The organism is Streptomyces spororaveus (genome assembly GCF_016755875.1).
GTDB classification, from domain to species: Bacteria; Actinomycetota; Actinomycetes; order Streptomycetales; family Streptomycetaceae; genus Streptomyces; species Streptomyces spororaveus.
Map to the genome: position 1 here is coordinate 1015425 of NZ_BNED01000005.1, position 113409 is coordinate 1128833.

Here is a 113409-nt window from a genome sequence, read left to right on the forward strand (position 1 = left end):
CCGGCGGCGCCGATGACTTCTTGTGCCACGTGCCCTTCGTAGAGCTGCCCCAGGTAGGCGACGTGTGACAGCGCGTCGAGGTGGCTGACCGCCTTGCCGTGGTAGTCGACTCCGAGGAAGTCCTTGTAGGTAGCCGGCTCCGGCGCTTCGACGTCGCCTAGGTCGGACATGTAGTGCAGGGCGGGCCTGCTGTTGTCGGGGCCGGACCGCGTGTTCCAGGGCAGCCCCAGGGGCACTGCTGTCCCGTCCCGGACCAGGGCGGCGGCCCGGCGCACGTGGTCCGGGGTGACCCGGTTCCAGGCACCCCGGTCGGCCGCCGCCCAGCGTCCCCACGTACGGACCGAGGCGAACAGGGCATCGAATTCCTGGCGGGAGACCCGGGAAACCCCGGGGTCGGTGCTCATGGGTGCGTGGCGCTCCACTCTTCCGGGGCGGCGGGTCGGGCCCACCGGGTTCCACATGCATACCCGTTCCGGCCGGCCGCAGGGCGCTTGGCGCGGGCCGACCCGCCGATGAGTGGCGGCCGTGCCCCCGGGCGAGGCAGGGCTGGACTCATGAGAGTGCTCGTGCCCGCCCCCGGGATAGGGAGCTGGCGGCCACCACTTGCCCCTTACGCCTTCGCGCAGTGCGTGCCCTTCGTGCTCGCCCGGCTGGTGCTGCTGATCGAGCTCACGCCAGCCCACTTCATCGCGCGGCCGGGGCCGCCGACCTGGTCCCGTCGTCAGTTGATCGACGGGATACGGTGGCGGACCCGGGCGGGAACGCCGTGGCGGGATGTGCCTGAGCGATATGGGCCTTGGGACCGGTCCTACGACCTGTTCCGGCGGTGGCAGCGCAACGGTCCCTGGAAGCGGATCCTGGAACAGTTGCAGGTCCAGGCTGATGGGCAGGGGCTGATCATCGGGATGTCAGCGTTGACTCGACCATTGCTCGCGCACATCAGCACGCTGCTGGCGCGCGTAAAATGGGGACCTGCAGCGTGAGCCACCCGGCGGTGTCGACACCGAGCCCGCCGACCACGGGCTCGGACGCTCCCGCGGCGGGTTGACCTCAAGTTGCATCTGGCGGTCGAGCAGGGGCAGAAGCCCTTGTCACTGATCATCACGGCCGGGCAGCAGCACGACAGCCCGTTGTTCGTACCGGTGCTGGAGCAGATTCGTGTTCCGCGAACCGGACCGGGGCGCCCCAGGACCAAGCCCGACCAGATTCGTGCCGACAAGGCCTACGGGTCACAGGCCAACCGCGCCTACCTGCGTAAACGAGGCATCCGGTGCACGATTCCGCAGAAGAGTGACCAGATCCGCAACCGGGCCAAACGAGGTTCCGACGGCGGTCGCCCGTCGGCGTTCGACGCTACGGACGACCGGGAACGCCATGCGGTGGAGTGCGGAATCAATCGCCTCAAGCGGCATCGGGCCGTGGCCACCAGATACGACAAGCTGGCGGTTCGCTACGAGGCGACAGGGCTGGTCGCAGTCATCAATGAATGGCTGTGACCAGCACTTTCGCAACAGACCCTAGCCCTGTCTGTCACGTTCCTATCCGGGCGCGCCCTGCCCCGCACTGAGGCCGTCCAGCAGGAGGTCCCCGAGTTCGGAGAAGGCGTCGCCTGCGGTCAGGCCGGTGCTCTCCAGAAGGGCCCCCGACTGGAGTGCGTCGATGGTCACTGCCACGACCTGGGCGGCGAAGTGTCCGTTGAGCGCGCGGAAGACGCCAGTTTGTACGCCTTCCTCGATCATTTGGTGGACCCGGTGCGCGGCGGCGGCGGAGTTCTTGCGGTAGATCTGTGCGGTCGGTTCGTAACCCACCATGTCGTCGTAGAAGGCGTTGGAGTGACGGCGCATGGCCGTGCCGATGCCGGCGAGGTAGACCCGGATGCGCTGCCGGGGGTCGGGCTCGGCCTGGACGGCCTGCTCGATCTCGGCCGTCACGGCCCGGAAGAAGGCGCGGGTGACCGCCAGTACCAGCTGTTCCTTCGTGGAGGCCAGGCTGTACAGCGTCGCCTTGGAGCATCCGAGCCGCTGGGTGAGCTCATCCATGGTCACCGCGGTGAAGCCTTCGGCCAGGATGATCGCCTCGGCCTGACGCAGCAGTTCGTCCCGCCGGCGAGTGTCCACGACCCGCCGGCGGGCCGTTTTGCGCGGGCGTCGGTCGCGCGAGTCAGTTGGGGCCGTCACCGCAGCAGTCTCCCATGGACGTCATCGCCGGAACCGGCGGGTGGTCGTCCGGGACGGGAGTCCGAGACTTACGAGGGGGTACCAGGGTACCGCTCGACGTACCTGGGCTGCGACGGTCCCCGCTGGCGATCCGACGGCCGCAGCGTGACCGTGGATGCGGCGCTCTACCGGATCGAGGACCCGATCGAGATGCCGCCGTCCACGTCCAGGACGATGCCGGTGATGTAGCTGGCGGCATCGCTTGCGAGGAAGGCCGCGGCTTCGGCGATGTCCTGGGGGCGGCCGGTGTGGCGCATGGGGATCTTGTTGGTGAGCTTGTCGCGTGCGGGGCCGTTCATGGAGGCGAGCATGGGTGTCTCGATGAGGCCGGGTGCGATGGCGTTGGCGGTGATGCCGTGGCGGGCGCCTTCAAGCGCGAGGGTGCGGGTCATGCCGACGATGCCGGCCTTGGCGGCCACGTAGTTGGTCTGGCCGAAGTTCCCGCGCCATGACATGGAGGAGAAGCTGACGATACGGCCGTAGCCCTGGCGTTTCATGGGGGCGAACGCGGCGCGGGCGCAGTGGAAGCCGCCGGTGAGGCTGACGTCGATGACGGCGTGCCAGTCGTCGTCGGTGATGTCCTCGACGCGGTTGTCGCGGAGGATGCCGGCGTTGTTGACCAGCACGTCGATGCGGCCGAGATCGGTGGTGACGCCGTCGATCCAGGCGTTGACCTGGGCGGAGTCGGTCACGTCCACCCTGTCGGTGCGGAGTTTGGCGTCGTGGGCGTCGGTGATGGTCCCGGCGGCGTCGGTGAGGGTTTGTTCGTTGACGTCGGCCAGTGCGAGCGTGGCGCCCTCGGCGGCGAACCGGGTCGCCATGGCGAGGCCGAGGCCCTGTGCGGCCCCGGTGATGGCGACGACGCGTCCCTGGTAGCGATTCATGTGTTGTCCGCTTTCGTGGTAGGGAGAGTGAGGAAGGCCCGCAGGGCGTCGGCCACGGAGCTCGCAGACCAGTTGTCGGCGAAGACGTCCAGTTCCTCGCGCAGGGCCTGCTCGGGGGCCATGCCGTCGATCCGGTGCAGCAGCGTCTTGAGGTGTTGCTGAGCGGGGCGGTGGCGGCCGGCCAAATGTTGGCAGATACGGGTGGCGGTGGCGATGAGTTCGGCCTCGGGCACGATCGCGTGGATCCAGCCGGTGTGTGTGAACGCGGTCGCGGGGATCAGTTCGCCGGTGAGCAGGAGCCAGCGGGACAGTCCCCGTCCGACCGCGTCGGGCAGCCGGACGCTCGAGCCGCCGGCTGGTACCAGACGCCGCTGGAGGTGGCCGTCGCCGATGAGGGTGGTGTCGGCGGCGACGACGACATCGCAGGCCAGCGCGAGTTCGAGGCCGCCGGCGACGGCGTGACCGTGTAGGACGGCGACCCAGGGTTTCGGGCTGGCCGCGATACGGCTGAAGCAGGCCGACACGTCGGTGAGGAAGTCGACCGGGTTGTCGCCCGCGTCGTGGAGTTCCAGGAATTGGTGGAAGTCACCGCCGGCGCAGAAGCTCGGCCCCTTGCCTGCCACGGCGATGACCGCTGTGCCGGGGTCGGCCTCGGCGCTGGTGATCTGCTTGTTCAGGGCTTCGATGAGGGTGACGTCGAGGGCGTTGCGCCGCTGAGGGCGGTTGAGCAGGAGCCATCGGACGGTGCCGTGTTGCTCGACGAGCAGGGGTTCCGTGCCGGTCAACGGGGCTCCGGGGTGGTGAGTTCGGTGTGTCGGCGGTTGCGCAGCAGGTAGCGCTGGGTCTTGCCGCTGGGTGTCTTGGGCAGGGCGTCGATGAAGTGGATTGTGCGCGGGTAGGCGTGGGCGGCGTAGCGGGTCTTGACCAGTTGTTGGAGTTCGGTGGCCAGGTTTGGTGAGCCGTTGTCGCCGTCGCGCAGGACGACGTACGCCTCGATGACCTCGCCGCGGACGTCGTCGGGTGCGCCGATCACGCTGCACTCGGCGACGGCGGGGTGCTGGGCGAGGACGCTCTCGATCTCGAACGGCCCGATCCGGTAGCCGGCCATGATGATGACGTCGTCGTCGCGGGAGGAGAAGAAGAAGTCTCCGTCGGCGTCGATGCGCCCGGCGTCGCCGGTGAGGTACCAGTGGCCGTCGGGGGTGAACTTGGAAGCGCTCTGTCCGGGGATCTGGTAGTCGCGGAAGGTCATCAGCGGGCTCCCGGCGACGTCGATCGCGACCCGGCCGAGTACGCCCGGTCCGGCGGGCTCGTCCTTCTCGTCGGCCAAGACGGTGAGGTTCCATCCGGGTACCGGCCGGCCCATCGATCCCGTCTTGAGGGGACGGGCGAGTTCGCTGTGGTGGTGGTTGGCCAGGGGCATGCCGACCTCGGTCTGGCCGAAGTGGTCGTGCACGGCGAGGCCGAGTGCGGCGTGTGCCCACTCGTTGACCTCGGGAGTCAGGGGCTCGCCGGCGCTGGACGCCCGCTGCAGGCGCAGGCCCTGTGGGACCGGCACCGGCGAGGAGCGCAGTCCCCGGTACACGGTGGGGGCGGCGGTGAAGTCGGTGACCTGGTGGTCGGTGAGGGTGCGCCAGGTTGTCTCGGGGGAGAAGCCGCCGGTCAGCAGCAGGCTGGGGATGCCGGCGGCCATCGGGGCGACGATGGCGGCGTACAGGCCGTAGGCCCAGCCGGGGTCGGCGGCGCACCAGTAGCTGCTGCCTTGGGTGACGTCCAGGGCGTACTCCAGGTAGATCTGCCATCCGGTGATGTAGGAGACGGGGTGGATGACGCCCTTGGGCTTGCCGGTGGTGCCGGAGGTGAACATGTGCACCAGTGGGCCGTCCCCGCTGGTGGTGACGGCGGGTACCGGTTCCGGTGACGCGGCCGCGACGAGGGCAGAGAGCACCGTGGCACCGTGCGAAGTGCTGTTTCCGGTGACGACGAGGCGGCGCTGGGGGTCGTCCGGCAGGTCGGGGCCGGGGTCGAGTTTGTGGCGCTGGTCCGGGTCGACGATCACCACGTGCGCTCCCGCGCCCTCCAGGCGCAGGGCGATGGCCTGGGGCGCGAAGGCGGTGAACAGCGGGACGTAGACCGCGCCGAGCCGCCAAATCGCCAGGATGACGGTGACCAGGTCGGTGCTCTTGCCCATCAGGGTCGCCACTCTGTCACCCGGACCGACCCCCAGCCCCTGCAGTGCCCGTGCGTACCGGTGCGAGTCCGCGGTGAGCTTGCCGAAGGTCAGCGTCGATGCCTTTCCGTCGCCGTCGACCACGGTGAAGGCGACCCGGTCGGCGGGATGCCGGTCACACAGCAGGTGGGCCACGTCGAGGGAAGGAGCCGCGAAGGTCGAGGTCAGCTCGGCGACCCGGTCGGCGGCGCTCACGGCTGGTCCTTGCGGTCGATGACCGGCAGCACCAGGCCGCTGGGGTGGTCCGGCTCGTGAGGGATGTGGTCGAGCGCGGGAACCATCTGCTCCTCGCCCTGGCGGGCGATGTTGGCGGCGAGGGTTGCGCCGTCAGGCATCGGGACCCGGACGTCTATGTCGTGTAGGTGCTGCATCGGTGCTCCTCGTCGAGCTGCGGCGGCGGTGCCTGGATGTGGGTACGTTAGGAGGTACGTTCGTACCCTGTCAATTACCCGCACGGGAGACGGACCGCCGCGACCTGCTGCGACGGGATGACTTCCGTGTCCACTTGTCGTGTTCAAACCCGTTCCTTCATCCCTGATGGTGTCGACGGGTGCTTCGTTGGCCGTGGCGCCCATGGCAAAGGGGCGCGCCGGAGACTGCTCGTCAGGGGCGGGATGGCGGGTGCGCGGAATCCGCCCGGAACGCTTTCAGGCGTCGTGTCGGCGGACGCCCGCGGCTTTGGGAGGGTCCGCGGCGGGTGCGGTTCTGCTGATGATTCTGGCGTGCGGCGTCGATGCGGCACAGACGGCCCGCCCCCGCGCAGGGCTCCTGGTTGTTCTCGTAGACGGAGCACTGCGGGGCCCGGCACTGGCAGGCCGGCGTCCGGACGGGTCGCGGCGGCCTTCGCGTGGGCGAGCGCGCGTGCAGGGGCGAACCGGCGCAGTGCCGCGATGTCCTGGGACCACCTGGCTGGCGTGGCACCGGGCGAGGAGCAGGTGACCGACGCTGTGCGATCGCTGTGGCCAGCGATGCGGATGGTCCACAGTCGGCCTAGACCCCGCCCCCTGCGCCCCCGCTCGCCACCGAACCGATCTGTAGATCGAGGTCGGCTCGGGCGGCAGAGCGAGATCAGATCAGGCGGCCACTCTTTGTGGCGCTGATCGGCGCTCCGCTCGCGTTGTCGCTGCGCAGGACCGCCTCTTCGCCGGCGAAGTCGTAACCGCGATAGCTGAGCCAGTAGCAGGTACCTCCCACCGCCAAGCCAACGAACACAGCCAGGTCGGCGCCACCGATCGCATCGGTGACTGGTCCGATGAACGCGTTGGTGTTCATGAACGGTACCTCCGCGGCGGCGCCCAGCGTGTAGGCGAGCAGGCCGCGGCCGTTGATCCGGCCGTAGATGCCGTCAGCCTTGAAGATTTGCGCGATGGAGTAGCGGCCACGGCGGACCAGGAAGTAGTCGACGAGGTTGATCGCCGTCCACGGCGCGAAGAGGTAGAGGAGGAGCGTCAGATAGGTGCCGAACGAGCTGAGGAAGTCGTCAGAGGCGAGGAACGTCAGCAGGATCACGACCGCACTGACCGCTAGGACCGCGACTGTTCGCAACCGCGCGGTGGGTCGAATGTCCCGAAACGTGTCGAGCATGCTGATGAGGGTGAGGGTCGAGCCGTAGGTGTTCATGGCCATCGTCGCGATGAGCCCGAGCAGGCCGATCAGCACGACGATGCGGCCAAACCCGGCAGTGGCCGCGTCGCCTGCTGCGACCACGCCAGCGACGGCGTCGCCGGGTACGAATCGAGCCGCCAGCAAGGCCCCGAGGGTCGCGAGCCACATCGAGCTCAGGCTCATGCCGAGGTAGGTGCACCAGAACATCGACCGTGGCGACACGGTGGGGGGCAGGTAGCGGGTGTAGTCGGAAACGTAGATCGCCCAGTTGATCTGGTAGCCGGCTGCCAGACCGAAGACGACCAGGAAGGGCGTCCATGCGAAACCATGAGCTATCGGGGCAACTGCGGCTACTGTGGCGTCGCTGCCGACGGCGACGACGGTCAGAACTGCGAAGGAGATGAGGAAGGCAGGGGTGATCCACCGGGTTGCGTGGTGGATCCAGTTGTACCCCAAGAGGGCGATGACGGCAGATATCGTCACCACGGCCAGAACCGATGCCGTCTTCCCGAGGCCGATGCCCACGGACAGGCTCTGCGCCGCGAGGATGCAGGCGAATGTGTTGAAACCGATGTAGTTCACAAGTGCCAGGACGAAGACGCCACCTGCACCCGCGTACCCGAATTGTGGACGCGACTGGATCAGTTGGGGCAATCCGAGGTGGGGTCCCTGTGTCGAGTGCAGCGCAGCGAAGATCGCGCCGAACGCGGACCCGGCACAGGCAGCGATGATGATCCAGAGCAGATCGGCGCCGAGGGCGACCCCCGCTGCCCCGACCGCGACCGTGCCGACATTGGCATTGCCGGCGATCCACACGGGTGCGACATGCCACACCTTCCCGTGTCGTTCGCCAAGCGGGATGTGATCGATCGACCGCGCCTCGATCGCAGACGCTGCGGCGGTGGAGGGGTCTTGAGCAGCTTGCATTGGGTCACCTCGACTGTGCCAGTGGCCTCCGCCACATCAATGGGGTAGCTATGTATACAAGTGAGCGTCTTGCATGTAAATACTTGACTTGCATTTGCTGGCTGTGTCGGCCACCCCGAACCTCCTGAGAGGTGACATCATGACCACCCCCTTCGCCAACGCTCCTGGCGAGCGGCGCGCTGAACGTCTCCCGCTGACCGAACCTCCGCCGCACGCCCGCCAGCACGCGGTGTCCATGCGCGACGGAATTCGGCTCGCGACCGATACGTATCTCCCGCCCGCGGGAGACGGGCCGGTCTTGCTGGCACGACTGCCGTACGACAAGACCAGCGCAGAGTGCTTCATGCCCCAGATCGCAGACTGGTTCACGGCCCACGGTTACGTCGTCGTGGTGCAAGACGTCCGCGGCAAACTTCGCTCCGACGGTGCTCTCATGCCGTTCGTCGCGGAGATCGACGACGCCTACGACACCCTGGAGTGGATCGTCGCTCAGCCATGGGCGACCGGCCCAGTGGGCATGTTCGGCGACTCCTACTACGGCTTTACTCAATGGGCCGCAGCTGCCAGTGGCCACCCGGCACTGTGTGCCATCACCCCGCGAGTGACGGCCCCAATGTTGCGGCGCGCTGTTCGCCGGCAGGACGTCTTCCCACTCGAGCTGTGCACGGTGTGGGCACTACAGACCTGGGTCGACGAGGGCCTCTACGACTACGAGGGGACCATCGATTGGCGCGTACGGCCACAGTCCGAGATCGCAGCCACCGCCTTGGGCGGGCGGCGCCCCCTCTTCCTCGACGAGTGGGCCACCGGGAAGCTGGATGTGACAACGCTGCCAGTCACCGACCGCATCCCCACCTTGCACCTGGCCGGCTTCGACGACTACTTCCTCAGCGACCAGCTAGCAGCGTGGGAACAGGCACGGACTGGACCCGCAGAGCACCTTCTTGTCGTCGACGTTCGCGACCACGGCTGGACTGTACGGCGTCCGACCGGTGAGCCGTATGCCGACCCGTTCGCCAGTCCGGGCGCCCAGAAGAAGTTTCTTGACGACTACCTCGGCCTCCTGCTGCCCTTCTTCGAGCGCCACCTCAAAGGCGCCGAGCTGCCGGTACCGGCAGCTGTGCGGTGGCGGCTGGGTTCTGAGGAGTTCCGCGAGGACGACCACTGGCCACCGCGCGGCACGACCGAGGCCTCTTTGTTCCTGACCTCCGATGGCCGCCTCTCCCCCGCGCCCAGCCCAACCAGCGAGGTGCGCTGGCACCATGATCCGACCGATCCTGTTCCCAGCCTGGCGCATCCGCACTACCCGAACATCGACCCTCCCGACGAGTCTTGCGTTCTCGGTCGCGATGACGTTGTCAGTTTCGTAGGCGAACCGGCCGAAGCGCCCATGGAGATCCTCGGCCGGGCCACCCTCGCGGGACGGTTCCGGGGCGGCTGTGGATCTGCACACGTCATGGTCCGGCTCCTCGACCTCGCACCGGATGGAACTGCGCGCCGCATCGGCGATGGTGCCGCCCTCATCCGGGCCCCCTGGCCAGCTGAGGCGACCGTCGACCTCGGCGTGATCGGTTGTCGACTTGATGTGGGCCACCGCCTTGCTGTCCTGGTCTCGGGGAGCAGCTTCCCGCAGTACGCTGTCCACCCCGGCACTGACGAAGAGCCGTGGACAGCCACTACCGTCACCACGGTTGAGCTCGCCATGGCGACCGGAGGCACTGCCGGCACCGCGCTCACGATCGGCATCCTCAACCCGGCAGGAGCGGCAACGTGAAGGGTTTCCGGCCGCATACGAAGACGCCGATCGAGCGCACCCCCGCGTCTGCCCGCGTCTACCACGAGCTTCGACGCCGGATTCTGCACGGCGAGCTTGCGGCAGGCAGCCCGCTCAGCGAGATCGAGATCGCGGGCGAGCTAGAAGTTTCGCGGACACCGGTCCGTGAGGCACTGCGAGAATTGCTCTCCGATGCTCTCGTCCTGGACGGACGTCGCCGCCAGTGCGTGGTGGCCGATACATCGCCAGAACTCGAACGTGAGGTGCTACTGATGCGCACCGCGCTTGAGAGTCTCGCCGCGAGAGAAGCGGCGACCGTCGCCGACGAATCGGGCAGCGACGTGCTGCACCTCATCATGGTCCGCACGCGACGGGCTCTCGCGGCCAAAGATGTCAACGCTGCGCTCGACTGCGACGACGAGTTCCACCAGCGTCTGGCCGCGATGTCGGGGCTGCCAATTGTCGCCGACACCGTCCGGCGACTACGCGGCTTCGCACGTCTGATCGGCCTGAAGAAGGGGTGGCATCTGGCCGACCTGCGCCGTTCCGCGGACGAGCACGAACAGATCATCGCCGCCCTCGAAAGCGGCGAACCTGATCTCGCCGAACGGCTAATGGTGGATCATCTCAAAACAGGAAGCGGCGAACACGGCCGACAGTAGTCACCCGTGGCACTGCGCGCGCTCCGATCCCTTGGCTTGTGGCATCCCACACATTCGGACCGGGCGACATTGGCTGGGCACCGAATGCGGTGACAGGCTCGACCGACGAAGGTGTGGAGGTCGGTGCCAGCTCGCGGACCCGACCAGCGACAGAACGTGGTCGCGACCGAGGCCCCTCGCTCAAGGACGGAACGAGGGGCCTCAAAGGCCACGCGGTCGCCCCACCCTGCTTGATCGAAAATGTATCCCGCCAACCGCTCGCGGGTGCAGCCGGCCCGCGGGTTCGGCGGTGGCGGACGCGGTCTGCCCGGTGACGGAGTTCGCGTTCGCCGCGAGGGCGAGGCCCGCCGGGCGAGCATCCGACACCCAGAAGCGGCTCCGCCGGCTGCTCCTGGTTCTCCCAGGTCCGTGGGCATGGCCGAGCTGGGAGAGAAGAAAGGATCGTGGAGACATACAGCACCTTCAGAGATTTATCGGAAGGTGACAACTTTCCGCGCGTCTCTCCGAAGATCGAACAATCCGGAAGATCCTCCTCCAACAGCAGTCACGATCGTCAGCCGGCCGCCAGCCACCCGCCACATCCCGACATCGGGAACGAAGTAGATCTGCGGGAAGAACCTGGAGAACTGGCCCGCAATAGGCGGGCAAGGGGCTGCGCCAACCCGGCTGCGGCTGAGGGGGATCGTAACGCGGCCTCAGTTGGCCGGCCCGTCGCCTTCCCACCCCCGGCAGGAACGAGGAAACGATGTGTGAACTCTTGAACCGCATCTTGTCCCGCCCCCCAAGCGAGTGGATCCGCGTCCTGCGCACGGAGCTCCCCGTGCTGGCCGACGAGATAGTGGAGGAGCTTCTGCGAGGGACACCAGGCTCTTCTGTGCTTGGGAACGGCAACGAGACCCACGACGAATTGCTTAGGCGCTCGCTGGAGGAAGCCTTGTTCGCCGCCCTGGGCTACCGGGAGCCGGAGAATCAGAGCATGAATGGCGGGGATCGCTGCCTCGAACACGAGAGCAACGTCCCACAGGAAGGCAGACACGAGGCAGGCCCGCCGGCCACCCAGAAACCCGCCCGCCACACCGGCGCCGGACCGGCGCACCACGATGGACACAGGGCCACAGACCGGGCCTCCGCAAGGGACTGGCACGAGCCTGGCGCACCGTCCGACCAGCCACGGCAGCATCTGTTCAAGGCGCTCACCGACGCCAGAGCCACCCCGCAGCGGTCCCTCGCTGAGCTGGCCGAGGAGGCAGCCTGGCCCCTCCCGCCCGCCGTGCGGGGCGTCATGCTGGCAACCCCCGGAGAGATGCAACAGCTTGCGGCTGTCCTGCACGACTCCCTCCCTGGCGTGTTCGCGGGCCGGCCCTGCTTGCTCGTTCCAAGCGCGGGCTCGGACACCAGGGCGTGGCTGGAGTCCCCGCTGCGCGGCCGCCTCGCAGCTGTAGGACACGAGGTTCCCCTGGCGGATACCGCGTCCTCCCTGCGCTGGGCTCTTCGCCTGCTCAGCCTCACCTGGGCCCACCAAGGTCAGGACATACGCCCCGTCTTCGTCGACGATCATCTCTCCACTCTGATGCTCCTCCAGGACGAAACACTGCCCGAGGCGTTGGCTGCCCAATGGTTGAAGCCGCTCGCGGACCTGACCCCACGCCAGAGCGAGCGGCTCGAGGTCACTCTGCTTGCCTGGCTCGAACACGGAGGCGCCCCGGAGGTCGCGAAGGCCTTGAGCGTGCATCCGCAGACCGTGCGGTACCGCATGCGCCAATTGGAGAAACTCTTCGGATCGCAGCTCCGTGATCCTCGTGCCCGGTTCGAGCTGGAGGTGACGTTGCGCAGCCGCCAGCTTTTGGCGCAGGCTCGGATTGTGGACTCGCGGCAGGTCCGTCATTCGAGCCGCTTCATGACGGCGAACTTCACACCGGTGACCGCGAGGAAGATGGCCCGTATCAACGGCCTGTGACTTCGATAATCCAGCGCGGCTCCGCCCTCTCAGCGGAGGCGCTCAGCTCGAGTAGCTCGATAGAGCGTGTGCATCCACACGGCGAAAGGGCTGGCACCCGGCACGACGCTGGAGGCGCGGGCGGGCAGTCCGAGGCGGCAGCTGACGTACTTCCGCTCGCGTCGAGGAGCCGAACTGGGCAAAGCGTGGACAGGACCGGACCAGGGACGCGAGAAACGCGCGAGTGCCGGATCGTGCGGGCAGTCCAGCTGGGCGTGTGCTTGCCTGCGGCGGTTGGCGCTCGGCGCTCCGTGACCAGCCTCACTCCGCACCGCAAGATCTGGATGAACGACCTACTCCACCGAGTGCTCCCGACGTCCCGCAGGCTCCTGCAGGAGCGGCGGCGCGTCTTGAGCGCGATTCGTTTGGCCGGCCGACTCTGGACTTTTCATCCAGATTGGACTTACAGCCCAGGCATGGGTGAAGTGGAAGACACTCAGGACCCTCGAATTCGGCTGTGGGCGCCGGTGGCCCAGGCCGTCGCGCTGCTGCTCGGCCCGTACGCGGAGGTCGTCCTGCATGATCCGGACACCGACCGGGTCCTCGGGATCTGGAATCCGATGACCTCCCGCGGCGTGGGAGACCCCTCGCTGCTGGGAGAGCTGGACGATCTCGAACCTTCGGCACAGGACGTCTTCGGGCCGTACGAGAAGCTGCTCGTCGACGGCCGCCGACTGACATCGGTCAGCGCGGTCCTTCGCGATCCGCAGGGCCGGCCCTCGGCGGTGCTGTGCATCAATCTCGACCGCACGCCGCTGGAACAGGCCGCCGCGGTCCTGTCCGCCTTCGGCGCCCCCACCGTGCAGCGCCCGGAGCCACTATTCGAGCAGGACTGGTCCGAGCGGATCCAGCACACATCGGAAGCTACGTCCGCGAGAGGGGGCGCCCCGTCGAACGCATGACCCGCCAGGACCGCCTGGCCGTTCTCGGCCGGCTGGAGGAGGCCCGGGTGTTCGCGGTCCGCCGTGCAGCTCCCGTCGTCGCCGGCGACCTGCGGGTGTCCCGTTCCACTGTCTACGGCCCGCTCGCCGAACTCAGATCACCGAACGCGAAGGACCGACCATGAACCGGCTGCGAGAACCTGCCCCTGGGTTACACCGAGACCTTCGGCGATCCGGCCCTGCGCGAGGTGATCGCCCAGACGTACGAGAACGCCGCCGCGGACGACGTGATCTGCTTCGCCGGAGCCGAGGAAGCCCTCTACCTGGCCATGAACGTCCTGCTCGACGCCGGGGACGACGCCGTGGTGGTGACCCCGAACTACCAGGCCGCCGAGACCGTGCCGATGGCCCTGCGCGAGGCCACCGGCGTGGCCCTCTGACCCGGACCGCAACTGGGCCCTGGACCTCGACGAGGTCGCAGCGGCGCTCCGGCCGAACACCCCGCGTCGTGTCGGTGAACTTCCCCAACAACCCCACCGGAGTGTTCCAGTTGCGCGTGGACCGGTTCCCGTCAGCGTGACGGCGAGAGGGATGCCGGTGGCATCGGTGATCAGGTGGTGTTTGCTGCCCGCTCTGCCCGCTCTGCCCGCTCTGCCCGCTCTGCCCGCTCTGCCCGGTCGACAAGACTTCGTTCCGTCTGGGAGCCACCTCTAACGCGCGGATGTGGGAGCCGTCAACGGCCGCCCGGGAGAAGTCCAGAGCGTCCGCACGGCGAAGCTTCGCCAGAAGAACCTCGACCTCGTGCAGGCGGGGTCACACGCCGACCTCGGTCCACTCCGCCAGACGGCGCCAGCAGGGTCGCAGCGGACGCGGCACCCGCCTGACTGGCTGCGGAGCAGCAGCCGTGGAGACACGCAGCATCTCCACAGGGTTTATCGGAACACGATAATTTCTCACAGCGCGTCTCCGGTGCGTCGAACAATCCGGAAGGTCCTCTTCCACCCGGAGTCGCGACGGGCCACCGCGCCCTGCCACTGCGCGTCGCCCGACGGCAGAAACGAGGCGAAGCCGCGGGACTGCGAGCCCTCGAGGCGGCACGAAGATTCCACTCACCCGGCAGTCACGAGGGCTGACGACTCGGCTGTCCTCGGGGCTCGTCCCTCTCCACCGAACAGCCACGCCAGCATGATCGAGGAAACGTATGCGAACTTGTGAACCGCGTCTGGTCCTGCCCCCGAGTCGAGTGGACCCGCGTACGCCGCCCGCCATGGTGGATGAGTTGGTGCCCGAAACCTCACGCTGCCACGACGCAGCCACCTCCTTCTCGTAAGCCGTCCATAACTCTGCCTGCTGTTCGCGAGATTACTGGCCGGCCCGGACCGGACCAGCCACCCCGCTGTCCGTCCCCGTGGCTGTGCGCTTCTTTGCCGGGACATCACCGACAGCGGCCGTATCCGAAGGGCACCACAAAATCTCATGAGCACACACAAAGGGCTCCAGGCGAACGTCCTGGGCACCTTCGACAGCGTTGTCATGGCGGTAGCCGGCAGTGCCCCCGCCTACTCCCTGGCGGCGACCACAGCGGTGCTCGTCGGCACTGTCGGTTTCGCCGCCCCTGCCGCGTTGCTCTACTGCGCGATACCCATGTTCGGCATCGCCTGGGCGTTCAACTACCTGGGCAAGCTCGACATCAACGCCGGCGCCAGCTACTCATGGGTGGCCCGTGCCCTCCACCCCTCCCTCGGCTTCCTCAGCGGCTGGGCACTGGTGGTCTCAGCCACGATCTTCATGGTCGCGGGCTCTCTGCCGGCCGGCAGCATGACACTGTCCCTGTTCGCCCCGGACCTGGCCGAGAACACCGCGCTGGCAACCGTGGTCGGCGCGATGTGGTTCCTGGTGATGCTCGTCGTCGTGCTCAAGGGAGCGCGACTGACGGTCCACGCCCAGCTCATCATGTCCGGAATCGAGCTGCTCATACTGCTCGCCTTCGCCGTGGCCGCTTTGTCCCATGACAATGCGGTCCAGCAGTTCTCGTGGTCCTGGCTGGGCTTCAGCCACTTCGACGGAGTGCAGGGATTCGCAGCCGGAGCGTTGATCGCGGCGTTCTACTACTGGGGCTGGGACGTCACCAGCAACCTCAGCGAGGAAACACGCAACAGCCGCAAGACCTCGGGGCTGGCCGGCTTGGTTGGCCTCGCCGTCGTCTTCGTCCTGTTCGAGGTCTTCACAATCTCCGTGAACCTGCTGCTCACTGCCGAGGAAATCGAAGCCAACAGCGCCAACGTCCTTGCCCTGCTCGGCGAGCGTCTCTGGCCCGGCTGGGGCGGCAAACTACTGATCGTCGCCGTCATGCTGTCCACCATCGCTACTCTGGAGACCACCCTCATCCAGGTGACCCGCTCCCTCTTCGCAATGGGCCGCGACCGCACCATGCCAGCTGCCCTCGGCACCTCTCACCCCCGCTACCAGACACCCTCGGTCGCACTGGTCGTTGTCGGTGCGGTCGCCCTCGGACTCTTCGTGGCGTCCAACGCACTGGGCTCGGTCGGCGACATCCTGGAGAGCGCCGTAGCCGCCATCGGACTCCAGATCGCCGTCTACTACGGGCTGGCCGGACTCGCAGTCGTCATCGCCTACCGAAAAGTACTGCTGAAGACCCCGGCGAACTTCATCTTCGGCGGGCTGTGGCCGCTGACCGGGGCGCTGTTCCTGTTCTGGGTGTTCGTCGAGTCGCTGGGCGCACTCGACGCCACCGCCATCGCGATCGGCATCGGCGGTCTCGCCGTGGGCCTGGTGCCGATGCTCGCGTACCGGAAGAGCCCCTACTACCGTCCGGATCGGCTTGACGCCGCAAAGACCGAGCAAATCAAACAAGAGTACGAAGGCGTGGAACCCGTGTCTGCCTCGTCAGCTGACGACACCATAGCCACGGACTTCTGAGGGGCGCAGCCATGACACCGGGAAGCAAGCCCTTCACTCCCGAATTCGATGCGACGCTCAGGGACCGGGATCTCGCGAAGGCGCGCCAAGACATCGCCATCGGCCGGTGGCAGGGTCTTCCCGAGCTGCTCCACTCCACCGGACACGACTGGGACCGCCGCACCCACCGGGTGCGCCTGCTCGCCCAGTCCACGGCCGGCACGACCATCGCCGAGGAGTGGTACACCGCCCGGCCGGGTGATCCGGACGCGCTGGTGCTGCGCGCGGATACAGAGGTGCTGCGCTGCTTCAACCTCGCCGTGGCCGCGGGGGACCCTGGCGCTGCCGGCCAGGACCGGCTGGACATGGCCGTACGGACCTGCCTTCGCGCGGCCGACGCACATCCTTACGACCCTGTGCCCTGGGTATCGCTCCTCACCATCGCCCGGCTTTACCCGGGTGGGCACCGCCAATTCAACCACTGGTGGAAGGAGCTGAAACTTCGGCACCAGGAAAACCGGGAAGCGCACAATCAAGCGCTGCGCCATGTGTCCGCTCGCTGGCACGGCACGCACGGGACCATGTACGACTTCGCCCGGGACGTGGTGGACAGCACTGCGCCGGGCTCGCCACTCGCCGTACTCCTGCAGGTCGCGCGGCTGGAGGAGTACCGCTACCGCCTTGAGCGTGAGGGTGACATGGCACTCTTCCTACGTCGGCATTGGAGTACCGACGTAGCACTCGCCGATACCCGTCGCACCTGGGATACATGGGTCGTCAACTGGGACGGCATCTACCGGGCGCAGGACATCGCCGACTTCAACTACTTGCTGCACGCGACGTGCGCCGGCGGGCTGTACAGCGAAGCGGCGTACCTCTTCAAGCTGCTCGCCGACCAAGCAACCGCAGTGCCCTGGTCCTATTTCGGCGACCCCGCGACCGTCATCGCAAAGTGGCACCGCACTGTCATGCGCTCAACCTGATCATTGACCCGCAACTCTGAATATTGTGTCGTGCTTAGGGCGTGCAGATCTTTAAATCGTGGCTTTCCGTTCGGTGGTTCGTTGGTCTGGCCATGAGTGGATTGGATGGGCAACGGGCTGTACTGGCGGCCAAGTTCGAGGCGATTCTGCCGCACCTCGACGAGCGGCAGCGTCGTCTGCTGATGGGGGCGGAGGCCCAGTCACTCGGTCATGGCGGGATCAGAGCAGTCGCTCGTGCCGCCGGTGTTCGAGAGGCCACTGTGTCTGTCGGAGTGCGGGAACTCGAGGCCGGAGAGGCCCCGTTGGGACGCATCCGCCGGCCCGGCGCTGGCCGCAAACGCGTCGTCGACCGGAACCCGGCCGTTCGGGAGGCACTCCTCACGCTGGTCGAGCCCGACGTCCGCGGAGATCCCATGTCGCCGCTGCGCTGGACCACCAAATCCACCCGCAAGCTCGCCGAGCAGCTGACCCGGCAGGGCCACAGGATCTCCGCGGACACGGTGGGCGACCTCCTGCGTGAGGAGGGCTTCAGCCTGCAGAGCAACGCCAAGACGCTGGAGGGCAAGCAGCACCCCGACCGGGACGCACAGTTCCACTACCTCAACGAGCAGGCCCGCGACCACCAGGACCGCGGGGCTCCGGTGATCAGTGTGGACACGAAGAAGAAGGAACTGGTCGGCCCGTTCAAGAACAACGGCCGTGAGTGGGAGCCGAGAGGCGAGCCGGTGCGGGTCGACACCCACGACTTCCCCGACCGCGAGCTGGGCAGGGCGGTGCCCTACGGCATCTACGACGTCGCCGCGAACACCGGCTGGGTCAATGTGGGCACCGACCACGACACCGCCGCGTTCGCCGTCGAGTCGATCCGCCGCTGGTGGAACGGAGCCGGGCGGGCCGCCTACCCGACGGCCGGCCGGCTGCTGATCACCGCCGATGCGGGCGGCTCCAACGGCTATCGCACCCGCACCTGGAAGACCGAACTCGCCCGGTTCGCCGCCGAGGCTTGCCTGACGGTCACTGTCTGCCACCTGCCTCCCGGCACTTCGAAGTGGAACCGGATCGAGCACCGGCTGTTCTCCCACATCACCATGAACTGGCGTGGAAGGCCCCTGACCAGCCACGAAGTCATCGTCGAGAGCATCGCGGCGACCACCACCAAAACCGGCCTGACCGTGCACGCCGAACTCGACACCAACCCATACCCCACCGGCATCCAGGTCAGCGACGACGAGATCGCCGCCCTGCCGATCACCCGGCACCGCTTCCACGGCGACTGGAACTACACCCTCCACCCCCAGCATCCGACGCATGCGGCGACGACCGACAGCACGTCAGACCAGGCCCCGGCGACCAGACCGCCCAGCCTTACGCGGCGTTCACTGCAGGACCCAGAGCTGACCGGAATGACCCGCCTACGGCTCAGCGAGCTCATCAACGCGCTGACTCCAGCGCTGGAGGTTCAACGCGAGCAAGTGCTCCGCACACGTCGTGGTCACGAGCGTCTGGTGGCCCCTGGCACAGGTGCCAAAGCCAAACTCACCCCAGCCGACCGGATCCTGGCCACCGTGCTCCACCTGCGCAAACTCGCGACCATGGATCTCCTCGGCCAACTCTTCGGCGTCACTGCCATGACCATCAGCCGCGCGAAGCAGGAGGTCCACCCACTCCTGGAAGCACACGGCCACCACATCGACACCTCTACCGCCCGCCTTCGCACACCAGCCGACGTCGCCACGTTCCTCGCGCCCGACTCCACTCAGAGCAAGGCCAAAGAGACGATTTAAAGATCTGCATGCCCTTACAACCCCTAACGAAATGATCTTTGGGCGGGTTGGATGGCTCCGCGTGCCGGTCGTCGTGCTGCCGTACCCATCCTGCGCCGCCAGCGATAACGCACGGCTCAGAATCGAAGAACGCGAGGCCCGGGACAGAAGTCGCGGGCCTCGCCCCATTTCGCCCCGACTGCCGCTTGCGAACATCTGGCGCCGGTCAGCCCGTGGCGGCCGCCCCTTGGCCGAACTCAGGAACATCGTCCACGGTCGGTCCAGGCGGAGCCGCTGGAAGCGGAGCGGGTTGCGGGTAGATGCGCCGTGGTCGATGGCACGGTCGGCGCTGACCTCGGCGGCCAGGGCGGGGTGGACGAGGGTGGCGTCGAGGATGCCGCGGCTCCCCCACGTCGGGGTCTGTCAATCGAACGGCTCTGGCCTGTAGTCGGTGGTGACGCCGAGTAGCCATCCGCGATCATGATCTTGTGATGGATGTCAACCCCCTTATCGGGACGGTGTTTTCCGGTTCGGCACTGGCCGTCGAGGACGTGACGGACGACGGTGACAAGGTGGTGGTCACGGCCCGCACCCGGGATGTGGCGGTGCCGTGTCCGGCGTGCCGAACGCCAGCGGCGAGGGTGCACGGGTACCACCGCCGGACGGTGCGGGACGTGCCGGTCGACGGCCGCCCGGTCGTCGTCCACCTGCGCGTACGAAGGCTGGTCTGTCCGGTTCTGGGCTGCTCCCGGCAGACCTTCCGTGAGCAGATTCCCGGACTGCTGAAGCGTCATCAGCGCCGCACTGTGCGTCTCGCCGGGCAGATATCGCAGGTGGCACGGGAGTTATGCGGCCGCACGCCTGGCCGGCCTGCTGGCCGTGCCCGTCTCCCGCAGCACCGCACTGCGGCATCTGCGGCGCCTGCTGCTGCCCAAGCAGGCCATCCCGCGGGTGATCGGCGTGGACGATTTCGCCCTGCGCCGCCGCCACCGCTACGCCACGATCATCACGGATGCCGAAACCGGCCGACGCATCGAGGTCCTGCCCGACCGCGAGAGGGCCACCCTGGAGTCCTGGCTGCGCGAACATCCCGGCATTGAGGTCGTGTGCCGGGACGGCTCGGCCACCTACGCCGAGGCCGTCCGCCGCGCCCTGCCCGACGCGGTGCAGGTCAGCGACAGATGGCACCTCTGGCGCAACCTCTGCGACAAAGCCCAGCTCGAGGTCCGCGCGCACACCGGCTGCTGGGCCACTATCAACCCGCCCCGCCCCGGCGGAATACGCGAGCAGACCACCCGCGAACGCTGGAACAAGATCCACGATCTCCTCGGCCAAGGTATCGGCCTCCTCGACTGCTCCCGCCGCCTGGGCCTGGCCCTGAACACCGTCAAACGCTATGCCCGCATGCCCGAAACCCAGGCCCTGCGCCTCACCCCTGCCTACCGGCCCACCCTCGTCGACCCCTACCGCGAGCACCTGCGACGGCGCCGTGCTGAGGAACCGGCCGTCCCGGTCACCCACCTCCTCGAAGAGATCCGGGAGCTGGGCTACACCGGCAGCGCAAACCTCCTGGTCCGCTACCTCAACCAGGGCCGCGCCGAAGGCGACCGCCCCGTCACCACGGTGCGTCACGCCGGCCGCCTCCTGCTCACCGACCCCGTGAATCTACGCCCGAAGGAAACGGCCCTCTTGGAGAAGATCGCCGCAGCCTGCCCGGAGATGACCGCACTCGCCGATCTCATACGCGACTTCGCCGCTCTGCTGAAACCAGCCGAGGGCAACGACACGAAGCTCACCGATTGGATCACAGCCGCCCGCACCGTCGCCGTGCCCCACCTGCGAAGTCTCACCAACGGGCTCGAAATCGACCGGCCCGCCGAGAACGCCGGCCTCACCTTGCCTTACCACAATGGCCGCACCGAAGGCGTCAACACCCGCACCAAGAGGATCATGAGACAGATGCACGGACGCGCCGGATTCGGCCTTCTCCGGCACCGCATCCTCCTGCCCTGACGGCTACTCGGCGTCACCACCGACTACGGGCCAGAGCCAATCGAACGGTGTAGCGCGGGCGGTTGGGATTACTGACGGGCTGCGGAGAGGCGGCCATCGAAGGTGATGTCGAAGGCGTTCAGGGCGGTCTTCCAGCGCATGGTCCAGCGGGCCTGACCACGGCCGATGGGGTCGAGCGACATGATGGCCATGTAGACGCACTTCAGGGCGGCGGTCTCGTTGGGGAAGTGTCCGCGGGCCTTGACCGCCCGGCGGATCCTCGCGTTCACGGACTCGAAGCTCTCTTGTCAACCGGTTGCGGGGAGAGGGCTTGGCCAGGTGCGGCGGCGAGCGTCGTCTCTCCACATGTGGCGGATGATGACGTTGGCGAGCTGACGCTTGTGGGCTCGGCGGGCTTCGCGTTTCGTCTTGTTCTCCGCGATCTTCCTCGCGACGTAGGAACGTGCCGGCTCGTGGCATCTGACCTGCGTGACGTGCACGATGTGAAGAATCGAGTTCACGTTCCGGTTGCCGCCCACGTCGAGGCGATGCCGCCGCACCGGCCCGTGGCCCTCTCCGGACGAAAGAGCGATGGGGGCCGACCCGCACCAGCGGGCGAACTGCGCCTCGGTGGTGAACCGGCCGGGATCTCCGACCTCGACCAGCAGGTCCATAGCGGTGACTGCTCCTATGCCGCAGAGCTCGGTGAGAGTACAGCCGAGCCGCTCCAGCAGGGGCGGGATCCTCTTGTCCAGGGCCTTGATCCTGCAGGTCAGCTGGCGGATGTCGTCCAGGGCCGCCTGCAGACGATCCAGCCGCACCTGGTCAACGGCGGCCAGCCCGTCCCACTGGCCGGCGGAAGTCTCGAGCATTTCGAGCTGTGGCAGAACCCGGCTGGTTGAGGGAAGCTGCGACCGCAGGCTCAGGGGGAGCGAGACCAGGACCGCTTCTGCTTCAGTAAGCTGCCGCACGCGCTGCAAGATCAGTGACTTGCGCCAGTCATGCACTGCAGTGAGCTCTTCCCAGGCCGCCTCGGGGGCCGCGTGCTTCCCGGCGGGCGGCAACTGGGGATCGGCCAGGGTCTCGCGCGCGATCGCCTCGGCGTCCTCGATGTCGGTTTTCGCGCGGCGTCGGCGCCTACGGCGTTCGGCCGTACGGTTCGGCTGCACCTCGCGCACGTCGTATCCAGCCGCGGAGAGTGCCACGGCCACTGGTTGGCCCAGCGCGGCAGATCCCTCGACACCGATGCGATCGATGACCAGCTCAGTGTCGGTAAGGAACTCCAAAAGGTCGTTGATCCCCGCCGTGGTCACCGGGACGGAGACCACATCGACCAGGTGCCCGTGGCTGTCGACGACCGCCAACGTTGCGCTGTGCTTGTGGGGGTCTATCCCGCCCACACCATGCCGTACTTCCAACTCCACTGCCCCTCCCGGGAACCGGCTACCGTGGGAACGCGGGCCTCGTGCTGCCGGCAGATCTGGGTTGAGTCGGACAGGCTCTCTTCAAGCCAGGCACTCGAGGCCCGCGCTCACGGAACCGCCCGACACTTCGAATCCAGGGCAACCCATCGGGCGCCAATCGCGTTCAGAGTCAGAGCGGACCGCTTTGAGCGCCGCCCAGGGTAGCTACTCCCTGACCGGTAGCGGCAGTACAACACCCAGATCGCGTTGGTGGTGCAGACGATGCGGCGGATCTCGGTGTCGAAGCGGAGTGTGCGGGCGATTCGTATGTTCGCGGCGGCGAGGGCACGTCGGTGGCGCGGCAGATCTCACCAGACCCGCCCTTGTGGAGCAGTTGTGGGTCACGGGAGCCGCTCAGGAGTCGAGGATCCGTCGGATGCTGGCCGCCTACGACCAGGAGGCGCACACGCTGCGTCCGGAGGTACGTGAGCTGTTGGGCGGGCGGGCGTACAACCCGAGGCACAGGCGGGACGCCAAGCCGCTGCTGCCGTACGACGAGTCGATCTGGAAAAGTCTGCACGAGGTGTGCCGGGCGGAGATCCAGGAAGCCTGGTCGCAGTTCCGTGGGGCTCGTGCCGCGGCTGAGAAGGGACGGGATCCCTATCAGCACGGCTGGTCGTACGAGACCTTGTGCTGGTGGATGGTCCGTCACGGGCCGGGCACGACTCCTCGCTACGAGGGGAAGGCAGTCGGCCGCCTCACCGAAGGCATCGCCTGCTCGGCCCAGATGATTTTTCCCGTGGCCGTGTAGCGGGTGCCCCACTGTTGGGTTATTTGCGCCACGATGAACAGGCCCCGGCCGCCCTCGTCGTCACCGGCGGCGTGCCGCATGTGCGGGGAAGTGTGGCCGCTGTCGGACACCTCGCAGATGAGTGTCTTGTCGCGGATGAGACGCAGCTGGATGGGGCCGGCCCCGGCATAGCGAATGGCGTTAGTGACCAGTTCGCTGACCACGAGTTCGGTCGTGAAGACCAGGTCGTCGAGTCCCCAGGCGCGGACCTGGTCAGATGCCCCAGCCCGGGCCCGGCCGGCGGCCTGACGGTCTGCGGTCAGCTCCCAGACGGCTACCTGTTGCTGGCCGAGGAGACGGGTGCGGACCAAGAGCAGCGCCGCGTCATCTTCTGCCGGGCCGGGCAGCAGAGTCCCGACCACCTCGTCACACAGGTCGTCCAGGGTCCCCGTCGAGTGGCTCAGGACCGCACTCAGGGCAGCAAGTTGCTCGTCGACATCGCGGTCACGACCTTGCACGAGGCCGTCGGTGAACAGGGCGAGCAGACCGCCTGGTGGAATGGCCAGTTCCGCAGACTCGAAGGGCAGGCCGCCCAGCCCCAGCGGCGGAGCCGACGGCAGCTCGGGAAAGGTCACCGTGCCATCGTCCGGGTCGACGACGGCAGGCAGCGGGTGCCCGGCCCGCGCCATCGTGCACGTTCCGGACACCGGGTCGTACACGGCGTAGAGGCAGGTGACCCCGAGGGCCTCGTCTTCCGGGAGTTCCTCGCCCTCGATGCGCACCGCGGCCCGTTCGTTGCCGCCCTGGGTGACGAGGTCGTCGAGGCGGGCGAGGAGTTCATCGGGGGCGAGGTCCATCCGGGCCAGCACTCGCACGCTGGTGCGCAGCCGGCCCATGGTGGCGGCGGCGCTCAGACCGTGCCCGACCACGTCCCCCACGACCAGTCCCACCCGGGTTCCGGACAGGGGGATCACGTCGAACCAGTCGCCGCCCACACCCGCGCGGCTGTCGGCAGGCAGATAGCGGTACGCGAGCTCCACCGCGGACAGCTGCGGAAGCAGCCTAGGCAGCAGGCTGCGCTGCAGCACGAGGGCGGCGGCGTGCTCGCGGGCATACCGGCGGGCATTGTCTATGCAGACTGACAACCGCGCGACGAGTTCGCTGGCCACGGCCAATTCCCCCTCATCGAGAGGGTCGGTGCGGTGTTCCCAGACGAAGGACACGATGCCGAGGTCGGTTCCTTCGGTGCGGAGCGGTACGGTCAGCAGGCCCGGTTCATGAACGGGCCGTACCGTGGCCGGGCAGTCATCGGCGGTGATGGTGGAGACGGCTGGGGGCTCCTCGTGGGGCCATAGCCGCACCATCCGGATTTCGGGCACGGCACCGGGGCGTGACCGGTCGCTGTGGAGGACCGTCTCCAACAGGTCTACCGTGACTGCATCGGCGAACCACGGGGTCGTCACGGCGGCGAACTCGCGGGCCGTGCGCCTCGTGTCAAGCGTCGTACCCACACTCCGGCCGGCCCGGACCAGGAGGTCTAGGCGCTGTTGGGCGAGGTAGCGCTCGGTGATGTCGACCGTCTCCTCGCATACGCCCAGCGGTGATCCTGCCGGGTCCTCCAGCCGGTAGTATGAGCATGACCAGATCCGGTCGCGGTCTGGCGTGGATGGTGGGCGGCCCCGGTAGTACAGCTCGATCACGGGCTGACCGGTCGTGAGCACCTCGCCGATGACCTCCTCCAGCGTGTCGGGCATGCCGGGGGAGACGATCACGCCGTGCGTGACCATGTCGTCCGGGCCGAAGCCGGCGTAGTCGGCGGGCCCCATCTCCTCGTAGAGAGCGGCGTTCGTCCACACCACGCGGAGCCGGGTGTCGTAGATGGCCAGGCCGATGGGCGACCGGGTGGCCAGCCCACGCAGCATCGACTGCAGGGCGTTCCACTGCTCGGTCTCGCCGGCCTCGGCCATGGCGAGCAGGCGCGCCGGTCGCGTCCCGACGACACCGCTGAGACTACTGCCGCCGTCACCGTCCGGCTTCTCGCCACCGAGCGACAGGGCGAGGACGACCACCGCCGCCCGCTCGCTGTGCCCGTCCCGGTGACGCAGCCGGATCACGTGCCGCATGCCTGGCGAGAATTCCGGCGCCGCGGCGTCGGTCACGAGGTCGGCGAACTTCCGGCCGAGAACCTCGGACGCCCCGTACCCGAGCAGCTCCGCGGCCGCCGGGCTCCAGCCGCCCACCCGGCCCGCGCCGTCGAGCACGGCCGTGGCCGCCCGGGACATATCGAGGGGGCCCTGCCGTTCACCGAAACCGGGAATCTCGCTCACGACGCCCCCTCACTGCGCTGGCCGACGGCGAGCAGTGGGGCGAGGCCATCGGGGCCCGTGACCTCACCGGCCTCGCTCGGGGCCATAGCGGGCGTGTCGCCCACGGGCTGCTCCCCGTGCGGGCGGGCGCCCGGCGACGTACCCCTGGCGCCGACTGCTACCAGCCCGTCCCCGGCTTGTCGGGCCTGGCCGGCGGTTGGAACCCGAGCGTGTGGCGGCGTCGCACGCCCACCTCTATGTGGGTACGACAGACGCCCAGTTGGAACGGAGCTTGCCCACCGTCGTCCAGATTTCCAGGTCACGCCTCTCTCCCGGTCACACAGCCATAATGCCTCTGCCCCGCAGCCGCCGCGACCGGACGGCAGTAGGTGGACTGCTCCCTGACGGCGCGCCGCAGCCCGGACGACAACTACAAGGCGACGTGGCCGGCCGGGCCGGTACCGACCGTGGAACGCAACTCGACCGCCTTATGCGGGTCGGCATCGGCGGGATATCCGCTACTCGCTGCGCGGGAATCCGCCATGCATTGTGCGCGCCGACCCGGAGCCCCACAAGACTGGGCGGCTCACCGACTCACGGATTGCTCCCTTCCTGCCTGCAATGGTTTCCGTTGACTTTCTGGCCATGTGAACTGATTTCGTTGAAATCTGGCGTCGTGACTGCGATATCGATAGCTTGAGGGGGAGTCGACTTCGAGGGCAATCGGCCTGTGCTGGCCCGCGACAGTCGACACGCCTTGGGTCTGCCAGCGCAGCTGTGTGGGCCCGCCCCGTACGCGTACCGCGCGCGGCGTCCTCGGCGGTCCCGGCTACGCGGTACCACCCCTGCATGCTGCGCGGTCGCCGGACGCGCTACGTCCCTTAGCTTACTGAGCCTGCACATGCGACCGAAGCGCCCGCCAGCCAGAGTCGCGCAGGAGGCGCAGGCCCTCGCTCAGCACGGAAGCAGCGCAGCTGAGCGGCCGAGCAGGTGGTGGTTCTTGTGCATGGCCCGAAGCACCGGGGTGGGGGCATCTGGTTCGCACGCCTGTCACGCCCCGCCCGCCCCACGCAGCTCAGAAGAGGAATACCGCGGGTTCGGAATTCTGCCTCTCCACCAGTGGATCCTCATCAGCCTCGCTGAATCGCTCAGACAACACGTCCAGAGTTGACGCAGAAGGAGCCTTCACGCGCCGCGCCGACGAGCACCTCCTCGACGGCCGCGTCACCGCCACCATCGCCTGCGCCAAGGACCTCCCCGGACCCCACGACCGTGCCCCTGGCATGATCGTCGGCGCCGTCCTCCCCCGCGAGGACGCCCGCGACGTCCTGGTCTTCCCTGTCAAGTTTGTCTGTTCAGAGGTCAGTTCCACCACCGTCTCCTGCCCTGCCTGAGCAGGGTCCTTGCCAGCTCCCAGGAGCTTCACCACGATGTCGCGGTGGTGAGCATGTCCTTGAGCCTCGTCGGTGGCCTGCGCAGATCGGCGCCCGGCTCGGCGGTGAGGCCGACAAACAGTTGCTCGCCAAGGCTCTGTGCACACCAATCGCCGCCGCCGACCTGTTCTCCCGCGCGTGAGCCACACGGCCGCCCGAGCCCTGGCCCCCCACACCCGGGACTTAGCAGGTAAGCGAGCATTTCCGGCAGATAGGTGAAAGGTCGTGGCATCTGGGTGAAACCTGCCCTGGCTCTGCACGCGACTGCGTTCACACGAGATGACACTCGCCAGCGGGGCCCGTTGATCATCACTGCACGGCGCATACGTTCGCACGGGCCCGGCCACGGGCAACTCCCGTGGCTGGTGGACAGTCCCGAGCCGGAGGTAGACCGCCCGTGGCGGCGAACGGAAACCCGACCGTACGACGACGCCGGCTGGGCGCGGAGCTGCGCCGGCTCCGCCTGGCCCGTGGCCTGACCAGTACCCAGGTGGCCGAACGCCTATTGATCTCTCAGCCCAAGATCAGCCACCTGGAGAACGGCCGCCGCGCCATCAAGCCCCGTGACGTGCGGGACCTGTGCGCCCTCTACCAAGTGACGGACCCACAGCTCATCCACTCGTTGATGCAGATGGCCGCGGAAGCGGACCGGCAGGGCTGGTGGGTCGCCTGGGCGAGGTACCGTACGCCGTCTACATCGGCTTGGAGACGGCAGCCGCTTCTGTCCGCTCATACGAGCCCCTGGTGGTCCCCGGCCTGCTGCAAACGCCCGCCTACGCGGCCGCGGTCATCGCGGAACGATCCCTCTGGCCACCCCTGAACAGATCGCCGTGCGCCGTGAGGTACGGCTGCGCCGTCAGTCCCGGGCCCACCACCCGGCCCGGTGCTTGCGCTTATGGGTGGTGCTGGATGAATCCGCACTGCGCCGCGTGGTCGGCTGCCCGCAGATCATACGCGAACAGCTGGAGTTCCTGAATCGCCTTGGCGCGCAGCCGCACGTCACCGTGCAGGTCGTCCCGCACAGCGCGGGAGCCCACCCCGGCGTCTCGGGACAGTTCTCCATCCTCGACTTCCCAGACGCTCCCGGGGCGGGGACCGTGTATCTGGAGCGGTTCAACAGCGACCTCTATCTGGAGAAACGATCCGACGTGCGGCACTTCAGCGCCATGTTCGACCATCTTCAGGCGCAGGCCCTGAACCCGGAGCGCACCCGCTGCTTCATCACCCGCGCCGCCGAGGAGCTGCCGGCCGCCGCATCGCTGCCCGGCCGGCCGTGATCGGCGCACCGGCCGCAGGTCACTGCGTCGCGTACAGCCGATCGCGCAGGTACAACAGGACGGCGGTGTCCGCGACGGCGGCCAGATCGGCCAGCAGGGTGCGGATGGCCGCGCCGTTGCCGTCACGAACCGCCCGCACGATCTGCTCGACCACCTCGCGTACGGACGGATCGATGCCTGCCGGACCGGCCGGGGCCCAACCAAGGCCGACCGGTCGGGCAGGCTCGCCGGCGCCGGCGCCCGCCGAGGTGCCTGGCACTGCCGTCATGTCATCCCCTAACGGATCGCCCCGGGCGCAGGTCACGGCCCGCGCGGCGCGGCGGGTGGCCGTCCTCCGCCCTCCTATGGAGCCCTGGGACGACCGCAACAGCGCACTTACCGACGAAGCGACCGCGCCAGACGGCAAGCGCCAAAGGAGGCCCCACGGGTGGCTTCCGGTCGCCGTGGCGTGTCACAGGACGGCGCCGAGCGCCAGTCCGATGGGCGCGCAAACCGGGATGACCAGCATGTATGCCGTGACGGCCCGCAGACAGCCGGGGTCGTGGATGGAGAGTCCGACGTGGCGGGAGGCCAGCATCGCCGTGTTCTCCTCGGGCGGGCTGTCCGTCATGGTGCGTCTTCCTTCCGTGTTCGGCTCCCGGGCGGGCGAGGGCACGGGTGGACGAGGATCTGCATGCCGAGCTCTCCGGCGTGCTCGATTACGGCCGCGACCTCTGTGGCCTCGACCGTACGAACGTCCGGCTCAGAGCCCGTGATGAGGTAGGTGATCTGGTAGAGCTGGACGGCTCCTCGGTCGCGGCTGGTCGCGGTGTGCCTCCGGGCCTTGCAGAAATTCCGAAGCGGCAGGTCAACGGCCCGGCCCAGCAAGCCCCAGGAACGCCCTTCTCTCATTTTGGGAACGCATGGGCTCCTTTGCAGGTCAGCGGGCTCGCCGCGACGGCTGGGGACAGACATGCCTCCCCAATATCGACGACTACGACGCCCACCCGACGTCGACCTCAGCGCACTCGGCAAGAACGATGTGGTGGCCGCCTGAGCGGGAAGAAGGCGCGCCGCATGTACGCCGGATCACTGGCCGAGATGTACCTCACGATTGTGGCGGGGTATGCGCCCAGGCTGGTGTTGGAGCCGGGGTTCAGCGCCAGCCGGCCCTGGGCGGCGAGCGCATCGTCACCGCAGACGATCATCGGTAGGGGGTAGCGAGTCGCTCTGCGTCACCCTGCTCGCGTGGTCCTGGTCCTGTGGCGCAGGCGCTGCCTCAACCCGTTGCCCGCTTCGCCCACCGCGATCAGGAGCACCGCGGACGCACCGCATCCCACAAGGGTCACCGGCCGGCCCAGGGCCACGGTCGACAGCACCAGTACGAGCGTGACGACCGCCCACCACCCCAGGAATGATCCCAGCGGGCGCCGCCAGTTCCGTGTCCCGCTCACGGGGCACCAACTCCCGGCGTGCCCGTCGGGGAGAGGGGCGGCCAGGAGTGCTCGTACGCCGGGGGGTTCCACGGTTTGGGGGCGGGAGGGGCTGCGAACGGCCCGGCCCGGTTGGCCATGAGGATCAACATCGTCCCGACGAAGAGCAGGGTGATGACGATGAGGGCGAGGCCGACTGGGTTTTGGGGGTTGTAGTAGTAGTGGTTGGTTCCCCACTTGCTGCGTTTGAAGACCGGCTCGTCGTCGTGATGCACAGGCTTTCCCCGGCTCGAAGGTCCTTGGCTGCCGCAGCACGCAGGCGCGAAGCGCGGGTACGGGCTGCCGGATGGCTTGCAGAGTTGGGTGTATCCCCGGTGCGCGCCGGGGCGACTGCGGCTGCGGCTAGGGCTCGATCAGGCCGGCGCGGATGGCGTAGCGGGTGAGTTCGAGGCGGTCGCGCAGGCCGAGTTTCTGGAGGAGGTTGGCGCGGTGTCGTTCGACGGTCTTGGGGCTGATGACAAGGAGGTCGCCGATCTCCTTGGAGCTGTGGCCCTCGGCGACGAGTTTGAGGATCTCCTCCTCGCGTTCGGTGATGGCCCGTTCCGGGATCGGGCCGCCGGTGCGGGCGCGGTCGAGGTAGCTGCGGATGAGGGTGGTCTCGGCGCCGGGGTAGATGAACGGCTCGTCGCGCAACGCGGCGCGGCAGGCTTCGACGAGGTCGCGGTCGGCGACGGATTTGAGGACGTAGCCGGAGGCGCCGGCGCGCAGGGCTTCGAAGAAGTACTGCTCGTTGTCGTACATGGTGAGCATCAGGATCCGCAGGCCGGGTTGGATGCGGGCGAGTTCGCGGGCGGCCTGGAGGCCGGTCTGGCGGGGCATGGCGATGTCGAGGACGGCGAGGTCGATGTCGAGGGTGCGGGCCTGGGTGACGGCTTCGGCGCCGTCGGCGGCCTCGGCGACCACGGTCAGGTCGGGTTCGGCGTCGAGGATGAGGCGTACGCCGCGGCGGACGAGGGTGTGGTCGTCGGCGAGCAGGATGCGGGCGGGCCCGCCCTCCGGCTGACTCATGCTGTCGCCCCCGTGGTGTCGTGGATTTCGAGTCGGACCTGGGTGCCGCCGTGCGGGCTGGCCCCGACGAGGAGTTCGGCACCGATCAGCAGGGCGCGTTCGCGCATCCCGCGGATGCCGGCGCCCTCGGGTGCGTCCCCGAGCCCGTGGCCGTTGTCGCGGACCAGCAGGCCGACGCCGCCGCGGGGCAGCGGGCGCAGGTGGACCTCGACGCGGGTGGCCCCTGAGTGCCGGGCGGCGTTGGTCAGGCCTTCCTGGGCCACGCGGTAGAGGACGAGCTCGGTGGCCGGGTCCAGGTGGGGCAGGCCCGGGGTGATGTAGGCGGTGACGCCCAGGCGCGGGGTGGTGAACTCGGCGGCCAGGGACCGCAGCGCGCTGTACAGGCCGAGTTCCTCCAGGACGCCGGGGCGCAGGCGTCGGGCGATGCGGCGGATCTCGTCCAGGCTGGCGCGGGTCGTCTCCTGGGCCTGGTGCAGATCGGTGCGCACGGGCTCGGGGGCGCGGTCGGCGGCGTGCTTGATCTGGAGGAGGACGGCGGTGAGGGTCTGGCCGATCTCGTCGTGGAGTTCTTGGGCGATGCGCTTGCGTTCGGCCTCCAGCGCGGTCAGCACCCGGCCGCTGCTGGTGGCGCGCTCGGCTTCGAGCCGGTCGAGCATGGCGTTGAAGGTCCGGGTGAGTGCGGCAACCTCCCCGCCGCCGGTGACCGTCGGGCGGGCGTCGGGTTTGAGGAGGTCGGCGGTGGCCATGGCCCGGTTCAGGCGGGCGAGCGGGGCCAGCCCGACCTTCAGGAGGACCGCGTTGATGACGAGCATCGCGGCCAGCCCACCGAGCAGCACGAGCGCCTCCCCGAACAGAACCGGCGTGGAAACGGTGACCGGGCCCAGCAGCAAGGCCACCGCGAGGGCCAGCACACCTGCGTTCAACAGGAAGATCCGCCAGTACAACGACACGGCCACACGCCTTTCCAGCCGGTCCCCCAGCATCCGTCACGGCCGCCCGGCCTCCCCGCATCCAGGCACTTTGACCTGCGACGGAGCCCACTTCCCCGGCCCCATCCTCACGGCGGTGGAACGCTGCTGTCTATCCGTGCCGACACCCATATTTCGGACGCGCGGAAAGTGGCACGATGGGCCCGCCGAGCGGCTTCTCCTGCCCGAGACCATTGTCCGCCGCAGCGGCGTCACGTACGAAAGTGAACATAAGGGGGGACAGCTGTGCCTGCTCCACGGATGAGCACCACACCACTGCCCGGCATCGGGGTCCAGTACGACCTCACCACCCGCGAACACCGCCACCTGTCCGTGGTTGCGCACCGCGACGGCACCCGGACGGTGAACCTCTACCGGGCGGATGACCCCGACGCCTGCGCCCAGTCCCTGCATCTGACGGGCGCGGAGACGGCCTCGCTGATCGACGCGCTGATGCCGGCGCACCACAGCCCCAACGTGCTGCACACCACCGACCTCGGCCTGGTCGCCGAGCGGATCGAGCTGTCCGCCCACTCGTACTGGAACGGCCGGGTGCTGGGCGAGACCCGGATGCGGACCGAGACCGGCGTCTCGATCGTGGCCGTGCTGCGCCGCGCGGAGGCCCGCCCCTCACCCGCGCCGGACTTCCGCCTGGCCGGCGGGGACACCCTCATCGTGATCGGCACCCGCGAGGGCGTCGACGCCGCCGCCTCCATACTCGGACGGGAGTGACGCCTGTGCACTCCGCTCTCTTCCTGATCGAGTTCGGCGCGATCATCCTCGGCCTCGGCCTGCTCGGTCGGGTCGCCGGACGCCTGAAGTTCTCCCCCATCCCCCTCTACCTCCTGGCCGGCCTCGCCTTCGGTACCGGCGGACTGCTGCCCATGGGAGCGAGCGAGGAGTTCGTCGCGATCGGCGCCGAGATCGGCGTCATCCTGCTCCTGCTGATGCTGGGCCTGGAGTACACGGCCTCGGATCTGGTCTCCAACCTCAAAACCCAGTACCCGGCCGGACTGGTCGACTTCGGCCTCAACGCCGTACCCGGCGCCGTGGCAGCACTCTTGATGGGCTGGGGCCCGGTCGCCGCCGTGGTCCTGGCCGGCGTCACCTGGATCTCCTCCTCCGGGGTGATCGCCAAGGTCATGGGAGACCTGGGCCGTGTCGGCAACCGCGAGACCCCGGTGATCCTGTCCATCCTGGTCCTCGAAGACCTCGCGATGGCGGTCTACCTGCCGATCATCACCGCCCTCCTCGCCGGCGTGAGTCTCGCCGCCGGCAGCGCGACCCTGGCCATCGCCCTCGGCGTCGCAGGAGCGGTCCTGTTCATCGCCGTGCGCTTCGGGCGCCACATCTCCCGCTTCGTCTCCAGTGACGACCCTGAGAAGCTCCTCCTCGTCGTCCTCGGCCTGACCCTGCTGGTGGCGGGCATCGCCCAGCAGCTCCAGGTCTCCGCAGCCGTCGGCGCGTTCCTCGTCGGCATCGCCCTCTCCGGCGAGGTCGCCGAAGGCACCCACACCCTGCTCAGCCCGCTGCGCGACCTGTTCGCAGCGGTGTTCTTCGTCTTCTTCGGCCTGCACACCGACCCCGCGAGCATCCCGCCCGTCCTGCTGCCCGCGCTCGCGCTCGCCGTGGTCACGGCGGGTACGAAGATCGCCACTGGGTACTGGGCCGCAAAGCGCGCCGGCGTCGGGGTCAAGGGGCGCTGGCGCGCCGGTGGCACGCTGGTGGCCCGCGGCGAGTTCTCCATCGTCATCGCCGGGTTGGCCGTCACGGCCGGCATCGAGCCCGCGATGGGACCGCTCGCGACCGCGTACGTCCTGATCCTCGTGGTGATCGGACCGCTCACCGCCCGCTACACCGAACCCGTGGCCGCATGGGTGAGCAGCCGCCGCAACCCGCCGGGAACGGTCACCCTGGCCGCTGTGCCGTCCCAGCCGGGATCCCCGGAGGACCTCAAGGACCAGGCGCAGGATCCGGCCGGCCGCGCGTGAGTGAGGACACCTGGGCGGCGATCACCAGCCGGGAGACCGTGCTGCTGCTCGCCGCCCTGGCCGTCTACCTCGGCGGCGCGGTCGGCTTCGCCCACCGCCTGCCCCGCCTCCTGGCACGTCACCCGGGCTGGCGCCGGGACACCGAACACGACCCCGTCTCCAGCGCCCTCACCCTCACCCTGCTGATCGTCCTGTGGCCGGCGACCGCCGTGTGCCTGGCCCGCAAGCTCGCCGCCGCTCGCCGCGATCGGTGACCAGGCCGTCTGCGGGACGGCCCTCACCACGAACACGCAATTCCCGCGCCCACGCTCATGCTGATGTACGGAGGTACACATGCTCACCGTTGTACAGGCGGCCACGATCGCGATGGCCCTTGGAAGTCGGGACCGCCGGCGTCTGGACGATCGTGACCGGCCGTGTCGCCTTCCCGTGGCTTCGCCGCAGCGTGCGGCGGCCGGTTGTCTGGGGCGTGGGAACGCTCGTCATGGCGGGGGCGCTCGCGGGGGCGCCCGCATTGCCCTTCACGGCCTTCGTGCCGCTTCTGATGGCCGGTGTCGCCCTGGTCGGATTCGCGCAGGTCTCCCGCCCGTCAAACGGCGCCTAGGTCACTCGGTGCCGCCACCGACCGGTTCGGACCTGCCGTGTTCGCCGAGCCAGCGGGCGAGTTTGCCCCGGCGGCCAACAGCGCGCAGCCTGCGCTCGGTCGCCTGCCGGGTCGCCGAAGTGGTGACCAGGAGCAGCTCATCGCCGGCGGCGAGGACCGTGTCAGGGCCGGGTACCTGGGTGACGCCGCCGCGGACGAGAAGGGTGATCACCGCGGGCGGTGGGAGCCGTAGTTCGAAGACGGCGACGCCGTGGAGGCGTGAGCCGGGCGGGATGGTGACGGTCAGCAGGTCGGCGTCGAGGACGTCCAGGGGCGCGCTCTCGACCTGGATCTCCCGCACGGCCCCCGGCCGGGCGATGTGCAGGAGGCGGGCGGCGGCGGGCAGGGTGGGGCCCTGGACGAGGGTGAAGACGACGACGAGGACGAAGACGATGTTGAGCAGGTGCCGGGAGCCCTCGACGGCCGCGACGATCGGGAACGTGGCCAGGACGATCGGCACGGCGCCGCGCAGGCCCGCCCAGGAGATGAAGGCCTGTTCCCGCCACGGCGTGCGGAAGGGCAGCAGGCAGGCGGCGACCGAGACGGGGCGGGCGATCAGCAGCAGAACCAGGCCGACTGCGAGGGCGGGCAGGACGGCTGAGGGAAGTTCGCTGGGGTCGACGAGCAGGCCGAGCATGACGAACAGGCCGATCTGGGCGAGCCATCCGGTGCCCTCGGCGAAGGAGCGGGTCGCCGCGCGGTGGGGCAGGTGCGAGTTGCCCAGGACCAGCCCGGCCAGGTAGGCGGCGATGATGCCGCTCGCGTTGACGAAGCCGCCGGCGGCGAAGGCGATGATGCCGAACCCGACGGTCGCCAGCGGATAGAGGCCGGTGGCCGGCAGCGCGATGTGCCGCAGTGCGGCCACCCCGATCCGGCCGACGGCCAGCCCCAGCAGACCGCCGACGACGAGCTGGTAGACGACGTTGCCGAGGATCGCGGCCGGGCCGGGGAGGTCGGCGACGGCGGTGGAGAAGACCAGGACCAGGATGATGGTCGGGGCGTCGTTGAACCCCGACTCCGCCTCCAGCAGCCCCGTGGTCTTGCGCGGCAGGGGCAGGGAGCGCAGGACGGCGAAGACCGCGGCGGCGTCGGTGGAGGAGACGATCGCGCCCAACAGCAGGGCCAGATGCCAGTCCATGCCGAGGAGGTAGTGGGCCCCGGCGCCCGTGACCGCCACGGACACGGCAACCCCGGCGGTGGCCAGCACACCGGCCGGTGCCAGCCGGCGCCTGACGTCGGGCCAGTGCGTGCTCAGGCCGCCCTCGACGAGGATGACGGCCAAGCCCGCGGTGCCCAGGGACTGGGCGAGCTGCGCGTCGTCGAACTCGATACCGATCACGTCCTCGCCCGCGATCACACCGACGGCGAGGAACAGCAGCAGGCTCGGCAAGCCGAGCCGGTGCGCGGCCCGGGCGGCGGCGATGCTGGCCATGAGGACGACACCGCCCACCAGCAGCACCAGATACAGCTGCTGCAGCGTCACGGCATACCCCTAGGACCTTGGCCGGCGCAGGCGGCGCAGGCGGTTGCTCTCGAGGAGGTTCACCGCGAGCGCGGCCATGATCAGGCCGGCCGCCAGCAGCAGCCCGTGCGGGACCAGTACCCCGGTGACCACGGCGGCCAGGGCCAGCAGCATGGCCAGCCAGGCCCGGCCGCGCCGGTACTCGCGGGGCCGTCGGGGGCGGCCCTTGCCCAGGCCGCGGGCGAAGTGGGGATCGTCGTGCCACAGCGCGGCTTCGAGGTCGGCGATCCGCTCGTCATCGTAGTCGGTCATGGCCTTGCCTCCTTTCCATCGGTCAGGCGAGTGCGAAGTAGCGCAGCCACACGTACGCCCCGGCCAGCACGGTGGTGACGGCGGTGACGACCAGGCCGTATCGGCTGAACTGCCAGAAGGAGATGTGGTGTCCGGCGCGGTCGGCGATGCCGACGGTGACGACGTTGGCGGAGGAGGCGATGATCGTGGCATTGCCCGCGAGGTCCGCACCGAGGGCGAAGGACCACCACAACACCTGCGCCTGCTCGCCTCCTCCGGAGGCGGCGACGATCTCGGAGACGACCGGGCTGGTCGAGGCGACGAAGGGGATGTTGTCGATCACCGCGGACGGCACGATCGACCCGAAGAGCAGGGCCATGCTCGCCCCGAACAGGTTGCCGTCCAGTACGCGGGCAGCGGCCTGGCCGAGGTCGGTGAGGATCCCCGTCTGGACCATGGCGCCGACCATCACGAACAGGCCCGCGAAGAACGCCAGGGTCTCCCACTCGACGTCCGCCGCGACCTTGCGCGCATCCAGCCGGGAGACGGCGAGGAGGATCAGACCACCGGAGATCGCGACGACCGACGGCTCCAGGTGGAGGGTGGTGTGCAGGACGAAGCAGGCCATCACGATGGTGACGACGATGCCGCTGACGGCCAGGAGCCGGGGGGCGGTGATGGCGTCCCGCTCGCGCATGGCCATGACGTGCGCGGCCCGCTTGGGGTCGTGGGAGAACGCGCCGCGGAACATCCAGCGGGCCATCACCGCGAACACCACGACCAGCAGCGCCGCGATGGGCGCCATGTGGAGCAGGAAGTCGTTGAAGGAGAGCCCGGCGCGGGAGCCGATCATGATGTTCGGCGGGTCGCCGATCAGGGTGGCGGCGCCGCCGATGTTGCAGGCCATCACCTCGGCGATCAAGTAGGGCACGACCGGGACGCCGAGCTTGGTGCAGACCGCGATGGTTACGGGGGCGATCAGCAGGACGGTGGTGACGTTGTCCAGCCACGCGGAGAGGAACGCGGTCGCGAGGATGAGGAGCACCATGAGCCGGTAGGGGCGGCCGTGCGACCGTTTGGCGGCCCAGATCGCGACGAACTCGAACAGGCCGGTGCGTTTGAGGACGGAGACGATCAGCATCATGCCCAGGAGCAGGAAGATGACGTTCCAGTCGATGCCGGCCACGTCGGAGAAGAAGGCGTGCTCGGGGCTGGTCGCCCCGATGAGCAGCATGACGACCGCACCGCCCAGGGCTGCGGCGACCCGGTGGACCTTCTCCGTGGCGATCAGTACGTAGACGGTCCCGAACACCGCCACGGCCAGCCACGCGGTGACACTCATGACGGGCCTGCCCAGCAGATCCGGGGGTGAGGCGGCGACGGGGGCGGGGTCGTCATCGGCGCGGCTCCGTTCACAGGTGCTGCCACGAGCACCCGCCCCGCGAGGGCCCGCCCACAGCGGGTGCTCCAGGTCCCCACCATCACCTGGCGCCCCTGCCCGGCGCATCGGGGCCAGCACCCATCTTCACGACCGACGCGGAGGGACCTCCCGTTGGCAGCCCCCGCTGTGAGCGGTCGCGGTGGCAGGCTCCGCGCCCCGAACCGGTATGGGCGACAACAGCTCCCTTGGACCGGCCAGTGCCTCGCATGCAACGCGCACACCGCCGCGGCACGCACGGCGCCGGCGATGGCCGCTCGCCGGAATGCACCGCCCGCTGCCTCGTACGGTCGACGGGCCTCCGAGTGCTCCACCCAGCACAAGGGTCAAAGAATGGCAAAGAGGGCATATCCAGGAGAGAGGATGCAGGGAGATGGTTCGCCATGGTCCAGGAGCTGCTGACCGCACTGGCCCTCACGGGCGCCGCCGGTGCGCTGTACGTGGCAGCGGCAGCCCGGGTGGTCAGGCAATATGAGAGGGGCGTTGTGCTGCGCTTCGGTCGCCTGCGCGGCCAGGTCCGGGGGCCCGGGTTTGCCATGGTCGTTCCGGGCGTGGACCGGATGCACAAGGTGAACATGCAGATCGTGACGATGCCAGTGCCCGCCCAGGACGGCATCACCCGCGACAACGTCACAGTCCGGGTGGACGCCGTCATCTACTTCAAGGTGGTCGACCCGGTCGACGCGATCATCCGCGTCGAGGACTACCGGTTCGCCGTTTCCCAGATGGCGCAGACCTCGCTCCGGTCCATCCTCGGCAAGAGCGATCTCGACGAGTTGCTCTCCAACCGGGAGAAGCTGAACCAGGGCCTGGAACTGATGATGGACAGCCCGGCTGTCGAGTGGGGTGTGAACATCGACCGGGTGGAGATCAAGGACGTTTCCCTCCCAGAGACGATGAAACGGTCGATGGCGCGGCAAGCCGAGGCCGACCGCGAACGCCGGGCAAGGATCATCAACGCCGATGCCGAGCTCCAGGCGTCCAAGAAGCTGGCGGAAGCCGCCGCCGTGATGTCCGACCAGCCCGCCGCCCTCCAGCTCAGGCTGCTGCAGACGGTGGTCGCGGTCGCCGCCGAGAAGAACTCCACCCTTGTCCTGCCTTTCCCCGTCGAGCTGCTGCGCTTCCTCGAACGGGCCACCCCGCCACAGTCCGCCGCACACAAGGCTTCGCCCGCTGTCACGCTGCCCAGGCCCCCATAGCAGGGAGACGGCCGTCCGGATCCCCAGCATCGAACGGCACCAGCCCCGCCCTGCCTGACGGAATGCCAGAATCCGCGGTGAACCGGAGGGCCGCCTGATACCGGGGAGCCTGCACGGGGGTCAGGCCACCCGCGCGTACCCCTCGGCCCCGGCGCGGCCCAGGCGAACAGAGCCCATGTCCCCTTCTGCCACCCACCGTCGGCGGGCCGGGCGTGATCTTAGCGCGGCCCGCCCGCAGCTATGCGCGGGCCAGTGACCTGCGGCAAGGGCGGCCTTTGGAGATGACATCACGGCAGCACCAGGCGCGTGTGCGGAAGTGCTGGTGCTCGACGCGTTCGCGGTGCAGGACGAGGACGGCGATGTTGACGACCGTGAAGACGCACAGGAGCAGGAAGGCGGTGGTGTCGCCGAGGCCGGCGATCTCTCCGGTGGAGACCAGGCCGATGGCGAGGAGCGAGACGAAGACGATGCCGACGACCGGGGTACGGCGCCTTGGCAGGACACGGCCCATGGCGCGGGGCAGGATGTGTTCGTTGGCCATGCCCGCCATCATGATGTTGATCAGGGTCGAGTTCGTGACGGATCTCTGCCCAGTCCTCACGAGGATCACCCTTCCCCCTGGCCTTGATCACCAAGGCCAGATTCAGACGAAGAGCACCACGTGGATCACTTTTGATACGCCGTCAGAGGGCCCGAGTGCAACCGTCGCCGAGAGATGCCGTTCCTTGGCCGGCAGGCAGTTCGCGGGGCTGGGGCGGGCTGCGCAATGCAACCGGTTCAGGAGGTGACGGCGGCATGAGCCAGGGCAGCGGTCTCCTGCGGCGTACCGTCGATCGGGATGGCCGCGCCCGTTTCGTCGTCGCCCAGCGGTTCGAGGTCGGCAAACTGCGAATCGAGCAGACCAGGCGGCATGAAGTGGCCCTTTCGCGCAGTGATCCGTGCGGCGATCAGCTCGGGCGAGCCATCGAGGTGCAGAAAGAAGACCTGCGCTGCGGCGGAGGCCAGCCGGTCACGGTAGCGCCGCTTCAATGCTGAACATGACACCACTCCACCGCCCTCCGCGTGATCGGCCAGCCACCGTGCGATCTCGTCCAGCCAGGGACGGCGGTCTTCGTCGCCGAGCGGATGGCCGGCTCGTATCTTCGCCACATTGGCTGCCGGGTGGAAGTCGTCCGCCTCGGCGTAAGGAACACCGAGGCGCTGCGCCAGCAGCTGGCCCACCGTGGTCTTTCCCGAGGCCGACACGCCCATGATCACGACCAGTGGAGCGGTGTTGTGAGACATCCGTCCAGGCTAGGGCCTGCCTTCGGGTCTTGCCCGCTACAGGTCGATGACGACCTTGACGTCGTCCGGCTGCGGCGTGAACGCTTCTGCCGCGCGCTCCAGCGGCACCCGCCGGGTGATCAGGCGCTCAAGCCATGACAGGTCGGCCGTGGCCAGCGCGTCGGCAGCCTGGCGGTAGTGGCGCAGGTTGGCGTTGACCGAGCCCACGACCGCGTCGTTCTCCAGCACGATCTCCCTGTTGATGGCGCCCGCGTCCACGCTCACCCTGCGGCCGGCGGGCGACACACCGGTCAGGCACACCACCCCGTAGGGCGCGGTGCCCGTCAATGAGGCGAAGACGAGCTCGCTCGCGCCCGTGGCTTCGATGACGACATCTGGGCACACATCGGAGATGACCTGCTCAATGCCCTCGGCGTGGAAAGCGGCACCCAAGTCCCGTACCAGAGCGGGCTTGGGCCCTTCGGTCACCCGATCGAGTACATGAACCTCCAGTCCGCGCTGTGTGCCCAGGAGGGCGGCCAGCAGGCCGATGGGCCCCGCACCGGTCACCAGGGCGCGACGCGGCTCGAACCACGAGCGGGCACCGACACGCTCGACCTGTTCCCATGCCTTTGCCACCACGGTGGTCGGTTCCATGAGGACCCCGACGCGCTGCAGATGCGGCTCCAGCTTCACCGCGTAGCCGGCTTCCACGCACCACACCTGCGCGCCATATCCGTCGATCTCCTTGATACCGCGTTCGGTGTAGCGGCCGTTGCGGCACATGTCGAACTCGCCGCGTGCGCAGGCCCCGCACGGCTCAGGGTCCGGTCGGCGCACCACTCCGGCAACAAGGTCACCGGCCGAGAAGCCGCTGCCAGGTGGCGCCTGCCGCACCCGCCCGAGTGATTCATGCCCCAGTACCAGCCGCTCACGGCCCGGAGGAGCCCAGCCGTACTCGCCTCGGGCGATCTCCCTGTCCGTACCGCACACCCCCACCACCAGGCCCTGCACCAGCAGCTCGCCGGTCGCCGGGACGGGGTCGGGCACATCCCTCACCTCTAGGGATTCCTTCTCACCGGGCCGCACGGTCAATGCACGCATCGCCAACCTCATCCCCTCTCGTCCGTCGGCGCGTGAGGTCCGTACGTGCCGCTGCTTGACGTCTGTCCCGCCGTGGTCCTCCCGCTCAGAGCTTTTCAGCACCAGCCTGCCGGGATGGAGCGACACGTCCGTGCGCCGCTGTGCTGCCACCCGGAAGGGATGAGCAGCTCACGTGCTGGTGCGTGCGACGTGGGCCCGTTCCGCTTCATGAGCTGTCCATCGCTGTAGGGGTCACACCCATACTGGGAGACAGTTACCCGCGAGGATCCGGGTGAAGTCTGGTTGTCGCCTTACCTGGAGCGGGTGCGGCGGCGGGTGTCGAGACTGAGGAGTTCAAAGCTCGGCACTCGATACTCCGCCCCCTGCTGGACTACGGCAGGGGTTCATTTGGGGAGCCGGTTCGCACTGCTGCCGGCTGGCTCAGTCCGACGCGCTGGCGGACACTGTCCTGCCCCGCGGGACGCGACCTGGCAGGCGTAGGGGTCACCTGAAGGCACTCCGTCCCGTATCACGCACCGCTGCTGGGCGAAGCACACAAGGCCTGCGGATCCTTGCAGTCGCGGGCCACAGCGCGGCAGGGTGCGCCCGGCCGGCCGCGAGCGAGGTGCGGCAGTCTCCCTATGCGCCCGTGCCGCTCAGGAAGATGCCAGGCGTTCCCGCAGTTCATTGAGGTAGCCGTCATAGGCCGCAGCGACATCCTCCAGATCGATCATCGGAGGAAGGTCCATGACTGGCTGATGCTCGAGCAGGAACGCGGCCGTCTCTCGGACGACGAATTGCTCGGCGGCGCTGTCGACGCCCAAGTCCTTCAAGACGTTGGGGCTGGCCCGGAACCGGAACTCAGCCTCCCTCGCGTCTCCTGGGACCCGGAGCAGGTATTCGTGGTCACCCAGCGGCTGGACGCCGTAATCTGCAGAGTTATCGGACATATCGGCACTCTACTCGCAGGCGTGAGACCCATGCGCGCCAGCCGGAACTCGGCTGCGCGCCTGCGGATCGCGGCTAGTACTCCAGCCGGACTTTGATGTTTTGCCTGGTCAACGGCTTGGGTGTGGCTTGGGCGCACACCGTGTTTACTTTCTGCAGGTCGTCCTGAATGCCACTTGCTGGTCGGCGATTGTGTGGGCCGAGCGTGAAAGGGGAGGGTGTAATCGCGCGCGGTCGTCATGCGGGTCGATGTTCAGATGCGCGCGGCATCTCTCCTGGTGTGGGTGGGCGCGTTTTGCCGTGCGGAGCCAGTTCTCGCCCAGTCTTGCGCAGAACGGAGCGTACGAACATGCGCCGGCGCCAGTCCGATGATGACCAAGGCGGCGTCGGACGGCCCGAACCCCAGTACGGGCCGCCCCCAGTACCCCCAGTCACCACGGGTCGAGACCGTGGCTGGAACGAGAGCTGCGCCTGCTGCAGCCCACCGCGCGTTCCATCGGCGTCCTCGGAGGCTTCGGTCGGCTCGCCGCACTGCCGGCCCTGGGGCCTCCGGTCCGTGTGGCGACGACATGGCCGGGTTGGATGCGTTGCTGGTGGGATGTCGCAGCTGCCCAAGCAGCATGATGGCCATGGTGCGCCGAGCAGTTCGGGCGCTGCGGTGCTCCGACGCTGGGTTCCTGGCCGACTTTCGTGGCCATGATGGGCCGACGGCGATGGTTGATCACGTGAGGGCCAGCGGCCGTCTCGACGACACCCGCTGATTAAGGGTGGTTCGCGGATGCCCCCGGTGTCGCGGCTGCACGGCGCGTGCGGTGTTCGGAGGTGGGAGCAGGAGGCTCCACATCGCCGGCCCGCAGTCAGGCGTTCGACGGAACAACGGCGGCCTGCGTCAATTGGCCAGTGCTGGACGGCCGCGTGGCGTCCGAAGTCGGTAGCGGAGGAACAGATGTGAGTTCCGTCGCCGGGCGCTGATCAGGTCCGTCCACACCGGCTGGTTCGGCAGCAGTTCGAGCCCGGAGACGACTCCGGGACGGGGTGTGTCAGCCCGGCCGGCCAGCACTGGGGACGCCGTGAGGAACAGCTCGTCAAGCAGGCCCTCGCCGAGCAGGTATCCGATGAGCCGCGGTCCACCCTCGGTGAGCACCAGGGTGTGTCCCTGGACGCGGAGGGCCGCGAGGACGTCGGCCATTCTGAGGGCCGATCCTTCGACCGTGGTGAGTATCGCGCATGTCGGCGGCAGCCGTCCCTCCAGTCGGCTGGCGCCGACCGGGGTAGTGGCCACGAGCGCGCCCGACTGCAGCGCTGGATGCTCAGTGGGCAGATCTCCGCTCGCTGTGACGACGACCAGTTGTGGTCGGGTGGCGCGTCCCAGGCTGCGCCTTAGCTCGGCGAAGTCGGGTGCGGCTTGAGGGCAGACATGGTCGGGCGTCCACAGGTGGCGGGGTGTGGCCCGCAACGTGCCGGCTCCGATGAGGATCGTGTCGGCGCATGCGCGCAGCAGTCCCATGACGAAGCGGTCCGCGGGTTCACGCCCGCTGATCGCCGAGCCGGAGGAAGGGTATTCGGGACCGAGGGCGACCACTCCGTCAAGGGAGGTGACGAAGTTGGCGTACACGCACGGTGGGATGAAGCCCAGATCGCCGCCGTACGCCGTGGCGAGCGCCGCAGGAAGACCGAAGCCGGGTGGCCCTGCCTCCTCGTACAGCAAGTCCAAGGGGTCCAACGAACCTGCGTGTGTTCCGTCGGCGGGGTGTGCGGTGCTGTCTTCAGCCATGTCCGGCCAGGCCGCGTTGGCCGCACAACGTGAAGAATTCGCCCCGCAGTTGCGGATCCTCGTCGTAGGTACCCCGCCAGTGGGTGGTGCGGGTGCTGGACTCGATCTCGCGTACACCGCGCATCTGCGTACACAGATGCACCGCTTCCAAATGGACTGCGACGCCGTGCGGCAGCATGATTTGCTGCAAGGATTCGGCGAGTTGGTGGCCGATGCGTTCTTGCACCGAGAAGCGGCGGGCGAACAGCCGTACCAGCCTGGTCAGTTTCGAGAGCCCGAGGATGTGCTCGTGTGCGATGTACCCGACATACGCCTTGCCGAAGAACGGCAAAGCGTGATGCTCACAGAGAGCGAAGAACGGGATCGGTCCTTCGACGATCTGGCTGATCCGGCAGTCCGACCCACCATGGCATTCGGTCTCGAAGGCGGTGACCAGCTTTTCGTCGCCTTCGTACCCGCTCGTGGCGTCGAAGAGGGCGCGCAGAAAGCGGCGGGGTGTGTCGGCCGTGGCCTCTGACCCGACGGCCAGGCCCAGCGCCTCGAAGATCTCCTTGAGGTTGCCCTCGAACCGCTGCCACTCCTCCGGGGTGATCTGTCGTGGAGACACGGCCGCCCACTCGATCTCGTCCGTGACGGGTATGAGGCTTTCCCCGACCAGCCCCGCCACGGGCGGGGGACCGTTCATCTGCGGCAGCTGATCATTCATAAGCAGCTCCAAGATGCGAGATCACCGCTGGAGTCGATCACATCCATTATCGACTGATTTCCGCATGACTGCCTGAGAACACGAAGCCACTTCTCAGCGCAGTGGCATCGGGGCGATGCGTGCACCCCGGTGCCTTCATCCCGATACTCAGCTTCGGAGCATCTCGGCAAGCACCTCGGCTTCGCTGATCTCCGGATGCTTCGTTGCGGTGAGCAGCGTCAGAGGCCGGTCTTTGGCGAGGTCGCGAAGGTGCGCCAGAGCGTCTGCGTGTTCGGGATCCTTGAGCTCGGTCCGGTAGCGCCGGCTGAATTCCGTGAATCGCTCGGGGTCGTGGCTGTACCACTTGCGCAGTTGCGTGGACGGGGCGACTTGCTTGCACCACTCGTCGAGATGAGCCTTGTCCTTGGTCATCCCCCGGGGCCAGATCCGGTCGACCAGCACTCTCACGCCGTCACTCTGCGCCGGATCCTCGTAGACGCGGCGCACGTGTACCTTCCTACTACGAGCCATTGAAGGACCTCCTCGTGAGCCGGGTACTCGGCTTCCTCCGTGTCACACGTAGTAGCGAGTGATGATCTCGAGCCGCGCTACTTCGTCGGGCCCTGGATAGGCCACCAGGACCGGCAGGCCGCTGGGATCCCGGCCTTCGATGAGGGTGAATCCCTCACTCTCCCGGGTGTAGACGTGGTCGGAGCGGGCTCTGAGTACGCGCTCGCACCGCTGGAAGTCCTCAGGGCCGTCCGCTGTCCAGATGACGTACTGCGCCCCGACGTGGCCGACCGGGTGGGCGGCGTGGGGGCCGACGGCGCGGAGGTACACCTGGAAGCCGGCTCGGCCCACGAGCAGCGCGGCGGTGGTGGTGCGTACGGTGACCTTCATATTCAGCAGCTCTTGGTAGAAGTCCGCCGATGCGTCGTGGTCGTGGACGAACACCACAACCGATGCCAGCCGTGGCCCGCGCGTGTCCGGTCCGCTATCAGTCGGCTCCGAATCCGGGTCGCCGGGTGCCGCTTCGTGGGAATGGGGCATGAGGACCTTTCCTCCGTGACCGCGATGGCAGGCTTCATTGTTGTGCGGGTTCTTGGTCCTGATTCCACGCTACCGGGCCCGCGTACGGTCCGCCGTTACACGCTGGCGGCCCCTGGGCGATACCAGCCAGGGTGGTCAGCTTGGCCAGGCGATGAACCCTCCCACGATGGTGCCGTAGGCGAGGTGCGCGGCGAGGGTGACGATGGGTGTGCCCCGTCCGTAGTTGAGCATGAGGAAGCCTGGGGGTTCGAGCAGGGCGACATCGGGCGCGCTGGTCTGGGGTGAGCCCATGCGCGGGTGGACGAGGGGCAGCAGGATGTTGACGAGCGCGGTTGCGGCGAAAAGGCCGTGGACGAGGCCGAAGGCGGTGCCCAGCCACCAGCTGCTGTAGTCGATGGCGGCGAAGACCGCGTAGTAGAGCAGGGCGAAGATCAGTCCGTTGACGAAGTGTGCTCCATAGCCGAGGGCCTTGGCGCGGGTCCGGTCGCTGGTGAAGGCGGTGCCCAGGAGGAACGGCAGATCGATGCGGGTGACGTTGAAGGTATTGGCTGCCCGCAAGCCCGTGGTGAGGACCAGGGTGCCGACGAAGCCGCCCGCCAGCGCGGCCCAGATGCTCATCGTGTGGCCTCCCCGATCGCGCAGGCGGCGCTGATCAGGGCCAGGTGGGACAGGCCCTGGGGCATGTTGCCGAGGAAGGCGCCCGTGGTGGGGTCGATCTCTTCACTGTAGAGGCCGACCCCATTGCCGAGGGCCACAAGCTGGTCCATCAGGGACACAGCCTCGTCGATGCGGCCGCATCCCGCGAGGGCTTCGGCCAGCCAGAAGGAGCACGCGAGGAAGGCACCCTCACGGCCAGGGACACCGTCGGAGCCGAGGTAGCGGCTGACGTAGGGGCCCTCGCGGAGGGTCTCCTGGACGGCGGAGACGGTGCCGCGCAGGCGTCCGTCGTCTTGCGGGCGGTAGCCGTGCAGCAGGCCGAGCAGGAGGCTTGCGTCCAGGTCGTCGCTGCCGGCGGAGCGCATGTAGCTGTTGAGCCGCTCGCTGAAGCAGCGGGTTTCGACGAATTCGGCGATGGCCTGTCGTTCGCGCTGCCATCGGGCCGAGTGCCGGTCCGGGATCAACTGCCGCCTGGCCAGGTCCACGGCCCGGTCGAGGGCGATCCAGCACATCATCTTGGACTGGGTGAAGTGTTCCGGTGAGCTGCGGACCTCCCAGATACCCGCGTCGGGCTGCTGCCAGATGGTGCAGACGAAGTCAGCGGTCTCGGCCAGCCGGCGGGCGATGTCGGCATCGAGTCGATGGCCCGCGGTGGTGTAGAGCCACGCGGTCTGCAGCAGCTCCCCGTAGGTGTCCAGCTGGACCTGGCCTGCGGCTGCGTTGCCCACACGTACAGGCGTCGAGCCTCGATAGCCCGACAGGGGCAGGGCCTGCTCGGGTGCCCGGGTGCCGCCGTTGAGGCGGTACAGGACGTTCAGGTGGGGGTGAGTGAGCTGGGAGGCGTGCATGAGCCACCACAGGTAGCTGGTCGCTTCCGGCGCGCAGCCCAGCTTGAGGAAGGCGTCCAGGGTGAAGGCGGAGTCGCGGATCCAGCTGAAGCGGTAGTCCCAGTTGCGCTCCCCGCCCAGCTCCTCGGGCAGCGAGCAGGTCGCGGCAGCGGCGACCGCGCCGGAGGGGGCGAAGACCAGGAGCTTGAGGGCGAGGGCGCTGCGCAGTACGGCGTCACGCCACGGTCCGGTGCAGGTGCGGTCGTCCGACCACTGCCGCCAGGTCGCGGTGGTGTGGTCCAGGCGGGCTTCGCATTCGGCACGGGTGGGGAGCACCAGTGGTTCTTGGTATGCGTAGGGCAACGCGATCAGAGCCCGGGTACCGGATTCGGCTCGGAACCGGGCGGTGACGGAGTCGGCCGTGCACTGCGGGTGGCCGGCGTCCCAGGCACAGACGGCGACGGCTTCGGCGCCGCAGACGGCCACCGGTACGCCCGCTCGGCGCGCCACGATTGGTATGCGGGCGCCGTAGCCGAAGCGCGGCTGAACGCTCCAGCTCATTGGGACGCTGCCCGACAGGCCCTCGATCCGGCGGACGAGCTCCCGTCCGGGAGCCAGCGAGGCGGTGTCGGGGAGCGTGAGGGCGTCGGTCACGCGGACGGTCCCGCCTGCGGTGGTGAAGGTCGTCTCCAGCACATTGGTGCCGGGAAGATAGCGGCGCGCCACGGTGTGCGGCACATCGGGCCGCAGGAGAAAGCTGCCGCCGCGGGCCTGGTCGAGGACGGCGGCGAAGAGGGTCGATGAGTCCAGGTCCGGCCAGCTCAGCCAGTCCACCGCTCCGTCGCGGGCGATGAGCGCGACACAGCGGCCGTCCCCGATCGCTGCGTAGTCCCGTAGCTCTGCGTAGCCATCCAGTCGTGTCGGCGCGGTGGCGACCGAGTCATTCACGATGTCCGGTCCGGCTGCCCGCCGGGCACGACGACGACGGGCAGATGGGCGTTGTGCACGACCTCGGTACTGGTGGAGCCCAGAGTGAGGCGCCCCCATGCGCCCGAGCCCCGGCTGCCGACCACCAGGAGGCAGGCGTCCGCGCTCGCGTCCAGCAGGACCTGCGACGGGCGGCCCGGCTCAACCCTGATGTCGACCTCCACCGGCTCGCCGCCGACCTGTCCCCGGGCCTCCTCCACCGCCTTGGTGACCGCTTCCAACGTGCTGTCGCGCAGCTGCGTATCCAGATCGTGGAAACCGGAGGCGGCAAACCACTCGAGACCGCTGTACCGAGTGGTGAAGTCGTACGCGCATACGGCGCGGAGGCCGGTCCCGCGCAACTGCGCCTCCTGAAAGGCGAAGCGCAGGGCCGGCCCGGACTCTGGAGAGCCGTCGGCGCCGACCACGATCGGTGCGGGAGGAGCGGCGTTCGTCATAGCGGGTGCCTCCAAGCCGAGTCCGGTGCTCCTGTGGAATCGCTGTCGGGTGCTGTTCTGCGGACCACGAGGGCGGTGATGTCGTCCCGCTGCTCTCCTGCGGTGTGGCGGCTGAGGTCTTCGGCCAGGTAGTCGGCGACCCGCCAGGAGGAGATGTGCTCCAACGCCTCCAGGCGCTCTGCAAGGGGATAGAAGGCTCCGGTGGCGTTGCGGGCCTCGGTGACACCGTCGCTGCAGCTGATCAGGGTGGCGCCCGTTGGGAACGGGAACCACGCGACGGTTCTGGGTTCGGAAGCGAGGTCCGCCAGACCCAGCGGTACCCCGGGGTTGCCGAGCGGCACGGGAGCGACCGGACCGGCCTTCAACAGGTGGGGTGGAGGGTGGCCGCAGTTGACGGCCTGTGTTTCGGTCGAGGAGTCGACGCTCAGGATGAGGGCGGTGACGAAGCGTTCGGGCTCGCCGGTCTGCTGGGCGAAGGCGTTGTGCCGGACCACGGCCTGTTCGAGATAGTCCACGAGCGCGGTGAGGGTCGGCTCACGCGGAGCGGCCTCACGGAAAGCGCTGAGGACGGCGAAGGCGGCTCCGATCGCGGGCAGGCCCTTGCCCTGGACATCGCCGAAGAGCAGCCGCGTGCCGTAGGGCGAGGCCACCGCCTCGTAGACATCTCCCCCGACCAGCCTGTCCGCCTCCACCGGCAGGTACAACCCGTCGACGATCACCCGGTCGGTGAGGATCGGCAGGGGCCGCAGCATCTGCCGTTGCAGAGCGACCGCCGTGGACCGGACCCGCAGCAGTTCCCGCTCCCTCCGGATCCGCCAGTGGCAGCTCACCACGCACAGCACGCCGAGCACGACTGCCAGCAGCATGACGATCCCGTAGTCGTACGACGCGGGCAGGGGCCGGTACAGCAGAACCGCGGTGATGACGATCAGCACCCAGCCCACCGCGTAGGCGGTCTGCCGCACCGTGCCGACGACCGCCGGGAACGCGGGAAGCAGGATCAGCAGGGGGATGAGCCGCACTGTGCTGTCGTCGATCGTCAGCTCCAGCAGCACGACCGGTACGGTCGCCGCGACCACATACGCCATCGGAGCTCTGACGCCACCTCCGGGAGATGACTCGGCATCGTTCCCGGAGCGCGACATCAGCGGCGCGCCGGGCGTACGGGCCGCCACACGCCGACGTATCACCCATTCAGACTCCCGTGGTCCACTCGCCGCCGCAAGGCGACGGGCTTCCTGTCGCTCCGCCACGAAGAACCGCTGCTGAACGGCACAGCACTGATGCCGAGTGTGCAGCACGCTTGGACCACGCGGTGGTCACGAATCCAGCGGCTATGGATGGACGAACGACCAGCGCATCGACGCTGCTGAGGCCGTCAGGTCAGTGAGCCTCCGCCAACTTGAAGTCGCAGGTCAAAGGGCTGGTGTGACCGACGCTCTCGATAGTCGTACTGGTCGTGGGCGGAAGTCTGCGGAGAAGATCGTCCGTCAGCAGCGTCGAGTCTGAGCCTGGCCCGTTGATTGATCAGTGAATCCTGGCGAGGCTGGCTAGTCTGCTGCGATGACAGACAGCGAGCTGATCATTGACCTGCGCGGTCGGCTGATCGAGACACTCAACGACTTCTGGGACGCGGTGAGCGAGCCGTGCGGACTGCCGGCGTGGTTCGGACGGAACCTGGACGCGTGGTCGGACACGATCGAGACCCGGGGCATCTCGGAGGTGATCGACAGCCACGACATCCTGATCGTGCATGTCGACCAGCAGGGTCTCTTCGACGGGGACCGGCAGGATGCCAACATCTTGGCCGGCACGTTTGACGGGGAGCAGAACCAGCTCGTGGTCCATAGGCTGGCCTGACGCGGGCGACAGATGAAGCAGGGAGCTGAGCTGTCCCGTTCTTGCTCGCTGCAAATCGATGGCCCTCTACGATCCGGTGCATGCTGGATCCCGAGCTGCTGGAACGGATCACCGCACGGCGTGCGGAACTGGACGAACTCGAAGAACTACTGACCAAACAGCTCGCGGAAGTGCGGGCCGAGCGGGACGAACTCGCTGTCGCTGAACGTGTCCTTGAACGGATGACCGGGCAGCTCGCCGAGGAACGTGCCTCCGCCAGGCCAATGGCCGGGCAGGTGGGCGGCCGGGCGGTGATGTTGATCCCACACCGCGAACCGGGCGTGGAGGAGGACGCGCTCCCGTGGGACTACCAGCGCATCATCGCCGCCGTGCGGCAGGCCGCCGGACCGGTCATGGCCCGCGAGGTCGGCGAAGCAGTGGGGGTGGACATCAGCGTGAAAGCCAAGCTGGAACCGCTACGCAGCAAGCTGGTCAGACTCGTCGACCGCGGTTGGCTGCGCAAACTGCCCAACGGGCGCTTCACCGCCCGCCTGTGCCGAGTAGCCGAGGGGAATCTCACCCCTCGGCTCTCACAGAACCGTGCGTAAAAGTCGCCCTTTACACGGCTCTTGTCGTCCTGGTCATCAGACCGTTACGGCACCTGCGGTCAGCCGCCAATGGGCGAACATGCGGGGGTATCGCCGGGCGATCTCCTGCATCTTCGCGATGGCCTTCCGCTTGGCCGCGAGCCGTTTGTACTTCTGGCGGATCCAGCGCACCAGGTAGGCGTTGATGCGCATCATGAGGGGCTGCAGTTCCCACGGCCTGAAGCGGCTGTAGTAGTTGAGCCAGCCCGCCACCACAGGGTTAATCCTGCGGGCGAGCTCCTGGAAGGACAGTTCCGAGCGGGTGTGCAGGTGCCAGGACCGCAGCTCCCGCCCCATCTTTTTCAGAGCGTCCTTGCTGACCGCCGGGTCGAATCCCAGGAACAGGTTCCCGTACCGACTCCGGTTCCTCCTGGCGTGGAACGTGTACCCGAGGAAGGTAAACGAGGTGTGCTCGTAAGCGCCACGTCGGTGACCGTCCTTGCAGTAGATGATCCGGGTCTTGTCCGGGTGCAGCTGCAACCCGACTTCGACCATCCTGTCCGTGAGCGCAGCCAGCACCTGGCGGGCCTGGCGCTCGGAAACACTGTCAAGCCCCGGGTTTGATGGAGACTTCGTTAGCTGGTTTTCTGGAGTGACGTAGGGGGTTCGACCACGAGGTAGTGGGCGGCCTCGTGTTCGGCGGGGGTGATGTGGCCGAGTTCGCCGTGGAGACGGCGCTGGTTGAACCAGTCGATGTACTCGGCGACCGCGATCTCGACGTCGTTGATGCCGGTCCACGGACCCTTGTTGCGGATCAGCTCGGCCTTGAACAAGCTGTTGAACGCCTCGGCCAGGGCGTTGTCGTATGAATCGCCCTTGGACCCGACCGAGGCCACTGCGGCCTCCTGCTCGAGGCGTTCGGTGTAGCGCAGAGCCCGGTATTGGACGCCTCGGTCCGAGTGGTGGGTGAGGCCGGCGAGGTCGGCGCCTGTGCGCCGGCGGCGCCAGATGGCCATCTCCAGGGCATCGAGCGCGAGGTCGGTGTAGAGGCTGGTGGCGACCTGCCAGCCGACGACCATGCGGGAGAAGACATCAATGACGAAGGCGGCATAGACCCAGCCGGAGAACGTTCTGATGTAGGTGATGTCGGCGACCCACAGCTGGTTCGGCGCATCCGCGGTGAACTGCCGCTCGACCAGGTCGGCGGGCCGGCCGGTCTCGGGTGCGGGGCGGGTGGTGCGCGGGCTCTTGGCCCGGATCACCCCGCGCAGACCGGCCGCGCGCATGAGGCGCTCGACCGTGCAGCGGGCCACCTCGAATCCCTCACGCAGGAGGGCGGCGTGGACCTTGCGGGCCCCGTAGACACCGTAGTTCTCGAGGTGGATGCGGCGTATCTCCCGGGTGAGCTCCTCGTCGCGCAGGCTGCGGGCCGAGGGCGGACGGCCCGCGGCGGCGTAGTAGGTGCTCGGCGCGATCGGCGCGTCCGTCTCGGCGAGGACGTCACAGATCGGCTGGACGCCGAACAGGTTCTTGTGCCGGTCGATATAGGCGACCTTCATCGCAGTGGACGGTCCAGCTCCGCGGCGAAGAAAGCCGACGCGGACTTGAGTATCGCGTTCGCCCGCCGCAGCTCCTTCACCTCCCGTTCCAGCTCCGCGATCCGGGCGGCCTCTGCGCTGGTGGTTCCGGGCACGAGTCCTTCGTCGGTCTCGGCGCGCTTGATCCAGCCGCGCAGGGCCTCGGGGTGCACATCGAGCTGGTCGGCGATCCGCTTGATCGTACCGGCCCTGCCGGCCGGGTCCTTACGGGCTTCGACCGCCAGACGCGTCGCACGCTCACGCAGTTCGTCGGGGTATCTACGGGGAGCAGCCATAAACGGCATCCTTCCGGGTCTTCGATGTCTCCATCAAACCCGGGGCGGTTCACTCCGCCGCTGCGAGCGGGTACTCAAAGCGTGGTCTGCCCATAGGACGACCAGGAATACTCAAGGGTTCACTCTCGTCGAAGTCCGCGATCCCAGCGGCTTGCGGGTGATGGCCTACCCTGCCCGGACGAAGTCGCACGGCTTGAAATCATCGCCCGCTACTATTTGTGATTCCCTCCTACACCCACGTTTATGGAGGCCAGCCATGGCCCGAAGGTCAGAAAGCGGTCTGCCGGATATGACCTCCGGCCGAGGGCGACGGGGCCAGAGTGCTGGTCGACCGAGCCTGGTCCCGAGGGCTGACCAAGCAGGAGCCTCACACCCCGATGAGTGGTGCAAGCGGGTCGCACCCCGGGGCCCTCACCGATGTCGTGCACGCTCCATGTCCACCCGCGTCCCCCGCATCGGGGTCCCCTCGCGGTTGAGCAGCTCTGGTGCCTGTCCGTCGTGGCAGGCGGCCGGTGTTCCGTCGGCGTGGACGACACGCCACCACGGCACGCCGTCGTCGAGCAGACTCATCGCCCGTCCTACCTGCCGTGCGGTCGTACCGATCCGCGTGGCGATGTCACCGTAGGAGGCAGCGGACCCAGCGGGGATGGTGATGACCACCTCACGGACTTCCTCGATGATGCTCATGGTGGCCTCAGGGGTGCGCCGGATAGGTCAGGTGCCCGTTGTGGACCTGCGCGTTCTTGTTCAGGACCGCTGGCTTCGTCGTCGTGGACGACATGATGTCCACGACCTCGGCTCCTTTGACGATCAGCGCATCGGTGATCAGTCGGCGGTGACAGCGCCACGGCACCGCCTCGCTACACATGATCGCCGGCCGTTCGTGGTGGGCCAGTTCGAGCAATTCGTCCAGCCCCTCATTGAAGGCATCGCCTGCCATGTAGTCGGCGTAGTCACGGAAGGCTTTGACCCGCCAGGCACCGTTCACGCTCGGAACGCCCTTGGGGGTGTGCCGCCGGCCGCCCAGCTTCGGGATCCACCGGTATCCGATATCAGGAGGGAGGGCGTCAATGACCGCGTTCTGGTCCCATTGCGGAAACTTCCTCGACGAGGGAAACGACCGCACATCGACCAGGCAGGTGATCTCATTGCTCCGCAACATCTCCAGCACTTCCTCGAAGTCGCGCGTCGAATGCCCCACCGTACAGATACGGTTCGTCATCCTGCCGCCTCACTCACGCCACTCGATTGCCCGCCCCACCGGCCGGCCGTCAGCTCGCCCGCGCTGCCGTACAGGCCCTTCGCTATTCACCGTACGAACCCGGCAGGACACTGCGCCACCTGGCTCGACGCGCCCCGTGGACCTCGGCCTCCTGCGCCGGAACGGTCGTATCTGATGTCCTGGCCCCGCTCAGGTTGCTCTCGGACAGGCCGGGGGTTGTCCAAGGCGGAGACGTTCACCCATGCGCTACCAGTCACTGTGAAAGCGGATTGATCATTGTCCACGGAATACCCGGTGCGGGCCGCAGCCAAGGCCCGCACGCTGACCGAACTGGAGACGCGGCTGGTGCGGTGCCGCGCCTGCCCACGCCTCGTGGCGTGGCGTGAGGAGACCGCCCTCGCCAAACGTCCCGCGTTCGCTGATTGGGAATACTGGGGGCGGCCGGTACCCGGGTTCGGGCCCGCGGACGCCGCCATGATGATCACAGGACTCGCGCCCGCCGCACACGGCGCGAATCGGACGGGCCGGATGTTCACCGGCGATCGGGCGGGCGACCTTCTGTACGCGACGCTGTATGACCTCGGGCTGGCCTCCCAGGCAACGGCCACGGGCCTGGATGACGGGCTGGAACTGTACGGGGTCAGGGTCACCGCACCCGTGCACTGCGCTCCGCCCGCCAATCGTCCCACGACCGGCGAGAGGGACACCTGCCGCGTGTGGCTGGTCCGGGAGGCACAGTTGATGCAACCGACCCTGCGCTCCGTCGTCGTGCTGGGCACCTTCGGCTGGCAGGCAGCCCTCTCGGCCCTGGAGGAGGCCGGCTGGAGCGTGCCCCCGCCGCGCCCGGCGTTCGGCCACGGCGTACGGACGACATTGACGCCGGCGGGCCCGACGGGCGCCGAGGTGACAGTGTTCGGCTGCTACCACGTGAGCCAGCGCAACGTGTTCACCGGCCGACTGACCCCAGCGATGCTGCGCCAGGTGCTCGCCGAGGCTGCGTACACGGCCGGCCTCCCCGTCGAACGACCGGGCCCAGGGTGACACCCTCCGGTACGACCGCCGAGACGTCCGGGAGTGGTGTGGCCATTGGACTCTCCTGCCCTGGTGGTCGGCCTCAGTCGTGCGCGACGACGGCGACCGGAGAGATGGAGTGATGCATCAACGCGTGGGCGATGGGGCCGATGTGGCCGCCGAAGTCGGACCGGCGGATGCGTCGGCCGACGACGACGAGGGCGGCGTCGGTCGCCGCGTGGAGAATCTGGGCCGCGGCCTGACCGATCGGGGCACGTGGTTCGACATGTACGTCGGTGAACCTGTCACGCCACGGGCTCAGCATCTCGTCCAGGGTGGTGGTGATGGCGTGGGCCATCTCGCTCTGGATACCCGGGTTGAGCGCTGGTGAGTAGCTGAGAATCGGCGGCGGGGTCCATCCGTGGACGACGATGAGCGTCGTGTCACGGTGGGCGGCTTCCTCGAAGGCGAAGGCGAGGAGATTGTCGCAGGGCTGACGGATGTCCAGCCCTGCCACGACGGGTCCGCTGGCGCGGCCGCCGTCGGGTGGCTTGCCCGTCCCATCGGCGGACCGCACCAGCACGACGGGGCGTTCGGTCTCGGCGATGGTCTCCGAGGCTACGGATCCGACGATGAAGCCGGCGACGACGCCGAGCCCGCGCGAGCCGATGGCCAGCAGGTCGGAGTCCTTCGCTGCGCGGGCGAGGGCCAGGGAGGGCAATCCGCCCACGCGACGTGTGGAGACCTCGAGGTCAGGGTGCTCGTGACGCAGCTCGTCGGCGGTGTCCCGCAGCAGGTTCTCCGCCCAGGCGCGCTGTGCCTCGGTGGTCGTGACGGGGAGCGGTGGATGTTCCAGCCATTCCTCGGCGTGGACCAGATCCAGGCGGGCGTGTCGGAGTTCGGCCTCGCCGGCGGCCCAGTGAGCGGCTGCCGTGCTTTCCGGTGTCCCGTCAAGACCTACAGTCACCTGGTTCTTCATGGTGTGCATCTCGTTTGGAGTGCGGGTCATGCTGACGGACTCCTCCGTGTTGCGGTGTCGGGTGTGACGAGTGGCATGTCGTCCTGCTCGTAGGTGAGCCGGTCGATGACGTCCACGACGCCGTCGACGCCGTACGACGAAGGCAGGGGCCGGTACATCGGAACTGCAGTGATGACGATCCCACCGTGTAGGCAGTCGGTCGCATGTCGCACCGTGCCGACCACCGCCGGGAACGCGGGAAGCAGGATCAGCAGGGGATCAGCCGCACCGTGCGGTCATCAATCGTCAACTCCAGCAGCACGACCGGTACGGTCGCCGCGACCACGTAGGCCATCGGGGCTTTGACGCCACCTCTAGGGATGGCTCGACCCCGCTCCCATCGCGCGACGTCACGGCGCGTCGGGCGCACGGGCCGCCACACGCCGACGAATCACCTATCCAGGCTCCTCCGCTCGAGGCAGCGCCGCAAGCGACGGGCTTCGCCCGGTGTGCGGCCACGGGCACGGTCGAGCCGGCCGGGTACGTCGCCAGGCGGTGTCCCGCTGCCCGATCGTCTTGCTGCATTGCCCGGCACGGGGGATGTGGTGCCCGCCCCGCAAGAGCGTCGGGTCGTATGCGGAGGTATCCGGGGCGACTATCGAAGGGAGAGACGTAGTTCTCGCCCAGGCTGTGACGCGGCCGGCGCGGGCCAGCACCGGCGCAGCCCTCCACGCCGGGCGAGTAGGTGCGCGGGGCCGAAGAATCCTGGGGCAGCGGCCATCGTGCCAAGACCATGGGGAGAGGCAGCGAAGATGTCAGTCACCGAGCTCTATCTCGCGAACAATCGGGCCTATGCCTCTCGGCACACCGGCCCGCTTCCGATGGAACCCTCCCAGCGTGTCGCTGTGGTTGCCTGCATGGACGCGCGGCAAGACATCTACGCGGTCCTGGGTCTGGAGGAGGGCGAAGCGAGTGTGATTCGCAACGCGGGGGGAGTGATCACTGAAGACGTCATCCGGTCGCTGGCGGTGAGCCAGCAGTTGCTGGGAACGGACGAGATCATGCTCATCCACCACACTGACTGTCGGATGCTGACGTACCCCGGCTATCGGCTCAAGGAGCCGATCCTCAGTGAGTCGGGTATGCGGCCCCTCTGGCCGGAAGATTCCTTTCACGACGTGGAGGTCGACGTACGATGGTCCATCAGCCGCGTCAAGGCGAGCCCCTACCTTCCCCACCGCGAATCCGTACGCGGTTTCGTGCTCGACATCGCCACAGGACTGCTTGAAGAAGTGACATAGCACGCCGTCGGGAAGTCGCCGGGCATTGCCTGATGTGACGATGCGGATCGGGGTTCCGAACTGATGCGGAAGGCCCCTCGCGGACCTTCAGCCTGTCGCGTCGGGGTGGTTGAGGAGTTGTGTCAGCGGAACGTCCACATCGGCGAGTTCACTTGCGTCGACTGCTTGGCCGGATGTGACGAGAGCGCGGATCGGGTCGGTGACGTCCCAGACGTTGACGTTCATGCCGGCGAGGACCCTGCCGCCGGAGAGCCAGAACGCGATGAACTCGCGGGTGTCCCTGCGGCCGCGGAAGACGACCTGGTCGTAGCCGCCTGGTTCGACGTAGCCGGTGTACTCCATGCCCAGGTCGTACTGGTCGGTGAAGAATTACGGAACGCGGTCGTAGGCCGCGTCCCGGCCGAGCATCGCCTTCGCCGCGACCTGCGGCTGGTTGACGGCGTTGGCCCAGTGCTCGACACGGATGTGCTTGCCCAGGAGCGGGTGGAAGGCGTTGGCGACGTCGCCTGCGGCGTAGATGTCCGGGTGTGAGGTGCGCAGGTGGGCGTCGACGCGGATGCCGTTGTCGACCTCCAGGCCGGCGGCGTCCGCGAGCTGGGTGTTGGGGGTGATACCGACTCCGACGATGACCGCGTCGGCAGTGATGCGGCTGCCGTCGGCCAGCAGCACGCCGGTCGCCCGGCCGTCGGCGCCGGTGATCTCGGCGACCTGGACACCGAAGCGCAGGTCCACCCCGTGATCGGTGTGCAGGTCGGCGAAGACCTGGGCCACCTCGCGGCCCAGCACGCGCAGCAGCGGCAGCTCCGCCATCTCCAGCACCGTGACCTCCACCCCGGCCGCGCGGGCGGCGGCCGCGGTCTCCAGACCGATCCAGCCGGCGCCGATCACCACGATGCGGGATGCGGACTCGAAAGCTTGCTTGAGGCGGTCGCTGTCGGCGAGCCGGCGCAGGTAGAGCACTCCGTCGAGGTCGGCTCCGGGCACCGTCAGGCGACGCGGTGAGGACCCCGTGGTCAGAAGCAACTTTCCGTAGCCGATGCGGCTGCCGTCAGCGAGCGTCACCTCGTGTCCGGCCGGGTCGACCGCGGTGACGGTGGTGCCCAGGCGTAGATCGATGTCGTGCTCGGCGTACCACTGGGGAGGGTGGACGTAGACGGTGTCACGCTCGTCCTTGCCCAGCAGATAGCCCTTCGACAGCGGCGGCCTTTCGTAGGGGCGCTCGTTTTCGTCTCCGAGCAGCACGACGGGGCCGTCGAAGCCCTCTTCGCGGAGGGTCTGTGCTGCCTTCGCACCGGCCAGGCTGGCTCCGACGATCACGAATGCGTTGTTCGCGGCCATGTTCTCTCCTCTGCTGCGTTGGCTCGGCCCGCGGGCGGGTGGTGATCCGCACCCTGCCCTCGTCGCACGTGGCCAGGCCATCGTCGTCGATAGCCCTGCGCTGTCAGCGGTTGATGTGTTCCCCGGTGTGTCTGCCGATCGGTTGTCGCCGGTGACTGCCGGTGCTGGGACCGTTCGTCGACGGCCGTGTCAGGCGGCGGTGCGTGTCGCGTGCAGTTCGGCGTCCAGTTGCTCGAACAGTTCATTGCCGGAGGCGGTGAACTTGGCGATGCCCTCATCCTCCAGCACACGCACCACGTCGTCGTAGGACACTCCGACCGTCTCCAGGTCGTTGAGTACCTGCTGGGATGCCTCATAGGTGCCGTGGATGGTGTCGCCCTGGATGTGGCCGTGGTCGGCGACCGCGCGCAGGGTCTGCTCGGGCATGGTGTTGACCACCCAGGGCGCCACCAGTTCGTCGACGTAGCGGGTGTCGGCGTAGGCGGGGTCCTTCACCCCGGTGGAGGCCCACAGCGGGCGCTGGGGGCGCATCCCAGCCGCGGCGAGCGCCTGCCACTCCTGGGAGGCGGCAGCCTGCTCGAAGTGCTGGTAGGCCAGGCGCGCGTTGGCGATCGCGGCCCGCCCGCGCAGGGCCAGTGCAGCCGGTGTGCCGATCTTGTCCAGTCGGCTGTCGATTTCGGTGTCCACCCGGCTGACGAAGAAGGAGGCCACCGATGCGATGGACGCCAGGTCACGACCCGCCGCATGGGCCTGACCCATGCCGTCGAGGAAGGCGCGGAGGACTTGGTCGTAGCGGTCGAGGGAGAAGATCAGTGTGACGTTGATGCTGATGCCTTCGGCGAGCGCTGTGCTGATCGCCTCCAGGCTGGGCTGGGTGGCGGGGATCTTCACGAACAGGTTCGGCCGGTCCACCAGCCACCACAGGGCCCGTGCCTCGGCGATTGTCGCCGCCGTGTCGTGGGCGACGCGCGGGTCCACTTCGAGCGATACCCTTCCGTCCACGCCGCCGCTGGCCTCGTACACCGGTCGCAGGACGTCGCAGGCCCAGCGCACATCGAACGCCGTCAGCAGCCGGACGGCCTCCTCCACGCGCACCCCGCGCCGGGCCAGATCTCCGACCTGCTCGTCGTAGCGGGCACCCGAGCGGATCGCCTTGGCGAAGATCGTCGGATTGCTGGTAATACCCACCACCTGCTGCTCCCGCACCAAGTCGGCCAGCCCGCCACCGGCGAGCCGCTCCCGGCTCAGATCATCCAGCCAGACCGCCACGCCTTCAGCGGACAGCCGGTCCAGGTTCTCACTCATGATCTTCTCCTTCGCGTCGTCTCGCGAGATGCCGGCCACGTACCGCCCGGCTCCCCTGCGGACCGAGCACAGACCTCCTTCACACACGCCCCATTGGCAGGGCCAGGCACGCTCGCACCGCTAGCTGCGGCGCGAAGTTCCACACAGCACCGGCCCGGGTAAGGGGCGAGGACCGCGGCAATCCCAGATGCCTGAAGGCCGGTGAGGAAACCGCCGAGGAAGGCATGGTTGATTGAGCACACCAGGTCGGGCGATCGGGCGGCCAGCGGGTGGAAGGGGCAGTTCAGCAGCCGCACCTCGGTCGGAGCCTGCCGGTCGGGCTCGAAGCCGTGCTCCTCCAACACGGATTCCGAAAGCGTGAGAGAACGCTCGGGGCCCAGACGGCCGGGACGGCTGCTGGCGCGTGTCGCAGCCCCGAGCGCCTCACCGCGGTGGCGGGCCGTGCGCAATGCAGCGGACTGCGCGTCCTCGCCCGGCTGCTGGCCGAGGACCGCGTCGATGAGGATCTCCGCCAAGAGGTCGGGGCGGCGCTCGGGGATGGAGATGCGGATGTCGGTGTCCGCCGGCTCGTACACCTTGGGCTTGCGGCCCACCCTGCGGATGCCGCCCGGGTGGTCGTATCGGGATGTCAGCAGCCCGGCCGCGGCCAGTTTGTCGAGGTGGAAGGCGGCCAGCTTGGCCGAGATACCGGCATCGGCGGCGGCCTCCTCGCGCGTCACCGGCCGGTGGGCGCGCCGTATGAAGCCATACAGCCTGCGGCGTACCTCGTCCCCGAGCACCGAGACCGCTTCCACTCCCGAAACGGTGTGGGCCTGAGGAGGAGCCGGGGTCGGGTCAGGGGTCATACATCAACGATAACTCCAATCCACGTGCCCGTAACCGAGCAGCTTCATATCCCCCGCCTGGCGGATTGGCCCCTTCCGCGAATACATCCAATACTGATTGGTGCAATCTTCTGGAGGAGGATCCTGTCATGCCGAGCGAACCGCACCAGCAGGCGAAACAGCCGGTCAGCGCCGCCCTCGCCGGTCCGTACGGGCATCCGTTCCATCCGATCCTGGTCACCGTGCCGATCGGCGCGTGGGTGGGCAGCCTCGTCTTCGACATCGCCTCCCACCTCGTGGACGATCCCGACTTCCTCGCCCGCGGGGCGATGTGGCTGATCGCCGTGGGCGTGATCGGAGCGCTGGCTGCCGCGCTGGTCGGCCTCCTGGATCTGTTCGCCATCCCCACCGGCACGCGCGCCTTTCGTACCGGTCTCATCCACATGACGCTGAACCTGCTGGTGACCGCGTCATACGCAGGCAGCTTCCTGTGGCGTCACGCCGGGGACGGGCCGTCCGGCAGCGTCGGGGCGGGGCAGCTCGTAGTGAACGCCGTGACCTTGGCCGTGCTCGGCGTCTCGGGGTTTTTGGGCGGCAAGCTCGCCTACCGCTATGGCGTCCGCGTCGCCGACGAAGCGACGCAGGCCGAGGGCTTCCTTCCGTCCCGCCGGAACTCAGCCCGCCCCTGACCCGCAGCGAGCGCATTCGCACTACATATTCACCGCTACCGCTCAGGGAGTTCCCATGGACATGGCCGCACTAAGGCGCTCACGACTCCAGCGTCCGCTCACGGACGACATCGGGGTGGGGGTCTTGAGCAGCGGCGCCATACGTCCTGGGCTGCATTGCCTTGGAGGAGCACGGCCCTTGTTGAGGCCAACGACGGCGACCGGTACCTGTGCACCGCCTCCCCGACCGGCCAGCTCACCGCAGCCCCGACCGACCTGTTCCGCTCGCACGCGGCCGCCGAGGCCGAACGCCTCGGACGGGAGCGCCGCCGAGTCTCCCGCCCCATGACGCCTTCGCCGTCGGCGCTGCCCTGGAAGTCCTCGACGCGCTCGATCAGATGTACCAGCCGCAGTTGTGCGTGCTGATGCCCGACCATGCGTATGGTCGCCGACCAGCTGCTGCTCGGCTCGCCGGCACGAAGGCCCCTCCTCCCGCAACGGCTTGACGTCACCACCAAGCTGGCCGGCCTGCTCGCCGCACCGATGCGCCTGATCGTCGTGGGCGAGTCCAGGCGGCTGACCGGCGACTGCAACGAGCTGCTGAGCCACTCCACGACCACCCCAAGACCCGCTACGCCCTGCGCTACGTCGGCGGCGGCTGAGAGTCCTTCGAACGGATCGCCGCCAAGCTCGACGACAACCCCAACCGGGTCAACTACGCAACGCGACGTCGGGCCATGGTCGGCTGGCGGATGCCGACGTCCGATTGGCCCGAGCTGTGCAATGGTATTCCCAAGCTCGGCCGCCTGGCCCGGCAGGAGCCGGCCCTCGGCGCGGTCCTCGTCTGGGCCGAGGTCACCCAGTCCGAGCCTCTCAACTGCCCTCTTCTTGCCACGACGGTGCTTGCCGGCCAGGACAGGAAGCTGTTGGTCGACCAGGTAGGCCAGTTCCTCACCCCGACCAACCAGAAGGCCGGGCGCCTCAAGCTCCGCCGCCGGCTCGAGCTCTACGCCGCCCGTCTCGCCGCGCGATGTGACGCCGCACCTCGCGGCACTTTCGGGCCGGGCACTTCGGCGGTTTCGGCTGTTTGGAGCACAATCGGCGCGGTATGAGAAGCGGCGGATGCCGACCCGTGCGGGTGATCGGGTGGATGCCAGGCGAGGGTCGGGCTTATCTGTGGGGCTTGCCGGAAGCAGGCCCCCGAGCAGTGGACAACACGCCTAACGGGTCGGCGTGGAAGCCGCGTCGGTGATGCGGGTGCGTGCCGCGTCCACCATGTCCCACTGCTCCGGGGCGAGGATTGCCAGTGTCGCCGGGAACACCCCGTCCTGTTCCTTGAGGATGTGCTCACGTAGCAGGGCGAGTGCCTCCATCAGCCGACTGGGCCAGCCCGGATCGGCCGGGACGCCGTCGGCGGCCTCGCCCAGGACCTTCTCGATGCGTCGGTGTTCGTCCTCCAACGCGGCGATCTGCTCGGGGAACTCGTCCGACATCGCGGGGAAGAGGCCGTGTTCCTCCACCTGGGTGTGCGGGAGGAGAATCGCAGTGATCAGGCGTGCCACCCGGGCCATCTCCGCGGCATCGGCGCCGTGGTGGGCAGCACGCACGACGCTGATCAGATCGACCACGCTGTCGTGCTCGGCGGTCAGTTCGGCGATGGCCTTGATCGACTGGCAACCACAGTACTCACACATGGGGATCCCTTTGCTCACCGCACGGGTGCGGGCTCGGTGTCGGGCGCTGCGGGACGGGCTGCTACCCGGCGTACGCCGGTGACGGTGTACGCGAGTGCCGCTAGTGCCACGACGGCAAGCAGGGCCAGCCCCAGGGCGTAGGAGGCTGTGGCGCCGTAGATGGTGCCCATGACCAGTGGCGGGATGAATCCGCCCAGTCCGCCGGCCGCGCCGACCATCCCGGTGACCGATCCGACCTTGTTCGCCGGAGACAGCAGGGCGACCAGGGCGAATGTGGCACCGCTGCCGGCTCCCAGAGCGGCGGCCATGGCCAGGAATGCGATGCTGCCCACCGGAGCCAGTGACGGGGAGGCGGCCTGTACGGCCGCGCCGACGGCCACGACCGCCATGGCCGTACCGAGCACCGGTGTCGGCCCCACGCGGTCCGACAGCCAGCCGCCCACCGGCCGCATCGCGACCGCCAGCAGCACGAACCCCGCCATGCGGTTCGCCGCGTCCGCCTGACCGAGGCCGTAGCCGGTCTTCAGGTAGGTCGGCAGGTATACCGAGAACGCTACATACCCGCCGAACGCGACCGCATACAGGGCGCCCGCCTGCCAGGTGATGCCCAGGCGTGCGGTGGCGGCCAGCCGGTGGCCGAGCGGCTCGGTCGGCGCCGTCCGTCCGGGAGCGTCCCGCAGCACCACGGCGGCCAGCACCGCATAGACGGCCAGCGCGGCGGCAGTGATCAGGAAGGGGTTGGCCATGCCGTGGGCGTCGACCAGCTGCACCGTGGTGAGCGCGCTGATCGCGGTGCCGCCCATGCCCGCTCCGAAGATCCCGATGACCAGACCGCGCCGCTCCGGCGGGAACCAGGCGCTCACGAAGGGCACACCGACGGCGAACGAAGTGCCGCCGATGCCGAGGAAGAACCCGCCCACCAGCAGCGCGGTGAGCGAGGAATGGCCGGCCAGCCCCAGAAACAGCACCGGAGCCGCCGTTGCGGCAGAGACCAGCGGGAACATCACGCGCCCCCCGAACCGGTCGGTCAGGGCGCCCACAGGAATCCTGCCCAAAGACCCCACCACCACCGGCACCGCGACCAGCAGTGACTGCTCGAACGAGCTGAGCAGCAGCGTGTCCTTGAACTGCGGCCCCAGTGGACTCAGCAGGGCCCACGCCCAGAAGTTGATGGCGAATCCCAGTGTGGCCAGCGCCAGCATCACCACCGGCCGGGCATCGGGCGGCACCGGGCCCCCCGCGTCCGCTCGCCCGTCAACCGCCCCTTCCCTCACATGGCGCATTGCTGCCCTCTCCGTCCCGCTCGCGGCTGCCACCAGCTGACAGCCTGGGCCGGGACACTCTCCTGGTCTTCCACCAGCGGCTCCAGCCCCAGGTTCGGACACCGGCCGGCCGGGTGGCAGGGCCGTTCGGCCTCTCCGTTCGGCCAACCGGGACCAAGAGACAGAACGATCGTGGCCCTGCGTGTCCCCCTACGCGAAGTCGAGCACCTCGCCCACCGGACGGCGGGGGGACCGCACACCCCCAGGCCCGTACCCAAGCCGCAACACCATCTGCACATGCCCCATGGCAGTGAGAGGGTCACGCACATTCCACCGCAGATCAGGACGTTCCAGCGCATGAGAGGTCAAAGAGGTGGCCAGCCCATGGGAAGTGGCCACGAGCAGAACACGCTCCATGGCCTGACCGGCCCGCAGCCAGTCAGCAGGCCCATCTTCTGCCGTGCCCAGCAGAACAAGCCGCGGCGCACTCTCGAAGGTGGCCGCAGGGCGATCCGCAACGCGATGCCGGCCGGCGAAGTCACGCACCGGAGCCCTGCCGTCATGCCGAAAGGGACCGAAAGCGTATTCCGGTACGCCGTCAGTGCTGAGCGACGCGGCGGGGCCGGTGCGGATCCAGCCCTCCATCTCCTCACTGTTGGCCGGCTCCAGGCTGTCGCGTCCCTCGGCGTCCTGGACCAGTTCCAAGATCGACTGAGTGTGCCAGGCATCGGGAACGCCCAGGCCGGCGCCCTCCGCACGGGCCGCCTCGCGCAGCTCACGCCACACTGTCTCTGGAATCTCCTGCTCCGTGAACGGCTCCCGGCTGGTGTGGCGGCGGCGGATGGCCGGGCGCAGCGCGCTCAGGACGGCGCTGGCGACGACTGGTTCGTCAAGGCGCACCGTGGCGACCAGGAGTCCCTCAGCCGGATCGGGCAGCAGCCGGCAGACCGGCTCGAGACCGGCATGTGCTGCGGAGACCCGCAGATTGAACAAAGCCGCACCACAGCCCAGGTGCAGGGCTCTGTTGTCCGGGTCCGCGTGCGGCATCGCCCGTGCTGTATCGGCACGGAGCTCCAACACATGACGTTTCGAAAGCCAGCGAAACCGCCACGGCTGCGCATTATGCATCGACGGAGCCGCCGTGGCGTCCTCGACCAGGCCCGTCACCCGTCCGGGATCGACATGCCGCATCGGAACACCTCCGCTGAGAACCCACCGCACTCCAACGCCTCGGAGCGTCTCCTACCCACCGTAGGGCGGAGCTACCGAAAGGCAAACGCCCTCGTTGGACCGGGCATGACAAAAGAACCGATGCGAGAGACCTGCGAGATGCCCGACCGGGGTGCTGTTGCGCCGACTGCCCCCGCCACAGGAGCCCGCCGCAGTGAGCGAACTGATCGAGGCGATCGTGACGGCCCCGCCCCTGTCGGCAACGATCAACGCATCCGCACCTTGCTGCAGGACCTGGCGCGCGTAGCCGGCATCCAGGTACTCATGCCGCTCCGTCGCCGCCTGTACGACGGACTGCGGTGAGACCCTTCGCGGCCACCCGGAGGCCGGCATCGCAGCGGCACCTGAACCGACACCGCGCCGCCAGCACCCCGGGGCCTCGGACGGCGCCGGCGCAACGGCGCCGTCGTGCCGGGCATTGACGATCACTGAATGAGTGACAGACTCGGCCCATGCAGAAGTTCTCTCTGGATGCCAAAGTCCGCGAGCACGTGCAGCATGCCGCAGCAGCTGCCTCCGGGCGTAGCGCGGAGACCGTCTACGGCGGCGCCGAGCACGTACTGCGCCAGACTGTCGTGGCCCTGGAGGCGGGGAGGTCACTCACCGAACACGAAAACCCCGGCGAAGCCACACTGCTCGTTCTGCGCGGACGGGTGCGCTTGCACAGCACCGATGCATCGTGGGACGGGATGGCCGGTGACATGATCGTAGTACCGCCGGTTCGGCACAGTCTTGAGGCACTGGAGCGATCCGCGGTTCTGCTCACCGTTGCAAAGCATCAATGACCTCGGCGCCGGTCCCGAGAGTCGCTGAACGCGCTGCCTGGCGCGGCTGTCCGCACCTTGAGCGCTGAGCCACACGCTTCGCTCACATCGCTCGGCAAGCTCCCCCCTCGTGTGCTCCGATAAGCCCACCGACACGCATCGCGGTGCGGTGCGTGACCGGTCGGTGGCATACCGGAGTCGGTGAAGGGTGCAGGGACGCATCCGCCGGCCATCGTTGTCCCTGGGATGGGTTGGCCCGTGCGTGTTCGGCCGTTGTTGTGCGCGGTCACCGCGGGTTTCGCATCGGCCGATATTTCGATCGTTGTCCCCTTTTACCGCACAAGGACAGGAAGCGTTATGGGCAAGGATATCGGGATGGACGGGCCCCTGGCCGACGCACTGGTACGCAGTCGGCGGTTCTTCACCCGGGGTACGGTCTCCGCCGATCTGAGGACGCTGTCGCAGACCGGGGGCCGTGACGCCGACGACTTCTACCGGGACCGGTGGAGCCACGACAAGGTCGTCCGCTCCACCCATGGCGTCAACTGCACCGGTTCCTGTTCCTGGAAAGTCTACGTCAAGGACGGGATCATCACCTGGGAGACCCAGCAGACCGACTATCCCTCGGTCGGCCCGGACTCGCCGGAGTACGAGCCCCGCGGCTGCCCACGCGGCGCGGCCTTCTCCTGGTACACCTACTCGCCGACCCGGGTGCGCTACCCCTACGTCCGTGGTGTCCTGCTCCAGATGTTCCGTGAGGCGAAGTCACAGCACGACGGCGACCCGGTGCGGGCGTGGGCGCACATTGTCGAGAACCCGCTCAGGGCCAAGGCGTACAAGTCCGCGCGGGGCAAGGGCGGCCTGGTCCGTGCCACCTGGGAGGAAGCCGCGGAGATCATCGCGGCTGCCCACGTGCACACCATCGACAAGTACGGCCCCGACCGGGTGGCCGGTTTCTCACCGATCCCGGCCATGTCGATGGTCTCCCATGCCTCCGGCGCCCGGTTCGTCAACCTCATCGGCGGCTCGATGCTGAGCTTCTACGACTGGTACGCCGACCTCCCGGTGGCCTCGCCCCAGGTGTTCGGCGACCAGACCGACGTCCCGGAGTCCGGGGACTGGTGGAACGCGGGCTACCTCATCATGTGGGGCTCCAACCTGCCGGTGACGCGCACACCGGACGCGCACTGGATGACCGAGGCCCGGTACCGCGGCCAGAAGGTCATCGCGGTCGCCCCCGACTACGCCGACAACGTGAAGTTCGCCGACGAATGGCTGCCGGCCAAGCCGGGCACCGACGCCGCCCTGGCCATGGCCATGGGCCACGTCGTGCTCAAGGAGTTCTTCGTCGATCGTCACACCCCGTACTTCACGCAGTACGTCAAGACCTACACCGATCTTCCCTACCTGGTCCGGCTCGACGAAGCCGCCGGACCAGGTACGAGCGGCGAGAAGACGTACACGGCGGGCAAGTTCCTCACCGCCTCCGATCTCCCCGGGCACCAGCATGAGGAGAACGCCGCGTTCAAGACCGTGCTCGTTGACGCGCGGACAGGGCAGCCGGCTGTTCCTGGCGGTTCTCTGGGGCACCGCTACGGCGAGGCCGGTGTGGGCAAGTGGAATCTGGAACTCGGTGACGTCGACCCCCAGCTGACGCTGATGAGCACCTCGCAGGAGAGTGTGCTCGTCCGGTTCCCGCGCTTCGACACCCCCGACGGTGCGGCGGCCGACCTGCCGCGCGGTGTGCCGGTCCGGCGGGTCGACGGCCATCTGGTCACCACTGTCTACGACCTGCTGCTCGCGCAGTACGGCGTGGGCCGGGACGACCTTCCGGGAGAATGGGCCACCGGGTACGACGACGCCGAGTCGCCCTACACCCCGGCATGGCAGGAGACGATCACCGGTGTCCCGGCCTCCACCGCGGCCAGGGTCGGACGCGAGTTCGCCGCGAACGCCGAGGAGTCCAAGGGACGCTCGATGATCGTGATGGGTGCCGGAACCAACCACTGGTTCCACTCCGACACGATCTACCGGGCGTTTCTCACCCTCACCAACCTGACGGGCTGCCAGGGGGTCAACGGCGGTGGCTGGGCGCACTACGTCGGCCAGGAGAAGGTCCGGCCGCTCACCGGCTACACACAGATCGCCAACGCGCTGGACTGGAACCGGCCGCCGCGCAACATGATCCAGACCGCGTACTGGTATCTCCACACCAACCAGTTCCGCTACGACCAGTTCGGCGCCGACACTCTGTCCGCCAAAACGGGCAGCGGGCAGCTCGCGGGAATGAGCACCGCCGATGTACTCGCGCAGAGCGCGCGCATGGGCTGGATGCCGTCCTACCCGACCTTCAACCAGAACCCACTCGACCTGAGCGACCAGGCCACCGCGGCGGGGACCCCGGTGGGCGAATACGTGGTCGAGCAGTTGAAGTCGGGCGCCCTGGAGTTCGCGGGAGAGGACCCGGACGCCCCCGAGAACTACCCGCGCATTCTGTCCATCTGGAGGGCCAACCTGCTCGGCTCGTCCGGCAAGGGCAACGAGTACTTCCTCAAGCATCTGCTCGGTGCCGACTCCTCGGTACGGGCCACCGAGACACCGCAGGACCGACGGCCGGTCGACGTGAAGTGGCACGACGAGGCCCCCGAGGGCAAGCTCGACCTGCTGATGACGATCGACTTCCGGCAGACCAGCACCACGATCTTCTCCGACGTCGTGCTGCCCGCCGCCACCTGGTACGAGAAGCACGACCTCAACACCACGGACATGCACCCCTTCGTGCACTCCTTCAACCCGGCCATCGCGCCGCCCTGGCAGACCCGCACGGACTGGGATGCCTGGCAGACGATCGCCGAGAAGTTCAGTGAGCTCGCCGCCAGCCGGCTGGGAGTCCGCAAGGATGTGGTGGCCCTTCCGCTCACCCACGACACCCCGGACGCGATGGCGAACCCGCACGGAACCGTGCGGGACTGGAAGAAGGGCGAGTGCGAGCCGGTCCCCGGGGTCACGATGCCCAGGCTCATCGAGGTCGAGCGCGACTACGGGGCCGTGGCCGAGAAGATGAACGCACTCGGCCCGCTCGTGGACACGCTCGGCGCGACCACCAAAGGTGTGACCTTCGAGCTCGGCGCCCAGGTGGACTACTTGCGGCGCAAGAACGGCACGGTCCGGACCGGTGCGGCGGCAGGCCGACCGTCCCTGAAGCGAGACGTGAACGTCTGCGAGGCGATCCTCGCGCTGTCCGGCACCACCAACGGGGCACTTGCCACCCAAGGGTTCAAGACTCTCGAGAAGCGCACCGGCGTGCGGCTGGCCGACCTTGCCGAGGAGCACGAGGGCAAACAGATCACCTTTGCCGACACCCAGGGCCCGCCCGTGCCCGTGATCACGTCACCGGAGTGGTCAGGATCGGAGAGTGGCGGCCGGCGGTACTCGCCCTTCACCATCAACGTCGAGCGCAAGAAGCCGTGGCACACGCTGACCGGGCGTATGCACTTCTACCTCGACCACGACTGGATGGCCGAGCTCGGCGAAGGACTCCCGGTCTACCGGCCCCCGCTGAACATGGCGGCACTGTTCGCCGAGCCCTCCCTCGGCAACGTCTCGGACGGCTCCGCCGGCCAGGGCGTCGAAGGTCTCACCGTGCGCTACCTCACCCCGCACAACAAATGGTCCATCCACTCCGAATACCAGGACAACCTGTTCATGCTCTCCCTCTCGCGGGGCGGCCAGAACATCTGGATGAGCGACCGGGACGCCGCGAAGGTCGGAATCAAGGACAACGACTGGATCGAGGCGGTCAACCGCAACGGCGTCGTGGTCGCCCGGGCGATCGTGTCCCACCGGATGCCCGAGGGAACGGTGTACATGTATCACGCACAGGACCGGCTCATCGACGTACCGATCGCCGAGACCTCCGGCAAGCGCGGAGGCATCCACAACTCGCTCACCCGACTGCTGGTCAAACCCACCCACCTGATCGGCGGCTACGCCCAGCTCACCTACGCGTTCAACTACCTCGGCCCCACCGGAAACCAGCGCGACGAGGTCACCGTCATCCGCAAGCGCTCGCAGGAGGTGACCTACTGATGAGGGTCATGGCACAGATGGCGATGGTGATGAACCTCGACAAGTGCATCGGCTGCCACACCTGCTCGGTGACGTGCAAGCAGGCATGGACCAACCGCTCCGGCACCGAGTACATCTGGTTCAACAACGTCGAGACCAAGCCCGGGCTCGGCTACCCCCGCACCTACGAGGACCAGGAGAAGTGGAAGGGCGGCTGGACGCTCAACAAACGCGGCCGGCTCACACTCAAGGGCGGCGGCCGGTTCAAGAAGCTGCTGACCATCTTCTCCAACCCCAAGCTTCCCTCGATCAACGAGTACTACGAGCCCTGGACCTACGACTACTCCATGCTCACCGACGCGCCGGCTCAGGAGCACACGCCGGTCGCGCGTCCCAAGTCGCTGATCTCCGGCAAGGACATGAAGATCGAGTGGTCGGCCAACTGGGACGACGACCTCGGCGGCTCCACACTCAACGGTCACCGGGACCCGCTGCTGAAAAAGATCGCCGACAAGGTGAAGTTCGAGTTCGAGCAGACCTTCATGTTCTACCTGCCGCGCATCTGCGAGCACTGCCTGAACCCCTCGTGCGCCGCCTCGTGCCCCAGCGGTGCGATCTACAAGCGCGAGGAGGACGGCATCGTCCTCGTCGACCAGGACAAGTGCCGCGGCTGGCGGATGTGCGTCTCGGGCTGCCCCTACAAGAAGATCTACTTCAACCACCGCACCGGCAAGGCCGAGAAGTGCACCTTCTGCTTCCCCCGCATCGAGGTCGGACAGCCCACGATCTGCTCCGAGACCTGCGTCGGCCGACTGCGCTACATCGGCTTGATGCTGTACGACGCCGACAAGGTGCTCGAGGCCGCGTCCACCACCGACGAGCAAGGGCTCTACGAGGCCCAGCGTGACGTCTTCCTCGACCCGTCCGACCCCGAGGTGGTGCGCGCGGCCGAGAATGCAGGCATCGCCCGCGACTGGATCGACGCCGCCCAGCGCTCCCCGATCCACGCCCTGATCAGCACCTACAAGTTGGCACTGCCGCTGCATCCGGAATACCGCACCATGCCCATGGTCTGGTACATCCCGCCGCTGTCCCCGGTCGTCGATGTGGTCAAGGAGACCGGCGAGGATGCCGAGGACAAGCGCAACCTGTTCGCCGCGATCGACGCGCTGCGGATCCCGGTCGAGTACCTCGCCGAACTCTTCACCGCCGGTGATATCACGCCTGTGGACGCCGTGCTGAAGAAGCTCGCCGCGATGCGGTGCTACATGCGTGACATCAACATGGGCCGCGAGCCCGACGCCTCGATCCCCGCCGCCGTCGGGATGAGTGAGGAGGACATGTATGACATGTACCGCTTGCTGGCGATCGCGAAGTACGACGAGCGCTATGTGATCCCGTCCGCCCACGCCGAGCAGGCCCACTCCCTGGAAGAGCTGGCCACGGAATGCTCGCTCGACTACGAGGGCGGGCCCGGGATGGGCGGTTCCGGCCCGTTCGGGGAAGGATCGGGCGCCCCGACACCGATCGCGGTGGAGAACTTCCAGATGCTGCAGGATCGGCAGACCTCAGACTCGCTGGCCGGCCCCGACGACAAGGCAGGGCGGGTCAACCTGCTCAACTGGGACGGCAGGGGCTCTCCCCCCGGGCTCTTCCCGTCGAAGGGATCGGACTCGTGAGCAGGGTTCGCGCGAAGTCCGCGCTGACTTCGCACCAGCTGACCATTGTGTGGCAGTCGGTCTCCCTCCTGCTGGACTACCCGGACGAAGAGCTTCCCGGACGGATCGCGCTGGTCCGGTCGGCGATGTGGGAACTGCCTCCGGCGCTCGGCGGGACGATGCGCGAGTCCGTGGAGCAGCTGGAGGCCACGCCACTGGCGGGGCTGCAGGCGAAGTACGTCGAAACCTTCGACAACCGCAGACGCTGCAACCTGTTCCTGACCTACTTCGCCCACGGGGACACCCGCAAACGGGGAGTCGCTCTGCTTCGGTTCAAGCAGGTCTACCTGCGCGCCGGCTTCATGCTCGACGATGCGGAGCTGCCCGACCACTTGTGCGTCGTGCTCGAGTTCGCCGCGACGGTCGACAGGGAGCTCGGCCGAGGGCTGATGCTCGACCACCGGGCCGGTCTTGAGCTGCTACGGCTGTCGCTGCGGGACATGGCCTCTCCGTGGGCCGGCCTGGTCGAAGCCGTCACCGCGACCCTGCCGCCGTTGCGCGGCGACGAGCGGGACGCCGTGAGCCGCCTCGCCGCAGAGGGACCGCCCGAGGAAGAGGTCGGGCTCGCACCCTTTGCCAACCCCCGGTTCAGCCCCGCCGCCTCTCGCGAGACCACGACGCTGCCCATGCCCACCTTCCCAGGAGCCCGCACATGAATCAGTTCCTGTACGTGGTCTTCCCCTACATCTGCCTGACGGCCTTCGTCCTGGGACATCTGTGGCGCTACCGCTACGACAAGTTCGGCTGGACCACCCGCTCCTCCCAGCTCTACGAGAACCGGATACTGCGGATCGGCAGCCCTCTGTTCCACTTCGGGATCATCGGGGTGTTCTTCGGCCACGTGATCGGGCTGGGCATCCCCAAGTCCTGGACCGAAGCGGTCGGTGTGTCCGAAGGGCTCTACCACTTCCTGGCCTTTTCGGTCGGTGCGCTGGCGGGGCTGGCCACGGTCGTTGGGATGGTGATCCTGATCTACCGTCGACGCACCGTGGGCCCGGTCTTCTCAGCCACCACCCGGATGGACAAGGTGATGTACCTCTTCCTCGCCGTGGTGATCTTCCTCGGCCTGTTCAACACGGTGGCGGCCAACATCTTCGAGCACTACGACTACCGGGACGGTGTCTCGGTCTGGTTCCGCGGAATCTTCCGATTCGACCTCCACCCCGAACTCATGGGCGAAGCGCCGCTCGGCTTCCAGCTCCACGGCCTGTTCGCCATGGCGCTCTTCGCGCTGTGGCCCTTCACACGGCTCGTCCACGTGTTCAGTGCCCCGATCGGGTACTTCACCCGCCCCTACATCGTCTACCGCAGCCGCGACACCACCCAGCTCGGCAGCCACCAGCCACGTCGCGGCTGGGACCGGGTGGGCTGACACGGATGGTGGTCAATGCGCCGGTCCCCGCCACCGGCCAGAACCATCAGCCGGCATGGCCCGCTGCCGGGCATCTGACTCGCGCATCCGAGTGGTCCGTGGACGCCGCGGTCTTCGATCTCTCGGGCTCGCCACCCTGCACCCGGGCCGTGGCCGGAGGTGAGGCTGCTGCCGGATCCGCACGACCCGGTTCGCCGGCCACCGTACGACTGACGGTGATGATGCGAGTGGCAGTTCTGTTGATGCGTCCGACTCGCCGACTGACAACGCGGACGCTCAAGCGGTCGCCGAAGCCATCGCCGACGCACCGGTGCCTGGCCGGCCGTATCGACGACACACCCTCGTCATGAACAGAGCCAACGGCGTTGTCCGCTGCCACGTGCCGTCACGCTGCCACCGGCGGAACAGGTCGTAGACCCGGTCCCACGGCCCCGTACCGTTCCGGCACGTCCCGCCACGGTGTCCCGGCCCGGGTCCGCCACCGTATGCCGTCAATCAGCTGCCGCCGAGTCCACAACCGCGGCCGGCCCGGCTTGCCACCCACCGGCAGCAACGGCTCCAGCCTCGCCCACTGTGCATCCGTCAGATCTCCACGCGCCACACGATGATCACCACCGATCAAGATCCATTTTCGCAACACACCCTAATCGCCTGGGTGGTCACCGCCCTCGGCCGCGCCTACATGCTCGGCATCTGGCTTAAGCACGGCGGTGCCCGTGGCGGCACCAGCCACCTGCCAGTCCCGGTCATCTTCGGCCACTTCGCACTCGCCGCCATCGGCCTCGTCGTGTGGATCGTCTACGTGATCACCGAAAAGCACGCGTTGGCCTGGACCGCCTTCGGCCTCCTGCTGCCCGTCGCCCTGCTCGGGTTTGTGATGCTCGCCCGCTGGATCCCCGTCCACCGCGACCGCGCAACCGCTGCCGGCCAGAACGCCCCGGCCGAAGGCCACTTCCCGCTCCCTGCCGTCGCGGGACACGGCCTCGCCGCCGTCATGTCCACCATTCGGGGGGGAACGCCCTGGTTCTGGTCTTGCTAACCGCACTCCGGATGGGTGAGTGACGAGTCCCTTACCTTGACCGGCCTGCCCCACTGTCCCGCACAGCCAACCGAAGGCGCACACGGGTGCCGTGCCGGCCGGAAGCTGCTGCACTCGATGTATGGGCCATCACCGGACCGACCCTGCAGACGGGCCGACGCCGCGGATCGCGCTGATCACCTTCGGCCACAGCACCGCGGACCCCGCTCGCTGGCTGGACTCCTCCGGGAAGCCGGCGTTACCGCCGTCGTGGACGCAAGGACCGCTCCCGGCAGCCGCCGTCACCCGGACCTCTCACGGCAGCGGGTGGGCCAGTGGACGCCCGAAGAGCACATCGCCCACCGGTGGGAGCCGCGCCTGGGCGGCTTCCGCAAACCGCCGCCGGACTCGCCCGACAGGGCATGGCGCAACGCGTCCTTCCCCGGCATGCCGCTCATACCCGCAGCCCCGAGTTCGTCACCGCCATGGACGCCCTCATGCACCAAGCGGGCTTGGAGCGCACCGCGGTGATGTGCAGCGAAGCGGTGTGGTGGCGATGCCACCGCCGCCTCATCGCCGACTTCTCCCTCCTGGCCCGAGGCATGCTCGTCCACCACCTGATGCACGACGGACGCCTCACAGCGCACCATCCGACACCGGGGCTGGCGCTTCGCAGCGACGGCCTCCTTGTGTACGACGACGCCGGATCCGTACCACCGTGATCGCGGTTCAGGCCCCGGCCCGGCCGGACTCCCCATTCCGGCCGGTCCCGGCAGGCTGGATCCGCATCCCGGGCCGGCGCCGGTGGACTGTCAGGTACGACAAGCCCCCCTTGCCCGCGACAAGGCCGCGAGTGGAGCCGTGCGGCAGCCAGGTGAGGCTGCCTTCGCTCAGGAGACACGGTCCGTCGGAAGTGACCAAGGTGCCGTCTCCCGCCACGACCAACAGGAGTACGTCCAGGTCCGGTTCGGTATGGGTTTCGACGCGCTGCCCGGCCTGGATCCGCACGATGTTGGCATCGAGCTGCCGGCCTGGTGCCGACAACCTCCACACCGCGCCGGTCGATGCCGGGCCGAGTTCCTCCAGCGTTCCGGTGTCGAACAGAATTCGAGGCACCGGCGCCCCATCGACCGGGTTCGAGAAGTCGCCGTCCGCCACAGTCATCACCGCTACGCCTTGCCTTGTTCCTCGCCGGTGGTCCGGTGCTCTGCCAAGGGAACGCCCGAAGCCGCCCGTCCGTAACGCACGCCGCACGATCGCTGTCTCTTTCGCGCCCGGATTGTTTGACTGACAAGGACCTGCGCTGCGCTCCGACATGCGTCTGGCGGTCTGCACCAGGGGCTGCCGTCGGGCACGGTGACCGCCTGGGTGGTCATGATCTCCGTGGTGAAGTGACGCCGAGCACGGTGAGTGCCTCGCGGACCATCTGGTGAGTGAAGCCCCACTCGTTGTCGTACCAGCTCATGATCTTCACCAGGGTGCCGTCCACGACCCGGGTCATCCCCGCGTCGACGACGGAGGCCCGGGAGTCACCGATGATGTCGCTGGAGACAATCGGCTCGTCCGAGACGCCGAGGATGCCGCGGTAGCGCTCGGTAGCCGCCTCCGCACGGAAGAGGTCGTTCACTTCCTCGGCGGACGTCGGGCGGGCGGTGACGAACACAATGTCGGCGATCGATCCGACTGGGATCGGGACTCGGAGCGCCAGGCCGTCGAAGCGCCCGGTCAGCTCCGGAAGTGCCTTGGTGGTCGCGAGCGCGGCGCCGGTGGAGGCGGGAAGCATGTTGGCTGCCCCGGCCCGGCCGCGCCGGAAGTCCTTGCTGGGCCCGTCGATGAGCTGCTGGGTGGAGGTGTAGGCGTGGACTGTGGTCATCACGGCGCGCTCCACGCCGATTCGGCGGTCCATGACCTCCGCCACCGGTGTGATGCAGTTGGTCGTGCAGCTCGCGCAGGAGATGATCTGCTGTCCGGCCGGAAAGTCGCTCACGCCGTGGACCACGGTGGCGACCGTCTCGGTCCGGGCGGGCGCTGAGAGGATCACGAATCGTGCGCCTGCGGACAGGTGCCGGGCCAGTTCCTCCTCGCGCCGGAAGGCACCCGTGCACTCCAGGACGAGGTCGATGCCCAGGTCGTGCCACGGCAGCTCGGCCGGGTCGCGGCGGCTGTACAGCGGGACGGTGTGGCCGTCGACGACCAGCGCGTCACCGGCAGCGGTGACGGACTTTCCGTAGCGTCCGTAGACGGTGTCGTGGGTGAGAAGGTAGGCCAGGTTCTCGGCGGGGACCAGGTCGTTGACCGCAGCCACCTCAACCCCGTCAAGGTCGTGGAGAATCTTGAACGCGGCCCGTCCGATACGTCCGAGCCCGTTGATTGCGATCTTCGCCATCTGGCATCACCTTCCATCCGTTTCCGGGCACATGCGGACGAGGCCTGGATCCGTCCTATCACCTCCCCGCTCCGCGCGCAGGCGACGTGGGCCCGGCCGAGGCCGCTGCATAGCCCTGCCCGCGGGCTGCGGATTCGCACCATTTGCGGGCCGGGTGCGCGCGGTCGAGACTGAGCATGGTTGGTTCCGTTCCATCCCAGGGCGGGTATTGCCCCTGCCGGTTGCCTCTGGCCTGTCGATGAGGCGGAACGACGCCCGGACGAAGAGTGCCCTAGGTGAGAGCGAAAGCTGCCGGCGAGCCGGCAAATGCGCGAGTCCCGGGACGGGCGGCCGATCCGGGCGCGGACCCGCACAGCGACGCGCGGTGGACTCACAATCCGCTCCGAGCTAGCTCCGCCGATCCGTACTAAGGAGGCAGGCCCATGTCCCTGGACAGCTTCGCCGCGCGCGGCACGCTCGACGTCGGCGGCGCCTCCTACTCGATCCGACGGCTCGACGCCGTGCCCGACTCACGACGGCTTCCATACAGCCTGAAGGTGCTGCTGGAGAACCTGCTGCGCAATGAGGACGGCCGCACCGTCACCGCCGACCAGATCGCTGCGCTCGCCGGCTGGGACCCGGCGGCGGAACCGGCAACGGAGGTTCAGTTCACCCCCGCGCGGGTGCTGATGCAGGATTTCACGGGTGTGCCGTGCATCGTGGACCTGGTGGCGATGCGTGAGGCGATGGCTGCGCTCGGCGGCGATCCGGCGCTGATCGACGCGCGGCGGCCCGTGGAACTGGTGATCGACCACTCGGTGATCGCCGACCACTTCGGTTCCGCAGCGGCGTTCAGCCGCAACGTGGAGCTCGAGTACCGGCGCAACCGGGAGCGCTACCAGTTCCTGCGCTGGGGACAGAGCGCCTTGCGGAACCTGCGCGTCGTTCCCCCTGGAACTGGAATCTGCCACCAGGTCAACCTGGAGCACCTTGCCCGGGTGGTGTTCGCGGAGGACGGCACGGCATTCCCCGACACTTTGGTCGGGACCGATTCCCACACCCCCATGGTCAACGGGCTCGGTGTGCTCGGCTGGGGGGTCGGAGGCATCGAGGCGGAAGCCGCGATGCTCGGCAGTCCGGTGAGCATGCTCATCCCCAAGGTCGTCGGCGTGCGGCTCACCGGCGCACTGCCCGAAGGCAGCACCGCCACCGATCTGGTGCTGACCATCACCGAGCGGCTACGCCATCACGGCGTCGTGGGCGCCTTCGTGGAGTTCTACGGACCTGGCGTGGCCGAGGTGCCACTGGCCAACCGGGCCACCATCGGCAACATGAGCCCGGAGTACGGCGCCACCTGCGCGATCTTCCCGATCGACTCCGAGACCCTTTCCTACCTGCGGCTCACCGGCCGGGACCCCGGCCAGGTAGCGCTGGTGGAGGCGTACTCCAAAGAGCAGGGACTGTGGCACGACCCCGGCCACACCCCTGATTACTCGCAGACCCTCGAAGTGGACCTGTCGGCCATCGTCCCGTCGATCGCCGGACCCAAACGGCCACAAGACCGCATCGCCCTGGCGGACGCGTCGCGGGTCCTGCGCGCTGTCCTGGACGGCGACGTGACCTGCGCCGCGGCCCCGGTCGGGCTGGACCAGAGCGGCGTGGAGTCCTTCCCGGCCTCCGACCCGGTGGCCGTCACCGGCAGCCACCCCGGCGACCAACCGGGGTACCTGGAGGCGACCGGACCGGGAAAAGAGGCACGTCCGCATGAGCGTGTACCGGTGACGCTCGAGGATGGCAGCAGCTTCGAGATCGGGCACGGCGCCGTGGTGATCGCCGCGATCACCTCGTGCACCAACACCTCCAACCCACAGGTGATGGTCGCCGCCGCGCTGCTGGCCAAGAAGGCCGTAGAGCGCGGCCTGCGGTCCAAGCCCTGGGTGAAGACCAGCCTCGCGCCGGGGTCGAGGATCGTGACGGACTACTTCGAACGCGCCGGTCTGACCCCGTACCTGCACACACTCGGCTTCGACCTGGTCGGCTACGGCTGCACCACCTGCATCGGCAACTCCGGCCCGCTGATCAATGAGGTCTCCCGGGCGGCCACCGACGCCGACCTCGTGCTGGCATCCGTGCTCTCCGGCAACCGCAACTTCGAAGGCCGCATCCACCCCGAGACGAAACTGAACTATCTGGCCTCACCGCCCCTGGTGGTCGCCTACGCGCTGGCCGGCTCCATGGCCGTCGACCTCACCCGCGACCCGCTGGGCACCGCCAACGACGGCCGGCCCGTCCACCTGCGCGACATCTGGCCCACCCAGGACGAAATCCAGCAGGTGATCTCCACCAGCCTGAGCCCGAGCATGTTCACCAACGGCTACGCGGACCTGTTCACCGGCGACGATCAGTGGCGGGCCCTGCCCACCCCCGAGGGCGACCTGTTCGCCTGGGATCCCGACTCGACCTACGTGCGCAAGCCGCCCTACTTCGAGAACATGCCCCGCCGACCGCAGCCACCGGACGACATCACCGGCGCCCGGGTGCTGGTCCTGCTCGGCGACTCGGTCACCACCGACCACATCTCCCCGGCCGGCACGATCAAACGGGACTCGCCCGCGGGCGAGTACCTGCAAGCCCACGGCGTCGCACCCAACGACTTCAACTCCTACGGCTCCCGGCGCGGCAACCACGAGGTGATGATCCGCGGCACCTTCGCCAACATCCGCCTGCGCAACCTGCTGGCCCCCGGAACCGAGGGCGGCTACACCCGCCACCTCCCCGACAGCGAGCCGGCCACGATCTACCAGGCGGCGATGCGGTACGCAGCCGAGGGCGTCCCCCTCCTCGTCATCGCCGGCAAGGAATACGGCTCGGGCTCGTCGCGGGACTGGGCCGCCAAGGGAACCGCCCTGCTCGGCGTCAAAGCCGTCCTGGCAGAGTCGTTCGAGCGAATCCACCGCTCCAACCTGATCGGGATGGGCGTCCTGCCGCTGCAGTTCGCCCCCGGCGACAACGCCGGCTCCCTGGGCCTGACCGGTGAGGAGACCTACACCGTCCACGGACTGGCCGAGCTGCCCCGCGAGGTCACCGTCGAAGCGACAGGGACCGGCGGCACCACGCGGTTCACCGCACGCCTGCGCCTGGACACCCCCACCGAAGCCGACTACTACCGGCACGGCGGCATCCTGCCCTACGCACTGCGCGCCCTGCTCCCCACATGACACCGCGCCGAGAGCCGCACCGCGGGCTTCCCGAAACATTGACACCACAAATCCGCCCATGAACGGCATCCACGCCTTAACGGCCGCCTTCTGGCGGGTCGGCAGCGATGCCGTCGCCCGCCTCCGCGGCCGGTGCAAGGGGTGCAGTCGAAGCGAGACGCAGGAGGACCCGAGGGACGCACCGTGCGCCGCATCCGGAACCTGAGCCGGTTGAGAACGTTGAGCCTGGAGTACGGTGCACCTACGGCTCACCAGCCGCGACCCTGGCCAGGTAGCCCTGGGAGGCGTACGCCAAAGCGCAAGGACTGTGCGCCGCGCGATTGGGCCGCCAAGGGGCTTGTGCCGCTGACGAGCCCCGCCTCACTCGGCCTGTGTCCGGGAGTCCGTCACCTCGACGTTCCCACGAACGATGACGACCGGACATGTGGCGTGCAGCGCGCACTGCTGGCTCACGGAGCCCAGCAGCGTTCGACGGAATCCGCCCATGCCCCGGCTGCCCACCACGAGGGCCTCGGCCCCCTCCGCCTCACTGAGCAGCACCTCGACGGGATGGCCTTTCACCAGACGCTTTCGTACCTGGGCGGCGCCGGACTCGCCGAGAACCTGGTGCACCTGGTTGAGGAGGCCCCGCTCGGCGATGGTTCTGTCGAAAGTGGGGTCCACCGCGGGCGCGGACCACCCGTACGCCCAGGGCGGCTCCCAGGCAGCCACTGCCACCACACCACCGCCGGTCAGCTCGGCATACTGAACCGCCCACCGAAGCGCGGCATGCGACGAAGGCGACCCGTCGATACCCACCACGACGCGCAAGGCGGCATCCTGCATCCCCATGATATTTGCCCCTTCTGCTCAGATATGTGTCCACACTGTGCGACACGCAGGCAATTCGCCATACAACCGCAGCCGACAGGTACACCCCCGCCGATCCGGCGAGTGGGTAGGAGTCGGTTCCGGTCGGCGTGTCCAGCCGGTCGCCGGTCGCGACGCAGCACCCTGAGCAGGTCGATACGCTGCGAATCCCGTGATCGCATCACGAGGCCTGCGCGCCCACCATCGGCCAACGGCTGAGCGGTCAAAGAAGCCGACGGATCACTGTGCTCCGGCGGGCGGCGGCTGCATGGTCTGTGAGCGCGTGCGACGGCGGGTACGGGACCGCAGCACCGTCTTGACCAGCTCGCCGGCCCACAGGATGGTCGAGCCGACGGCTGCGCATACAAGCCACTGGCTGGAGGTCAGGTTGGTCGTGGTGAAGAAGCCGTGCAGGGCGTCCATCTCGACAATGAGGACCAGCAGCACGATCACAGCTGCACCGGCGACGAACATGGAGGGGTTCTCCAGTGTCCGCCTGCTGAAGACGCTGTGTGTGTCGTGCCGGACGTTGAGCAGGTTGTAGACCTGGAAGAAGACGAAGGTGACGAAGGTCATGGTGCCCGCGACGGTGGCTTGTCCCGGTTCCGCCTCCGGGCCTGGGGCCCATTTCAGCACCGCGAGGGTGCCTGCCGCCATGACCGTGCTGGTCAGCAGGATCCGGGCAAGCCTCTTTCTGCTGAGGATGGGTTCGCCGGTCGGGCGTGGGGGCTTGCTCATCGCGTCCGGGCTGACCGGGTCGACTCCGAGGGACATCGCCGGCGGGCCGTCCATCACCAGGTTGACGAACAGGATCTGCAGCGCCGTGAACGGTGCGCCCCCCGCCAGGCCGGTCAGTGAGCTCACCAGGAACGTGGTCACGAAGCCCAAGGCCGTCGAGACCTGGAAGCGGACGAACTTCACGACGTTGTCGTAGATGCCCCGGCCCTCGCGGACGGCGGCCACGATGGTCGCGAAGTTGTCGTCGGTCAGGACCATCGTCGAGGCTTCCTTGGTCACCTCCGTCCCGGTGACGCCCATCGCCACCCCGATGTCGGCCCTGCGCAGCGCGGGTGCGTCGTTGACTCCGTCGCCGGTCATGGCGACCACGTCCCCGCGGGCCTGCAGAGCCCGTACGATCCGGATCTTGTGCTCCGGCGATACGCGGGCGACCACCCCCACTTCGTCGAGCCGGCCGGGCAGGGCGTCGTCGCCGATCTGGTCCAGGTCGGCGCCGGTGATGGCCTTCCCCGGGATGCCGAGTTCACCGGCGATGGCTCCGGCGGTCATCGCGTGGTCACCGGTGATCATCCGGACTCGGATCCCGGCGTCGCGGCACTCGGCGATCGCCGTGCGCGCCTCCGTGCGTGGTGGGTCGACGATGCCGACCAGGGCCAGCAGCACCACCCGGTCCAGTAGTTCCTTCGGGTCCTGGGGAGCCTGGAAGTCCTCGGCCGGGAAGTCTTCCGTCCCCAGGGCCAGCACCCGCATGCCCTGTCCGGCCAAGGCGCTGTTGGCCTTCTCGTAGCGCTGCCGGGCTTCCTGGTCGAACGGCAGGATCGTCTCTCCGCCGAGATGCCGGTCCGCGCGGTCGGCCAGCACATCGGGGGCACCCTTGACGAAGCACCGGATCACATCGCGGCCGGTGTCATCGGTCCAGTCGTGGAAGGTCGCCATGAACTTGTTCATGAAGTTCATCACAACGAAGTCCTTCATGCCGTTCGTGATCTACCGGATCCTGCTCGGCATCCTGCTGTTCGTGCTGGTGGGAGCCGGTGTGCTCAGCCCGCACGCGAGCGAATCCGGCGGCTGAACCAGGGCCGTACAGGTAGCGCCATCTAGCATTTCCTAGCGCCTGATTGCAGCACCACGCCATGATCATCTCCCACTTGTCTCCCACTCATCTCCCACCAGGGAGCCGGGATACGCCCCACTAGGACGCGTGCGTCCGCAAAGTAGGGGATGACGCGGAAGGGCCCGCACGGCAGTGCGGGCCCTTCCGTACAGAGGGTGGAGCGGGTCAGCTGAGGTTCATGTCCGGCCTAGTACTGCAACGGTCTTTGGGTTGGCTGGTTGGCAGCTTCCGGTGGTGTGTGGCCGCGTCGTTTGTAGTGGCTGATGCGGGCCTGGAACTGTCGTCTGCGGCGCCAGTGTGACCAGTGCAGGACGTGCTGGACAGGTGATGGTCGGCGGTGGCTGAGGCGGGTGATCAGGCGTCGGATTTCGGGGAGAGTGAGGGGTGTGAGCTGGGAGGATCCGTCTCTGCTTTCCCGGTATCCAACGCTCGGGCCCGCAGGACGGTGAGGCATGCATGGGCGGCATGGCCAGGGTGATGTGGCGGTGCCAGCCGGCGTAGCGGCGGACCTGGTAGTCGTCCAGGCCGCATTCCTGCTTCGCAGTCTGGAAGCATTCCTCGATGGCCCAGCGGCTGCCCGGATCCAGTTCCGCAGCGTCTCGGTGTTCACCCCAAGATCAGCCGCGACCGGCTTGACCGTCGCTCCTGGCCTCGACCGGTACAACGCGACCGCGTCCGCCTTGAACTCGACGGGATAGTGCTTCATCCCCATTCCGCGGGCCGGATCGGTCACCAGCAACATTCCAAAGCGGTATCCGCAGGCGGGAGGGGGCTGGCGATGGAGGCACGGGGACGGAGCGCGGCCAGCTTGTACGCGGCAGCTCTGCGCGAGGCGCGCACCGTTTTCGGCACCGCCGGCGGGAGCCTGGACGGGGGCGTAAGCGGCCGGTACGTCGACCGTGGACGGGCTCGCTGCTTCGACCGGGCGGATGTAGGCGGTGGCGCGGCGCGGAAACTGGGCGTCGCCGGGTTTCGCGCCGGCATTTCCCGCGCACGCGCCAAGGCTGCGGAGCAGCCGAGCGGGGACGCCCACCCCGGGGCTCGAGCAACGCACGGATCCGGCTGGCGGTCGGGCCGCAGACTTCTGCGAACGAGAGCGCCGCCTTGAGGTGTGTCGGCAAACGGGTCCTGCAGCTGGAGGGTACGAAGATGGCGCTTACTTTGGCGGGGATAGTCTGACTACGCGACCCGTGTCGATGCCCGAAGGACTGGTCGGGTGGTGCGCTGTCGAGGGAGGTGGTCCCATGCGGGTGGCGCGTCTACTCGTGGCCGCGCTCGTCTTGGTGCTGCTGCCCATCGCGTGCTCGGACAGTGATGTGCCGGATCGTCCGTCCGGCCAGATTGCCGTGGCCACCGGCAATCCGGGCGGTGTGTACGCGGAGTACGGTGCGGGCTATGCCGGTGTCATCGGGCGCCGGTTGCCCGACGCGTCGGCGCGGGTTCTGCACACCGGCGGGAGCGTGGAGAATCTGCGCAAGGTCGAGGCTGGTCAGGCGCAGGCGGGTTTCGCCCTCGCCGACGCCGCCGCTGACGCCGTCGCCGGGCACCCGCCTTTCTCCCGGCCGCTGCCGGTGGTGGCGCTCGCCGCGTTGTACGACAACTATGTGCAGCTGGTTGTCCGTGCGGACAGCCCGGTGCGCAGTGCGAAGGCGCTGCGGGGGCTGCGGGTGTCTGTGGGTTCCGACGGGTCGGGTACGGCGCTGATCGCTGAACGCATTCTGAAGGTTGCCGGGCTTTCGCCGGAGACGGATGTGACGTCGCTGCGGCTGAATGTGCGCGAGTCCGCGGCCGCCCTGGCGGCCGGGCGAATCGATGCCTTCTTCTGGAGTGGTGGTCTGCCGACCGGGGCGATCACCGAGCTGCGCCGCGGGACGTCGATCCGTCTCGTGGACCTTGGTGACGTGGTCGGGGAGCTGACGCGGGCCTATGGCGAGCTGTACACCGAGACCACGGTGCCTGCCGTGGTCTACGGTGCGCAGAGCGCGGTGACGACGGTGAGCGTGCCGAATTTCCTGGTGGTGCGGCGTGACATGGCGGAGTCGGAGGCGTACTGGCTGACCCGGTTGCTGTTCGACGGGCAGGCGCAGCTGATTCGAGCGCATCCGGAGGCCCGGCGTCTAGACCGGCGGTCGGCGATCGCCACTCATCCGTTGGAGCTGCACCCGGGGGCTGCCCGCTGGTACCGCGAGGCCCATCCCTGAGGTGGGGGTCAGGGGGCGACCGCGGGGGTCGCGGGCGCAGGGGGTGCGGCGGGTAGTCGTACGGTCGCGTTGAGTCCGTGGGGTTGTGCCGCTGCCAGGTGGAGTTCGCCGCCTCCGGCTTCCACGAGGATCCGTGTGAGGGCGAGGCCGAGGCCTGTGCCGGGGACGTTCTGGTGGCGTGTGCTGCGCCAGAATCTGCCGCCCGCCTGGGCGAGTTCTTCCGTCGTCAGTCCGGAGCCCTGATCCTGGACGGTCACCTCCACCATGCCGTATTCCGTGTCCGCTGCACGTCCGTGTGGCGGGCCGGCGGTGTCGTGGCTGTGGGTGTCCGGGGCGTGTTTCACGCAGATGTCCACGGGTGAGCCGTCGCCGAACTTGAGGGCGTTGTCGAGGAGGGTGTCCAGGGTCTGGTCGAGGCACTCGGGCAGGGACAGTGCGCTGATGCCGTCGGGAATCCGGGTGGTGAAGATGACGCCTTCGGCGTCGAAGGCGGCCCGCCAGGCGTCGGCGCGGTGGGCAACCACGGCTGATACGTCGACGGGTGTCCGTTCCGCTTCGGATGCCTCCGCTCTGGCCATGCGCAGCAGTCCGTCGAGCATCTGGCCGAACCGGTCGGCTTCTTCCACCGCGCTGTGGAGTTCGTGCAGGCCTTGGGGGTCGTTGACGAAGTCTTCCAGGTTCTCCACCCTCAGCCGGAGGGCGGTCAGTGGGTTGCGTAGCTGGTGGGAGGCTTGTGCGACGAAGGCGCGCTGCTGTTCCTGGGAGGCGTGCATGCTGTCGGCCATGGCGTTGAAGCTGTTGGCGAGGCGGCGTAGTTCCGGGGCGCCGGCCCGGTCGGAGACGTGGGTCTTCAGGCGCCCGAGGGCGACTTCGTGGGTGGCACGGTCGAGTTCATGGACGGGGCGCAGTACCCAGCGCACGACTGGGGCGGCGACGGCGATCAGGACGATGGCGAGGGCGGTGAGGCTGCCGAGGACGACGAGGGTCAGGTAGTCGGCGACTTCGGAGCGGGCCCGGTCCGTGGGAGAGACGATCAGTACGGCGCCGAGGATGTGGCCGTCTCGTTTGATGGCGTCGGCATGGATGAACGGGCGGTCGTCCCATGGCCATACGACGCTGGGCCGTTCGGGGGGCCGGTCGGCCAGGGCCTGGAGGAGTGCGGAGCGTACGTGAGGTTCTTCGAGGTCGATGGGGTGCGGGGCAACGACGGTCGTCTCGCGGTCGGCGTCGACGACGGCGACTTGGGAGTCGTACAGGCCGGTGTAGCGGTCGGCGGCGGCTTGGAGGCGGGCTGTTCGTCCTGTTTCCAGGGCGGTGGCGGCCATGTCGGCGAACCAGGCGCTGTCCTGGACGCGTCCGGTGAAGGACGTCTGGATGGTGCGGTCGGCGGTGGCTCGTACCAGGGGCACGCTGAGGGCAACGATGAGGCCGGCGACGAGGGCGCAGACGATGACGAGGAGCCGGCGGTGCATCGGGGGCTCAGCAGCCGGCCGCCGCGGGCGGCGGGGCGGAGTCCGGGGTGGCGGGGTTTGTGGTGAGGCGGTAGCCGAAGCCGCGGACGGTCCGCACGAGGTTTCCGGTGCGCCCGAGCTTGCCGCGCAGGGTGGCCACATGGACGTCGAGGGTGCGTGACATTCCGTCGTAGGCGGTTTGCCACACCTCGACCAGGATCCGGTCCCGGGATACTGCGGCGCCGCCGGCGCGGACCAGGACGGCCAGGATGTCGTACTCCTTGCGGGTCAGGGGTACGGGCCGTCCGTCGAGGGTGACCGTGCGTTGTGCGAGGTCTATCGCGAGGCCGTCGTCGAGGGTGAGGAGGGGTTCTTGGCGGGGTTGGTGGTTCATGCTGCGCCGCAGGACCGCTTCGATGCGAGCGAGCAGTTCGGCGGTTCCGAAGGGTTTCACTACGTAGTCGTCCGCGCCGCTGCGTAGTCCGCGGACGCGGTCGGGTTCGCTTCCGCGGGCGGTGACGGCGATGACGGGGACTCCGCCGCGGGCCCGTAGTTCCCGGCAGACCTCGATTCCGTCCCGGTCCGGCAGGCCCAGGTCGAGGAGGACGAGGTCGACGGGGGGTGCGGAGAGGGCCTGGGCGGCGCTGGCGGCGCGCTGCACGTCGTAGCCGTTGCGGCGCAGGGCGCCCGCGAGGGCTTCGGCGACTCGGTTGTCGTCTTCGACGACGAGTATGCGCAACGCGTCCTCCCGGTGCTTCCCCGGCTGGTCCTGCGCCCCGCGGTCCGCCGTGGGTGGTGCGGCGCAGGGTGGTGCCTTGGGGACCAGCGTAGGAGTGATCCAGGTCACTGAATCCTAAACCTACGTTAAGAGGGCGGGCTTTTTCTGTCGCCTTCTTGTTACGGCTGCCACGGTCTGAGGGATCGCAGCGTTCATTCCGAGGAGGCCGTCATGGGCATGGTGGGAGCGCCGTCGGTACCGGGGCAGCGGACAGCGGATGAGCTGGTGGCCGAGTTCGACCAGGAGCGGCCGGCCCGAAAGCTGTCCCCCGTGGTGTCCGCGGCTGTGTCCGCGGTGTGTGCCGTGCTGTCGGTCTTCGTGCTGTACGCGATCTTCTTCCCGGTCGCCAAGGGCGGCCAGTACTACCTCACGCTCTTCCTTGCCGCGACGCTGCCACTGATCTTCCTTACCCATCGCGGAACGGTGCGAGTGCCGGCTTTGACGATGCGGTGGCGCCGGGGCGATGCCGGGGAGGCGGCTGAGGAGGCAGCGAAGGGGGCGGACAGAGCCGCACAGCGCGACGACCCGGGCTGGTTCGACTGGATGCTGGCCGCCTGCGCCCTGGCGGTGTGCCTCTACCCGCTGTGGGAGTTCGACGCTTTCATCGAGCGGCGGCAGTTGCCCACCTCGCTCGACGTGGCCATGGGAATCGCCGTGATCATGCTGGTGCTGGAGGCGTGCCGGCGGACCACCGGATGGGTACTCCCGGCGTTCTGTACGGCGTTCCTGCTGTACGCGTACTACGGCGGGCTGCTTCCCTACCAGTGGTCGCTGGCGCACGGCGGCTTCGACATCGACGCGATCTCCGCCCACTTCTTCATGAGCACCGACGGCGTCTACGGCGTACCGCTGAACGTGGCCGCCACCTACATCGTGCTGTTCACCATCTTCGGCGCCGTGCTCGACATCTCCGGGGCCGGCAAGTTCTTCATCGACCTGTCGTTCGCGGCGTTCCGCGGTTCCCGCAGCGCCCCCGGACGCACCGTGACGGCGGCGGGATTCCTCCTCGGCACCGTCTCGGGTTCCGGTACCGCCACCGCCGTCAGCCTGGGATCGGTCGCCTGGCCCGTACTGCGCAGGGCCGGCTACAGCAAGGAGGCGGGCGGCGGCGTACTGGCCGCCGCAGGGATCGGCGCGATCCTCTCCCCACCCACGCTGGGCGCCGCCGCGTTCATCATCGCCGAGTACCTCAAGACCAGCTATCTCACCGTCCTGCTCTACGCCCTGGTTCCCACGCTGCTGTACTACTTGGGCATCCTCCTCGCCGTGGAGATCGACGCCCGCAAACACCAGGCACGGCCCGTGGTCGACGACGAAGCCACCTCGGCGTGGAGGCTGCTGGGCCGGTTCGGCTACCACTTCCTGTCCCTCTTCATGATCATCGGCTTCATGGCGGTGGGACTGCCCCCGTTCAGGGCCGTGGTCTACGCCACCGCCCTGCAGTTCCTGCTGTCATTCCTCGACTCCCGGCACAGGATGACGCCCCGCCGGCTGTACACGGCACTCGCCGAGGGCAGCAGGTCCGTGCTGCCGGTGGTCGCCACCTGCGCCGCGGCGGGCATCATCGTCGCCGTCGTCACCCAGACCGGACTCGGCCTGAACCTGGCCTCCGTCATCGTCGACGCCGCCGGCCTGTTCGGTGACAACGCGACGGTGGAACTGGTCGTGACCGTCATCTTCGCGGCCCTCGCGGTGTCGATCCTGGGACTCGCCGTGCCGGTCACCGCCTCGTTCATCATCTCCGCGGTCATCATCGCGCCCGCGCTGCTCTCCCTCGGGGTGAGCACCCCCGAGGCGTACATGTTCATCTTCTACTACGCCGTCCTGTCCGAGGTCAGCCCGCCGACCGCGCTCGCGGCCGCCGCCGCGGCCGCCATCACCGGCGGCAACCCCATGCGCACCATGGTGGCGACCTGGAAGTACTCACTGCCCGCGTTCCTGGTCCCGTTCGCCTTCGTCCTCACCGACAACGGCTCCCAGCTGATGGGCACCGGAAGCCTGACAGGCATCCTGTGGACGACCGCGGTCTCCGCCCTCGCGGTCGCCGCGCTCGCCGCCGCCACCGGCGGCCGGCTGCTCGGCCCGGCAGGCCCCGCCGAACGCGCGCTGTGCGTCATCGCCGCCCTGTGCCTGCTCTACCTCGAACCCGCCGCGATCACCGCCGGCCTCATCGCGCTCACCCTCGCCGTCGGCGTGCGCCTGGTCCGCCGCAGGCAGCACTCCCCCGCGCCCCACACAGCTCACGGTCTTCAGGCCGAAGCCGTCACGGAAGGACACCTCCCCTCATGAAGCACCCCACGCGCACCGCCCGCCTGACCGCCCCCGCCCTCGCCCTCACGCTCGCACTCGCCGCGACCGCCTGCGCGGGAGGCAAGCAGGACGACAACGGGGCCGTGAACAACGGAAAGGGAGGGCGGCTCACGATCGCAACCGGGCCCACCACCGGCGTCTACTACCAGATCGGGGGCGGACTGGCCGACCTGATCTCCGACAACGTCAACGGCTACCGGGCCACCGCCGCCACCACCGGCGCGTCCGTGCAGAACATCCAGGGCCTCCAGGCCGGAAGCTACGACCTCGCCTTCTCCCTCCTGGACACAGCGCAAGACGCCGTCCAGGGCAAGGGAAGCTTCGACAAGCCACAGGATGTCGAAGCCCTCACCCGCCTGTACCCGAACTACACCCAGGTACTGGTCCGAACAGACTCCGGCATCAAGTCCCTTCAGGACATGAAAGGCAAGAGGATCTCCACCGGAGCACCCAACTCCGGCACCGAGGTCATCGCCAGACGGCTGCTGACAGCCGCCGGGCTGGACCCCGCCAAGGACGTCACGGCGGAACGACTGGCCCTGCCGGAATCTGTGGATGCCATGAAGGACAGCACCATCGACGCAATCATCTGGTCCGGCGGCCTGCCCACCGGCGGCATCACCGACCTCGTCACCAGCCTCAAAGACAAGGTCCGCTTCCTCGACATCACCGCGCAACTGCCCGCCCTGAGCAGCAAGTACGGCAGCGTCTACCAGAAGGGCTCCATCCCTGCCTCCGCGTACAACCAGCCGACGGCCGTCCCTACGATCGTGGTACCCAACGTCCTGCTGGTCAGGAAGGGCTTCGACCTCGAACTCGCCGGAAAGATCGTCAGCCTCGTCTACGAGAAGAAGAACGAACTCGAGAAAGTAAACGCCGCCGCCACCGAAATCGACCCCGCCCAAGCGGACGAGGTGGCCCCCATCCCCTTGAACCCCGGTGCCGAAAGCGCGCTCAAGAACCTGGCCAAGAAGCCCTGATACGTCACCCGCGCCCTGCCCGCAGGCAGGCCGGCCGGCAGGCAGGCAGGCACCCGATTACCAGCGACCGGACCCCGCCACATACCCGGTCCCCGGACAAGCCATCCCTCCTCCGCTCCCCCGCGATCCACAGCCCCAGGGCGCCGGCGTTTCCCGGCCACACGTGCCGGGCCGCCCGCCCTCCCCCCAAGGGTGATCACGATGTGCGCCATGAGACCGTCACACTCCCGCAGCTTCCCGATAGCCGCGGAGAGGCAGGCAGTGCCCGAAGCCCGCCGACTCGTGCTGGCCGTGGTACGCGGATGGGACCTGCAACTGACCTCAGAAACACTCGAAGAACTCGCACTGCTGTGCAGCGAGATAATCGCCAACGCCGTACGGCACACCACCGGACCATCCACCGTCACCGTCCTGTGGACCGGCTCACGACTGCGCGTCGAGGTCACCGACACCGCCCCCGGCCTGCCTGCCCCCCGAGGGTGCACCCTCAACGCCGAAAGCGGCCGGGGCCTCATGCTGATCGCGGCAATAGCCACCGACTGGGGCACCACGCCCACCCCGACCGGAAAGGCCGTTTGGTTCGAGATGACGCCCACAGCCGCCACTGCCGCGGAAGAGAACGGGGCCGGTCCGTACCAGGCGGGGGCCGGGAAACCGATGGCAACCGCGCACCCGGCCGCAGTCCGCGAGGCCGCACCGGAGACGTACGGAGCAGGACGACTGCGTTGACGCGCGTCCCGGGCAAGGGTGGGCGTCTGTACTGAGGCGACCCCCGGAGTGTGGATATGGGGTGCTATGCGACGAGTGAGAATTTAGCCCGCTGGTGGTGTTGCTGTTCGAACTCCAGCGGGGAGAGGTAGGCCAGCGCGCTGTGGCGTCTGCGGGCGTTGTAGTAGGTGAGCCACCGGAATATCTCTAGCCTCGCCTGGCTCAACGTCAGGAACTGCTTCTTGTGCATCACCTCTCGTTTCAACCCTTGCCACAGACTCTCGGCGAGCGCGTTGACGCTCCTATAGTTGTCAACTCGCCGCAGAGGCGGTCCGCGGGGCGGGCCGGAGCAGGTGGTAGACCTCGCGGATGACGTAGCGCTTGAGGCATCGGATGATCTCGCGTTTGGTCTTGCCCTCGGTTGTGCGGCGGGCGACGTAGTCGATCGTGGGCTGATGGAATCGCATCCGGACGATGACGGTTCGGTAGATTGCGGCGTTCAGCTGGCGGTGTCCGCCGTGGTTGATGCGATGCCTGCCGCTGGTCATGCCGGAGCCGCTGGGCACGGGTGCGATGCCGGCGAGTTTGGCGAGTGCGGCTTCGGACTTGATCCGTGCCGGGTTGTCGCCGGTCACGACGAGGATCTCCGCGGCCGTGTCGACGCCGATGCCGAAGGGCTCGAGCAGTTGAGGGGCGACTCGCTGGACGAGGTCGCCGATCATCTTCGTCAGTTCTTTGGCCTCGGTGTCGAGGTACTGCCATCGTTTGGCGAGCGTACGCAGGGTGTGACGCAGCGCGTCCTCGGGTCCTTCCAGACGGCGAGGACGCATGGCTGCCAACTGCCGCGCCAGGCTGAGCTGGGTCTTGCCGGCGGTCTCCCGGCGCAGGGCGTCCGGGGCGTGGACGAGCATCGCCTTCATGGTGATCATCGCCGCCGCACGCTGTTCAACCGCCTGGTCATGGGCGATCTTGAGCTGGCGGATCATCTCGGCCTCGCCGTCGGCACTCTTCGGCGTGGCGGTCGCGAATCCGGCCAGCACGGCACGGGCGGCGTTCTCGGCGTCCAAGGTGTCGGATTTCCCGTTCATGCGCCGCAGCCGCCGGTCCGGGCGTCCGGCCTCGACCACCTTGTGGCCGGCCCTGCGCAGGAATGAGGTCACCGTGGCGCCGTAGGAGCCGGTACCTTCGATTCCGAACGCCAGCACGGTGCCGAATGAGGCCGCCCAGTCCGCCAGCTTCTGGAAACCGCCGGTGTCGGTGGGAACGGTCAAGGTGGCCAGGATCCCGCCGATCGTGTCCATCACCGCCGCGACGTGCACGTGCTTGTGCGTGTCGACGCCGATCACGACATGCCCGGACCGGGGCTGCTCGCTGTGGTGCACGGTCGGTCCTCCTGGTCGCTTACGTGGGGTTCACGCTGTCGCCGGCCGGACGGACAGGACTGTCACGGGGACGCTTTGGCGAGTCGGCTCCAGGCTCCTGACTTGTTCAATTGAGCCCAGACGCTCGGTCTGCAGCCGTAGCGTCCAGGGTGTCGGTCGGCACGGGCCCGCAGTGCTCCTTGCCGCCCTCGGGCTGGCTCACTGATAGCGTGCCGCCGCTGGCCGACACCCGCGACTGCCGCGTCCTGGACACTGCTCCGCCCCTGGTCCGGTCCGCCCCGGCCGGGACCGGAGCGGACCGGGAAAAGCGCCATGAGGCGAAACGCGCCGAGAGTGCCGCGCAGACCACCCGCGACATCCACGCCAACCGTGTCGGACTGCCCCTCGGCGACACGGTGAGCGGGGACGAGCCGGTGGTGGAGCGGCTGCTGACCCGGAGGCAGGCCGAGCACGCCCGCACCGTGCTGGACTACGTCTAGGCCCACGCCCCGCATCCCGAGGCCGAGGTGCGCCTCGCGGTGCTCCTGTTCACCCTGCGGGCCGCGCGCGACGGCACACCGCCACCAGACTCGCCCGAAAGGCCCGCCCACCCCTGACCGGAGTACAGCGTGGCTGGCACGAGACGGCACCCCGTCCCGAAGCGGATGATCTACAGCGGGCGCCCGACAGCAAGAAGCAGCGAGCCGTCGCGTCCCCTCTGCCAAGAGAGCGGGGACGATCCCAGCACGGCGGCGTGCTCCGGTCACCGGTTCAGCCCGGCCAGTCGGCACACCACGGTCAGCAGGCAACCGAGGGCTCGGGCACGAGTCCGGCCACACTTGGGATCACACACGGTGATTTCATCTGCGCGCATGGTTCCATGCCTGCAGCCAGGACCTGGCGTCAGCCGACAGCGATCGGCACGCCGGATTGTGACATCCACCCGGCGCGATGGTCTCGCCATCTCGCGTGTGTGCCGGAAAGTGCGGCGAGGGCCGCAGCTGGCCCTCGCCGCCTCGTGGTGCCGCCGGTCAGCAGAACTTGTCGGGGAACTGGGCGATGATGCCTTTGGCGAGGGTGTCGGACAGCATCATCATGTGATCGAAGGCCAGGCCGTCGTCCTTGATCGACTTCTTGTAGTCGCCCTTGAGGAGGTCGACCGCGGACACGGTTGTCTGGTCGATGTGCTCCCTCATCGCCGGCCGGGTGACCGATGCAGGTCAGTTCTTCGGGTTGGCGGCGGTGAGGAAGCCGGCGATGTCCTCGGCGTTGGCTTACCAGTCGGCGAGAGCCTTGTCCAGGGCGGGCTTGTCGCCGGCCTGCGCGGCCTTCAGGACCGGCCCGGCCTGCTGGATGTGCGTGGTCAGCAGCGCGGTCAGCTGGTCTCCGGCCTCCCGGCCGTAGTAGACGGCGATCGCGTCGCCCATGTCCTTCTGGTTGCGCAGCAGCCTGTCGAGGGAGGGCTGCAGGGTGTCCTGATTGTGGAAGTAGGCGTCGACCGTCACGTAGGTCCACTGCATGTGGTCCGTCCACAGCTCGCGCAGCGCGGTGTAGAGCGCGATCTGCTTCTGGAGCTTCGCGTCGTGCGGAGGGTGATCGACGACCGTAGTCACCGCCGGCTGCCGCTGCGGCCACCGGCGTCTGGATGCCGGTGTACCCGGTCAGGAGGGTTCCGGCGACGGCCAGGACCGCCATGGCGGACGCGACACGGTGGCCGCGTCGCAGTACTCGGGTCATCTCTGCGTTCCTTTCACAAGCGCCCGCCGCAATTAAGGGCGCGTCGAGGACGGCGCCCGGGCCCCTGGACCCGTCCACGGGTGACACAGGCGGTCACGGACAGTGGGTGTTCCACAACAGGTCGCGGGCCGGACGAGCCCCTGCGGGTGCACCTCGCCCGATGCCCGGCATGCCGCGAGGAAGCCGAATCCTTGATCGTCCTCGCCGAAGCCGACCACGGGACTATTTACGCGCAGGCGGTCGAGACGTTCCGTCTTGCTCTGGGGCTTGCCGTCAGCTCGCGGATCTGTACTTCTACCGCGTCGACCGCCGAGCCCTTCAGCGGTCTCTCGTACCTCGTCGGCCGGTCATGCGCCAGCACCCGCTTCACCGTGTTCTTCGAGATGCCCAGCTGCCGGGCGATCGCACGGATCGGCATCTGCTCGGCCCGGTGCAACCGACGGATCTCCGCCCAGTCCTCCACAAGGATCACCTCTTCCCTCCTGACCTTGATCACCAAAGCCAGGATCAGACGGAGATCACCACATGAGTCAGTTTTGATACGCCGTCAGAGGGTCCGCGTCAGGCCGTCGTCGAGAGCCGCCCCTTCGGGCGACGAGACGCACCGCGCCCGGCCCAGATCCGCCAGGTTCGAGCCGGTGTCGGGGTTGAAGGACCCAGTAACGCCGGTTCCTCGCGTACTCCTCTTCGTCTCGCTCGCCGGACCCGCATCATCCGGCAGTGCTGGTACGTTCCGGCTTTGCCAGGGCCTCTCCCGCCCTCCCCGGCACCACCCGGATCAGGCTGCCCTCAGCTACGCTGACCTGCTGTGACAGGCCAGAGGTGATGGTCTTCCACCTCCACTCGAACCACAGCGCCTCACGGCGCAACCAAGATCCCCGACAGAGTCAAGCTGAGCAAGGTCGTCGAATTGGCTGTCTCTCACTGTTGCTCCTGCTCATCGTCGGGGCGTTCACCGGTTCTGAGGATGCTGAGCGGGGAGAGACCCCGCGAGGAACGCCGCCGGGGTTACGAGAACGTCGGCGACGGGACGGTGGACTGGAGAGGTACCTGCGACGTGAAGTAGCCGCGTACCGTCGCGTCGGCCGCATCTTGGCCGGCCCTACTTCCTGATGAGCGGCACTGGGAGAGGAGATGCCCGATAGGGCTAGACGCCTAGGCTCCTAGGGATTCAAAGTATCTGCCGGATCGGTCATGCTTTGGAGAGCCGCAGGGCAAGAGGCCCTGGGAACCTGCCCATTGGGGGGCCATCCATGATCCACATTACTCTTGGGAAGATGCGCTACGTCGACCCGGAGGAAGACCAAATGGGCCGCGACCACGTCGGCTGGGACCCGAACATGTGCGACGAGGCACTGTTCCGGGCTAACCGGGGCTGCTGGGTCCTCGGCGAGCGTGCAGAACGGGAGCAGTACGCCCTGCTGTCCTTCGAGGGCAAGGTGCGCCAGGCCATCGAAATCGGGCGCTTGGCTCCGGTGGCCGGAGGGCGCAAGGCGATCGAGGGCAGGTTCCTCAAGAAGGGGGACGAGGTCTACGACGCCTATGTCGGGGAGGACCAGCCGGTTAGCCCCTCCCGCAATCCGATCGCGTACTTCGACTCCCCTCACGGGGCGCGGACCTGTGGCTGCGACTGCGGAGCACCGGTCACCCGCGGCTGGTTTCTGATCGGGCACGACCAAAAGGCCCTGCATGACCGGGTCTCCAAAGTCGGCACGGTGCGTGACTTCGTCAACTGGTTCGACAGCACCTACGTGGAGCCGGCGTCCGAGTAGGCCGGGCCCTTCGTTAGCAGCTGGTAGTCGACAACAATCACAACTGTTGTCGGTATCCGGTCCGACCTGCCTCGTTCAAGGCCGAGGACGCCAGGCCGCTCCTCCCGCGCACCGCGGGCGGTACGACGGCCCGCCGGACGCTGTCCGGCCCCCGGACCTGAGATCCGGTCGGGGGCCAACCTCCTCCGCCAGGGTCCGTCTTCAATTTGATCTTGTCCAGATCGGGAGGGATGCGGGTGTGGCTGCTGCTTCGTAGGAGGTGGCGGTCTTCTCGTGGCGCGTGGCGATGCCGTGGAAGCCCTTGGGCTGGTTGAAGAAGCGTTCGACGGTGTTGCGACGTCGGTGGACGGCGGTGTGTCGAAGCGTGGCGGGCGGCCGCCTCGGCGGCTTCGGCTACTTCGATGCAGCCGAGCACGCCGGCGCCCGTGCGGTCTCCGCCCGCGACCTCGCCGGACTCGGCCATGGTCACCGGTCCGCCGGTATCCGCTTCGAGGACGCCCTCGCGTCGCGCAAGCCCGGCTTCGACCGGGTGCGCGTCATGGACCGCATCGGGCTCGCCGCCGCCCTCTTCGACGAGGGCGAGGCCGAACGCGGGGTCAGTCCGCCCAGCAGGCACTCGTCGACGCGGCCCACGTTGACTCCACCCTCGTGGCCTCCCGGCTCAACACGCTGCTGCACGCAGCCCGCCCGTACCAGACCACCGCAGTCAACGACGTGGGGGACCGGGCGAAGGATCTGGCAGTCGCACGTCCGACCACGGTCGCGGCCTGAGAAACATCGAGCACATGGCCAGGCGCCGCCGCCCCGGACCGCCCAACCAGCCCTCCCGACCCGTCCCGCACATCGATGCTGGTGACCTGCTCGCCGCGTACAGCAAGCGGCGGCGCCCGCCGATGGACATCTACCAGCGCCACCGGCACGTGCACGGTCGAGCCGCGCACCTCGCGCCCGACGAGCCGCGCGTCTTGGAGAAACCTCACCTGAACCCCCGGCGGACCCAGGCCGGGTGAGCCGGTTGGAGGTGGTGGGCTTCTCCCAGGGCGGGGACGCTGCAAGGTGCGGCGGTGCGGGAACTACGGGGAGCCGTTACCCAAGGGCTCCGGCCTCAACTGGCGGTTCTGTGGTGCGACCTGCCGGGGTTCGCTCTGGCGGCGGGTCACCGACAGAGACCGTCTTGCGTCGGTCGGTCCGGCAGGGGATCGAGCTCCTGCACGGGGGCGTAGACCGCGTTTCTGCCCGAGCCACGCGGCAGCGAAGGCTCAGATCTCACCTGTCCCGACAGATGATGCGCTTATGCGGCTTCTGCGTCGAACAGGGTGACGAAAGAGACGGGATTCTATCCGAAGGATGCCGCCACCTCCTCGCTTTTGAGCACCATCGCCGAATCAATTTATCTTCCTACCGCAAAGAATAGCGTGGTCAATGTCCCAGATTCCCAGGTGCCGCACGCCGGCGAACCGTCGCGCGATCCAGGAGGACATGATGAATTCTCACGCACGCAACTACCGGCCCTCATCCCGCCGTGGCCGAGGCCGCCTGACAGCCGCTGTGGTTACTCTCGTCGCGATCATCGCCACCGCAACCGTGTGGCTCTCCCAGAAGCACGGGACGGCCCACGAGGCGGGCTCAGCCCACCTCCCTGCAGCCGAAACTGGCCTGGCTGTACCCCAGTCTGCCAACACCGGCGCGGTCTCCGCATTGGACAAGTCCTTCCTCACCAAGGTCAGGCAGGCCGGACTGTGGGAGATTCCGGCTGGCCGACTTGCCCAGACGCACGCATCGAACGAAGCGGTCAAACGGGCCGGTCTGCATCTGCTCGACGGGCACAGCAAACTCGACCAACTGGTTCGCGAGGACTCTGAGGTGCTGAACGTGCCCATCCCCGACCAGGCGACCGCCGAACAGCTAGGCTGGGTGAAGCAGTTGGAGGCGGCCCGGGGCCCCGCATTCGACCAGCTCTTTGTGGACCTTCTCCGTGCTTCCCACGGCAAGGTGTTCATCACCATCGGAGAGGTCCGCGCATCCACCAAGAACTCCTTGGTGAGGCGGTTGGCGACCCAGACCAATACTACTGTCCAGGACCACATGGATGTTCTGGAGGACACCGGTCTCGTCACCGATGCCACCCTGGACGACATCGCCTCCACCATTGCCAAGTAGCGTCCCGGGCCCCCGCCTGCCGGGGCTCTCGAACCTCCCCGCGCATTCGGCGGTCACCATTGGCCGACGGTGCGGGACGAGGAACTCAAGCCCCTGATCCATCGAGATCTTCGAGGCCGACTACCGTGTCTACGGGGCCAGGAAGATCCGGCGGGGGCTGAACCGGCAGGGCCATGCCGTGGCCCGCTGCACCGTCGAACGGCTCATGTACGAAACCGGCATCGCCGGCATCGTCCGAGGCAAGAAAGTGATCACCACGATCCTGGACCCCGGAGCCGCCCGTGCCCCCAACCGCCTGGACCGCGAGTCGCCCAAGCGCCCAACCGCACCTGGGTCTCCGACTTCACGCACGTCGCCGCCTGGGCGGGTGTCGTCTACGTCGCCTTTGTCGTGGACACCGGGCCGGTGCGGGCGCTGGGGCCGCTGCTGTTCCTCTCGGCCCTTGCCCGGTTCCTGGCGCTTGCCCTGCGTACCGCCCATGACGGCGACTCCTTGATGCGTGGGGTGCGGATTCCTCCCGCCCGCGCCGGCATGAAGCGTCACCAACCGCATCCCTTCGACTACGCATCGTGGCGGATGAGTGGTGGTCGCGGCTGGTTGTGGATGCGTCCGGATGCGGCCTCGGAGCCCGGTGCCGACGATGGGCACAGCCTTCATCCGCTCGCGCCGTCAGGAGTCGATCCCCATGCTGGAGCGCACGCTGCGCAAGGATCGCACCGAGGTCACCGTCATCCTTCCCGCCGACACCCCGCCCGGGACTGTCAGCGTGGTCGGTGACTTCAACGACTGGCAGGCCGGCGTGCACACCCTGCAGCCGCGCAACGACGGGAAGCGGGCTGTGACGGTCGAGCTGCCCTCCGAGAGCGCCCGCTCGTTCCGGTATCTGGCGGCCGGTGACTACTGGTTCGACGATGAGAGCGCCGGCGACCGGGAAGGTCCCGACAGACGTCTGCACACCTGATCGGCCCAACCGGCGTGACCTGGGGTGGCCGTGGGCGTTGAAAGCCCGACACGTGCCCGCCGGCCCACCACCCCGGACCGGTGTCCGTGTGGCGGCCCCGCTACCGCGCCCGGCGGCGGGGCCGCCGTCACCTTCCGGACCGCTCCTTCGGTTCATGACAGAACCTCACCCACCGCCCCCTTCGGTGCCAGCCGGGTTCCTTGGCCCGGGCATGAAGCAGAAGACCGTTCCGCCTGCCGCCGCGAAGGCGGGCGCAATGTTCCTCGTCCGGGCGGGACACAACGGCCTACGGGTGTCCGGGCCTTTGTATCGGCGGGTAGATAGCCGTTGAGAGCACCCTTCCGCGGCATTCGAACGGGAACAGCGTGACACATGGGTTGCGCCGTCGTTGGACAGCGCAACCCATGTGGCCGGGCCCCGGGGATGCTCATGTCCCCGGGGCACGTGCTGCCCAGCGGTATCGGCTGCCATGCCTCCGGTACACCGCAGCGGCCTACGCGAGGCCACCGAGGCCATCCGCGGCCGGCCTGTTCTCGGCGGAGGCGCCCAAGGGCTCGACATTGTCGACGGCCGTTGTCAACTCCACTCCGCCGGCTGTGGGGCGAATATATGCGCGCCGGGACATGCGGGGAATGCCGGTGTGGGTAGGGAGGTCTTCCCGGACCACGGCCATCAGCCGGCCCTCGGTGCCGGAGGCGATGTCACGGACGAGCCGGCCGATCAGCGGGTGCTCCTCGTGTCCGTCGCCCTTCACCGCCGCTCTGCCCCCACCCTGTCCTGACCATCACGTTCGCGGCTGAGGATACGGCCGAGGCCGCAGGAAGTGGAAGCCCCGAAGGCAGGCCTCCGAAGCTTCCCTTTCACCCTCGGCTGCGGCTGTCGGCCACGAGGAATGGAGCCGGACAGTTCCCTGGGCGGTGAGGCAGGCCAGGCCCGGTCAGGGACACGGTCCCGTCAGCGGCAACGTCGACCAGGAAGCGCCCACCAGGGGCATCAACGGTGTAGCAGACCAGTGCACCCGTGACAGTCCGGATCGGTGCAGACGCCCCAGCAGTCCGCGGGCGGCGAGCCCTGCCGCTCCGGGCTTGGAACGAGACCACGTGGGTAGAAGTCCAGGGAGGGCAGGAGCCGGGGGGCTCGTGTCGAGAGTCCTCCGCGTTGCCTCCGACGAGACGGCTGGGAGAGCGTCGTGGCTGATCCCTCGGTCGAGACGACCGCCTCCGGCCGCTGCCTGATAGCGAGGGTCGGCGGCGAAATGGATTACGCCACCGCCCAGGTGTTCCGCGCACGGTTCGAGGAACTCATCGAGCGGGGTGACCGGTGCATCGTGCTGGATCTGTCCGGGGTCTCGTTCTGCGACTCATCCGGGCTGAACGTACTGTTCGGAGCGCGCAGGCAGGCGGATGCGAGCGGGGCGGTTGTAATGCTGGCGTGTGTGCCGGGGCCGTTGCGGCGGATCCTACACATGACCGGGGCGGATCAGGCCCTACAGGTCTATGACACGGTCACCGATGCAGAAGCCGCCTTCGGCGGCTGAGCCGCCGACCGCCCCATCAAGATCACCTCTATGCCCCGACCCGTACCTCGAAATCCCTCAAGCGGACTCCCCCGGCCACCACCGCCGACGTGCTGAAGATCGGCCTGTACGAATTCGACCTCGCGATCGAACCACACACCGCCACGGCCGCCCTCGCCGCCCTCCGGGTATCCGATACCGAGCCGGAGCGTTGAGCCCATGACGGCCGCCAGCCCCCCGTGGGCCTCCCGGACCGGACGCACCAGGGGCGCTGCCCCTACCCACGGACACTTCGTCCGCTGGTGCCCTGGGTGAAAAAGCCCAAGACCGCTGGACTTGGTACCGGTGTCGGAGCCCGGGAAGAATCCGATACGGGCGCCCTGCGCCTCCCGGACCGCCTTCTCCTCACCAGAGGGACCCGGCGCACGGACAAGCGGTCGCTCGGCTGGTCAGTGCGGCAGCCCGTGCCCGCGATGCGCCCCTCCTCCCCCGGTCTGTCGGTACATCACGGGGACCGCACCGCAGGAACGCCAGGACCTTGAAACCCCTGCGGTGCAGCGCACGATCGGATGCCGGGCATGCATTGGGCTCAGACGTGGAACCGGCGTCAGGCTTGGCCAGGACCGGACCGCTGCAGCCCGCCGAGACTCCCAGCCCGGCCCTGAGGGGCGCAGGCGGGCCGGCGAGTTCACACTGTCAGGACGACGCGTGCAGCAAGGAGGCCGGATGAGCTGGGCATCATGGACCACCCGCGGGGTGTTCGCCGGTCGGGACGGAGTGATGACCGGCGAAGCGGGTCACGCCCTCACCGGTGAGCTCGATATTCACACCACCTGGACCGAGGCCGACGGTCTTGCCCACGTCACCGTGCAGTACAGCGGGGCTTCCGACTGGCTCCCCCTCGCAGGAAGCCCCGTCCCGTGCCCCAGCGAGGACGCGAGCCGCACCCTGCATGACGCGGTCATCCACGCCCTACGCAGCGGAGCGGCCCTCCCCTGGGCACCGGCCGATTCTGATCCTCCCCGGCGGCGAACGGATCCCGAGCCGGGCAGGCCTGCCGCCAGCAGGGGCAGCACCAGCGCGTCGTGGCGCTCGACGTGGCCTGGTCCGGTACCGAGGCGACCGCCGCGAGGCCGCGTCGGACTCACCGCCGGCCCGTGCGGACCGTACGCAGGGCGACCGTGTCGGTACCGTCGCCCGGGACGTGCTGCGAGACGCCGGCGGCCGCCACCTCGTACCGAATCGGCTGCGGCTCGCGTCGTCGGGGCGCCGCGGAGGCAGCCGGCCCCGTGGCGGCGGGGCCGCCCTTGCCGCGGCCGCGCTTCTCGCCCGGCAGCGGTGCGTGCAGCACCGCGCCGAGCACGGTGCCGCCGGCGCCGCTGATCAGCTCGCGGATCCGGGACAGGTCGGTGCGGTGCACGGCGCGCGGGTCGCAGACGACCAGGACGCCGTCGACGCGGTCGACGAGCGCGAGGGCGTCGGCGTACGAGAGCACGGGCGGCGCGAGCACGACGACGGTGGCGTTGGGGGAGTCGGCCTCGGAGATCAGCCGGGTGGCGCGGGCCGAGGTCAGCGAACGCGGGACGTTGCGGGCCCGCTCGCCCGGGATCAGGTCGAAGGATCCGGATTCCCCGGCGTCCACGACGAGTTGGCGTCCGTCGGGCCAGTCGGAGTCCCCGTGCTGCGCCGGGCGTCCGCCGGCGGCCTGGCCGCCCGGGGTCTGGCTCCAGCGCGGACGGCCGCCCGCGTCGGTCGGCAGCTGGCTGGCCAGGACCGGGGTACGCAGGTCGGCCTCGATGAGCAGCACGTCCTTGCCGGTCTCCGCGAAGGAGGCGGCGAGGTTCACGGCCACCGCGGCGCCGGTCTCGCTGCTGCCGCGCGGGGCGACGACGAGCAGTCGGCGCCGGTCGGCGAAGCGGGAGTCGTAGGCGAGCCGGAAGGCCACCGAGCGGTACGCCTCGGCGAGCCGGGGATCGGCCTCGCCCGCGGCGAGGATCGGACCGCCGCCCGTCTTGTCCCGCGGCAGGTAGCCCAGTACGGGCGCGCGCAGCGCCCAGGCGACGTCGCCCTCGGAGCGCGGCGCGGGGTCGAAGACGAGCCGGATCCAGGCGGCGAGCAGGCCCAGGGCGAGGCCCACGGCCGCGCCGAGCACGATCGACATCACGAGGCCGGGACCGTCGGCCTCGCGCGGCGGCACTGCGGCGCTGGTGACCCGGCCTGGGGTCACGTCCAGGGCCTGCAGCTTGGCGATGTTGCCGTTGAGGCTGTTGACCTTGTTCTGCTGGTCGGTCTTGGACGAGTACGCCGCGTCGCGTGCCGGACCGGCCGGCATGGATCTGATCTGCTTGACGAGTTCGTCGAGCTGCTCGGCAACCGGCTCGCGCTGGTCCTGGTAGCCCTTGACCATCTTGTCGCGGGTGGCGTCGAGGGACTCCTGCCGCTTGAGCAGATAGGTCTCGGTCATCGCGTTGGCGCGCTTGGCGGCCTCCTCGGGGGAAGTTGCCGTGTAGGTGAAGCGCAGCACCATGGTCTGTGGCGGGTTGGTGACCTGCAGGCCGGCGCGCAGGGCGGCGAAGTCCTTGGCGGACACCCCTAGCTTCTTCGCCGCCTCGTTGGCTATGGAAGAACTGAGCGCCACCTGCCGCGCCGAACCGATGTTGATCGCCTTGTCCGGGGCGAGACTCGGGCTGAACGGGTCGTCGGTCGGCGCGCGCAGCACGACATCGGCGGTCGCCACATAGGTATCCCCCATCGAGACGCTGAGGAAAACCCCACCCAGCAGACCGACCCCGACGCCCGCTCCGATCAGCCCCCGGTAGCGCAAGAGCTGCCGGAACTGATCCCGGAGCAGATCCGGCTCGTCCTCGGCCGGAGCCGCCGCCGGCTGGTTCGTCTCGATCACGGCCAGGACCCCCACGTCCTTCGTCCATCAAAGCGTCGGCCCACGCCCGAGCGCTCCACCTCCTGAGCGGAGCCGCACAGCGCCGCGACGGACGTGACGGCCGGCCGGCCTGAAAGTACGAGGTCAGCCTGCACAGCACGCCCATGTCCATCACAGCAGCTCGCTGCGAAACCACGATCACCGCCGCGGCGAGGATACCCGGGACCTCCCCGTCCACGGCACGCGAGATGACGTCGAGACTCCGCACGCCGACCACAACAATCGGCACGCCGGCTACCGCCACCCATCACGAAACGGACGCTCGGATCCAACCGCGCGGTCCACAAGGACTCCCGCCCGGAGGATTCTACAGGGCCTCCAGCATCTTGCCGAGTTCGTCGGCGGTGGGCCGGTTGGCCGGGTCGTCATGGAGGACGGTCCGCGGCACGTCCTGGCGGCCCAGGATCGGCGTGGCCCAGTCGCGGTCCAGGCCGTCGAAGACGTTACGGCCGTCGTCCTGGGCTTCGCGGATGGTGTCGGCCAACACGGCGTGCTGTGCAGGAACTGCGGGGCACGCGGCCGCACGGCAGGCCGGATCGACGGGAACGTCACCGGGGGACGGGGCAGCGCCGAGGCGGCCGGGTCCGCTCCGACCGTGTCATGCGTCCGCCGAAGCCACCGCGGATGCACGGCGTCAACGGCCGTCCGCCCAAGCACGGCCCGGAGTTCCGCTTCACCAGGCCGGAGACCTGGCCCGAGCCCAGCGCGAGCACGCTCTCCTCTGGAGCTGCCCACTCCGCGACACGCGCGCCCCACCGGTCGAGCTCATCGACGTCCATGATGCGCCCCGCCTCTTGTCCGCGTGTCGCCTTTGCCCAGTTCCCGTCGCCCGACAGTAGGAGCACCCTGTTCGTGGGTGCAGGCATTGGGCTGTTCTGCGGCGCGCCCCAAGCCGGCCACCGGAAATGCCCGCCACGCGCTCACCGCCGCCACCGCGCGGAAGGCAGGGCACGTCGAGGGCCACGAAGCCTCAGTCACGTCGCCCGAGGGCACACGCCCGGCGGCACAGTGCGGCATCCAGTGACCGTCCCTTCCACGATGGGTATTACAAGGGACGCTACCGCGCACGCGGACACCCGAAGGATTTGAGAAGGCCTCGCCCTTGGGCGTCGCGCGACTACCCGCGGGCTTCGGCGCGGCGGCGGTCCCTGCGTAGGTCGAGGGTGGCGCAGTGGAAGGAGCCTCCCAGCGCCTGGACGTTGCGAAACGGCAAGGCCAGCGGAGTCATTCCGTAGGAGACGAGCAGCTCCTGGAGCTTTTCGTCCCGGGCCTCGGTGAGGACGTGCTGGTGGTCGACCACCAGCAGGTTCATGCTGACCCAGGGGCTGGTCATGTAGAGCGGGGGGGCTGTCACACGGCTCGGGGAGAGGGGCAGGGACCAGCTCCCATCCCTCCATCGGAGAGCCGGCAAGCTGGGCGGGATCCAGCCGTTCCGGGTTGTACAGGGCCAGCCCCTCACGCAGTGGGCACAGCGTCGCGTCGAGGTGCATGGCGTGCGGATCGTCCGGTTGGACCAGATGGACGCGGATGTCGGGGCCGAGCTGGGTGCGCAGGTGCGCGACGCCCGAGCGGTTGGTGACGTGGCTGAGCTGGCCGACGACGGTGCGAGGGCCAAGGCGGATGAAATCGGCGGCGTCCCATGCCGGTCGGTCCTCCCCGATCACCCATTGGCCCGAGCGGGACGGGCCACTGGTGAGGGGGTCGACCGCCAGGTCCACCGCCGACGGCAGCCAGTGCGCCCCCGATTGGCGGAACTATTGAAGGAGCGGCCAGTAGGCGAGCAGTTCGTGGCGGCGGCTGCGCCAGGCCATCGGTGCCTCGACGACACGGTTGCCCATGACGAGCAGAGAGTCGCGCGGCATGGCGGCGCAGTAGCCGCCCAGGCCCGACCAGGGCACGCGACGCGGCCGGTGCACCACACAGCCCAAGCTCTCCAGCACTTCTGCGAGGGTCTGCAGCTCCTGCTCCGCGGCCTCCACGATCCAGGAGGGAAAGGGGTGGCCGGGCCGGAACTCCGCCCAGTGCTCGCGGGGCATGGTCGCCTCGATCATGCGGGGGTCCTCGGCGGGGAACATCGCCCCGTACGCCGTGCCGACCACCACCTCGCGTAACGGACTCCACTCGTCGCACGCGTCAACCACGATCATGTCGGCTCTCCCGGGCGGCCAGGGCACCGCTGCCCCCACAGCGGTGCGGTCCGGGCACCTCACCGATCAGCCTGTGAGGCGCCCTGGCCATCTTTAGCCGCCAGCAGCGGGCAAGGCGATGCCTTCGCTGGGAGTCCACTCGAATCGGGGATGCTGTGTTCGCCCGACAGACGATCGAGCGGGCCCGAGAGCGGGTGAACGAAACCATCCGGGCGCAAGGCGCGTTCTGAGTCACCAGCCTTGGCGGAATCCTCATCTGCCTGGCAGCACGCGCGTAGGGCACGCGCCACCAACATCACGGCCCAGAGATTCGACCTCTCCGAGGGACTCGCGCTGATCAGCCGGATGGGGTGGACTCGCACGTGATCAAGCGGCTGGACCGCCAAGCACCCCTAGGAGGGCCTGCATCAGTAAGGGGTACGGGGCCTGGGCCGGGCGAGCGGTTGCGCGTCACGGGTGACCGGCGCTGTCGTTGCATCAACATGACCGACTTCATGGTGCAGATCCCCGCCGACTGGCTCGCCCGTGTGTTCCTTTCTCTCCGTCGCGGCACGTCCGACGATGCCCATACGCTCGCGGGCGAGCTACAGCCGTTCACTGAGAAGCCCGGTCAGCGGGTGCCAGTCCCAAGGGGGACGGTGCTTCGTACGGAACTCGCACTGCGTAGGGAGATCGAGACCGCCAGCGAAGAGGATCGGCGCGCGGAGCTGTCCGAGCAAGCCGAGTACCTGGTCAAGGCCCGGCTGGTCGAGAGCGGGGATGACATGGAACCATCCCCCCTCTCTTGATCACGCCTCTCGAACCCGCCCAGGCTGGACGCGATCGGCGCCCCGGCAACGCTGCGAAGTGCGGGTGTCGGTCGGCGAGGGTCAGGCGCGATCCGCACTACTCCGTTGTCATGAACGCTGAATGCTTTTTGCTTGCGCTGAACAGGTGAGGTTGCGAGGAGCGTGGCTGTGGGCGGGCATGCAAGGCACCGAAACCGACGAGCGGACGCGTTGGTGCCGCGCGTGGCCACTACCCGTCCCCAGCATCCAAGGAGCGACCATGACCGAGAACGACGCCGAGGATTTCGGTCCCGAGCCGGCGTTCGACGCCTGCTTCGTCGACCCGCGCAGCCCGGGCGACCTCTACCTGTTCAAGGGAGACCGGGTCCTCCTGGTCGACTCGGGCGGCAACAAGCGGCGGTGGGACAAGCCCCAGAAGATCTCCGAGTGGCACTCCCTCTACCCCTTCAGCAGCGGGATCGACGCCTGCTTCGTCGATCCGCGCAGCCCGGGCGACCTGTACCTGTTCAAGGGCAATCAGGTCTGTCTGGTCGACTCCGGCGGCAACAAGCGGCGGTGGGAGGACCCTCAGAAGATCGCCGAATGGCGCCCGAAGTATCCCTTCCAGGACAAGATCGACGCGTGCTTCGTCTCCCACCGCAGCCCGGGTGACCTGTATCTGTTCAAGGACGACGAGGTCGCCCAGGTGGACTCCGGCGGCGACAAACTGCGCTGGGGACCGACGAAGATCGCCGACTGGCGGCCGTCCTACCCGTTCGACAGCAACATCGACGCGTGCTTCGTCGACCTCCGCAGCCCGGGCGACCTGTACCTGTTCAAGGGCAAGTACGTCTGCCTGGTCGACGCAGACGGCGACAAGGTACGCAAGGGTCGGCAGACCATCGCCAGCTGGAGGTCGCAGTACCTCTTCTGACCGCCTCCGCGGCCAGACCTGGAAGCCCGCTCAGGCGCACATCGGCCTGACGGCGTACGAAGGTTGAACCACCGGGCACGCGGTGCGTCGGACAGCGGGCACACCAGCCGACCGTCCGCCGCATCCGCGGCTCCGCAGTTGTGGCCTAGACCTCTCGGAGTCCCCGTGCCATAAGTGGCCTCACCGGGCGTCAGGTTGAGGCAAGTGCCGCCGCTCGCCGCGACCGGTCACCGAGAGGCCCCGAGTGCCGGGATGCAGGAGCCGGTGACCGGCCGCTGCGAAGGATCAGCGGTGGACCTTGAAGGAGGTGATGCCATCGTGCCAGTCGTAGGTGGCTTCGGGTCCCAGGGCGACCCATGCGGTGGCCGGCTGGCAGGCTCGCTGGGTGACCTTGGTTCAGCCTGCACCGCTGAGTGCAAGGGGAACGAGAGCCTGGTCAGCGCTGCCGAATGCGTGAGCGATGCGTGAGCGGACGTGCTGGCACGGCCCGGTCTGGCATGGACCAAACGACACGGTGCAGCTCGCTGACCAGGCATTGCCGGGGACCTTGGCGACCGCGCGGGATGGCCCGGCATGATCTTGCCGGGACTGGAACTGCTTCAGAACGGCCCCGTACCGGTGCGCGAGCTGCTAAACGAGATCGAAATTGAACCGTCCAACCTTTCCCAGCAGCTCGCGGTACTGCGCCGATCCGGCATCGTGGTCTCCATCCGTGACGGTTCCACCATCAGTTACGCCCTGGCCGGTGGTGACGTGGCAGAACTCCTGCGGGCCGCACGGCGCATCCTCACCGAGCTGCTGGCCGGACAGAGCGAGTTGCTCGCTGAGCTTCGCCACGCCGACACTCCGGTGCACACGGGTCCGCCCACGCCATGACGGGCTCAGTCCTCATTGGCTGGGACCGGCAGAGGCCGGGACCCCACCGCCCCGAAGGCGACTTCGAGGCGCGCTGCGCTCGACAATCAGCGGAGACACCTCCCGGTCTGCCAGCAGTTGCACACCGAAGTCCTGCTGCATCTGGCGACCACGTGGGGTCGCGATGGCGCCGACGACACCGGCCCCAGGCCCGCCGATGTCACCGCACACTGCGCGGGCACGCGTTGGCAGTGCGGGGCCGGGCGAACCCGCCACTTACTCGGCACGCCCGCCATACCCCCTCTGCAGCTGACCAGGCAGAACACCAAACTCCGGCTGGAGTACCAGCCGTGGACTTGGCGGCCGGAAGCACGCGAACAGGCGCGCCCCTGTCGTCCAACCCCGCGGATACACTGCTGCCTCGGCCCGCTTGAGGAGACGTTCGTGCTGGATGCCGCTACCGCACAGTTCATCGAGGCTGTTGGGCAGCTGCCGCCCGACAAGCCCGCCGCAGTGTTCGATCACGCACTGCGGCTGCGCCGCAGCGGCGGCCGTGAGGCGAGCCGCGCGCTCCGGCTGTCCGCATCAGAGTTCTCCGAGATCGACCACGCGGTCCGTTCAACGCTGCTTCCGCGCGCGGATCAGCTCAATGCGTTCCGCGCCGGCCTGCACTCCGACGCCAAAGCTGTGTGCTGCATCGCGGCAAGGGCGATCCGCACACGCGCAAAGTGTACGGAGGAGCACTACCGCGTATTGATAGAGCCGTTCGCAGCCGCCGGCGTCGACACCTCCGCTCAGCCGGTAGCCCCACCGCCCTGATCAACAGTCGCCGTCCCCGAGTGCCGGGTCAGTGCCAGTTCTCGGCCGTGTGGACGAACCAGAGTGCCGCCCGTCCCTCGTTCCGGCAGGCCTCGGCCGCCAGCTCGAACGCGGCAGCACGGTCGTAGGCGTCCTCAGGCCCCGTCTCCGGAGCAGACCGGGTCTTGACCAGATATCCGCAGACGCTGCGCGGCCACGTGGCGTGGGACGACGCCAGATCGCGAAGCGTTGCGGCGTGGGGCGACGCCGCACGCTCCGGCGTCTCCAGCGGCGGATCGCCGCTCGGGCCACGGTGGAGCGCCGGCCATTCCCGTACCACCTCACCGTCACTGAAGACAGCCACCTTCTGCGCGTGCCGAAGGATCATGTACCCCATCGGGATCCATTCCATCAGATGCCCGTCGTACTTCTTTGCAGGGTCGGCGAACGCAAAAGGTGGATCGACGGCCGCCTAAGATCACGTACTGCGGCCCGGACTGCTCGCTGTCGAACGGGTCGATGCGGTCCGCCTCGACCGGCGGGTACGGGTAGTGCTCCATAACCACGATGGTGCCAGAGCACTCGGACAGGGTGTTCCGGCGGAAGCTTGATGTGCTGAGTCGTGGCGCATGCGGCGAGTGCGCCCTGTCTGCGTTCGAGCTGGATTCCGTCGAGCGACCCCATCCATCGGCTGACGCCGGGCCATGCTGGGCCGCGCGGCGCGACGGCCGAACCGGTGTCGAGGTCTGCTGCGCCCCGTGGATACTGAGGCCCGATGGATTCCGACCGCGCGACGCGCCTTCACCGACTCGCCCGTACGCTCACCCAACGGTTCGGCCTCGACCTCCACCGGCACGAGGCAGTTGAGGCCGAGTGGTCCGGCTCCGCACGCGCGTGGACGTTTGCGTGGACCGATGGGCCGACTGTCGCGCAGGTGCGGGCAGCCTGCCGGGAGGCCGAGCCGGAGGCGAGTGAGGGCCTCCTGTACGTACGCACGCTCTCGGAGGCCTCCGTCGCACTCGGTGCCGTCCGCCTGACGGTCTCAACCGCCACCGGCCCGGCCCGCCGCCTTCTTGTACGTCCGGCCGACGTGGAGGCACTGTTTCGCGACGTACCGTTTCCGCAGCCTCGCACGGACCGGGAACGTGCACTCGTGTACGCCGTGGTCTACGAGATCCACGACGCGCACCACCGCAACCAGGCCGACGCGGAGGAGATCTGCGGGCTCATCAAGCAGTACGGCCTGGCGATGCTCCTGCGTCGCTGCGGAGCCGAGCTGTCCCCCGTCGAGATCCTGACCGACCACTACGCGGCGACGCACGCCCACCCCGCGTGGCGATACCGACTGGCGCCGATGTGCGCGGGCGTCCTGTTCCGGGCCGTCCGGGAGGACCCGCGGGCGTCGGCGGAGCTCATCGCTGCCGCCCTTGCCCTCCTGCCCGGGCTGCCCGACGAGTGCGCCGCGGCCGAGGACGAACTCCGGGCCCGTCTTGAACGCAACACGCCGACGACATAGTCACGGGCCGGGAAGGGCTGCTCCGCGCTCGGCCGGCTTCCGTCCCGGGCGGAGGCCGCCTGGGCGCGCGGCCCGCCCTGTCACACCCTCGTCATAGGCTTCCGCCATGAGCGTCTCTCTCTACTACTGCGCGCACCGCACGACACCACTGACCGAGGGCGAGTCGGCCTCGGTCAGTGGTGTCGTCGCCGCGCACACGGCGTCCTTTCCGTACGACGACGAAGAAAGCCTGTACCTCTACGGCCGGCGTACGGCCGGGCCGCAGGAGATACTCGCCGGGTCCACCAAGATGCCGCTCGATCCCGGTCGCCTGATGCCGGTCATCGCCCATGTGCTGGATTGCATAACGGAGTTGCGCCAGGCCGTGCCGGAGGCCGAGTGGCGCGTGCACATGGACGACCTCGACGTCCCGTGGGACGAGGCCGAGGGATACGCCCTGCCCGGGATGCGCGACGCGGACCTGATCGCCGAGCTCGCGGCGGTCCACGGCGGGGAGTTGGCAGCGGGATGAGGGAGGCGAGCGCGGGGAAGGCCGCGGACGCCGTGACGCCCACGCCGGAGCAGCGGCGCCTCATCGAGTTCGGCGAGGCGCTGTACCGCCGCATCGCTGCAGACGCCGACATCGGTCACGTGCTGCTGCCCGAGGACGATGCGGTGGCTGTCGTGCACCGCGCGCGGGGCGGTGGGACGATCCTGGTGGCGGCCGACGAGTCGGTGCTCTTCTCCGGCTCGGCGCTCGACATCAACGCCGCCCTGATCGACTTCCGGGCCGGCCGGCGCACGCCCGTGGAGCGGTTCCGATAGTGGGAGACGCGGGGCGGGGCAGCCGACCGAGAGCCGTGCTTGCGATCAGGCAGGGTAGCCGATCGACGCGATGGCGTCGCCGAGCTGCGCCAGCGTCGCGGCGGGGTTCAGGGCAGCGACCACATCCGGTGTGAGAGGCCGCAGTTCGTACACATCGATGACTGCGTCCAGGTCCACCGGCTTGGCGTAGTACTTCTGAGCCCAGGCCTGGTACTTCTTGGGGGCCCCGTCGACCAGCAGGCGGAAGAGCCAGTCGGACCCGTCCGGAACGGAACGGCCGCCGTCGAAGTCGACCTCTCCCGTCCGCCACTGCTCGTCAGCGGTTTCCCTCCACATGCAGACGGTGATGTGCGGAATGCCCTCCAGCTGGAAGGCCGGTTCCTCGACGCAGGAGCGGAACACCTCCGGAACGGTGTCGACCACACCGGGCCACGGCGTCCCGTCGCCTGCGTACGGGCTCATGGGGGACGTGTGGTCGAACCCGCGGATGTACGCTCCGGCCGCCGAGAAGACGACGGAGTACGTGTCTCCCCCGCCGTTGTCCATCGTGGCCAGTTCCTGCGTCGCGGACCAGTGGGCGTCGAACCGGTGGCGGCGCAGGTACGGTGCGCCGGGCTGGAGGATCGCGTCCAGCATCGCCATCGACCGGCACAGGTTTCGCAGGGTGGCGATATCCGGCAGTCGGCGAGCGACATCACGAGCGTTCATCCGGCCATCCCACCACACGGCGATGCAACGGCGGCCCGGAGCCTCACTTCCGTGGCCGGCGGCGGCGAACGCCGCTTGGGGCCCTGGTACACCGTGGCTGCGCGGAGCCCGCGGCAGCGGCCGGGCAGGCGGCGCGCGAATTCGTGGCGCGCTGGTCCGCACTTCTGGAACTTCTGGCATGCTTCTGGCATTGATCAGGCATGAAGGCGATCGCATACACGCAATGCGGCGGCTCTGAGGTACTCAAGCCGACCGAACGGCCCATACCTGTGCCCGGCACGGGCGAGGTACGGGTCGAGGTGAAGGTGTCAGGAGTCAACCCGATGGACTGGCAGACGAGGGAGGAGATCACCCCCGACGGCGAGCAGGTTCCGGGCCAGGACGGCGCGGGCATCATCGACGGGGTCGGTCCCGACGTGGACCCGGCACGCATCGGCGAGCGCGTGTGGCTGTGGGAAGCCGCGTGGGAGCGCGCCGATGGCACGGCGCAGGAATTCCTGCTGCTCCCCGCCCACCAGGCCGTGGCGCTGGGAGACGCGCCGTTCGACCTGGGCGGAAGTCTGGGAGTACCGGCGATGACTGCGCATCAGTGCCTCGCCCTCGCTCTGAGGGGTCCGTCGCGGCTCACCGCCGGCGCCCTCCTGGTTGCAGGCGGAGCAGGAGCGTTGGGCAACGCTGCCGTGCAGCTCGCCCGATGGGCTGGTGCGAGAGTCATCACCAAGGTCAGCAGCGCCGACAAGGCGCGCCTCGCGTTGGCCGCAAGCGCACACCACGTGATCGATTACCGTTCTGAGGAGCCGGTGGCGGCCATCCGGTCGCTCGCCCCCGCAGGGGTCGACCTGGTCATCGAAGGCGCCCCGACCGCCAACATGGCGCTCGATCTCTCCGTACTCGCCGAGGGCGGGACCATCGCCTGCTACAACTTCGAGGAAAGTCCTGACGTCTCCGTGTCGGCGTGGGAGTTGATGCGCCGTAACGCGTACTTGGTCGGGGTACTTGTATATGCCCTCCCGCTACGGGCGAAGCTGGACGCCGTCGCCGCGATCTGCGACGCACTCGCAGACGACGCGCTGCGCGGCGGCGAAGGCGCAGGACTGCCGTGGCACCACTTCCCCTTGGACCAGGCGAGGGAGGCTCATGACGCGGTCCAGAGCGGCCGCACGGTCGGAAAGGCCCTCATTGACGTGACGCGATGAGTTGCACGGTGTGGCTGGCCTGGGCGAGGGCATGCTCTGCTGCGGTGGCAGCGAATTCGGTGTCCACCGCCGGGACGAGCGCGAGGAAAGACCCTGCCGAAGCACCGTCGGCCATCCGGGTGCCGAGAGCGCCGGTGCAGGTGCGGCCTCGAGGGTGAGGTATCGGTCTCGGGGCACGACGAGGGCGCAGCAGGAAGTGGCCAGCGGTGAGGAGCGGGCCAATGCCGACGATGTCGCCTGCGTCGAGC

Annotated in this window: 104 protein-coding genes and 14 pseudogenes (2 of these 118 running past the window's edge); 55 read left to right on the forward strand and 63 right to left on the reverse strand. The window is 68.5% G+C overall.

Annotated elements, in window-relative coordinates; translation table 11 throughout:
• Positions 1–404: the beginning of a cyclase family protein gene (locus Sspor_RS07315; RefSeq protein ID WP_202198320.1), read on the reverse strand. It extends 529 nt beyond the left edge of the window; the window shows 404 of its 933 coding nt (coding positions 1–404); it begins with the start codon at positions 402–404; its stop codon lies off the left edge, out of view.
• Between the two features lie 280 nt (positions 405–684).
• Here Sspor_RS07315 and Sspor_RS41505 point away from each other — a divergent pair.
• Positions 685–1496 (forward strand): annotated as a pseudogene (locus Sspor_RS41505) (IS5 family transposase); the annotation flags it as partial.
• A gap of 42 nt (positions 1497–1538) precedes the next feature.
• Here Sspor_RS41505 and Sspor_RS07325 read toward each other — a convergent pair.
• The 6 genes from Sspor_RS07325 to Sspor_RS07350 all read right to left on the reverse strand — a co-directional run bounded on the left by Sspor_RS07325 (position 1539) and on the right by Sspor_RS07350 (position 7862).
• The gene (locus Sspor_RS07325) at positions 1539–2177 is read right to left on the reverse strand and encodes a TetR/AcrR family transcriptional regulator (RefSeq protein ID WP_033215651.1); all 639 of its coding nucleotides are present in this window, start codon (positions 2175–2177) and stop codon (positions 1539–1541) included.
• A 164-nt stretch (positions 2178–2341) separates the two neighbouring features.
• Positions 2342–3100, reverse strand: coding sequence for an SDR family oxidoreductase (locus tag Sspor_RS07330; protein WP_033215650.1), 759 nt, complete (start codon positions 3098–3100; stop codon positions 2342–2344).
• Positions 3097–3885 (reverse strand): enoyl-CoA hydratase/isomerase family protein, encoded by a 789-nt coding sequence (locus Sspor_RS07335; protein ID WP_202198321.1) that lies wholly within the window; start codon positions 3883–3885, stop codon positions 3097–3099. The genes Sspor_RS07330 and Sspor_RS07335 overlap by 4 nt, the downstream gene beginning before the upstream one ends.
• Positions 3882–5525 (reverse strand): AMP-binding protein, encoded by a 1644-nt coding sequence (locus Sspor_RS07340; RefSeq protein WP_202198322.1) that lies wholly within the window; start codon positions 5523–5525, stop codon positions 3882–3884. Before Sspor_RS07340 ends, Sspor_RS07335 begins: the two co-directional genes overlap by 4 nt.
• Positions 5522–5701, reverse strand: a complete 180-nt coding sequence (locus tag Sspor_RS07345; RefSeq protein ID WP_202198323.1) for a hypothetical protein — start codon at positions 5699–5701, stop codon at positions 5522–5524. Before Sspor_RS07345 ends, Sspor_RS07340 begins: the two co-directional genes overlap by 4 nt.
• A gap of 697 nt (positions 5702–6398) precedes the next feature.
• Positions 6399–7862 carry a purine-cytosine permease family protein gene (locus tag Sspor_RS07350; protein ID WP_202198324.1) on the reverse strand — a complete coding sequence of 488 codons (1464 nt, stop codon included), beginning with the start codon at positions 7860–7862 and terminating at the stop codon, positions 6399–6401.
• 139 nt (positions 7863–8001) lie between these two features.
• Between Sspor_RS07350 and Sspor_RS07355 the strand changes: the two genes are divergently transcribed.
• The 6 genes from Sspor_RS07355 to Sspor_RS40345 all read left to right on the forward strand — a co-directional run bounded on the left by Sspor_RS07355 (position 8002) and on the right by Sspor_RS40345 (position 13615).
• Positions 8002–9636 carry a CocE/NonD family hydrolase gene (locus Sspor_RS07355; RefSeq protein WP_202198325.1) on the forward strand — a complete coding sequence of 545 codons (1635 nt, stop codon included), beginning with the start codon at positions 8002–8004 and terminating at the stop codon, positions 9634–9636.
• Positions 9633–10298, forward strand: coding sequence for a GntR family transcriptional regulator (locus Sspor_RS07360; protein ID WP_051762645.1), 666 nt, complete (start codon positions 9633–9635; stop codon positions 10296–10298). The genes Sspor_RS07355 and Sspor_RS07360 overlap by 4 nt, the downstream gene beginning before the upstream one ends.
• Positions 10299–11118: 820 nt before the next feature.
• Entirely contained in the window at positions 11119–12255 is a 1137-nt protein-coding gene (locus Sspor_RS07365) for a PucR family transcriptional regulator (RefSeq protein WP_237403724.1), read from the forward strand.
• A 455-nt stretch (positions 12256–12710) separates the two neighbouring features.
• A complete protein-coding gene (locus Sspor_RS07370) occupies positions 12711–13196 on the forward strand; it encodes a PAS domain-containing protein (protein ID WP_237403725.1) in 486 nt (161 codons plus the stop codon).
• Positions 13193–13360, forward strand: coding sequence for a helix-turn-helix domain-containing protein (locus Sspor_RS40340; protein WP_237403726.1), 168 nt, complete (start codon positions 13193–13195; stop codon positions 13358–13360). Before Sspor_RS07370 ends, Sspor_RS40340 begins: the two co-directional genes overlap by 4 nt.
• A 63-nt stretch (positions 13361–13423) precedes the next feature.
• Positions 13424–13615 (forward strand): hypothetical protein, encoded by a 192-nt coding sequence (locus Sspor_RS40345; RefSeq protein WP_033215642.1) that lies wholly within the window; start codon positions 13424–13426, stop codon positions 13613–13615.
• 268 nt (positions 13616–13883) lie between these two features.
• Here Sspor_RS40345 and Sspor_RS41510 read toward each other — a convergent pair.
• Positions 13884–14030 (reverse strand): annotated as a pseudogene (locus Sspor_RS41510) (IS5/IS1182 family transposase); the annotation flags it as partial.
• Positions 14031–14651: 621 nt separating this feature from the next.
• On the opposite strand from Sspor_RS41510, the gene Sspor_RS07380 reads away from it, so the two are divergent.
• The 4 genes and pseudogenes from Sspor_RS07380 (at position 14652) to Sspor_RS07395 (ending at position 20853) form a co-directional block, all read left to right on the forward strand.
• Complete coding sequence (locus Sspor_RS07380; protein ID WP_202198327.1) at positions 14652–16115, forward strand: APC family permease; 1464 nt, start codon at positions 14652–14654, stop codon at positions 16113–16115.
• A gap of 11 nt (positions 16116–16126) precedes the next feature.
• Entirely contained in the window at positions 16127–17077 is a 951-nt protein-coding gene (locus tag Sspor_RS07385) for a hypothetical protein (RefSeq protein ID WP_237403727.1), read from the forward strand.
• 92 nt (positions 17078–17169) lie between these two features.
• Positions 17170–18861, forward strand: coding sequence for an ISAzo13 family transposase (locus Sspor_RS07390; RefSeq protein ID WP_202203529.1), 1692 nt, complete (start codon positions 17170–17172; stop codon positions 18859–18861).
• Between the two features lie 470 nt (positions 18862–19331).
• Positions 19332–20853 (forward strand): annotated as a pseudogene (locus tag Sspor_RS07395) (ISL3 family transposase).
• A gap of 68 nt (positions 20854–20921) precedes the next feature.
• On the opposite strand, the pseudogene Sspor_RS07400 reads toward Sspor_RS07395, so the two are convergent.
• Both Sspor_RS07400 and Sspor_RS07405 read right to left on the reverse strand, forming a co-directional pair.
• A pseudogene (locus tag Sspor_RS07400) lies at positions 20922–21134 on the reverse strand (transposase); the annotation flags it as partial.
• Between the two features lie 6 nt (positions 21135–21140).
• On the reverse strand, positions 21141–22256 hold the full coding sequence (locus tag Sspor_RS07405) for an IS110 family RNA-guided transposase (RefSeq protein WP_202198328.1): 1116 nt from the start codon (positions 22254–22256) through the stop codon (positions 21141–21143).
• 415 nt (positions 22257–22671) lie between these two features.
• Here Sspor_RS07405 and Sspor_RS07410 point away from each other — a divergent pair, with 415 nt between their 5' ends.
• Positions 22672–23046 (forward strand): hypothetical protein, encoded by a 375-nt coding sequence (locus Sspor_RS07410; protein WP_202198329.1) that lies wholly within the window; start codon positions 22672–22674, stop codon positions 23044–23046.
• Here Sspor_RS07410 and Sspor_RS07415 read toward each other — a convergent pair.
• A complete protein-coding gene (locus Sspor_RS07415; protein WP_308445531.1) occupies positions 22968–25352 on the reverse strand; it encodes a SpoIIE family protein phosphatase in 2385 nt (794 codons plus the stop codon). The genes Sspor_RS07410 and Sspor_RS07415 overlap by 79 nt on opposite strands.
• A 1118-nt stretch (positions 25353–26470) precedes the next feature.
• Between Sspor_RS07415 and Sspor_RS41515 the strand changes: the two genes are divergently transcribed.
• Together Sspor_RS41515 and Sspor_RS07425 are read left to right on the forward strand one after the other, a co-directional pair.
• A complete protein-coding gene (locus Sspor_RS41515; RefSeq protein ID WP_373318895.1) occupies positions 26471–26725 on the forward strand; it encodes a hypothetical protein in 255 nt (84 codons plus the stop codon).
• 436 nt (positions 26726–27161) lie between these two features.
• A pseudogene (locus Sspor_RS07425) lies at positions 27162–28041 on the forward strand (helix-turn-helix domain-containing protein).
• Positions 28042–28060: 19 nt separating this feature from the next.
• On the opposite strand, the gene Sspor_RS07430 reads toward Sspor_RS07425, so the two are convergent.
• The 5 genes from Sspor_RS07430 to Sspor_RS07450 all read right to left on the reverse strand — a co-directional run bounded on the left by Sspor_RS07430 (position 28061) and on the right by Sspor_RS07450 (position 31471).
• Positions 28061–28309 carry a hypothetical protein gene (locus Sspor_RS07430; RefSeq protein ID WP_158711737.1) on the reverse strand — a complete coding sequence of 83 codons (249 nt, stop codon included), beginning with the start codon at positions 28307–28309 and terminating at the stop codon, positions 28061–28063.
• A 183-nt stretch (positions 28310–28492) separates the two neighbouring features.
• The gene (locus Sspor_RS07435; protein ID WP_158711736.1) at positions 28493–28651 is read right to left on the reverse strand and encodes a hypothetical protein; all 159 of its coding nucleotides are present in this window, start codon (positions 28649–28651) and stop codon (positions 28493–28495) included.
• A gap of 819 nt (positions 28652–29470) precedes the next feature.
• Positions 29471–29728, reverse strand: coding sequence for a hypothetical protein (locus Sspor_RS07440; RefSeq protein WP_033215628.1), 258 nt, complete (start codon positions 29726–29728; stop codon positions 29471–29473).
• A gap of 127 nt (positions 29729–29855) precedes the next feature.
• Positions 29856–30521 (reverse strand): response regulator transcription factor, encoded by a 666-nt coding sequence (locus Sspor_RS07445; protein WP_033215626.1) that lies wholly within the window; start codon positions 30519–30521, stop codon positions 29856–29858.
• On the reverse strand, positions 30518–31471 hold the full coding sequence (locus Sspor_RS07450; protein WP_033215838.1) for a HAMP domain-containing sensor histidine kinase: 954 nt from the start codon (positions 31469–31471) through the stop codon (positions 30518–30520). The genes Sspor_RS07445 and Sspor_RS07450 overlap by 4 nt, the downstream gene beginning before the upstream one ends.
• A 279-nt stretch (positions 31472–31750) precedes the next feature.
• Here Sspor_RS07450 and Sspor_RS07455 point away from each other — a divergent pair, with 279 nt between their 5' ends.
• Genes Sspor_RS07455 through Sspor_RS07465 form a run of 3 tightly spaced genes read left to right on the forward strand, consistent with a single transcriptional unit; the run spans position 31751 to position 33734 of the window.
• The gene (locus Sspor_RS07455) at positions 31751–32221 is read left to right on the forward strand and encodes a cation:proton antiporter regulatory subunit (protein WP_033215624.1); all 471 of its coding nucleotides are present in this window, start codon (positions 31751–31753) and stop codon (positions 32219–32221) included.
• Positions 32222–32226: 5 nt separating this feature from the next.
• On the forward strand, positions 32227–33480 hold the full coding sequence (locus tag Sspor_RS07460) for a cation:proton antiporter (RefSeq protein ID WP_033215621.1): 1254 nt from the start codon (positions 32227–32229) through the stop codon (positions 33478–33480).
• Positions 33477–33734, forward strand: coding sequence for a hypothetical protein (locus Sspor_RS07465; RefSeq protein ID WP_033215619.1), 258 nt, complete (start codon positions 33477–33479; stop codon positions 33732–33734). Before Sspor_RS07460 ends, Sspor_RS07465 begins: the two co-directional genes overlap by 4 nt.
• Before the next feature lie 351 nt (positions 33735–34085).
• Here the strand turns inward: Sspor_RS07465 and Sspor_RS07470 are convergent, their stop codons facing one another.
• From Sspor_RS07470 to Sspor_RS07480, 3 genes are read right to left on the reverse strand one after another with little or no spacing between them, the layout of a single operon-like run.
• Positions 34086–35606 (reverse strand): potassium/proton antiporter, encoded by a 1521-nt coding sequence (locus Sspor_RS07470; protein WP_202198330.1) that lies wholly within the window; start codon positions 35604–35606, stop codon positions 34086–34088.
• Positions 35607–35615: 9 nt separating this feature from the next.
• On the reverse strand, positions 35616–35897 hold the full coding sequence (locus tag Sspor_RS07475) for a DUF3040 domain-containing protein (protein ID WP_202198331.1): 282 nt from the start codon (positions 35895–35897) through the stop codon (positions 35616–35618).
• Positions 35898–35919: 22 nt separating this feature from the next.
• Complete coding sequence (locus tag Sspor_RS07480; protein ID WP_202198332.1) at positions 35920–37218, reverse strand: ArsB/NhaD family transporter; 1299 nt, start codon at positions 37216–37218, stop codon at positions 35920–35922.
• A gap of 479 nt (positions 37219–37697) precedes the next feature.
• Between Sspor_RS07480 and Sspor_RS07485 the strand changes: the two genes are divergently transcribed.
• Complete coding sequence (locus Sspor_RS07485) at positions 37698–38513, forward strand: slipin family protein (protein WP_051762643.1); 816 nt, start codon at positions 37698–37700, stop codon at positions 38511–38513.
• Positions 38514–38820: 307 nt separating this feature from the next.
• Here Sspor_RS07485 and Sspor_RS07490 read toward each other — a convergent pair.
• From Sspor_RS07490 to Sspor_RS07545, 12 genes and pseudogenes are all read right to left on the reverse strand, one after another.
• Positions 38821–39096, reverse strand: a pseudogene (locus tag Sspor_RS07490) (amino acid permease); the annotation flags it as partial.
• Positions 39097–39290: 194 nt separating this feature from the next.
• Positions 39291–39797, reverse strand: a complete 507-nt coding sequence (locus Sspor_RS07495) for a gluconokinase (protein ID WP_033215608.1) — start codon at positions 39795–39797, stop codon at positions 39291–39293.
• Positions 39798–39833: 36 nt separating this feature from the next.
• Entirely contained in the window at positions 39834–40880 is a 1047-nt protein-coding gene (locus Sspor_RS07500; RefSeq protein WP_033215834.1) for a glucose 1-dehydrogenase, read from the reverse strand.
• 635 nt (positions 40881–41515) lie between these two features.
• Entirely contained in the window at positions 41516–41809 is a 294-nt protein-coding gene (locus Sspor_RS07505) for a hypothetical protein (protein ID WP_033215607.1), read from the reverse strand.
• A gap of 887 nt (positions 41810–42696) precedes the next feature.
• Complete coding sequence (locus Sspor_RS07510) at positions 42697–43521, reverse strand: dihydrofolate reductase family protein (protein ID WP_202198333.1); 825 nt, start codon at positions 43519–43521, stop codon at positions 42697–42699.
• Between the two features lie 52 nt (positions 43522–43573).
• Complete coding sequence (gene folE / locus Sspor_RS07515; RefSeq protein ID WP_202198334.1) at positions 43574–44287, reverse strand: GTP cyclohydrolase I; 714 nt, start codon at positions 44285–44287, stop codon at positions 43574–43576.
• A gap of 147 nt (positions 44288–44434) precedes the next feature.
• Positions 44435–44797, reverse strand: a complete 363-nt coding sequence (locus Sspor_RS07520) for a DUF488 domain-containing protein (protein WP_202198335.1) — start codon at positions 44795–44797, stop codon at positions 44435–44437.
• 42 nt (positions 44798–44839) lie between these two features.
• Positions 44840–45316 (reverse strand): VOC family protein, encoded by a 477-nt coding sequence (locus Sspor_RS07525; RefSeq protein WP_237403728.1) that lies wholly within the window; start codon positions 45314–45316, stop codon positions 44840–44842.
• 135 nt (positions 45317–45451) lie between these two features.
• A complete protein-coding gene (locus Sspor_RS07530) occupies positions 45452–45934 on the reverse strand; it encodes a hypothetical protein (protein ID WP_202198336.1) in 483 nt (160 codons plus the stop codon).
• Positions 45931–47748 (reverse strand): glycoside hydrolase family 15 protein, encoded by a 1818-nt coding sequence (locus Sspor_RS07535; protein WP_237403729.1) that lies wholly within the window; start codon positions 47746–47748, stop codon positions 45931–45933. Before Sspor_RS07535 ends, Sspor_RS07530 begins: the two co-directional genes overlap by 4 nt.
• Entirely contained in the window at positions 47745–48224 is a 480-nt protein-coding gene (locus Sspor_RS07540) for a universal stress protein (protein WP_202198338.1), read from the reverse strand. The genes Sspor_RS07535 and Sspor_RS07540 overlap by 4 nt, the downstream gene beginning before the upstream one ends.
• Entirely contained in the window at positions 48221–49312 is a 1092-nt protein-coding gene (locus Sspor_RS07545; RefSeq protein WP_202198339.1) for a PP2C family protein-serine/threonine phosphatase, read from the reverse strand. The genes Sspor_RS07540 and Sspor_RS07545 overlap by 4 nt, the downstream gene beginning before the upstream one ends.
• Positions 49313–49787: 475 nt before the next feature.
• Here Sspor_RS07545 and Sspor_RS07550 point away from each other — a divergent pair, with 475 nt between their 5' ends.
• Both Sspor_RS07550 and Sspor_RS07555 read left to right on the forward strand, forming a co-directional pair.
• Positions 49788–50084, forward strand: coding sequence for a barstar family protein (locus tag Sspor_RS07550; protein ID WP_202198340.1), 297 nt, complete (start codon positions 49788–49790; stop codon positions 50082–50084).
• Positions 50085–50164: 80 nt separating this feature from the next.
• The gene (locus Sspor_RS07555) at positions 50165–50671 is read left to right on the forward strand and encodes a hypothetical protein (RefSeq protein WP_202198341.1); all 507 of its coding nucleotides are present in this window, start codon (positions 50165–50167) and stop codon (positions 50669–50671) included.
• Positions 50672–50707: 36 nt separating this feature from the next.
• Here Sspor_RS07555 and Sspor_RS07560 read toward each other — a convergent pair whose 3' ends face one another.
• The 4 genes from Sspor_RS07560 to Sspor_RS07575 all read right to left on the reverse strand — a co-directional run bounded on the left by Sspor_RS07560 (position 50708) and on the right by Sspor_RS07575 (position 53745).
• On the reverse strand, positions 50708–51229 hold the full coding sequence (locus tag Sspor_RS07560; protein ID WP_237403730.1) for a group II intron maturase-specific domain-containing protein: 522 nt from the start codon (positions 51227–51229) through the stop codon (positions 50708–50710).
• A 56-nt stretch (positions 51230–51285) separates the two neighbouring features.
• Positions 51286–52523 (reverse strand): IS3 family transposase gene (locus tag Sspor_RS07565; RefSeq protein ID WP_237403731.1). Its coding sequence is split into 2 segments (ribosomal slippage): positions 51286–52244 and positions 52244–52523, totalling 1239 coding nucleotides; the frame shifts between segments, so codons are not numbered across the junction.
• Positions 52524–52934: 411 nt separating this feature from the next.
• Complete coding sequence (locus Sspor_RS07570) at positions 52935–53210, reverse strand: MGMT family protein (RefSeq protein WP_033215581.1); 276 nt, start codon at positions 53208–53210, stop codon at positions 52935–52937.
• A 7-nt stretch (positions 53211–53217) separates the two neighbouring features.
• Positions 53218–53745: a DUF488 domain-containing protein gene (locus Sspor_RS07575; protein ID WP_202198342.1), complete on the reverse strand. Its 528-nt coding sequence runs from the start codon at positions 53743–53745 to the stop codon at positions 53218–53220.
• Between the two features lie 294 nt (positions 53746–54039).
• On the opposite strand from Sspor_RS07575, the gene Sspor_RS07580 reads away from it, so the two are divergent.
• Positions 54040–54786, forward strand: coding sequence for a uracil-DNA glycosylase (locus tag Sspor_RS07580; protein ID WP_373318749.1), 747 nt, complete (start codon positions 54040–54042; stop codon positions 54784–54786).
• Positions 54787–54859: 73 nt separating this feature from the next.
• Here Sspor_RS07580 and Sspor_RS07585 read toward each other — a convergent pair whose 3' ends face one another.
• Positions 54860–55765 (reverse strand): universal stress protein, encoded by a 906-nt coding sequence (locus Sspor_RS07585; RefSeq protein ID WP_237403732.1) that lies wholly within the window; start codon positions 55763–55765, stop codon positions 54860–54862.
• Between the two features lie 761 nt (positions 55766–56526).
• Here Sspor_RS07585 and Sspor_RS07590 point away from each other — a divergent pair.
• A complete protein-coding gene (locus Sspor_RS07590; RefSeq protein ID WP_202198344.1) occupies positions 56527–57015 on the forward strand; it encodes a beta-class carbonic anhydrase in 489 nt (162 codons plus the stop codon).
• An 87-nt stretch (positions 57016–57102) separates the two neighbouring features.
• Here the strand turns inward: Sspor_RS07590 and Sspor_RS07595 are convergent.
• From Sspor_RS07595 to Sspor_RS07605, 3 genes and pseudogenes are all read right to left on the reverse strand, one after another.
• Positions 57103–58353 (reverse strand): annotated as a pseudogene (locus Sspor_RS07595) (NAD(P)/FAD-dependent oxidoreductase).
• Between the two features lie 189 nt (positions 58354–58542).
• Positions 58543–59658 (reverse strand): transaldolase, encoded by a 1116-nt coding sequence (tal, locus tag Sspor_RS07600; protein ID WP_202203533.1) that lies wholly within the window; start codon positions 59656–59658, stop codon positions 58543–58545.
• Positions 59655–60503 carry a helix-turn-helix transcriptional regulator gene (locus Sspor_RS07605; protein ID WP_106971279.1) on the reverse strand — a complete coding sequence of 283 codons (849 nt, stop codon included), beginning with the start codon at positions 60501–60503 and terminating at the stop codon, positions 59655–59657. Before Sspor_RS07605 ends, tal begins: the two co-directional genes overlap by 4 nt.
• A 128-nt stretch (positions 60504–60631) precedes the next feature.
• Between Sspor_RS07605 and Sspor_RS07610 the strand changes: the two genes are divergently transcribed.
• Together Sspor_RS07610 and Sspor_RS07615 are read left to right on the forward strand one after the other, a co-directional pair.
• Positions 60632–61171, forward strand: a complete 540-nt coding sequence (locus Sspor_RS07610) for a DUF2231 domain-containing protein (RefSeq protein WP_033215571.1) — start codon at positions 60632–60634, stop codon at positions 61169–61171.
• Between the two features lie 731 nt (positions 61172–61902).
• A complete protein-coding gene (locus tag Sspor_RS07615) occupies positions 61903–62262 on the forward strand; it encodes a hypothetical protein (protein ID WP_202198345.1) in 360 nt (119 codons plus the stop codon).
• A 108-nt stretch (positions 62263–62370) separates the two neighbouring features.
• On the opposite strand, the gene Sspor_RS07620 is transcribed toward Sspor_RS07615, so the two are convergent.
• The 3 genes from Sspor_RS07620 to Sspor_RS07630 form a co-directional block, all read right to left on the reverse strand.
• Complete coding sequence (locus Sspor_RS07620) at positions 62371–62844, reverse strand: hemerythrin domain-containing protein (protein ID WP_033215563.1); 474 nt, start codon at positions 62842–62844, stop codon at positions 62371–62373.
• Between the two features lie 14 nt (positions 62845–62858).
• Positions 62859–64046: an MFS transporter gene (locus tag Sspor_RS07625; protein WP_202203534.1), complete on the reverse strand. Its 1188-nt coding sequence runs from the start codon at positions 64044–64046 to the stop codon at positions 62859–62861.
• A 270-nt stretch (positions 64047–64316) separates the two neighbouring features.
• Complete coding sequence (locus tag Sspor_RS07630; protein WP_202198346.1) at positions 64317–65297, reverse strand: Acg family FMN-binding oxidoreductase; 981 nt, start codon at positions 65295–65297, stop codon at positions 64317–64319.
• Positions 65298–65788: 491 nt separating this feature from the next.
• Between Sspor_RS07630 and Sspor_RS07635 the strand changes: the two genes are divergently transcribed.
• The 5 genes from Sspor_RS07635 to narI all read left to right on the forward strand — a co-directional run bounded on the left by Sspor_RS07635 (position 65789) and on the right by narI (position 73258).
• Entirely contained in the window at positions 65789–66121 is a 333-nt protein-coding gene (locus tag Sspor_RS07635) for a cupin domain-containing protein (RefSeq protein WP_033215559.1), read from the forward strand.
• Between the two features lie 354 nt (positions 66122–66475).
• Positions 66476–70189 (forward strand): nitrate reductase subunit alpha, encoded by a 3714-nt coding sequence (locus Sspor_RS07640; RefSeq protein ID WP_202198347.1) that lies wholly within the window; start codon positions 66476–66478, stop codon positions 70187–70189.
• Positions 70189–71847 carry a nitrate reductase subunit beta gene (gene narH / locus Sspor_RS07645; RefSeq protein WP_202198348.1) on the forward strand — a complete coding sequence of 553 codons (1659 nt, stop codon included), beginning with the start codon at positions 70189–70191 and terminating at the stop codon, positions 71845–71847. Before Sspor_RS07640 ends, narH begins: the two co-directional genes overlap by 1 nt.
• Entirely contained in the window at positions 71844–72542 is a 699-nt protein-coding gene (gene narJ, locus Sspor_RS07650) for a nitrate reductase molybdenum cofactor assembly chaperone (protein WP_237403733.1), read from the forward strand. Before narH ends, narJ begins: the two co-directional genes overlap by 4 nt.
• Entirely contained in the window at positions 72539–73258 is a 720-nt protein-coding gene (gene narI / locus Sspor_RS07655; protein ID WP_202198349.1) for a respiratory nitrate reductase subunit gamma, read from the forward strand. Before narJ ends, narI begins: the two co-directional genes overlap by 4 nt.
• 375 nt (positions 73259–73633) lie before the next feature.
• Here the strand turns inward: narI and Sspor_RS07660 are convergent.
• Positions 73634–73859: pseudogene (locus Sspor_RS07660) on the reverse strand (transposase); the annotation flags it as partial.
• A 3-nt stretch (positions 73860–73862) separates the two neighbouring features.
• On the opposite strand from Sspor_RS07660, the gene Sspor_RS07665 reads away from it, so the two are divergent.
• Complete coding sequence (locus Sspor_RS07665; protein WP_202198350.1) at positions 73863–74297, forward strand: hypothetical protein; 435 nt, start codon at positions 73863–73865, stop codon at positions 74295–74297.
• A 121-nt stretch (positions 74298–74418) separates the two neighbouring features.
• A pseudogene (locus tag Sspor_RS07670) lies at positions 74419–74998 on the forward strand (DUF488 domain-containing protein).
• Positions 74999–75005: 7 nt separating this feature from the next.
• Here Sspor_RS07670 and Sspor_RS07675 read toward each other — a convergent pair.
• Complete coding sequence (locus Sspor_RS07675; protein ID WP_202198351.1) at positions 75006–75440, reverse strand: cupin domain-containing protein; 435 nt, start codon at positions 75438–75440, stop codon at positions 75006–75008.
• 208 nt (positions 75441–75648) lie between these two features.
• Entirely contained in the window at positions 75649–76662 is a 1014-nt protein-coding gene (gene gap, locus Sspor_RS07680; RefSeq protein WP_202198352.1) for a type I glyceraldehyde-3-phosphate dehydrogenase, read from the reverse strand.
• A 422-nt stretch (positions 76663–77084) separates the two neighbouring features.
• Here gap and Sspor_RS07685 point away from each other — a divergent pair, with 422 nt between their 5' ends.
• Entirely contained in the window at positions 77085–79859 is a 2775-nt protein-coding gene (locus Sspor_RS07685; protein WP_202198353.1) for an aconitate hydratase, read from the forward strand.
• 360 nt (positions 79860–80219) lie between these two features.
• Here Sspor_RS07685 and Sspor_RS07690 read toward each other — a convergent pair whose 3' ends face one another.
• Positions 80220–80690 (reverse strand): universal stress protein, encoded by a 471-nt coding sequence (locus Sspor_RS07690; protein WP_202198354.1) that lies wholly within the window; start codon positions 80688–80690, stop codon positions 80220–80222.
• A gap of 258 nt (positions 80691–80948) precedes the next feature.
• Positions 80949–82421: a cation-translocating P-type ATPase gene (locus Sspor_RS07695; protein ID WP_308445532.1), complete on the reverse strand. Its 1473-nt coding sequence runs from the start codon at positions 82419–82421 to the stop codon at positions 80949–80951.
• On the opposite strand from Sspor_RS07695, the pseudogene Sspor_RS07700 reads away from it, so the two are divergent.
• Positions 82390–82518: pseudogene (locus Sspor_RS07700) on the forward strand (undecaprenyl-diphosphatase); the annotation flags it as partial. The gene Sspor_RS07695 and the pseudogene Sspor_RS07700 overlap by 32 nt on opposite strands.
• A 396-nt stretch (positions 82519–82914) precedes the next feature.
• Here the strand turns inward: Sspor_RS07700 and Sspor_RS07705 are convergent.
• Positions 82915–83138 (reverse strand): annotated as a pseudogene (locus Sspor_RS07705) (IS701 family transposase); the annotation flags it as partial.
• Positions 83139–83179: 41 nt separating this feature from the next.
• Positions 83180–83302, reverse strand: a pseudogene (locus Sspor_RS07710) (hypothetical protein); the annotation flags it as partial.
• Positions 83303–83804: 502 nt separating this feature from the next.
• Between Sspor_RS07710 and Sspor_RS07715 the strand changes: the two are divergent.
• Positions 83805–84761, forward strand: a complete 957-nt coding sequence (locus Sspor_RS07715; RefSeq protein WP_202198357.1) for a TAXI family TRAP transporter solute-binding subunit — start codon at positions 83805–83807, stop codon at positions 84759–84761.
• A gap of 8 nt (positions 84762–84769) precedes the next feature.
• Here Sspor_RS07715 and Sspor_RS07720 read toward each other — a convergent pair whose 3' ends face one another.
• Together Sspor_RS07720 and Sspor_RS07725 are read right to left on the reverse strand one after the other, a co-directional pair.
• The gene (locus tag Sspor_RS07720) at positions 84770–86233 is read right to left on the reverse strand and encodes a sensor histidine kinase (protein ID WP_202198358.1); all 1464 of its coding nucleotides are present in this window, start codon (positions 86231–86233) and stop codon (positions 84770–84772) included.
• A 7-nt stretch (positions 86234–86240) separates the two neighbouring features.
• Positions 86241–86951: a response regulator transcription factor gene (locus Sspor_RS07725; protein ID WP_202198359.1), complete on the reverse strand. Its 711-nt coding sequence runs from the start codon at positions 86949–86951 to the stop codon at positions 86241–86243.
• A gap of 210 nt (positions 86952–87161) precedes the next feature.
• Here Sspor_RS07725 and Sspor_RS07730 point away from each other — a divergent pair, with 210 nt between their 5' ends.
• From Sspor_RS07730 to Sspor_RS07740, 3 genes are all read left to right on the forward strand, one after another.
• Positions 87162–89279 (forward strand): TRAP transporter permease, encoded by a 2118-nt coding sequence (locus Sspor_RS07730; protein WP_237403734.1) that lies wholly within the window; start codon positions 87162–87164, stop codon positions 89277–89279.
• A complete protein-coding gene (locus Sspor_RS07735) occupies positions 89276–90280 on the forward strand; it encodes a TAXI family TRAP transporter solute-binding subunit (RefSeq protein ID WP_202198360.1) in 1005 nt (334 codons plus the stop codon). The genes Sspor_RS07730 and Sspor_RS07735 overlap by 4 nt, the downstream gene beginning before the upstream one ends.
• Positions 90281–90490: 210 nt before the next feature.
• Positions 90491–91009: an ATP-binding protein gene (locus Sspor_RS07740; RefSeq protein WP_202198361.1), complete on the forward strand. Its 519-nt coding sequence runs from the start codon at positions 90491–90493 to the stop codon at positions 91007–91009.
• A 64-nt stretch (positions 91010–91073) separates the two neighbouring features.
• Here the strand turns inward: Sspor_RS07740 and Sspor_RS07745 are convergent, their stop codons facing one another.
• The gene (locus Sspor_RS07745; protein WP_373318896.1) at positions 91074–91313 is read right to left on the reverse strand and encodes an integrase core domain-containing protein; all 240 of its coding nucleotides are present in this window, start codon (positions 91311–91313) and stop codon (positions 91074–91076) included.
• On the reverse strand, positions 91300–92334 hold the full coding sequence (locus tag Sspor_RS07750; RefSeq protein WP_202198363.1) for an IS110 family RNA-guided transposase: 1035 nt from the start codon (positions 92332–92334) through the stop codon (positions 91300–91302). The genes Sspor_RS07745 and Sspor_RS07750 overlap by 14 nt, the downstream gene beginning before the upstream one ends.
• Before the next feature lie 245 nt (positions 92335–92579).
• Between Sspor_RS07750 and Sspor_RS40360 the strand changes: the two genes are divergently transcribed.
• Complete coding sequence (locus Sspor_RS40360) at positions 92580–92849, forward strand: hypothetical protein (RefSeq protein ID WP_237403735.1); 270 nt, start codon at positions 92580–92582, stop codon at positions 92847–92849.
• Positions 92850–93380: 531 nt separating this feature from the next.
• Here Sspor_RS40360 and Sspor_RS07760 read toward each other — a convergent pair.
• The 3 genes and pseudogenes from Sspor_RS07760 to Sspor_RS07770 form a co-directional block, all read right to left on the reverse strand.
• On the reverse strand, positions 93381–93545 hold the full coding sequence (locus Sspor_RS07760; protein WP_202198364.1) for a hypothetical protein: 165 nt from the start codon (positions 93543–93545) through the stop codon (positions 93381–93383).
• Between the two features lie 78 nt (positions 93546–93623).
• Positions 93624–93962, reverse strand: coding sequence for a hypothetical protein (locus Sspor_RS07765; protein WP_202198365.1), 339 nt, complete (start codon positions 93960–93962; stop codon positions 93624–93626).
• A gap of 398 nt (positions 93963–94360) precedes the next feature.
• Positions 94361–94558: pseudogene (locus Sspor_RS07770) on the reverse strand (helix-turn-helix domain-containing protein); the annotation flags it as partial.
• A gap of 805 nt (positions 94559–95363) precedes the next feature.
• Between Sspor_RS07770 and Sspor_RS07775 the strand changes: the two are divergent.
• The 5 genes from Sspor_RS07775 (at position 95364) to Sspor_RS07800 (ending at position 98979) form a co-directional block, all read left to right on the forward strand.
• Positions 95364–95858, forward strand: coding sequence for a hypothetical protein (locus tag Sspor_RS07775; protein WP_202198366.1), 495 nt, complete (start codon positions 95364–95366; stop codon positions 95856–95858).
• A gap of 785 nt (positions 95859–96643) precedes the next feature.
• On the forward strand, positions 96644–96868 hold the full coding sequence (locus Sspor_RS07785; protein ID WP_202198367.1) for a hypothetical protein: 225 nt from the start codon (positions 96644–96646) through the stop codon (positions 96866–96868).
• A 412-nt stretch (positions 96869–97280) separates the two neighbouring features.
• The gene (locus Sspor_RS07790) at positions 97281–98018 is read left to right on the forward strand and encodes a DUF4142 domain-containing protein (RefSeq protein WP_237403736.1); all 738 of its coding nucleotides are present in this window, start codon (positions 97281–97283) and stop codon (positions 98016–98018) included.
• 106 nt (positions 98019–98124) lie between these two features.
• Positions 98125–98514 carry an IS3 family transposase gene (locus Sspor_RS41520; protein ID WP_373318897.1) on the forward strand — a complete coding sequence of 130 codons (390 nt, stop codon included), beginning with the start codon at positions 98125–98127 and terminating at the stop codon, positions 98512–98514.
• A gap of 144 nt (positions 98515–98658) precedes the next feature.
• Positions 98659–98979, forward strand: a complete 321-nt coding sequence (locus tag Sspor_RS07800) for an early set domain-containing protein (RefSeq protein WP_308445533.1) — start codon at positions 98659–98661, stop codon at positions 98977–98979.
• Positions 98980–99472: 493 nt separating this feature from the next.
• On the opposite strand, the gene Sspor_RS07805 is transcribed toward Sspor_RS07800, so the two are convergent.
• On the reverse strand, positions 99473–99733 hold the full coding sequence (locus Sspor_RS07805) for a hypothetical protein (RefSeq protein WP_202198368.1): 261 nt from the start codon (positions 99731–99733) through the stop codon (positions 99473–99475).
• A gap of 435 nt (positions 99734–100168) precedes the next feature.
• Between Sspor_RS07805 and Sspor_RS07810 the strand changes: the two genes are divergently transcribed.
• Both Sspor_RS07810 and Sspor_RS40365 read left to right on the forward strand, forming a co-directional pair.
• Entirely contained in the window at positions 100169–100516 is a 348-nt protein-coding gene (locus Sspor_RS07810) for an STAS domain-containing protein (protein ID WP_202198369.1), read from the forward strand.
• Positions 100517–101221: 705 nt separating this feature from the next.
• A pseudogene (locus tag Sspor_RS40365) lies at positions 101222–101506 on the forward strand (hypothetical protein); the annotation flags it as partial.
• A gap of 133 nt (positions 101507–101639) precedes the next feature.
• Here the strand turns inward: Sspor_RS40365 and Sspor_RS07815 are convergent.
• Together Sspor_RS07815 and Sspor_RS07820 are read right to left on the reverse strand one after the other, a co-directional pair.
• Complete coding sequence (locus tag Sspor_RS07815; RefSeq protein ID WP_237403737.1) at positions 101640–103412, reverse strand: tyrosine-protein kinase domain-containing protein; 1773 nt, start codon at positions 103410–103412, stop codon at positions 101640–101642.
• A gap of 331 nt (positions 103413–103743) precedes the next feature.
• Complete coding sequence (locus tag Sspor_RS07820) at positions 103744–103920, reverse strand: hypothetical protein (protein ID WP_202198370.1); 177 nt, start codon at positions 103918–103920, stop codon at positions 103744–103746.
• A gap of 11 nt (positions 103921–103931) precedes the next feature.
• On the opposite strand from Sspor_RS07820, the gene Sspor_RS41315 reads away from it, so the two are divergent.
• Positions 103932–104525 (forward strand): transposase, encoded by a 594-nt coding sequence (locus Sspor_RS41315; protein ID WP_373318751.1) that lies wholly within the window; start codon positions 103932–103934, stop codon positions 104523–104525.
• A gap of 28 nt (positions 104526–104553) precedes the next feature.
• On the opposite strand, the gene Sspor_RS07830 is transcribed toward Sspor_RS41315, so the two are convergent.
• Positions 104554–104790: a hypothetical protein gene (locus tag Sspor_RS07830; RefSeq protein ID WP_202198371.1), complete on the reverse strand. Its 237-nt coding sequence runs from the start codon at positions 104788–104790 to the stop codon at positions 104554–104556.
• Between the two features lie 400 nt (positions 104791–105190).
• Positions 105191–105583 carry a hypothetical protein gene (locus Sspor_RS07835; protein WP_202198372.1) on the reverse strand — a complete coding sequence of 131 codons (393 nt, stop codon included), beginning with the start codon at positions 105581–105583 and terminating at the stop codon, positions 105191–105193.
• A 482-nt stretch (positions 105584–106065) separates the two neighbouring features.
• Here Sspor_RS07835 and Sspor_RS07840 point away from each other — a divergent pair, with 482 nt between their 5' ends.
• The 4 genes from Sspor_RS07840 to Sspor_RS07855 all read left to right on the forward strand — a co-directional run bounded on the left by Sspor_RS07840 (position 106066) and on the right by Sspor_RS07855 (position 108958).
• A complete protein-coding gene (locus Sspor_RS07840) occupies positions 106066–106371 on the forward strand; it encodes a hypothetical protein (protein ID WP_202198373.1) in 306 nt (101 codons plus the stop codon).
• 259 nt (positions 106372–106630) lie between these two features.
• On the forward strand, positions 106631–107284 hold the full coding sequence (locus Sspor_RS07845; RefSeq protein WP_202198374.1) for a hemopexin repeat-containing protein: 654 nt from the start codon (positions 106631–106633) through the stop codon (positions 107282–107284).
• A gap of 573 nt (positions 107285–107857) precedes the next feature.
• The gene (locus tag Sspor_RS07850) at positions 107858–108160 is read left to right on the forward strand and encodes an ArsR/SmtB family transcription factor (RefSeq protein ID WP_237403738.1); all 303 of its coding nucleotides are present in this window, start codon (positions 107858–107860) and stop codon (positions 108158–108160) included.
• Positions 108161–108583: 423 nt separating this feature from the next.
• On the forward strand, positions 108584–108958 hold the full coding sequence (locus tag Sspor_RS07855; protein WP_202198375.1) for a hypothetical protein: 375 nt from the start codon (positions 108584–108586) through the stop codon (positions 108956–108958).
• A gap of 28 nt (positions 108959–108986) precedes the next feature.
• Here Sspor_RS07855 and Sspor_RS07860 read toward each other — a convergent pair whose 3' ends face one another.
• Positions 108987–109334, reverse strand: coding sequence for a hypothetical protein (locus tag Sspor_RS07860; protein WP_202198376.1), 348 nt, complete (start codon positions 109332–109334; stop codon positions 108987–108989).
• Positions 109335–109712: 378 nt separating this feature from the next.
• Here Sspor_RS07860 and Sspor_RS07865 point away from each other — a divergent pair, with 378 nt between their 5' ends.
• The 3 genes from Sspor_RS07865 to Sspor_RS07875 all read left to right on the forward strand — a co-directional run bounded on the left by Sspor_RS07865 (position 109713) and on the right by Sspor_RS07875 (position 111257).
• Positions 109713–110453, forward strand: coding sequence for a hypothetical protein (locus Sspor_RS07865; RefSeq protein WP_202198377.1), 741 nt, complete (start codon positions 109713–109715; stop codon positions 110451–110453).
• A gap of 106 nt (positions 110454–110559) precedes the next feature.
• Complete coding sequence (locus tag Sspor_RS07870; protein ID WP_202198378.1) at positions 110560–110964, forward strand: hypothetical protein; 405 nt, start codon at positions 110560–110562, stop codon at positions 110962–110964.
• Positions 110961–111257 (forward strand): hypothetical protein, encoded by a 297-nt coding sequence (locus Sspor_RS07875; RefSeq protein ID WP_202198379.1) that lies wholly within the window; start codon positions 110961–110963, stop codon positions 111255–111257. Before Sspor_RS07870 ends, Sspor_RS07875 begins: the two co-directional genes overlap by 4 nt.
• A 45-nt stretch (positions 111258–111302) precedes the next feature.
• Here the strand turns inward: Sspor_RS07875 and Sspor_RS07880 are convergent, their stop codons facing one another.
• Positions 111303–111965, reverse strand: coding sequence for a hypothetical protein (locus tag Sspor_RS07880; protein ID WP_202198380.1), 663 nt, complete (start codon positions 111963–111965; stop codon positions 111303–111305).
• A 200-nt stretch (positions 111966–112165) separates the two neighbouring features.
• Here Sspor_RS07880 and Sspor_RS07885 point away from each other — a divergent pair, with 200 nt between their 5' ends.
• Positions 112166–113161: an NADPH:quinone reductase gene (locus Sspor_RS07885; RefSeq protein WP_202198381.1), complete on the forward strand. Its 996-nt coding sequence runs from the start codon at positions 112166–112168 to the stop codon at positions 113159–113161.
• A gap of 154 nt (positions 113162–113315) precedes the next feature.
• A protein-coding gene (locus Sspor_RS41320) for a hypothetical protein (RefSeq protein WP_202198382.1) crosses the window boundary here: on the forward strand, positions 113316–113409 show its 5' end (the start). The gene runs 98 nt beyond the window's last position; only the first 94 of its 192 coding nucleotides appear in the window; it begins with the start codon at positions 113316–113318; the stop codon falls past the right edge of the window.

Bases quoted from the DNA above. Each gene is read 5' to 3' on its own strand.
- Sspor_RS07330 (WP_033215650.1), bottom strand. From the start codon at position 3,100: ATGAATCGCTACCAGGGACGCGTCGTCGCCATCACCGGGGCCGCACAG.
- Sspor_RS07345 (WP_202198323.1), bottom strand. From the start codon at position 5,701: ATGCAGCACCTACACGACATAGACGTCCGGGTCCCGATGCCTGACGGC.
- Sspor_RS07350 (WP_202198324.1), bottom strand. From the start codon at position 7,862: ATGCAAGCTGCTCAAGACCCCTCCACCGCCGCAGCGTCTGCGATCGAG.
- Sspor_RS07355 (WP_202198325.1), top strand. From the start codon at position 8,002: ATGACCACCCCCTTCGCCAACGCTCCTGGCGAGCGGCGCGCTGAACGT.
- Sspor_RS07370 (WP_237403725.1), top strand. From the start codon at position 12,711: ATGGGTGAAGTGGAAGACACTCAGGACCCTCGAATTCGGCTGTGGGCG.
- Sspor_RS40340 (WP_237403726.1), top strand. From the start codon at position 13,193: ATGACCCGCCAGGACCGCCTGGCCGTTCTCGGCCGGCTGGAGGAGGCC.
- Sspor_RS07380 (WP_202198327.1), top strand. From the start codon at position 14,652: ATGAGCACACACAAAGGGCTCCAGGCGAACGTCCTGGGCACCTTCGAC.
- Sspor_RS07385 (WP_237403727.1), top strand. From the start codon at position 16,127: ATGACACCGGGAAGCAAGCCCTTCACTCCCGAATTCGATGCGACGCTC.
- Sspor_RS07390 (WP_202203529.1), top strand. From the start codon at position 17,170: ATGAGTGGATTGGATGGGCAACGGGCTGTACTGGCGGCCAAGTTCGAG.
- Sspor_RS07410 (WP_202198329.1), top strand. From the start codon at position 22,672: ATGCTGGCCGCCTACGACCAGGAGGCGCACACGCTGCGTCCGGAGGTA.
- Sspor_RS07430 (WP_158711737.1), bottom strand. From the start codon at position 28,309: ATGACGGCAGTGCCAGGCACCTCGGCGGGCGCCGGCGCCGGCGAGCCT.
- Sspor_RS07435 (WP_158711736.1), bottom strand. From the start codon at position 28,651: ATGACGGACAGCCCGCCCGAGGAGAACACGGCGATGCTGGCCTCCCGC.
- Sspor_RS07445 (WP_033215626.1), bottom strand. From the start codon at position 30,521: ATGAGTCAGCCGGAGGGCGGGCCCGCCCGCATCCTGCTCGCCGACGAC.
- Sspor_RS07455 (WP_033215624.1), top strand. From the start codon at position 31,751: ATGAGCACCACACCACTGCCCGGCATCGGGGTCCAGTACGACCTCACC.
- Sspor_RS07475 (WP_202198331.1), bottom strand. From the start codon at position 35,897: ATGACCGACTACGATGACGAGCGGATCGCCGACCTCGAAGCCGCGCTG.
- Sspor_RS07480 (WP_202198332.1), bottom strand. From the start codon at position 37,218: ATGAGTGTCACCGCGTGGCTGGCCGTGGCGGTGTTCGGGACCGTCTAC.
- Sspor_RS07485 (WP_051762643.1), top strand. From the start codon at position 37,698: ATGGTCCAGGAGCTGCTGACCGCACTGGCCCTCACGGGCGCCGCCGGT.
- Sspor_RS07495 (WP_033215608.1), bottom strand. From the start codon at position 39,797: ATGTCTCACAACACCGCTCCACTGGTCGTGATCATGGGCGTGTCGGCC.
- Sspor_RS07500 (WP_033215834.1), bottom strand. From the start codon at position 40,880: ATGCGTGCATTGACCGTGCGGCCCGGTGAGAAGGAATCCCTAGAGGTG.
- Sspor_RS07505 (WP_033215607.1), bottom strand. From the start codon at position 41,809: ATGTCCGATAACTCTGCAGATTACGGCGTCCAGCCGCTGGGTGACCAC.
- folE (WP_202198334.1), bottom strand. From the start codon at position 44,287: ATGAATGATCAGCTGCCGCAGATGAACGGTCCCCCGCCCGTGGCGGGG.
- Sspor_RS07520 (WP_202198335.1), bottom strand. From the start codon at position 44,797: ATGGCTCGTAGTAGGAAGGTACACGTGCGCCGCGTCTACGAGGATCCG.
- Sspor_RS07525 (WP_237403728.1), bottom strand. From the start codon at position 45,316: ATGCCCCATTCCCACGAAGCGGCACCCGGCGACCCGGATTCGGAGCCG.
- Sspor_RS07530 (WP_202198336.1), bottom strand. From the start codon at position 45,934: ATGAGCATCTGGGCCGCGCTGGCGGGCGGCTTCGTCGGCACCCTGGTC.
- Sspor_RS07540 (WP_202198338.1), bottom strand. From the start codon at position 48,224: ATGACGAACGCCGCTCCTCCCGCACCGATCGTGGTCGGCGCCGACGGC.
- Sspor_RS07545 (WP_202198339.1), bottom strand. From the start codon at position 49,312: ATGGCGTATGTGGTCGCGGCGACCGTACCGGTCGTGCTGCTGGAGCTG.
- Sspor_RS07550 (WP_202198340.1), top strand. From the start codon at position 49,788: ATGACAGACAGCGAGCTGATCATTGACCTGCGCGGTCGGCTGATCGAG.
- Sspor_RS07555 (WP_202198341.1), top strand. From the start codon at position 50,165: ATGCTGGATCCCGAGCTGCTGGAACGGATCACCGCACGGCGTGCGGAA.
- Sspor_RS07570 (WP_033215581.1), bottom strand. From the start codon at position 53,210: ATGAGCATCATCGAGGAAGTCCGTGAGGTGGTCATCACCATCCCCGCT.
- Sspor_RS07575 (WP_202198342.1), bottom strand. From the start codon at position 53,745: ATGACGAACCGTATCTGTACGGTGGGGCATTCGACGCGCGACTTCGAG.
- Sspor_RS07585 (WP_237403732.1), bottom strand. From the start codon at position 55,765: ATGACCCGCACTCCAAACGAGATGCACACCATGAAGAACCAGGTGACT.
- Sspor_RS07590 (WP_202198344.1), top strand. From the start codon at position 56,527: ATGTCAGTCACCGAGCTCTATCTCGCGAACAATCGGGCCTATGCCTCT.
- tal (WP_202203533.1), bottom strand. From the start codon at position 59,658: ATGAGTGAGAACCTGGACCGGCTGTCCGCTGAAGGCGTGGCGGTCTGG.
- Sspor_RS07605 (WP_106971279.1), bottom strand. From the start codon at position 60,503: ATGACCCCTGACCCGACCCCGGCTCCTCCTCAGGCCCACACCGTTTCG.
- Sspor_RS07610 (WP_033215571.1), top strand. From the start codon at position 60,632: ATGCCGAGCGAACCGCACCAGCAGGCGAAACAGCCGGTCAGCGCCGCC.
- Sspor_RS07615 (WP_202198345.1), top strand. From the start codon at position 61,903: ATGCCGACGTCCGATTGGCCCGAGCTGTGCAATGGTATTCCCAAGCTC.
- Sspor_RS07620 (WP_033215563.1), bottom strand. From the start codon at position 62,844: ATGTGTGAGTACTGTGGTTGCCAGTCGATCAAGGCCATCGCCGAACTG.
- Sspor_RS07625 (WP_202203534.1), bottom strand. From the start codon at position 64,046: ATGCTGGCGCTGGCCACACTGGGATTCGCCATCAACTTCTGGGCGTGG.
- Sspor_RS07630 (WP_202198346.1), bottom strand. From the start codon at position 65,297: ATGCGGCATGTCGATCCCGGACGGGTGACGGGCCTGGTCGAGGACGCC.
- Sspor_RS07635 (WP_033215559.1), top strand. From the start codon at position 65,789: ATGCAGAAGTTCTCTCTGGATGCCAAAGTCCGCGAGCACGTGCAGCAT.
- Sspor_RS07640 (WP_202198347.1), top strand. From the start codon at position 66,476: ATGGACGGGCCCCTGGCCGACGCACTGGTACGCAGTCGGCGGTTCTTC.
- narH (WP_202198348.1), top strand. From the start codon at position 70,189: ATGAGGGTCATGGCACAGATGGCGATGGTGATGAACCTCGACAAGTGC.
- narI (WP_202198349.1), top strand. From the start codon at position 72,539: ATGAATCAGTTCCTGTACGTGGTCTTCCCCTACATCTGCCTGACGGCC.
- Sspor_RS07665 (WP_202198350.1), top strand. From the start codon at position 73,863: ATGATCACCACCGATCAAGATCCATTTTCGCAACACACCCTAATCGCC.
- Sspor_RS07675 (WP_202198351.1), bottom strand. From the start codon at position 75,440: ATGACTGTGGCGGACGGCGACTTCTCGAACCCGGTCGATGGGGCGCCG.
- gap (WP_202198352.1), bottom strand. From the start codon at position 76,662: ATGGCGAAGATCGCAATCAACGGGCTCGGACGTATCGGACGGGCCGCG.
- Sspor_RS07685 (WP_202198353.1), top strand. From the start codon at position 77,085: ATGTCCCTGGACAGCTTCGCCGCGCGCGGCACGCTCGACGTCGGCGGC.
- Sspor_RS07690 (WP_202198354.1), bottom strand. From the start codon at position 80,690: ATGGGGATGCAGGATGCCGCCTTGCGCGTCGTGGTGGGTATCGACGGG.
- Sspor_RS07695 (WP_308445532.1), bottom strand. From the start codon at position 82,421: ATGAAGGACTTCGTTGTGATGAACTTCATGAACAAGTTCATGGCGACC.
- Sspor_RS07715 (WP_202198357.1), top strand. From the start codon at position 83,805: ATGCGGGTGGCGCGTCTACTCGTGGCCGCGCTCGTCTTGGTGCTGCTG.
- Sspor_RS07720 (WP_202198358.1), bottom strand. From the start codon at position 86,233: ATGCACCGCCGGCTCCTCGTCATCGTCTGCGCCCTCGTCGCCGGCCTC.
- Sspor_RS07730 (WP_237403734.1), top strand. From the start codon at position 87,162: ATGGGCATGGTGGGAGCGCCGTCGGTACCGGGGCAGCGGACAGCGGAT.
- Sspor_RS07735 (WP_202198360.1), top strand. From the start codon at position 89,276: ATGAAGCACCCCACGCGCACCGCCCGCCTGACCGCCCCCGCCCTCGCC.
- Sspor_RS07740 (WP_202198361.1), top strand. From the start codon at position 90,491: ATGAGACCGTCACACTCCCGCAGCTTCCCGATAGCCGCGGAGAGGCAG.
- Sspor_RS07760 (WP_202198364.1), bottom strand. From the start codon at position 93,545: ATGAGGGAGCACATCGACCAGACAACCGTGTCCGCGGTCGACCTCCTC.
- Sspor_RS07775 (WP_202198366.1), top strand. From the start codon at position 95,364: ATGCGCTACGTCGACCCGGAGGAAGACCAAATGGGCCGCGACCACGTC.
- Sspor_RS07785 (WP_202198367.1), top strand. From the start codon at position 96,644: ATGGCCAGGCGCCGCCGCCCCGGACCGCCCAACCAGCCCTCCCGACCC.
- Sspor_RS07790 (WP_237403736.1), top strand. From the start codon at position 97,281: ATGTCCCAGATTCCCAGGTGCCGCACGCCGGCGAACCGTCGCGCGATC.
- Sspor_RS07800 (WP_308445533.1), top strand. From the start codon at position 98,659: ATGGGCACAGCCTTCATCCGCTCGCGCCGTCAGGAGTCGATCCCCATG.
- Sspor_RS07835 (WP_202198372.1), bottom strand. From the start codon at position 105,583: ATGATCGTGGTTGACGCGTGCGACGAGTGGAGTCCGTTACGCGAGGTG.
- Sspor_RS07840 (WP_202198373.1), top strand. From the start codon at position 106,066: ATGACCGACTTCATGGTGCAGATCCCCGCCGACTGGCTCGCCCGTGTG.
- Sspor_RS07845 (WP_202198374.1), top strand. From the start codon at position 106,631: ATGACCGAGAACGACGCCGAGGATTTCGGTCCCGAGCCGGCGTTCGAC.
- Sspor_RS07850 (WP_237403738.1), top strand. From the start codon at position 107,858: ATGATCTTGCCGGGACTGGAACTGCTTCAGAACGGCCCCGTACCGGTG.
- Sspor_RS07860 (WP_202198376.1), bottom strand. From the start codon at position 109,334: ATGGGGTACATGATCCTTCGGCACGCGCAGAAGGTGGCTGTCTTCAGT.
- Sspor_RS07865 (WP_202198377.1), top strand. From the start codon at position 109,713: ATGGATTCCGACCGCGCGACGCGCCTTCACCGACTCGCCCGTACGCTC.
- Sspor_RS07870 (WP_202198378.1), top strand. From the start codon at position 110,560: ATGAGCGTCTCTCTCTACTACTGCGCGCACCGCACGACACCACTGACC.
- Sspor_RS07875 (WP_202198379.1), top strand. From the start codon at position 110,961: ATGAGGGAGGCGAGCGCGGGGAAGGCCGCGGACGCCGTGACGCCCACG.
- Sspor_RS07880 (WP_202198380.1), bottom strand. From the start codon at position 111,965: ATGAACGCTCGTGATGTCGCTCGCCGACTGCCGGATATCGCCACCCTG.
- Sspor_RS07885 (WP_202198381.1), top strand. From the start codon at position 112,166: ATGAAGGCGATCGCATACACGCAATGCGGCGGCTCTGAGGTACTCAAG.